This is a genomic window from Marinobacter sp. EN3, from assembly GCF_000475315.1.
In the GTDB taxonomy this organism is placed as follows: domain Bacteria; phylum Pseudomonadota; class Gammaproteobacteria; order Pseudomonadales; family Oleiphilaceae; genus Marinobacter; species Marinobacter nauticus.
The window spans coordinates 1-115,343 of sequence record NZ_AXCC01000023.1 but is presented as its reverse complement, the minus strand read 5'-3'; the positions used below and the strand labels follow the sequence as shown (position 1 = coordinate 115,343).

At 58.0% G+C, this 115,343-nt stretch carries 101 protein-coding genes (1 of these 101 running past the window's edge); 53 read left to right on the top strand and 48 right to left on the bottom strand.

The window, feature by feature from the left end:
* Positions 1-486, bottom strand: the start of a protein-coding gene (locus Q675_RS27875) for a PhoX family protein (RefSeq protein ID WP_011786284.1). Its footprint begins 1,701 nt before the window's first position; only the first 486 of its 2,187 coding nucleotides appear in the window; it begins with the start codon at positions 484-486; its stop codon lies beyond the left edge, outside the window.
* A gap of 343 nt (positions 487-829) precedes the next feature.
* Between Q675_RS27875 and Q675_RS27870 the strand changes: the two genes are divergently transcribed.
* Positions 830-2,470, top strand: a complete 1,641-nt coding sequence (locus tag Q675_RS27870) for a methyl-accepting chemotaxis protein (protein ID WP_011786283.1) — start codon at positions 830-832, stop codon at positions 2,468-2,470.
* A 61-nt stretch (positions 2,471-2,531) separates the two neighbouring features.
* A complete protein-coding gene (locus Q675_RS27865) occupies positions 2,532-2,900 on the top strand; it encodes a DUF4870 family protein (protein WP_011786282.1) in 369 nt (122 codons plus the stop codon).
* A 15-nt stretch (positions 2,901-2,915) separates the two neighbouring features.
* Here Q675_RS27865 and Q675_RS27860 read toward each other — a convergent pair whose 3' ends face one another.
* From Q675_RS27860 to Q675_RS27840, 5 genes are all read right to left on the bottom strand, one after another.
* The gene (locus Q675_RS27860; protein ID WP_011786281.1) at positions 2,916-4,229 is read right to left on the bottom strand and encodes an MFS transporter; all 1,314 of its coding nucleotides are present in this window, start codon (positions 4,227-4,229) and stop codon (positions 2,916-2,918) included.
* An 80-nt stretch (positions 4,230-4,309) separates the two neighbouring features.
* Positions 4,310-5,404: a DUF1513 domain-containing protein gene (locus Q675_RS27855; RefSeq protein ID WP_023011154.1), complete on the bottom strand. Its 1,095-nt coding sequence runs from the start codon at positions 5,402-5,404 to the stop codon at positions 4,310-4,312.
* A 12-nt stretch (positions 5,405-5,416) separates the two neighbouring features.
* Positions 5,417-6,451 (bottom strand): imelysin family protein, encoded by a 1,035-nt coding sequence (locus Q675_RS27850; RefSeq protein WP_023011153.1) that lies wholly within the window; start codon positions 6,449-6,451, stop codon positions 5,417-5,419.
* Between the two features lie 9 nt (positions 6,452-6,460).
* Positions 6,461-7,870, bottom strand: a complete 1,410-nt coding sequence (locus tag Q675_RS27845) for a di-heme oxidoredictase family protein (protein ID WP_023011152.1) — start codon at positions 7,868-7,870, stop codon at positions 6,461-6,463.
* 139 nt (positions 7,871-8,009) lie between these two features.
* Positions 8,010-9,305 carry an imelysin family protein gene (locus tag Q675_RS27840; RefSeq protein WP_011786277.1) on the bottom strand — a complete coding sequence of 432 codons (1,296 nt, stop codon included), beginning with the start codon at positions 9,303-9,305 and terminating at the stop codon, positions 8,010-8,012.
* Between the two features lie 169 nt (positions 9,306-9,474).
* On the opposite strand from Q675_RS27840, the gene Q675_RS27835 reads away from it, so the two are divergent.
* Genes Q675_RS27835 through Q675_RS27825 form a run of 3 tightly spaced genes read left to right on the top strand, consistent with a single transcriptional unit; the run spans position 9,475 to position 12,366 of the window.
* Positions 9,475-10,317 (top strand): 23S rRNA (adenine(2030)-N(6))-methyltransferase RlmJ, encoded by an 843-nt coding sequence (locus Q675_RS27835; RefSeq protein WP_011786276.1) that lies wholly within the window; start codon positions 9,475-9,477, stop codon positions 10,315-10,317.
* Positions 10,318-10,333: 16 nt separating this feature from the next.
* Positions 10,334-11,545, top strand: coding sequence for a hypothetical protein (locus Q675_RS27830; protein ID WP_023011151.1), 1,212 nt, complete (start codon positions 10,334-10,336; stop codon positions 11,543-11,545).
* Between the two features lie 11 nt (positions 11,546-11,556).
* Complete coding sequence (locus tag Q675_RS27825) at positions 11,557-12,366, top strand: mechanosensitive ion channel family protein (RefSeq protein WP_023011150.1); 810 nt, start codon at positions 11,557-11,559, stop codon at positions 12,364-12,366.
* A 14-nt stretch (positions 12,367-12,380) separates the two neighbouring features.
* On the opposite strand, the gene dctP is transcribed toward Q675_RS27825, so the two are convergent.
* Both dctP and Q675_RS27815 read right to left on the bottom strand, forming a co-directional pair.
* The gene (dctP, locus tag Q675_RS27820) at positions 12,381-13,442 is read right to left on the bottom strand and encodes a TRAP transporter substrate-binding protein DctP (RefSeq protein WP_023011149.1); all 1,062 of its coding nucleotides are present in this window, start codon (positions 13,440-13,442) and stop codon (positions 12,381-12,383) included.
* Positions 13,443-13,597: 155 nt separating this feature from the next.
* Complete coding sequence (locus tag Q675_RS27815) at positions 13,598-13,987, bottom strand: DUF4168 domain-containing protein (protein ID WP_022991446.1); 390 nt, start codon at positions 13,985-13,987, stop codon at positions 13,598-13,600.
* Positions 13,988-14,208: 221 nt separating this feature from the next.
* Between Q675_RS27815 and Q675_RS27810 the strand changes: the two genes are divergently transcribed.
* The 4 genes from Q675_RS27810 to Q675_RS27795 are packed head-to-tail and all read left to right on the top strand — an operon-like array spanning position 14,209 to position 18,232.
* Positions 14,209-15,681 carry an ATP-binding protein gene (locus tag Q675_RS27810; protein WP_022991445.1) on the top strand — a complete coding sequence of 491 codons (1,473 nt, stop codon included), beginning with the start codon at positions 14,209-14,211 and terminating at the stop codon, positions 15,679-15,681.
* On the top strand, positions 15,678-17,063 hold the full coding sequence (locus Q675_RS27805; RefSeq protein WP_022991444.1) for a sigma-54-dependent transcriptional regulator: 1,386 nt from the start codon (positions 15,678-15,680) through the stop codon (positions 17,061-17,063). The genes Q675_RS27810 and Q675_RS27805 overlap by 4 nt, the downstream gene beginning before the upstream one ends.
* Positions 17,056-17,961, top strand: coding sequence for a DMT family transporter (locus Q675_RS27800; RefSeq protein ID WP_011786269.1), 906 nt, complete (start codon positions 17,056-17,058; stop codon positions 17,959-17,961). The genes Q675_RS27805 and Q675_RS27800 overlap by 8 nt, the downstream gene beginning before the upstream one ends.
* On the top strand, positions 17,954-18,232 hold the full coding sequence (locus Q675_RS27795; RefSeq protein ID WP_011786268.1) for a GIY-YIG nuclease family protein: 279 nt from the start codon (positions 17,954-17,956) through the stop codon (positions 18,230-18,232). The genes Q675_RS27800 and Q675_RS27795 overlap by 8 nt, the downstream gene beginning before the upstream one ends.
* Here Q675_RS27795 and Q675_RS27790 read toward each other — a convergent pair.
* Positions 18,210-19,103, bottom strand: coding sequence for an alpha/beta hydrolase (locus Q675_RS27790; protein ID WP_011786267.1), 894 nt, complete (start codon positions 19,101-19,103; stop codon positions 18,210-18,212). The genes Q675_RS27795 and Q675_RS27790 overlap by 23 nt on opposite strands.
* Positions 19,104-19,173: 70 nt before the next feature.
* On the opposite strand from Q675_RS27790, the gene Q675_RS27785 reads away from it, so the two are divergent.
* A complete protein-coding gene (locus Q675_RS27785) occupies positions 19,174-20,163 on the top strand; it encodes an alpha/beta hydrolase (protein ID WP_011786266.1) in 990 nt (329 codons plus the stop codon).
* A gap of 57 nt (positions 20,164-20,220) precedes the next feature.
* On the top strand, positions 20,221-20,877 hold the full coding sequence (locus tag Q675_RS27780; RefSeq protein WP_014422186.1) for an OmpA family protein: 657 nt from the start codon (positions 20,221-20,223) through the stop codon (positions 20,875-20,877).
* A 69-nt stretch (positions 20,878-20,946) separates the two neighbouring features.
* Here Q675_RS27780 and Q675_RS27775 read toward each other — a convergent pair whose 3' ends face one another.
* On the bottom strand, positions 20,947-21,231 hold the full coding sequence (locus Q675_RS27775; RefSeq protein WP_011786264.1) for a hypothetical protein: 285 nt from the start codon (positions 21,229-21,231) through the stop codon (positions 20,947-20,949).
* 187 nt (positions 21,232-21,418) lie between these two features.
* Positions 21,419-22,648, bottom strand: coding sequence for a phosphoglycerate dehydrogenase (serA, locus tag Q675_RS27770; protein ID WP_011786263.1), 1,230 nt, complete (start codon positions 22,646-22,648; stop codon positions 21,419-21,421).
* A gap of 189 nt (positions 22,649-22,837) precedes the next feature.
* Between serA and Q675_RS27765 the strand changes: the two genes are divergently transcribed.
* Positions 22,838-24,241, top strand: a complete 1,404-nt coding sequence (locus Q675_RS27765; RefSeq protein WP_014422184.1) for an FAD-binding oxidoreductase — start codon at positions 22,838-22,840, stop codon at positions 24,239-24,241.
* Entirely contained in the window at positions 24,241-24,918 is a 678-nt protein-coding gene (locus Q675_RS27760) for an SIR2 family NAD-dependent protein deacylase (RefSeq protein WP_022991439.1), read from the top strand. The genes Q675_RS27765 and Q675_RS27760 overlap by 1 nt, the downstream gene beginning before the upstream one ends.
* An 8-nt stretch (positions 24,919-24,926) precedes the next feature.
* Here the strand turns inward: Q675_RS27760 and Q675_RS27755 are convergent, their stop codons facing one another.
* The 5 genes from Q675_RS27755 to Q675_RS27735 form a co-directional block, all read right to left on the bottom strand.
* A complete protein-coding gene (locus Q675_RS27755) occupies positions 24,927-26,231 on the bottom strand; it encodes an ABC1 kinase family protein (protein WP_011786260.1) in 1,305 nt (434 codons plus the stop codon).
* Between the two features lie 60 nt (positions 26,232-26,291).
* A complete protein-coding gene (locus Q675_RS27750; RefSeq protein ID WP_023011148.1) occupies positions 26,292-26,954 on the bottom strand; it encodes a fumarylacetoacetate hydrolase family protein in 663 nt (220 codons plus the stop codon).
* A 14-nt stretch (positions 26,955-26,968) separates the two neighbouring features.
* A complete protein-coding gene (locus Q675_RS27745) occupies positions 26,969-27,511 on the bottom strand; it encodes an adenine phosphoribosyltransferase (RefSeq protein WP_011786258.1) in 543 nt (180 codons plus the stop codon).
* A gap of 31 nt (positions 27,512-27,542) precedes the next feature.
* Positions 27,543-28,841 (bottom strand): NCS2 family permease, encoded by a 1,299-nt coding sequence (locus Q675_RS27740; RefSeq protein WP_011786257.1) that lies wholly within the window; start codon positions 28,839-28,841, stop codon positions 27,543-27,545.
* A 132-nt stretch (positions 28,842-28,973) separates the two neighbouring features.
* Positions 28,974-29,591, bottom strand: coding sequence for a trimeric intracellular cation channel family protein (locus Q675_RS27735; RefSeq protein ID WP_011786256.1), 618 nt, complete (start codon positions 29,589-29,591; stop codon positions 28,974-28,976).
* Positions 29,592-29,774: 183 nt separating this feature from the next.
* Between Q675_RS27735 and Q675_RS27730 the strand changes: the two genes are divergently transcribed.
* Both Q675_RS27730 and Q675_RS27725 read left to right on the top strand, forming a co-directional pair.
* A complete protein-coding gene (locus Q675_RS27730; protein ID WP_011786255.1) occupies positions 29,775-30,344 on the top strand; it encodes a BLUF domain-containing protein in 570 nt (189 codons plus the stop codon).
* A 155-nt stretch (positions 30,345-30,499) separates the two neighbouring features.
* Complete coding sequence (locus Q675_RS27725; RefSeq protein WP_022991436.1) at positions 30,500-31,480, top strand: NADPH:quinone oxidoreductase family protein; 981 nt, start codon at positions 30,500-30,502, stop codon at positions 31,478-31,480.
* A gap of 396 nt (positions 31,481-31,876) precedes the next feature.
* Here the strand turns inward: Q675_RS27725 and Q675_RS27720 are convergent, their stop codons facing one another.
* From Q675_RS27720 to Q675_RS27685, 8 genes are all read right to left on the bottom strand, one after another.
* Positions 31,877-33,706 carry a long-chain-acyl-CoA synthetase gene (locus Q675_RS27720; RefSeq protein ID WP_022991435.1) on the bottom strand — a complete coding sequence of 610 codons (1,830 nt, stop codon included), beginning with the start codon at positions 33,704-33,706 and terminating at the stop codon, positions 31,877-31,879.
* A 68-nt stretch (positions 33,707-33,774) separates the two neighbouring features.
* Positions 33,775-34,599: an SDR family oxidoreductase gene (locus Q675_RS27715; RefSeq protein ID WP_023011147.1), complete on the bottom strand. Its 825-nt coding sequence runs from the start codon at positions 34,597-34,599 to the stop codon at positions 33,775-33,777.
* Positions 34,596-36,554, bottom strand: coding sequence for an acetyl/propionyl/methylcrotonyl-CoA carboxylase subunit alpha (locus Q675_RS27710; RefSeq protein WP_023011146.1), 1,959 nt, complete (start codon positions 36,552-36,554; stop codon positions 34,596-34,598). Before Q675_RS27710 ends, Q675_RS27715 begins: the two co-directional genes overlap by 4 nt.
* A 217-nt stretch (positions 36,555-36,771) precedes the next feature.
* Positions 36,772-37,599 carry an enoyl-CoA hydratase/isomerase family protein gene (locus Q675_RS27705; protein ID WP_023011145.1) on the bottom strand — a complete coding sequence of 276 codons (828 nt, stop codon included), beginning with the start codon at positions 37,597-37,599 and terminating at the stop codon, positions 36,772-36,774.
* A gap of 181 nt (positions 37,600-37,780) precedes the next feature.
* Positions 37,781-38,941: a citronellyl-CoA dehydrogenase gene (gene atuD / locus Q675_RS27700; RefSeq protein ID WP_014422173.1), complete on the bottom strand. Its 1,161-nt coding sequence runs from the start codon at positions 38,939-38,941 to the stop codon at positions 37,781-37,783.
* Between the two features lie 30 nt (positions 38,942-38,971).
* Positions 38,972-40,588, bottom strand: a complete 1,617-nt coding sequence (locus tag Q675_RS27695) for an acyl-CoA carboxylase subunit beta (protein ID WP_011786248.1) — start codon at positions 40,586-40,588, stop codon at positions 38,972-38,974.
* A 9-nt stretch (positions 40,589-40,597) separates the two neighbouring features.
* The gene (locus Q675_RS27690) at positions 40,598-41,464 is read right to left on the bottom strand and encodes an SDR family oxidoreductase (RefSeq protein WP_011786247.1); all 867 of its coding nucleotides are present in this window, start codon (positions 41,462-41,464) and stop codon (positions 40,598-40,600) included.
* A gap of 224 nt (positions 41,465-41,688) precedes the next feature.
* Positions 41,689-43,485, bottom strand: a complete 1,797-nt coding sequence (locus Q675_RS27685; protein WP_022991430.1) for an acyclic terpene utilization AtuA family protein — start codon at positions 43,483-43,485, stop codon at positions 41,689-41,691.
* A gap of 132 nt (positions 43,486-43,617) precedes the next feature.
* Between Q675_RS27685 and Q675_RS27680 the strand changes: the two genes are divergently transcribed.
* The 8 genes from Q675_RS27680 (at position 43,618) to Q675_RS27645 (ending at position 55,824) form a co-directional block, all read left to right on the top strand.
* Positions 43,618-44,247: a TetR/AcrR family transcriptional regulator gene (locus Q675_RS27680; RefSeq protein WP_011786245.1), complete on the top strand. Its 630-nt coding sequence runs from the start codon at positions 43,618-43,620 to the stop codon at positions 44,245-44,247.
* A gap of 294 nt (positions 44,248-44,541) precedes the next feature.
* Positions 44,542-45,606, top strand: a complete 1,065-nt coding sequence (locus Q675_RS27675; protein WP_031211320.1) for a hypothetical protein — start codon at positions 44,542-44,544, stop codon at positions 45,604-45,606.
* 63 nt (positions 45,607-45,669) lie between these two features.
* Positions 45,670-46,680: a putative solute-binding protein gene (locus Q675_RS27670; protein ID WP_022991428.1), complete on the top strand. Its 1,011-nt coding sequence runs from the start codon at positions 45,670-45,672 to the stop codon at positions 46,678-46,680.
* A 15-nt stretch (positions 46,681-46,695) separates the two neighbouring features.
* Positions 46,696-48,747: a TRAP transporter large permease subunit gene (locus Q675_RS27665; protein ID WP_031211319.1), complete on the top strand. Its 2,052-nt coding sequence runs from the start codon at positions 46,696-46,698 to the stop codon at positions 48,745-48,747.
* 150 nt (positions 48,748-48,897) lie between these two features.
* Entirely contained in the window at positions 48,898-51,477 is a 2,580-nt protein-coding gene (locus Q675_RS27660; protein ID WP_031211317.1) for a S8 family serine peptidase, read from the top strand.
* Positions 51,474-51,971, top strand: a complete 498-nt coding sequence (locus Q675_RS27655) for a protease complex subunit PrcB family protein (RefSeq protein WP_023011142.1) — start codon at positions 51,474-51,476, stop codon at positions 51,969-51,971. Before Q675_RS27660 ends, Q675_RS27655 begins: the two co-directional genes overlap by 4 nt.
* A 94-nt stretch (positions 51,972-52,065) precedes the next feature.
* Complete coding sequence (gene parE / locus Q675_RS27650) at positions 52,066-53,961, top strand: DNA topoisomerase IV subunit B (protein ID WP_022991424.1); 1,896 nt, start codon at positions 52,066-52,068, stop codon at positions 53,959-53,961.
* A 96-nt stretch (positions 53,962-54,057) separates the two neighbouring features.
* Positions 54,058-55,824 (top strand): SLC13 family permease, encoded by a 1,767-nt coding sequence (locus tag Q675_RS27645; RefSeq protein WP_022991423.1) that lies wholly within the window; start codon positions 54,058-54,060, stop codon positions 55,822-55,824.
* Here Q675_RS27645 and Q675_RS27640 read toward each other — a convergent pair.
* On the bottom strand, positions 55,812-57,095 hold the full coding sequence (locus Q675_RS27640) for an EAL domain-containing protein (RefSeq protein WP_031210197.1): 1,284 nt from the start codon (positions 57,093-57,095) through the stop codon (positions 55,812-55,814). The genes Q675_RS27645 and Q675_RS27640 overlap by 13 nt on opposite strands.
* Positions 57,096-57,675: 580 nt before the next feature.
* Here Q675_RS27640 and Q675_RS27635 point away from each other — a divergent pair.
* Both Q675_RS27635 and Q675_RS27630 read left to right on the top strand, forming a co-directional pair.
* The gene (locus tag Q675_RS27635) at positions 57,676-58,224 is read left to right on the top strand and encodes a cytochrome b (protein ID WP_023011141.1); all 549 of its coding nucleotides are present in this window, start codon (positions 57,676-57,678) and stop codon (positions 58,222-58,224) included.
* A gap of 60 nt (positions 58,225-58,284) precedes the next feature.
* Positions 58,285-58,866: a YceI family protein gene (locus Q675_RS27630; protein ID WP_023011140.1), complete on the top strand. Its 582-nt coding sequence runs from the start codon at positions 58,285-58,287 to the stop codon at positions 58,864-58,866.
* A gap of 33 nt (positions 58,867-58,899) precedes the next feature.
* Here Q675_RS27630 and Q675_RS27625 read toward each other — a convergent pair whose 3' ends face one another.
* Entirely contained in the window at positions 58,900-60,327 is a 1,428-nt protein-coding gene (locus Q675_RS27625; RefSeq protein WP_023011139.1) for a methyl-accepting chemotaxis protein, read from the bottom strand.
* A 93-nt stretch (positions 60,328-60,420) separates the two neighbouring features.
* The gene (locus Q675_RS27620) at positions 60,421-60,675 is read right to left on the bottom strand and encodes a hypothetical protein (protein ID WP_011786233.1); all 255 of its coding nucleotides are present in this window, start codon (positions 60,673-60,675) and stop codon (positions 60,421-60,423) included.
* Positions 60,676-60,848: 173 nt separating this feature from the next.
* Here Q675_RS27620 and parC point away from each other — a divergent pair, with 173 nt between their 5' ends.
* Both parC and serB read left to right on the top strand, forming a co-directional pair.
* A complete protein-coding gene (gene parC, locus Q675_RS27615; protein WP_023011138.1) occupies positions 60,849-63,155 on the top strand; it encodes a DNA topoisomerase IV subunit A in 2,307 nt (768 codons plus the stop codon).
* The gene (gene serB, locus Q675_RS27610) at positions 63,148-64,380 is read left to right on the top strand and encodes a phosphoserine phosphatase SerB (protein WP_023011137.1); all 1,233 of its coding nucleotides are present in this window, start codon (positions 63,148-63,150) and stop codon (positions 64,378-64,380) included. Before parC ends, serB begins: the two co-directional genes overlap by 8 nt.
* Positions 64,381-64,433: 53 nt before the next feature.
* Here serB and Q675_RS27605 read toward each other — a convergent pair whose 3' ends face one another.
* From Q675_RS27605 to epmB, 3 genes are all read right to left on the bottom strand, one after another.
* Positions 64,434-66,518, bottom strand: a complete 2,085-nt coding sequence (locus Q675_RS27605; RefSeq protein ID WP_022991419.1) for an EAL domain-containing protein — start codon at positions 66,516-66,518, stop codon at positions 64,434-64,436.
* A 102-nt stretch (positions 66,519-66,620) separates the two neighbouring features.
* Entirely contained in the window at positions 66,621-68,435 is a 1,815-nt protein-coding gene (locus Q675_RS27600) for a hypothetical protein (protein ID WP_023011136.1), read from the bottom strand.
* 177 nt (positions 68,436-68,612) lie between these two features.
* Positions 68,613-69,680, bottom strand: coding sequence for an EF-P beta-lysylation protein EpmB (gene epmB, locus Q675_RS27595; RefSeq protein ID WP_023011135.1), 1,068 nt, complete (start codon positions 69,678-69,680; stop codon positions 68,613-68,615).
* A 45-nt stretch (positions 69,681-69,725) separates the two neighbouring features.
* Here epmB and efp point away from each other — a divergent pair, with 45 nt between their 5' ends.
* Together efp and epmA are read left to right on the top strand one after the other, a co-directional pair.
* Positions 69,726-70,301, top strand: a complete 576-nt coding sequence (efp, locus tag Q675_RS27590; RefSeq protein ID WP_011786227.1) for an elongation factor P — start codon at positions 69,726-69,728, stop codon at positions 70,299-70,301.
* 9 nt (positions 70,302-70,310) lie between these two features.
* On the top strand, positions 70,311-71,279 hold the full coding sequence (gene epmA / locus Q675_RS27585) for an EF-P lysine aminoacylase EpmA (protein WP_011786226.1): 969 nt from the start codon (positions 70,311-70,313) through the stop codon (positions 71,277-71,279).
* A 6-nt stretch (positions 71,280-71,285) separates the two neighbouring features.
* On the opposite strand, the gene asd is transcribed toward epmA, so the two are convergent.
* Complete coding sequence (gene asd, locus Q675_RS27580; RefSeq protein WP_011786225.1) at positions 71,286-72,146, bottom strand: archaetidylserine decarboxylase; 861 nt, start codon at positions 72,144-72,146, stop codon at positions 71,286-71,288.
* 195 nt (positions 72,147-72,341) lie between these two features.
* Here asd and motA point away from each other — a divergent pair, with 195 nt between their 5' ends.
* Positions 72,342-73,193, top strand: a complete 852-nt coding sequence (motA, locus tag Q675_RS27575) for a flagellar motor stator protein MotA (protein ID WP_011786224.1) — start codon at positions 72,342-72,344, stop codon at positions 73,191-73,193.
* 30 nt (positions 73,194-73,223) lie between these two features.
* Entirely contained in the window at positions 73,224-74,183 is a 960-nt protein-coding gene (gene motB, locus Q675_RS27570; protein ID WP_011786223.1) for a flagellar motor protein MotB, read from the top strand.
* A 14-nt stretch (positions 74,184-74,197) separates the two neighbouring features.
* Here motB and rsgA read toward each other — a convergent pair whose 3' ends face one another.
* The gene (gene rsgA / locus Q675_RS27565; protein ID WP_011786222.1) at positions 74,198-75,253 is read right to left on the bottom strand and encodes a small ribosomal subunit biogenesis GTPase RsgA; all 1,056 of its coding nucleotides are present in this window, start codon (positions 75,251-75,253) and stop codon (positions 74,198-74,200) included.
* Positions 75,254-75,358: 105 nt separating this feature from the next.
* On the opposite strand from rsgA, the gene orn reads away from it, so the two are divergent.
* Positions 75,359-75,901: an oligoribonuclease gene (orn, locus tag Q675_RS27560; protein WP_011786221.1), complete on the top strand. Its 543-nt coding sequence runs from the start codon at positions 75,359-75,361 to the stop codon at positions 75,899-75,901.
* Here the strand turns inward: orn and queG are convergent.
* On the bottom strand, positions 75,896-76,984 hold the full coding sequence (gene queG / locus Q675_RS27555; RefSeq protein ID WP_023011134.1) for a tRNA epoxyqueuosine(34) reductase QueG: 1,089 nt from the start codon (positions 76,982-76,984) through the stop codon (positions 75,896-75,898). The genes orn and queG overlap by 6 nt on opposite strands.
* Positions 76,985-77,120: 136 nt before the next feature.
* Here queG and Q675_RS27550 point away from each other — a divergent pair, with 136 nt between their 5' ends.
* The 11 genes from Q675_RS27550 to Q675_RS27500 all read left to right on the top strand — a co-directional run bounded on the left by Q675_RS27550 (position 77,121) and on the right by Q675_RS27500 (position 90,028).
* Positions 77,121-78,683 carry a bifunctional ADP-dependent NAD(P)H-hydrate dehydratase/NAD(P)H-hydrate epimerase gene (locus Q675_RS27550; protein WP_031211315.1) on the top strand — a complete coding sequence of 521 codons (1,563 nt, stop codon included), beginning with the start codon at positions 77,121-77,123 and terminating at the stop codon, positions 78,681-78,683.
* The gene (tsaE, locus tag Q675_RS27545; protein WP_011786218.1) at positions 78,680-79,177 is read left to right on the top strand and encodes a tRNA (adenosine(37)-N6)-threonylcarbamoyltransferase complex ATPase subunit type 1 TsaE; all 498 of its coding nucleotides are present in this window, start codon (positions 78,680-78,682) and stop codon (positions 79,175-79,177) included. The genes Q675_RS27550 and tsaE overlap by 4 nt, the downstream gene beginning before the upstream one ends.
* Positions 79,174-80,505: an N-acetylmuramoyl-L-alanine amidase gene (locus Q675_RS27540; RefSeq protein ID WP_014422153.1), complete on the top strand. Its 1,332-nt coding sequence runs from the start codon at positions 79,174-79,176 to the stop codon at positions 80,503-80,505. Before tsaE ends, Q675_RS27540 begins: the two co-directional genes overlap by 4 nt.
* Positions 80,506-80,525: 20 nt before the next feature.
* Positions 80,526-82,415 carry a DNA mismatch repair endonuclease MutL gene (mutL, locus tag Q675_RS27535; protein ID WP_014422152.1) on the top strand — a complete coding sequence of 630 codons (1,890 nt, stop codon included), beginning with the start codon at positions 80,526-80,528 and terminating at the stop codon, positions 82,413-82,415.
* A gap of 57 nt (positions 82,416-82,472) precedes the next feature.
* A complete protein-coding gene (gene miaA / locus Q675_RS27530) occupies positions 82,473-83,462 on the top strand; it encodes a tRNA (adenosine(37)-N6)-dimethylallyltransferase MiaA (protein ID WP_220150698.1) in 990 nt (329 codons plus the stop codon).
* A 37-nt stretch (positions 83,463-83,499) separates the two neighbouring features.
* The gene (gene hfq, locus Q675_RS27525) at positions 83,500-83,751 is read left to right on the top strand and encodes an RNA chaperone Hfq (protein ID WP_011786214.1); all 252 of its coding nucleotides are present in this window, start codon (positions 83,500-83,502) and stop codon (positions 83,749-83,751) included.
* Between the two features lie 94 nt (positions 83,752-83,845).
* A complete protein-coding gene (gene hflX, locus Q675_RS27520) occupies positions 83,846-85,144 on the top strand; it encodes a ribosome rescue GTPase HflX (protein ID WP_022991412.1) in 1,299 nt (432 codons plus the stop codon).
* A gap of 78 nt (positions 85,145-85,222) precedes the next feature.
* Complete coding sequence (hflK, locus tag Q675_RS27515) at positions 85,223-86,407, top strand: FtsH protease activity modulator HflK (RefSeq protein WP_023011132.1); 1,185 nt, start codon at positions 85,223-85,225, stop codon at positions 86,405-86,407.
* A 3-nt stretch (positions 86,408-86,410) separates the two neighbouring features.
* Positions 86,411-87,286, top strand: a complete 876-nt coding sequence (gene hflC, locus Q675_RS27510) for a protease modulator HflC (protein ID WP_023011131.1) — start codon at positions 86,411-86,413, stop codon at positions 87,284-87,286.
* A 191-nt stretch (positions 87,287-87,477) separates the two neighbouring features.
* Positions 87,478-88,659 carry an ATP phosphoribosyltransferase regulatory subunit gene (locus Q675_RS27505; RefSeq protein WP_023011130.1) on the top strand — a complete coding sequence of 394 codons (1,182 nt, stop codon included), beginning with the start codon at positions 87,478-87,480 and terminating at the stop codon, positions 88,657-88,659.
* Positions 88,660-88,732: 73 nt separating this feature from the next.
* A complete protein-coding gene (locus Q675_RS27500) occupies positions 88,733-90,028 on the top strand; it encodes an adenylosuccinate synthase (protein ID WP_011786209.1) in 1,296 nt (431 codons plus the stop codon).
* 75 nt (positions 90,029-90,103) lie between these two features.
* On the opposite strand, the gene cmoB is transcribed toward Q675_RS27500, so the two are convergent.
* The 5 genes from cmoB to Q675_RS27475 are packed head-to-tail and all read right to left on the bottom strand — an operon-like array spanning position 90,104 to position 93,712.
* Positions 90,104-91,096, bottom strand: a complete 993-nt coding sequence (gene cmoB, locus Q675_RS27495) for a tRNA 5-methoxyuridine(34)/uridine 5-oxyacetic acid(34) synthase CmoB (RefSeq protein WP_023011129.1) — start codon at positions 91,094-91,096, stop codon at positions 90,104-90,106.
* 22 nt (positions 91,097-91,118) lie between these two features.
* Entirely contained in the window at positions 91,119-91,871 is a 753-nt protein-coding gene (gene cmoA, locus Q675_RS27490; protein WP_023011128.1) for a carboxy-S-adenosyl-L-methionine synthase CmoA, read from the bottom strand.
* Positions 91,864-92,244: a hypothetical protein gene (locus tag Q675_RS27485; RefSeq protein WP_023011127.1), complete on the bottom strand. Its 381-nt coding sequence runs from the start codon at positions 92,242-92,244 to the stop codon at positions 91,864-91,866. Before Q675_RS27485 ends, cmoA begins: the two co-directional genes overlap by 8 nt.
* A 20-nt stretch (positions 92,245-92,264) precedes the next feature.
* Positions 92,265-93,284, bottom strand: a complete 1,020-nt coding sequence (locus tag Q675_RS27480) for a serine/threonine protein kinase (RefSeq protein WP_023011126.1) — start codon at positions 93,282-93,284, stop codon at positions 92,265-92,267.
* A 5-nt stretch (positions 93,285-93,289) separates the two neighbouring features.
* The gene (locus tag Q675_RS27475; RefSeq protein WP_022991410.1) at positions 93,290-93,712 is read right to left on the bottom strand and encodes a hypothetical protein; all 423 of its coding nucleotides are present in this window, start codon (positions 93,710-93,712) and stop codon (positions 93,290-93,292) included.
* A 123-nt stretch (positions 93,713-93,835) separates the two neighbouring features.
* Here Q675_RS27475 and Q675_RS27470 point away from each other — a divergent pair, with 123 nt between their 5' ends.
* On the top strand, positions 93,836-94,948 hold the full coding sequence (locus Q675_RS27470) for an NAD(P)/FAD-dependent oxidoreductase (protein WP_023011125.1): 1,113 nt from the start codon (positions 93,836-93,838) through the stop codon (positions 94,946-94,948).
* On the opposite strand, the gene Q675_RS0119145 is transcribed toward Q675_RS27470, so the two are convergent.
* Positions 94,949-95,677: a ComF family protein gene (locus tag Q675_RS0119145; protein WP_031210194.1), complete on the bottom strand. Its 729-nt coding sequence runs from the start codon at positions 95,675-95,677 to the stop codon at positions 94,949-94,951. It abuts the gene before it with no gap.
* A gap of 51 nt (positions 95,678-95,728) precedes the next feature.
* Between Q675_RS0119145 and bioB the strand changes: the two genes are divergently transcribed.
* The 8 genes from bioB to Q675_RS27430 all read left to right on the top strand — a co-directional run bounded on the left by bioB (position 95,729) and on the right by Q675_RS27430 (position 104,765).
* Complete coding sequence (bioB, locus tag Q675_RS27465) at positions 95,729-96,787, top strand: biotin synthase BioB (protein WP_014422142.1); 1,059 nt, start codon at positions 95,729-95,731, stop codon at positions 96,785-96,787.
* 6 nt (positions 96,788-96,793) lie between these two features.
* A complete protein-coding gene (gene bioF / locus Q675_RS27460; protein WP_023011124.1) occupies positions 96,794-97,978 on the top strand; it encodes an 8-amino-7-oxononanoate synthase in 1,185 nt (394 codons plus the stop codon).
* On the top strand, positions 97,975-98,793 hold the full coding sequence (bioC, locus tag Q675_RS27455) for a malonyl-ACP O-methyltransferase BioC (RefSeq protein ID WP_023011123.1): 819 nt from the start codon (positions 97,975-97,977) through the stop codon (positions 98,791-98,793). Before bioF ends, bioC begins: the two co-directional genes overlap by 4 nt.
* A 182-nt stretch (positions 98,794-98,975) precedes the next feature.
* Positions 98,976-99,680: a dethiobiotin synthase gene (bioD, locus tag Q675_RS27450; RefSeq protein WP_023011122.1), complete on the top strand. Its 705-nt coding sequence runs from the start codon at positions 98,976-98,978 to the stop codon at positions 99,678-99,680.
* Between the two features lie 51 nt (positions 99,681-99,731).
* Positions 99,732-99,977: a flagellar basal body rod C-terminal domain-containing protein gene (locus Q675_RS27445; RefSeq protein ID WP_011786197.1), complete on the top strand. Its 246-nt coding sequence runs from the start codon at positions 99,732-99,734 to the stop codon at positions 99,975-99,977.
* Between the two features lie 11 nt (positions 99,978-99,988).
* On the top strand, positions 99,989-100,705 hold the full coding sequence (locus Q675_RS27440) for a putative metalloprotease CJM1_0395 family protein (RefSeq protein ID WP_023011121.1): 717 nt from the start codon (positions 99,989-99,991) through the stop codon (positions 100,703-100,705).
* A gap of 249 nt (positions 100,706-100,954) precedes the next feature.
* A complete protein-coding gene (locus Q675_RS27435; RefSeq protein ID WP_014422136.1) occupies positions 100,955-102,754 on the top strand; it encodes an acyl-CoA dehydrogenase C-terminal domain-containing protein in 1,800 nt (599 codons plus the stop codon).
* Positions 102,755-102,974: 220 nt separating this feature from the next.
* Positions 102,975-104,765 carry an acyl-CoA dehydrogenase C-terminal domain-containing protein gene (locus Q675_RS27430; protein WP_023011120.1) on the top strand — a complete coding sequence of 597 codons (1,791 nt, stop codon included), beginning with the start codon at positions 102,975-102,977 and terminating at the stop codon, positions 104,763-104,765.
* Positions 104,766-104,966: 201 nt separating this feature from the next.
* Here Q675_RS27430 and Q675_RS27425 read toward each other — a convergent pair whose 3' ends face one another.
* The 5 genes from Q675_RS27425 to leuS all read right to left on the bottom strand — a co-directional run bounded on the left by Q675_RS27425 (position 104,967) and on the right by leuS (position 110,331).
* Complete coding sequence (locus tag Q675_RS27425) at positions 104,967-105,602, bottom strand: endonuclease (RefSeq protein ID WP_022991403.1); 636 nt, start codon at positions 105,600-105,602, stop codon at positions 104,967-104,969.
* A 189-nt stretch (positions 105,603-105,791) separates the two neighbouring features.
* Entirely contained in the window at positions 105,792-106,055 is a 264-nt protein-coding gene (locus tag Q675_RS27420) for a hypothetical protein (protein ID WP_014422133.1), read from the bottom strand.
* 103 nt (positions 106,056-106,158) lie between these two features.
* Complete coding sequence (gene holA / locus Q675_RS27415; protein WP_022991402.1) at positions 106,159-107,172, bottom strand: DNA polymerase III subunit delta; 1,014 nt, start codon at positions 107,170-107,172, stop codon at positions 106,159-106,161.
* Positions 107,169-107,744, bottom strand: a complete 576-nt coding sequence (lptE, locus tag Q675_RS27410; protein ID WP_022991401.1) for an LPS assembly lipoprotein LptE — start codon at positions 107,742-107,744, stop codon at positions 107,169-107,171. Before lptE ends, holA begins: the two co-directional genes overlap by 4 nt.
* 1 nt (position 107,745) lies before the next feature.
* Positions 107,746-110,331, bottom strand: coding sequence for a leucine--tRNA ligase (gene leuS / locus Q675_RS27405; protein ID WP_031211310.1), 2,586 nt, complete (start codon positions 110,329-110,331; stop codon positions 107,746-107,748).
* Between the two features lie 152 nt (positions 110,332-110,483).
* On the opposite strand from leuS, the gene Q675_RS27400 reads away from it, so the two are divergent.
* A complete protein-coding gene (locus tag Q675_RS27400) occupies positions 110,484-111,032 on the top strand; it encodes a zinc ribbon-containing protein (RefSeq protein WP_023011118.1) in 549 nt (182 codons plus the stop codon).
* A 49-nt stretch (positions 111,033-111,081) separates the two neighbouring features.
* Here Q675_RS27400 and lnt read toward each other — a convergent pair whose 3' ends face one another.
* From lnt to Q675_RS27380, 4 genes are read right to left on the bottom strand one after another with little or no spacing between them, the layout of a single operon-like run.
* A complete protein-coding gene (gene lnt / locus Q675_RS27395; RefSeq protein ID WP_023011117.1) occupies positions 111,082-112,626 on the bottom strand; it encodes an apolipoprotein N-acyltransferase in 1,545 nt (514 codons plus the stop codon).
* A complete protein-coding gene (locus Q675_RS27390) occupies positions 112,616-113,461 on the bottom strand; it encodes an HlyC/CorC family transporter (RefSeq protein ID WP_011786186.1) in 846 nt (281 codons plus the stop codon). Before Q675_RS27390 ends, lnt begins: the two co-directional genes overlap by 11 nt.
* Complete coding sequence (gene ybeY, locus Q675_RS27385) at positions 113,458-113,931, bottom strand: rRNA maturation RNase YbeY (RefSeq protein ID WP_023009083.1); 474 nt, start codon at positions 113,929-113,931, stop codon at positions 113,458-113,460. Before ybeY ends, Q675_RS27390 begins: the two co-directional genes overlap by 4 nt.
* Positions 113,928-114,914 (bottom strand): PhoH family protein, encoded by a 987-nt coding sequence (locus Q675_RS27380; protein WP_023011116.1) that lies wholly within the window; start codon positions 114,912-114,914, stop codon positions 113,928-113,930. Before Q675_RS27380 ends, ybeY begins: the two co-directional genes overlap by 4 nt.
* Positions 114,915-115,343: the final 429 nt, after the last annotated feature.

The following is a 115,343-nucleotide window of genomic DNA, read 5'->3' as shown; positions in this document are numbered from 1 at the left end:
GTCTTCAAGGTTTTCGTGGTTAAGAACCAGAATTCCTCGGTCGGACGCCTCGGGATCGTACTGTCCTGATGCATTCATGCCGAAGAAATGCATGCCGTCATGCTCATCGCCTGATCGACTGTCATAATCAACATCGGTTCCGTCGTTTTTGAAGGGCGCCAGGCCGGAGAACAGGGGGTCGCCTTTGGCGTAGAGAACGTCAGCTTTATAACCAGGGGGTAGAATAACCCGGTCTTCAATTCCACCCGGGATCGAAGAAAAACCCAGTTGTGTCGGGTTCATCGTAACAGAGTCCGGACTCGTGGCAGGGCTGTTTGAACTGCTGCTGCCTCCGCAGCCGCTCAGGCCCAATGAGCCAAGAACACCCACAGTGGCTGCAGACGCTGTACCAGTGAGCAGTTTACGTCGCGAAAGACGCGCTTTGATCACTTCATCAAATGGCCGATTGTTGCTTCGATTGCTGTCTTCGACTGGATGATGTCCCATTTTACTCTCCTTATGTCACGACACTGAATGGAGGACGTTTCGATTTGCTGACCAAGACGGTCGGCAGTTCGACGAAGAAAATAAGGATCGCCAAGGTAAGTGACAGTTTTGATTCAGATCGGTGACATATTGAAGAAGAAACTTTTGCAGTGGACCTATAGCCCTAAAGCACCTTGTGAGTGACGCTGAAAGGTAGCTACCGCAAATAAAGAAAATCGAGGGGCGGCCGATAGCTGATAAACACACTAAAGTAGCAGTTATTAACCCATATCATTTCTTTACTCTCAGGGATGGCCTGCAATAACAACATGCTTGCGTTAGCAATGATAAAGATGAGGGCACCATGGGTTTACTCGATCGCACTGCAATTTTATGGGGGGTGGGCATTGCTGTTGCGCTCGGTATTGCCTGCATTCTGGTGGCTCCGATGATGGGGCTCGATGCCGCGTCTCTGTTGATCGGACTCCTGGTTGGTCTCGCCGCCGCGGCCGGCTATCTGATATTGAGGGTGCTGGAACCAATAGAGCGTGGGATTAACGGCCTGAATGATGGCTCCCTGGCTGATAACCACCCGTTGCGGGCTCAATGTGCGCAGCTTCTGGCCGATGCCCGGGCTGGCAAGGCCCTGGTTGAAACGCTCTCGGCCAGTGCCGACAAGAGTGCCATCTCGGCCGCCGAAGTCTCGTTTGCGGCGGATCAGGTGAAGCAGCGCCTGGACAGACAGGTGGAAGAAACCGCCCAGATGGCCGATTACGCCGGCCAGATCACAGAATCGGTTCGGGAATCGTCGGAACAGGCCACCAACGCTGCCACCATGGCTCTGCAGAATCGCGAAGTCAGTGTGGAAGGGCGTCAGTCATTGGTGTCGGCCATTGAAAGTGTGCGCCTGGTGCATCAGCAATCGGAAGAAAACCTCCGGCTGATTCAGGCCTTGCACGAAAAATCTGGCAAGATCCAGGGCGTGACCTCAACCATTCAGGGCATTGCCGAGCAGACCAATCTATTGGCACTGAATGCCGCTATTGAGGCGGCCCGCGCCGGTGAGCAGGGGCGAGGGTTTGCGGTGGTGGCTGATGAAGTCCGGCAGTTGGCCGGGCGCACTGCCCAGGCCACCAGTGAAGTGGCGGACACCCTCGACGAAATTCAGAATGACACAACCAAGATTGTGTCCCGCATTGAATCTCTGGCGAAAACCGTGGAAGACGGGCTGACATCTGTAGAGAGCGTTGGCGGCCAGCTGGATCAGATTCGGGATCAATCCGACCGGGTTCAGCAGCAGGTTGCCCGTATTGCCGAGATCGACCAGAACAACGAGCAGAGTCTGGCCCAGGTGTTTTCGGCTATTGAGTCTGTCCGTGACCATATATCCGAAAGTGATACCAGTGTGGCATCGCTGGCGGACCAGGCTTCCACGTTGATGGAGCTGGCGGAGAAGGCGAATGCTGCCTTTGCGCTGAACAGCAGCGAAAGCTACCACCGGCCGTTTTATGAGAAAGCACTGGAAGGGGCGCAGCAGATTGGCCAGTTGTTTGAGGCGGCAATTCGAGAGGGCCGTTTGAGTGAAGCGGCGCTGTTTGACAAAAAGCGAACACCGATTGCCAACACCCAGCCCCAACAGTATTCCAGCAGCTTCGATCGGTTTACTGACCAGATGTTTCCGGCAATACAGGAGCCCATCAAGAAATCCCATGAGGCCATTGTGTTCTCCATCGCCTGCGCGCCGGACGGTTATGTGCCTACCCATAACAAGGATTTTGCCCACCCGCCGAGTGGTAATCCGGAAGTGGACCTGGTGAAAAGCCGGAGCAAGCGACTGTTCAATGATCGCACTGGCATTCGCTGCGGGAGTCATACCGAAAGTATGCTGCTCCAGACCTATCGCCGGGACACCGGTGAAATCATGCACGATCTGTCGGTGCCCATCTATGTGAACGGCAAGCACTGGGGCGGGTTCCGGGTTGGGTATCGGCCGGCGGGGAATTGATCGCACTGGGCACCCGCCAAGGCTGTGATAGACTGCCGGGGACGTAACAAGGAGAACGCCTGTGCCCGAAACCGAGTATATCCCCGCAAAACCTGACGGCCAGCAATCACAGGAGCCCAGCTCCACGAGGAATCTGGCGGTGGTGGTTTACATCCTGCAGGCGTTGTCTTTTTTCCTGGGGGGGGTGACGGCACTGGTGGGCGTGATCATCAACTACGTCAAACTGGATGATGTCCGTGGTACCTGGATAGAGCCCCATTTCCGCTGGCAGATCCGCACCTTCTGGATTGGTTTGCTGTGGACAGTCATCGGGGTGATTACCACCATGCTGATTGTGGGCTGGTTTATTCTGCTGGGTATTGCGATCTGGGTGATCTACCGAATTGTCAAAGGTGCCCTGGCCCTGAACGATGGCAAGACCCCGATGTAACGGGGTCTTGATGGCTCAGTCTTCCGTCACTTCTTCAAGGCGTAATGCGCTCAGCATGCCCGCCAGCCCCATCAGTCCCAATACCAGAATCACCGCCACGTCCGAAATCATGGAAATGGCGGCTGTGAACCCCCCGGTTACCAGCAGCAACACACCGATAACGGTATTGCTGACCGCTGTGTAGTCTGTCCGTTTGTTGCCTCCGGCCATATCCACCAGATAGGTTTTGCGCCCCAGGCGCACGCCGGCATGGGCAATACTCAGCACAAAAAACGCGACCGGATAGAACCAGGCACCGCCAAACCCGGGGCCCAGCACCAGTGCAAGAACACCAACCACCAGGCAGACCGAGCTGGCCATGGCGGCACCCCGAATCATCACTCGGCGGCTGGAGGTGTCGGCGGCCCAACCCCAGAAGCTGGCGCTCAGGGAGCTGGCCAGACTGCTGGCGAGCAGAAAGACGCCCAGCATCCAGCCAATATCGGATTCCTGTTGGGCGAGCACCACGAAATAGGGAGACGCCAGAGCCGAACACAAAAGCAGTGCACGAGTGATGACAAAATGCCTGAAGGGCGCATCGTCCCGTAGCAGCGACAGACTTTTAAAAGCCTCGTTGATCGCGTTGCCACCGCCCCCTGTTTCCCCGGCATACTCTTCCACATTGGCAAACAGAACCCCGGCAATCACCCACAGCGTAGCTGCCAGGAGCAGCAATGTGGTGTAGAACGCAATGCTGGGGTCGCCCCGATCCCAGAACAGCAGTCCTGTGAGCACCACCGTGGCGGTGCCCCCAATGGTGGTTGCCAGCCCAGACAGCCGGCCCCGGCGGGTTTTGGGGATACACTTGCCCTGAACGTCTTTCATGGAGACCGAGCAGAATCCCCGGGCCAGTGAAAACACAATAAGCGCCGCGACAATGCCGCCACCTGCCGCATAGCCTTCAAGAAACCACACGCTTGCCGCCATCGCAGCCACGCTGACGGCCTGCCCGAAACTGCCCAGGGTCCAAAACCATTTGCGCACCGCCTTGCGACGCACCCAGGCGGCGATCACCATCTGCGGCACCATGGAGCCGGATTCCCGGATAGGCACCAACCAGGCTACCAGAGCCGGTGCGCCAACGGCACTCATCAGCCAGGCCAGCACGGTCTTGGGGCTGATCAGCAAGTCGCCGAGTTTGGTGAGCACATTGCTGAACAGAATCAGGAAGAAGTTTCGGGGTACTTCCCGACAGGCTTCCTCCGGGATGTCTTTACAGACCCGTGCGTCCTCTTCGTTGGCAATCAGTCCGTAGAGCTGGTCGATGGTGTCGGGTTTGGTTGCTGGCAAAGGGCCGTCCTCCGGAAAAATGTTTGCCAAGCATACCAGTTAGCTCGGGTGTGCTTAAGCGGGAGGACCAGCGGTGCCGGTCAGACCAGGTGGTGGTCCCACTGTACCGGTAGCCGCGCGATGTCTTTCGCAGGTTGTCCGGCGCTCAGTTGCACCAGTCGGCCCTGTCCCGAGGACACCAGGAAATCGCCTCCTGCCAGAGTCTGAATGCCGGCGCAGTCAGTGATGCGGGCTTTGGCAACCAGCTCCCCGGTCTTGCCGCGGAAGACAATAGCGGTGCCGCCCACGGGGGAAGCGGCGGCGATCAGGTCGTTTTCAGGATGGGCCACCACGCTGGCGATGTAGTTGCCGAGAGCGGCCTGGGTTTCCGGGTCAAAGCGATATTCCCGGAGTTGCCCATCTTCTATGCGCGCCAACAGCGGAGGTCGCTTGTAGAGCGGTCCCTGGTACTGGTAGGCAACATAGACTTTGCCTTCGGTACTGACGCTGACGTGGCGGGAGCTCTGCTGGTGGTGGGCAGGGGGAAAGCGGCCAACGATCTGGCCGGACCGGCGGTCCATCAGAATCAGGGCCGGTTGCATGGTATCCAGATTGAGTTTGATGCGGTCGTAATCAGGGTGAGTCAGAATGCCGCCCAGGCCGATGACCAGAGTGTTGCCGTCCGGATGCAGGGTAAGCTCATGGGGCCCGATGCCGGCCAGTTCAAAGGTGTCCACCCGTTTATAGTCCTGCTCGGCATCGTAGACGGCGACAATGCCTTCGCCGGGCTGGTAGCGGCTGGCCGTGGCGTAGAGCCACCGGCCATCAGGTGAGAACACGCCGTGGCCGACAAAGTGTTCGCCTTCCGGGGCCATAATGCGGTGTCTGCGTTGCCCGGTTTCTGCATCGAAAACATAGAACGACCAGCCCGGTCGGCGCTCAAAAAACAGAGTATCTTTTCGGCCGGGCCGGTTACAGCCGCTGTGGCATCGGGTGTCTACCGGCGCCTGCCACTGAACGTTGCCGGATCGATCAAAGGCACTCACGCCAAAGCGTCCATCCGGCAGGCCAACCGCGCCGGCATAGCGTTCGGGCTGTGGGCCGGTTTTGCGGGGGAGCAACGAGCAGCCGGTGAGGGTGGCGGCCATACCTCCGGCGATGGTGGCTTTGATCAGGGTTCTGCGATGGATGTGCATGGGTATACCTGTTCAGTCGCCGTCACTTGAGTTGAAGCCACGCACTACGCCAAGCGCCACGGCGGCTTCGTCATTGACCAGCGTTGAAAGCTGGGAAACATCCACAAAGAGCCCTTGCAGAATGCGGAACCGCTCATCACTCTCCATGAGCGTTGCCATGGCAGCATGGGCTTCCGGAAAGTTGTCAGCCACTTCCTCAAACTGCCTCTGAATGCGCTCTGCCAGTCTGGCCTCGCCGTCGGTTTTCAGCAAAGTGATCAGTCCGGGAAGGTAGAATTTCTCGAGCCCTGCCACTGTTGCTTCCACCGCCATCAGACTCTGGCCACTGCGCCAGGCATCGGTGATGTAAGGGTTGCGTTTGCCATTGCCCCTTAGCCCCATGGGCTGCGCCAGTCGTCGCTCTTCCAGTATTTCAAGCGCCGTCATACCGGCTTTGATGGTGGTGTCGCGGTATGGCCCGGTGTCCAGATAGTGTTGTTTGAAGCTGGCCCAGCTGTCTGCGAGACCCCGGGCATTAAGTGCCATATGTCGGGTGACCGCCGAGAGCACCTCACAGTTTTTGGCTGCGGGCAGGGCGTTTTCTCCACTGTTGAGTTGCTCATCGAATAGCAGGTATTCGGCCATGGGAAAGCCCTGAACCGCTACCCCGGATTGGTTGATCACCTCGGCGTTAACGGGAGCTTCGGTGCCAAGCAGATACCGGGCCTTGCGAGCGACCAGGTTTTTCGGGTCCGGCCAGAACTGGAATTGCCAGGACAGGTTGTTGTTCTCCACCGGGCCGAAGTCAACAAATCGGACCCGCTGCCAGGCCAGGAAGGCATCGAGCCAGGCATCGTTCAGGGCCGGTCGGCTGTCGGACGTCGGTGCGTTGCAGTAGCCGACTGCCGCCGATGCCAGTTGTTCGGTTTTGGTTGCCAGCGATTCGTAGCCGTTTTGAATAGCGCCATGCCACTGTTCGCGGGCCCGGGTATCGGCGTTGGCCGCGAGTGCCGCCGTAGTGCAGACAAGCAGGGCGGAGGCGAAGAAGAGTCTGGTGATCGGTTGCATAGTGGATCCTCAGAGTGAATTCAGAAAATCGATCAGGGCGCTGCGCTCCGGCTCGGCCATCTGACGATAGCGGTCAGCTGCCGGCTGGGCTTCGCCACCGTGCCAGAGAATGGCTTCTTCCAGCGTGCGGGCGCGGCCGTCATGCAGAAAACCGGACTGGGGGTTAACCACCTGGGCCAGGCCGATGCCCCAAAGCGGTGGCGTGCGCCACTCGTTGCCGTCAGCGAGGAACTCGTCCCGGCCGTCTGCCAGGGCCGGGCCCATGTCGTGCAGTAACAGGTCGGTGTAGGGCCAGATGGTCTGGTTGCTCAGATCCGGGCGGTCGGCCACTTCTCCGGTCTGGTGTTTCGGGGTGTGGCAACCGGCACAGCCGGTTTCATTGAATAGCCTGGCGCCTTTCTGCACGGATTCAGCGCCCAGATCCCGACGGGCAGGGACCGCCAGACTCTTGGCGTAGAAGGTGACAAAGTTGGCGACCTTGTCGCTCACTTCGGGCTCACCACCGTGAGTAAACCGTTCGCACTGTTGTTCCGGGGTGCAGTCGGTGGTGGGTTTGATGGACGATGTCAGGCCCATATCGCCGGCGAAGGCGCCCATGCTTTGCTGGTGCACATCCGGTTCCGCGGCTTTCCAGCCAAACCGGCCCGGCAGCGTTTGCTGGCTGGCGACATCCCACACCTGATTAAGCTTGCCGGAAATCCCGTTGTTGTCAGCATCTTCAGGATCGGCCAATGCCTCAAGATCGGCAATGGGGATGGCTTCCAGCAGTCCCATGCCGATCATTTGTGGTGCCACCCGGGGCGAGACCAGCAAATTCGACGGCATAGGACCATAGTTGGGGTTCTCGATGCGATATTCCGGTTTGCGCAGTTCAACCACCGTTCCATCCCCAAGTGTTTCCTGAACGGGCTCCCAGTCAATTAGCAGATCCGCTTCCGGTTTTGCGGCCGGCAGGGCCGCAGTCTGCAATTGACTGCCGTAGACCGGTGCGGGTTTGAAACCGTGCTTGCGCAGGAGTTCTGCATCCTTGACCGGATCGGCGGGTACTGCCAGCCGCAGGAACAGGGAGACAGGCGGTTCATCAACGCCGGGCGGGTGTCCACGGCCATCCTTGATGTGACAACCCTGGCAGGAGTTGGTATTGAACAGGGGGCCCAGGCCGTCCCGGGCATCGGTGCTGGCCGGTGCTTCCACCCAGGGATTGCGGAAGAAACTGTTGCCAACGCTGAAATCCAGGCGTTTGGTCATGGACAGGTTGCCCTGGGGCAGCGAGTAGGCGTTGGTGTCGGCCTGATTGACCGTGCCTTCACCGCCTGTGGCCGGTGTAGTTTGTATCGGGTAACCAGCGTGAGTCTCTGCAATCAGGGGTTGAGTGCTGAAGGCCAGCGGCAACAGACAGAAGATGAGTGCTCGTTTCATAACTACTCGCGTTTCAGAATGGAAGAAGCCATGGAAAATCGACCTTCGGGCATAAAGGAGGGTTTTCCATGGCTTGTTCTTGTTAGCAGGATACCGGGAGTTTCTATCTCCCGGTATCCGCTTACTGCAACCGGATCAATCAGAATGAATGGCCGGCGTCGTCCGGGGACAGGGCTTGAATGCCCAGTTGCCGTGCAGCCTGCTCGATAGAGCCGGTCTGCTCAACCAGGGCCATGATAGCACCGTTGATAATGCGGGTGCCTTCCGCGTTGCCCGGGGCGATCATGGTGTCAAAGGCCATCGGGTTCTGGCTGCTTTCGGCGCGGGCTTTCATGAGCGCCAAGGCTTCCATTGATGCGTCCAACTGACGGTTCAGGCGAGCATCCAGCTCCGGGTTGGTCTGCTCAACCAGATCAGACAGGGACGGGCCTGAAACCACAGAGCCATCTACGCGACGATAGGTGCCGGTATACACGTTCTGGATGCCCTGGCCGTTGTAGTAGTGCGAGTTGTGGGTGTTATCGCTGAAGCAGTCGTGTTCGTCCTCATAGGAGTTGGCTTCCAGGGCAACTTTCATGCGCTCACCGGCCAGCTCGCCGAGGGACAGGGAACCCATACCGAACAGCATTTTCTGGATGCCCTCGTCGGCGTTTGCGGACGTCAGCTGGGAACGGTAGTTGTCTGAGGTGCCCGGGGCCCACTGGGCAACCATCCACTCCAGATCATCGACCAGCAGATCAGTCACGGCATCCAGGTACTGGGCACGGCGCTCACAGTTGCCGTTGGTGCAGTCGTTGCCTTTGGCGTAGTCAGTAACCGGGCGCTCGCCTGCGCCACCTTCAAAACCGTGCAGATCCTGGCCCCACAGCAGGAATTCGACCGCATGGTATCCGGTGGCTACGTTGGCTTCGGAACCGCCCACTTCGTTCAGGTCAGCCAGCAGTTCGGGGGTGAGTGTTGCCACATCCAGAGTTTCCCCGCCGACGTTAATGCTGTTGCTGGCAACGATGTTGGCGGTTGCACCGGCATTACCGAGTTCGTGCTGGTAGTCGTCGGCTTTGACGTAGTCGATCAGGCCTTCGTCCAGTGGCCAGGCGTTCAATTGGCCTTCCCAGTCATCCACGATGGCATTGCCGAAGCGGAAAACCTCTGACTGCTGGTAAGGAACCCGTGAGGCCAGCCAGGCTTCTTTTGCCGCTTTGAGGTTGGCTTCGGTGGGGTTGGCAATCAGACGGTCAGTAGCCTCGTCCAGCGCACGCGCAGTAATCAGGGCATCCTCGTAGGTGGCATGGGCCAGATCGGCGTAATGGGTTACCACCGATGCTTTGGTGGCCTGCGCACTTTGCTCGGCGGACCAGGGCGCGTTTGCGCAGCCCGCGGTAAGGGCTGTGGCAATGGTCAGTGCCAATGGGGCTGGGCGAAACAGGTTTTTCATTTCAAACTCCATGTTGATGAGGTCTTTTTGTAAATAAGAAATATTAGCGTTCAGATTATGGGTTTGGAAACCCTACATAGCAAGGGGTTTTTGATATAGGTGATTGTTGGGCCGCTTGCGTGGTCAAGGTGACTGCGGCTTAATGGGCTCCTGATTCCGGGAGCCTTTTATGCTGAGTTATCTTCACGCCTTCCACGCCGGCAACTTTGCCGATGTTCAGAAGCATGCTGCACTGTCACTGGTGCTGGCCATGATGCAATCCAAGAAATCTGCCATAGCCTGTTTTGACACCCACGCGGGCAGCGCCCGTTACGATTTGGGCAGCGAGCGGGCAAGAAAAACCGGCGAAGCTGATGCTGGTGTTCAGGCCTTGTGGCGGATCCGGGAGCAACTGGCCACCGGCGACTGGCAGCCGGTTCTGGAGGTATTGGCGCGGTACAACCCAGGCAATGGGCCGCTACGGACGTATCCGGGCTCACCGGCATGGTTTGCGGAATTTTGCCGTCCGGGTGATTCCGTCACCGCTTTCGAGCTGCACCCTTCTGAAGAGCGTCAGCTGGCTCAGTGGGCGGATGAAGTGGGGGTGAAGGTGCGCCATGAGGATGGCCTGAAAGGGCTCCTGAAATGCTTGCCGCCGGCACAGCCGCGACTGTTGGCGCTGATTGATCCTTCTTACGAAATCAAAACCGATTATGAGGCCGTAGCCCGGACATTGATGGACGCGTGGAAAAAATGCCGCCATGGCGTCTATCTTATCTGGTATCCCCTGTTAACCAGTGGCCTGGAGCAACAGCTGATGGATTCGCTGAGGGCGTCCGGTTCGGTGCGCAAGATTCTTCAGTGCGAGGTTATGCTGGATCAGCCGCCCGAACGGGGCATGGTGGGTTCCGGGATGCTGATTGTGAACCCGCCCTGGGGGTTCGATGAACGTTTTGCGGCCATGATGTCGGATCTGACCGGCCCCGATCGGCTCGGTCTGTCGCCTTCCATGGATTGGCTGGTGCCTGAATAGGCCCGGAGTATCTCCTTTGACAGACAACAACCAAGCTGATCACCCATGCCTGCCTGGCGGGCTGATTCCTCTGGAGCAATGGCGGGTTCCGGAGACCTCCGTCCGCAGAACCATTCGCAGTGGTCTCCGGGATATTCTGGATCAGTTAAAAGCAGGCATTCATCCCGACGAACAGGCGTTCAGAAGTCTGGATGATTTGCCTACCCTGTCGGAACGCCAGATTCAGGACTATGCCCCGGTACCGGATCGTGAAGAACTTGCCCGGGCTTTATTGAACGCGCTGGAACAGTTGCGCCGGTCAGGCGGGCAGTCACGCAAGGCCAGTTTTCTGGTGGCACCACCATTCTCAGGTATTGCCGAAGCTTTGGGGGCCTCGGGTCGGCGGGTGATCGCCCCGCCGGACAATCTGTTAATGCCTGAAAGAGACATTACCGGCTGGTGGGATCACCAGCTTCAGGACGATGACTGGGTAATACCGGAACTGGCAGATTTCTGGCTGCGACACCGGTCCGGTCTTGGCTTGCTGCGTGAATTATTCGCGCGCCTGGCGCGGGATAAAGTGGGTGAGGGCATCATTGGCTGTTCCAGCTGGTGTTGGCAGTTCTGGACTCAGTACCTGCCAGAGCTCCACCTGGCGCCATTGACTCCCAGCCCTTTGTCGGGGGATCGTCTTACCAACTGGCTTGGACATCTGGCGGGGGAGCGCCCGCAAGGACCACTGACGGCGAGAATGACCCAGGATGGCCTGTATGTACTGCCGGCGCCAACCGGGGACGACGAGCGAAAATACAGCCTGTTTACCCGGGATCTGGCCACTTTGGCTCGGGGAAATCCGGGCGTTGCCCTGGCTATCTGGCGCCGAACTCTTCGGGCACGGCCCGAGGACGAGACGCAGCAGCAAGGGGAAGAGGATGCACATCAAGAGGGCCGCCAGTGTTGGGTGGCGCCGCTGGATCAGCTGAGTTTGCCTGCCGTGCCCCAGAGTTCAGCCCGGCAGTCCGGCTACCTGCTGCATGCGTTGTTGATGCATGGCGGCCTGAGCCTGGGGCAGCTGGAGCTGACGTCGGGGTTGCCTGGCGAGGAACTGCGGATAGCGCTGTCCCGGCTGGAACGAGCCGACGTAGTGACCGGCGATGAGCAGGAAGGCATCTTTCGGGTGCAGGCATTGGCGTATCCGGCCGTCCGGCGGTATCTGCAATCCAAAGGGTATCCGGTGGACAGCTTCTAGGAGAAACGGTTATGGGCGATTTCGGTATCAAGGACGCGCTGTCTTCAATTACCTCCGAGGCTTTGCTGGAAGCCCTGGCGGTCATTGTTGCGGCTTCGTTGCTGATTCTGATGGTTCAGAAAGCAGTTCCGGTACTGGCTGCGAAACTATCGGGAAAACCGAGGCTGTACCTTCTCGCATCCGTTCCTCTTTTCCGGCTTCTGGTCATTGTTCTGACGATCATTGTGGTGGTGCCCATTCTGGTGGAACCCTCATTCGAGAACATGATTGCCATCTTCGGTGCCCTGGGTCTTGCCTTGGGTTTTGCGTTCAAGGACTACGCCAACAGCCTCATTGCAGGTATCGTTACGCTCTATGAAATGCCTTACCGACCGGGTGACTGGATCGAAGTGAACGGTCGCTACGGTGAGGTGCGGAGTATCGGTACCCGGGCCGCAGAAATCGTGACGCTGGATGATACCGTGATTGTGATTCCCCACAGCCTGCTGTGGAATACACTGCTGGCCAATGGCAATGACGGCACGGATAACCTGATGTGCGTGGCCGAGGTTTTTCTGGACCCGAACCACGATGTCGGCCGGATGCTGGGCCTGTTCCGGGATGCGATCTTTGCCTGCCCGCTCACCAAAACCTACCAGCCGGTGCTGGTCACGGTTGCCGCACGGGAAGCCGGTATGTGCTATCGGTTGAAAGCCTACCCGCTGGAACCCAGAGAGCAGGCGCGCTTTATTTCAGACCTTACCGTAAGAGCTGCGGAGATCTGTGGTGATGAGGGGGTCCGAATGGTCTCCTACCCTTATCTGGAGGCGCAGAAATCCTGAGATGCCGAGGCTGATCAGTCGCGCGAAATTGACATCGCCTGCTGAATCAGCGCCTGGCCTTTGTCTCCGGTCAGTTCGATAAAGCGTTCCCTGGCAGGCAGGCTTGCCTCCCGGAAGGCCGCCCTTTCAGCTTCCGTCAGCCGTACGACCCGGATACCGCCCTGTTCCAGTATGGTCTCCAGCCGCTCCTTGTTCAGGTCCTCCTGGATGGTCCAGGCTTCCTCGGATAACTGTGCAATGGTCTCCTGCAGCCATTCCCGTTCCTGCGAGGGGAGACCGGCGAACCAGTCCTCATTGGCTACAACAGATGCGATAAACCGTGAGGCCCTGGCCATGGTCATAACGTTCTGGACCTCGTGGAACCCCATTTCCTCAATAGCAAACACCGGGTTGCTCTGGCCGTCGATGTTGCCGAGCTGGAGATCGCTGTATACCTGGGAGAAAGGCGTCTGTACCGGATCTGCACCATAGCTTCGGAAGGCTTCCGCCGCGGTTTCCGAGGTCATGGTGCGAAATCTTAAACCCTGGAAATCACTGGGGGTTCTCAGGGGGCTGTTGGCCGTCCAGGTCATCCAGCCTTCCGGCACAAACCCCAGCAGTTGCAGGCCAGCGTTGTGGTAGGCCGGTTCAAATGCGGAAATAAACGCGGGCGCCTCCAGAAGGCGACGGGCCGGTTCCTGTTCTTCCGGAAGCAGGAAGTGAAGATTAAAAAGGCCGGTTTCCGGAACGGTATCGGCCAGGTGGCCGGGCGAGGCAAAGGCCAGGTTGACTGAGCCGTTGCGAGTCAGTTCTGTCAGTTGGGCCGAGGTGCCCAAAGAGCCATAAGGAAAGACATCGACCTCAATCTTGCCACCGGACAGCGCTTCAATCTGTTCCCGGAACTGCTGCGCATAAAGATGCTGAACGCTGCCTTCAATCTCTTCCAGGGCAAAGCGCCAGGTGACCGGATACTCTGGTTTGCCATTCGCCGAACTCTGCGCGGCTGCCGGGTCGTCGTTGTCGGAGCAGCCGGTCAGCAGCATCACTGCCGCAGTGGCAACGAGGCTGAAGCGGAGAAGCGGGTGGCGTTTGGTCATTGTATTCAGGGCTCCAGAATCCGGCGCATTTGAGTCTAGAGGGAAAAGGTAACACAACATACTGGGGAGAAAAGGCCGATGTGTAAATGCCTGATGAACAGCCACAAAAAAGCCCCGCCGAAGCGGGGCCAGACGACGAACCGGATGCAGGAAAATTACATCAGAGCGTCAACGCGGTTGCGTACCTTTGGCTCACTGCTGTAAGCGGTGGCAATGGCGTTGTAGGTGGGGATGTCGATACCCACGTCTTCGATCACGGAGACCATCTCGTCGTTGGCTTCCATCTGCAGCTCCTGGGCCTCCTGCTGAGAGTCGGCCGATTCGATCTTCTCGATGTATTCCTCGCGGACTTCCATTACACCGGATTGCGCCTCGATGAACTGTTTCAGTTCAGCATCGCTGTAGTTGGTGCTTTGGGTACCTGCAGCGGCGGGATTGCTGTAGCCAGAGCCTTGTTCAGCCGACGCGGGGTCCTGCTGTGCCATAACCGGTGCGGTTGCCAGCAGGGCCAGAGATGCGGTGAGGGATACAAGCAGTTTGTTCATAGCTTAACTCCTGGTTTTGATGTGGGCGGACCTGTTGTCCAGCCACAAAGTTGTGAATGTCACTGTGACATTTGCGATTCCCGTGCCAGCTTTTAGTTTTCGTATAAAGTCATAAAAAACAGTGGGTTGTGTATTTTGTATGGTTAAAGCTCAGTAATCTGCCTTGTGGCAAAATGCCACATGTGGCAGAAAGGCTGTGACATTTTTGCAGAGTGGTGTTTATGGCGTTGTTGGGAAAACGGGTCGGGGCACTGTTCCGGTCGCTGCAATTAACGTTGGTGCTCAGTATTGTGGTGCCGCTGCTGCTGTTCAGTGGCATTGCTATCTACATTGGCATGGGGGCGGTAGAGCGTGCTTTGAACGATCGCCTTCGTGAAGACCTGGAACTGGTTGCCCGAGCGGTCAGCGGGCCGGTAAGCAAGGCGCTGGCCGAAAGCGATGAACTGGTACTGGGCGAATCCCTGAAATCCATCTTCCAGATCGGGCGCATTTCCGGGGCCTCGGTGTTTGACTCAGAGGGTGATCGGGTGGCCAGTCTCGGTGTTGCTGACTCCGATGTCACCAACAGTGCCAGCGCCGAAAAAGTAATCGCCAGTGGTGAACTCGGGGGTGCGTTTCGTAGGGTGGATGGCGAGTCGGTGTTTTCCCAGTTTACGCCTCTGGTGGCGGAAGACGGGCGGATTCAGGGTTTGTTGCAGGTAACGCGGCAACGCAGTGATTTCCATGACCTGGTGGCCACCAGCCGTTGGTGGGCAGTGGTGATCTGGTCGATGATTGCGGCCACCATCATCCTCGTTGTCGTTCTGGGGCATTACCGCACCGTGGGGCGACATGTGAACCGTTTGCTGGAGAGCATGGCTTCTCTGCAACCGGGCGCCTGGCGGTTGGAGACTCCGGAGGCAGGGCCACAGGAGCTGCGCCAGATCCAGCAGGGCATTCGTGCTCTGGGCGAACGAATGGCCGAGGCCGAGGCCGAAATCGAAGACAGGATTGCCCGGGAACGGGCCCTGGCAGAACAGCTGGAATACCAGGAGAAAGTGGCGATGATTGGCCGGGTCGCAGGCGGGGTAGCTCATGAACTGGGGGCGCCTCTGAACGTTATTCAGGGCCGGGCCCGCATTCTGGCCAGGGCCGGGCTGGAGCAGGAGCAGCAACGGCATCTGGATGATATCGAACATCAGGTGGACCGGATGACCATGATTATCCAGCAACTGCTGGACTGTTTCCGGCATGTGCCCGAGTCCCGGCGACCCGTAAACCTGGCAGACATTCTCGAGGACGTCGTTACCCGCGCCCGTGAAGACAGGCGCTGCCAGGCGGTTTCGCTGCAAGCCGACGCTTTTGACAGGCCGATGCCGACACGGGCGGAGCCGCTCCGGGTTGGCCTGGCGTGTCTGAATGTGGTGAGAAATGCGTGTCAGGCTGGCCGGGAACAGGTCGCGCTCTCAGTCGGCGAGACCGGGGAGTTTTGGGTGTTCCGGGTCGAGGACGATGGCCCTGGTATACCGGCGGAGCATCACGCCAGGGTTTTCGAGCCGTTCTTCAGCACCCGCCCGGCCGGCGAAGGCACGGGGTTAGGGCTGGCAGTGGTTCAGAGTGTCATGAAAGAACACGGGGGGGCCGTTGAGGTGATTGATAGCGAGTTGGGTGGTTGTGGTATGGCGCTGTATTTTCCGAAAGAGGTGGGGCAATGAGCAGCCGGCCTGTCACGATCCTGCTGGTCGAAGATGATGCCAGCCTTGGCCAGCTGCTGATGGAGGAGTTGGAAGTGGATGGATACCGCGTACGCAGGGTCAGTATGGTGGCCGAGGCGCGGACTGCTCTGGCAGACGAACGCCCGGGCCTGATCGTATCGGATCTGCGCTTGCCCGATGGTGACGGTCTGGAGATTCTGTCGCTTCAGCAGGCCGAGCATCCCGGTATTCCCTTTATCGTGATTACCGCGTTTGGGACGGTGGACCAGGCGGTCGATGCTTTGAAGGCCGGCGCTGATGATTTTCTGACCAAGCCGCTCTCAACGGATCATCTCCGGTTAAAGATCAAACGGTTGCTGGCCCAGGCGGATCTGAACCGGCAGTTGGCGGAGTATCAGTCCGGGCGCGGCGGCGATGAAAGCATGGGCTTGATCGGCGGCAGTGCGATGATGGATCGCCTCAGGTCAGACATTCGCCAGGTTGCCCGCAGTCAGGCCGCGGTTCTGATTAATGGCGAAAGTGGAACCGGGAAAGAGCTGGTTGCGAGGGCAATCCACCAGCAAAGTGAGCGCTCAGCACGGCCGTTCCTTGCGGTGAATTGTGCCGGTATACCGCGAGACTTGATGGAAAGTGAATTCTTCGGTCACGAGGCTGGTGCTTTTACCGGTGCACGGCAGGCCCGTCGGGGGCTGTTTGCAGAGGCGAACGGTGGCACCTTGCTGCTGGACGAGATTGGTGAAATGCCATTGGCTCTGCAAGCCAAACTGCTTCGGGTGTTGCAGGAGGGCTGCATCAAACCAGTGGGAGCTGACCATGAGGAAATGGTGGATGTTCGCATTCTGGCGGCAACTCATGTGGATTTGCTTCGGGCTGTTGAGCAGGGCCATTTCCGCGAAGACCTGTATTATCGTCTCGAAACCCTGTCGTTAACGGTGCCTCCCCTGAGGGAGCGGGATGAGGATGTTGAATTGCTGGCCATGCATTTTCTGGGTGAGGCAGCACGTCGTCACAGCCGGGGGTTCCTGAAGTTCAGTGACGTTACGTTAAGGATACTCCGCGATTATCCGTTTCCGGGCAATGTGCGTGAGCTGTCCAGTGCGATTGAGCGGGCGGTCACTTTTTGTGAAAGCGATACCCTACAGCCCGAGCATTTGCCCGAACGCATCCGGAAGCGCCAGGGCGGGATTGTTCAGGCTGCCGTTGCCGCTTCGCCCGGGAAACTTTCCGAATGGCCCACCTTGGAGATGCTCCAGCAGGATTACGTGCGCCGGGTCATGGCTGCCGTTGATGGTAATAAACGCCGGGCGGCCCAGATACTCGGCATTAATCGCAGAACACTGTATCGCTGGCTGGAGTCGGATTTGGAGCATGGGCATGACTGATCAGAAACAGGCCATGATGTACGGCCTTGCCACGGTGCTGCTGTGGTCGACCGTTGCTACCGCCTTCAAATTGTCACTGGCGGATCTTGCGCCGGTTCAGATGCTGCTGGTGGCCTGTACCGCATCCATCGTCGTGATGGCGGCTATCCTTATGCTACAGGGGCGCTGGGGACTGGTGTTCCGTTTGCGGCGGGGCCAATACCTGCAGTCCATGCTGATGGGGCTGATCAATCCCTGTCTGTATTACTTTCTGCTGTTTGGCGCGTTCGACCGTCTGCCCGCCCAGGAGGCCCAGCCTCTGAACTACACCTGGGCACTGGTGCTGGCCTATCTGTCGGTGCCGTTTCTGGGGCAGAAACTGCGCAGGATCGATATTCTGGCGGGGTTGGTGTGTTACGCCGGAGTGGTAGTGATCGCCACCCGCGGTGCCGTAACCTCGCTCTCATTCTCGGACCCCCTCGGTGTCTCGCTGGCGTTGGGCAGCACGCTGGTTTGGGCGTCTTACTGGATTATTGCCACCCGGGATACCCGGGACCCGGTGGTAGGCCTGTTTCTGAATTTTCTATTTGGACTGCCGGTCATTGTGCTGGTGTGCTGGCAGACGGCGGGGTTGGTCATGCCGGTCGGGAGTTCGATGGCCGCTGCGGTTTACGTCGGCGTTTTTGAAATGGGCATAGCCTTTGTGCTGTGGTCCCAGGCCATGAAAAAAGCAGAAAACACCTCGAAAGTGAGCAATCTGATTTTTATCTCGCCTTTTCTGTCCCTGGTGTTTATCTACTTCATTCTGGGCGAAGTTATTCTCACCTCGACCTACGTCGGGCTGGTGCTGATCATTGCGGGATTATGGCTGCAGCAGAAGAAGGTCCGTGACCGGGAGCAGGCGTTGAGCCATGGCTGAAAACTGGTATCTGTACCTTGTTCGCACCGCATCGGGTAGCCTCTACACCGGAATTGCCACAGATGTGGAGCGGCGGTTTGCCGAGCATCAGGCGGGGGCACCCAAAGGTGCCCGGAGCCTGAGAGGTAAAGGGCCGTTAACCCTGGAGTTCCATGTGCCTGCCGGCGACAGGAGCCGCGCCTCCCGCCTGGAATGGCAGGTCAAGCGCTGGCCCAAGGTTCGAAAGGAAGCTTTGATCCGGGGTGTCGTCAGGCTTGAAGATGATGTCTGATGTGACGCCCGGCAACGGCCAGAGCGTCTCTGGCCCGGTCAAGCTGCGCGGCGTGCACCTGGAATACGTGCCAGAGATTGTTGTAGATCTCCAGCGTGGTTTCCACGTGTTCCTGTTTGGCCGCCTCCGCCAATCGACGGGCGTCGTTGAGCAGAACTTCCTGGCTTCCGACCTGAATCAGCAGGGGAGGCAGGCCACTCAGGTCACCGTAGACAGGCGACACCAGCGGGTGTGTCAAAGGCACGCCGTTGGCATACATTTTCGCGGCTTTGAAGGTCCAGGCAGCGTGCAGGACCGGTTCACATTCCGGAGTGTAAAGATCCTTTTCTGACAGATCTGTCCAGGGCGAGAAGCAGGTGACGGATGAGGGCAGTGGATGACCGTGGTCGCGCAATCGCATGGCCAGTACCACCGACAGACCGCCGCCGGCGGAATCTCCGGCCACGGCAATGGAGCCGGGGCTTACCCCCTGGTTGATCAAGGCCAGATATACGGCTTCGGCATCGTCTGGCGCGGCGGGAAACGGATGCTCCGGCGCCAGCCGGTAATCCGGGATCAGTACGTCGCAGCCAGAGAATTTGGCCAGATGGCCGGCAATGCCCCGGTGGGTATCGGCAGAGCCCATAACATAGCCTCCGCCGTGAAAATACAGTACGGTGCCGCCAGAACGGTCTTCCGGGGAGGCGCGCAGCACCGGTACATCGCCCAGGTCTTCCCACGCGAAACTGACGTCTTTAGGCGGGTAGGATGTTCGATAAGCTTCCCGGGTGTATCGGCGCTGCACCGATAACGGAAACGCCCGGGACAGGACGGGCTTCACAAAACGGTGCATGGTCCCTCTCAACCCGGCCTCAAGAAGCGGCTGGAACATCTGTGTTCTCCCTTGTGAATGCGTTAGGATGACTGGCATTTATGGATTCATGACAGGCGTTTAACTCTACGTGTACTGGAAAACAGATACCATAGAAATACCGAATTGGGACAGACATTCCCTGCTGGACCGTCTGGAACCGTTTGATCCGTCCGCCAGCCGGGAACTGAGTTCCGAGATGGAGGCGTATTGCCGGTTCTATGGCCTTGATCTTTGGGTTGAGCATCCGGATGTGGTCTACCATCAGGGGTACATCTGTGCCGAGCGGCATGAAGTGATGGTGCATTACTTCCGGCTGCCGGAGAGCGCCAGCCCGAAAGGCACGGTGTTCATTCTGCATGGTTATTTTGATCATGTGGGTTTGTATACCCAATTGATTGACCGCTGTCTTGGTGCAGGCTTCGATGTTCTGGCCTACGATCAGCCCGGGCACGGATTGTCGAGTGGTACGCCGGCCGCCATTGGCAGTTTCCTGGAGTACCAGGCCGTACTGTCGGAAGTAATGGCGAAGGTCAGGGACAAGATTCGGGGGCCCTGGTACGCAGTGGGGCAGAGTACGGGTGGCGCAATATTGATTGACTACCTGCTGTCGAACCACCACAACCGGGAGTCCTCGGCGTTCCGCAAAGTGGTGTTGCTGGCGCCACTGGTAAGGCCTATGGGCTGGCTGGGGGCAAAGATTCTCCACAGTCTGGTCAAACCGTTCCTGACTCGCTGGAAACGGGTATTCGGCCCGAACAGTGGCGATACCCGCTTTCTTCGGTTCCTGCGGGAACACGACCCGTTGCAGGCAAGAGCGGTTCATGTCGATTGGGTGACTGCATTGCGACAATGGGTGCCGCACATTGAGTCGGCGAGGCCGGTGGATTTTCCGGTCACCGTGGTGCAGGGTGAGAAGGATCTGACGGTAGACTGGCAGCACAATCTGAGGATTATCCGGAATAAATTTTCCTCAGTGAAGGAACGAAGAATACCGGACGGTCGTCATCATCTTGTGAACGAAGCGCAGGATTTGCAGGCGACGGTATTCAATACCATTATCGATACATTCTCGGAGTAAGCAGTGGCTGTAGTGCCAAAAGCTCCGGACCAACGATTACAGAAGCGGGAGAAGACAGTGAAAAAGACAATTCTTGCCTTTGCGGTAGCAACTGTTGGCCTGAGTGGCTGTATGACCTATGACCCGTATACCGGGGAAGAGAAAACTTCGAATGCCACCAAGGGCAGTATTATTGGCGCGATCGGTGGTGCTGCTATTGGCGCAGCAACCTCCAGCAGCAGTGATCGTGGCAAAGGCGCACTGATTGGTGCCGCTGGCGGTGCGGCCGTGGGTGGCGGTATCGGCTACTACATGGATCGCCAGGAGGCCCAGCTGCGCCAGAAGCTGGAAGGTACCGGTGTTCGCGTCGTCCGTAATGGTGACCAGATCGACCTGATCATGCCGGGTAACATCACTTTTGATACCGACCAGTCCACCATCCGTTCCGGTTTTACCGGCACTCTTGAGTCTGTGGCTCTGGTTCTGAAAGAGTTCGACAAAACCATCATCCAGATTGAAGGCCATACTGACAGCACCGGTTCAGACAGCTACAACCAGCTGTTGAGCGAGCGTCGCGCGTCTTCTGTCCGTGACTTCCTGTTGAATCAGGGCATTGAGCCCCGTCGTACCCGGGCCACCGGTTATGGCGAGCGCTACCCGATTGCTTCCAACGATACGGCTGCGGGTCGTGAGCAGAACCGTCGCGTTGAGCTGACACTGGTGCCGATGCAGTAATAACCTGCTCAGCATTCAACAAAAAAGCCCCGGTTTATGCCGGGGCTTTTTGCTTTATGGCAGGAGCAATCAGTTGGTATTGCTCGGCAGCCATTCGTCGATTCGCTTCTTCAGATCCTCCAGCTGATCTTCGCCGGAGTCCTTGAGTTCGCCCAGTTTGCTTCGGGCAGTCTCGATGTGGTCTTCAACGGCCTGAATGCGCTCTGAAAACTCTCTCTGAATTTCGGCTTCCGCTTGGTCATCCTTTGCCTTGGCCATCTTTTCGTCGGCTTCGGCACGCAGGCTGTCGATCTGTTTGCTCCAGTACTCGGTCTGGGTTTCCAGTTTCTTCTGCAGAGATTCCTTCAAGGACATAATTACCTCCATGCTGGGCCTGTTCCGGCCCGGTTTGAATGACTGGTACTTTTAGCATGGCTACGTATGGCCGAATCTCAAGGGCGGCAGCATGAAGTTTTGTTGAAATGCGGCGTTGTGGCCCGAAATGGCATAAAAAAACCGGAGCTCCCAGGGGGATGCTCCGGTTCTTGAAGGCAGCTGTCTGTCAGAACAGTACGCGGCAGCGAATAGTGCCTTTTACCTGGCGGAGCTTTTCCAGCGCCAGCTCACCGTAGGCCTTGTCCACATCGACCACCACATAACCAATATCTTCCTTGGTTTGCAGGTACTGGCCACAGACGTTGATGCCGTTTTCGGAGAACACCTGGTTGATTTCCGACATTACGCCCGGCACGTTCTCGTGAATGTGCAGCAGGCGGTGCTGGTTCGGGTGCGACGGCAGCGCCACTTCCGGGAAGTTCACCGAAGAAACGGAGGTGCCGTTGTCGCTGTACATGGCCAGCTTCTCGGCCACTTCGCGCCCGATGTTTTCCTGGGCTTCAATGGTTGAGCCACCCACGTGCGGAGTCAGGATGCAGTTGTCGAACTCGCGCAGTGGAGAGACAAACTCTTCGTCGTTGGACTTGGGCTCCACCGGGAATACGTCGATGGCTGCGCCCAGCAGTTTACCGGAACTCAGCGCATCGGCCAGGGCGTCGATATCCACCACGGTACCGCGGGAAGCGTTCATCAGAATGCTGCCCGGCTTCATCTGGGCAAACTGCTCGGCCTTGAACATGTATTTGGTCGCCGGAGTCTCCGGTACGTGCAGGGAAACCACATCGGAAATGTTCAGCAGTTCCTGCAGCGTGCCCACTTGCGTGGCGTTACCAATCGGCAGTTTGGAAACCACGTCGTAGAAATAGACGTCCATTCCCAGGCTTTCGGCCAGCACGCTGAACTGGGTGCCGATGTTGCCGTAACCGATGATGCCAAGCTTCTTGCCACGAATCTCGTAGCTGTTCTTGGCGGATTTCAGCCACTCGCCACGGTGGGCTTTGGCGTTCTTTTCCGGCACGCCGCGCAGCAGCAGGATGGCCTGGGCCAGAACCAGTTCTGCCACGGAACGGGTGTTGGAGAAAGGCGCGTTGAACACGGCCACGCCACGGCGGGTCGCGGCCTGCAGGTCTACCTGGTTGGTGCCGATACAGAAGCAGCCCACAGCCACCAGCTTCCTGGCGGCTTCAAATACTTTCTCGGTCAACTGGGTGCGAGAGCGGATACCAACGAAGTGCGCATCGGCAATCTTCTCGATCAGCTCTTCCTCACCCAATGAATGGGTCAGATACTCGATATTGGTGTAACCCGCGGCATTCAGGGTATCAATGGCAGATTGATGCACGCCTTCCAGCAGCAGGATCCGGATTTTGCTCTTTTCGAGAGACGTATTTGACATGGGCTTGCTTCCGAACCTTTCGTCACGTGAAATGACCTGCAGCCAGGGATCGTCGGCCTGGCTCACAGAACAGGGGCGGTATGATACCATAAACGCAGATTTTCACAGCGCGCCGGTTTGCCTGAATCAATTCTTTGTGAGTGATCTCTGAACAGGCCCTGGCCCAACTTCGAAGAGACTGACACATCCATGAGTTCCGAACAGATCATCGCTTCCCTTAAAGAGCTGGTTGCCACCTCCGAAAACCCGGGCAAGGTTCTCACCGATCCTGCGGATCTGGACAATTACGGCAAGGACTGGACCAAAATCTACCCGCCCAAGCCGCTGGCCATTGTCCTGCCGAAAACCACGGAGCAGGTGCAGGCGCTGGTGAAGTTTGCCAATGACAATCAGGTGGCTCTGGTACCTTCGGGCGGACGTACCGGCCTGAGTGCAGGCGCCGTGGCCGCCAATGGCGAAGTGGTGGTAGCGTTCGACAACATGAACCAGATTCTGGATTTCAACGCCAGTGATCGCACCGTACGTTGCCAGGCCGGGGTGGTGACCGAGCAACTGCAGACCTTTGCCGAAGAAAACGGCCTGTACTATCCGGTGGATTTTGCCTCCGCCGGGTCGAGCCAGCTCGGTGGCAACCTGTCCACCAATGCCGGCGGCATCAAGGTCATTCGCTGGGGCATGAGCCGGGACTGGGTTGCCGGACTGAAAGTGGTGACCGGTAAAGGTGATGTGCTGGATCTGAACAAGGATCTGGCCAAGAACAACACCGGCTACGATCTGCGACATCTGTTCATCGGTGCCGAGGGCACCCTGGGTTTCATTACCGAAGCCACCATGAAGCTTACCCGCAAGCCGGACGACCTGACCGTGCTGGTGCTGGGCCTGAATGACCTCACCAACACCATGGATGTCTTGCAGGCTTTCCAGAAAAAACTGGATCTGACCGCCTACGAGTTTTTCTCTCACCAGGCCATGGGGCATGTACTGGCCCACGGCCAGGTTCAGGCACCGTTCGAGACCGAGGCGCCATATTATGCGTTGCTGGAGTTCGAGGCTGTTTCTGATCAGGTGATGGACGATGCCATGGCACTGTTTGAGCAGTGTGTGGAAGAAGGTTGGGTGCTGGATGGTGTCATCAGCCAGAGTGAAACCCAGGCACAGAACCTTTGGCAGCTGCGTGAGCGGATTTCCGAATCCATCGCGCCGCGAATTCCCTACAAGAACGATATTTCGGTGGTGGTTTCCAAGGTGCCGGGCTTCCTCCAGGAAATCGACAACGTGGTTACCGAACACTACCCGGACTTCGAGATCATCTGGTTCGGCCACATTGGTGACGGCAACCTGCACCTGAACATCCTCAAACCGGAGGACATGGCGAAGGAAGATTTCTTCGAAAAATGCCAGCAGGTGAACAAGTGGGTATTTGAAATTGTCGAGCGTTATCAGGGCAGTGTCTCTGCTGAGCACGGTGTGGGCATGACCAAGAAACCCTACCTGCAGTACACCCGCAGCGAGGCGGAAATTGCCTACCTGCGCGGTATCAAGCAGGTATTCGACCCCAATAACATCATGAATCCGGGTAAGATCTTCGACTGATGCAAGAGCACATTGTCGTACTCACTGGCGCTGGAATCAGCGCCGAAAGCGGCCTCTCCACCTTCCGGGACAACGGTGGGCTGTGGGAGCAGCACAGTGTGTACGACGTGGCCACGCCGGAGGCGTTCGAGCGCAACCGGGATCTGGTGCTGAGGTTCTATAACGAGCGCAGGCGGCAACTTCAAACCGTTGAGCCCAATCCTGCGCACCGCTTGCTGGCGGAGCTGGAAAGCCGTTTTCAGGTGACCGTGGTCACCCAGAATGTGGACGACCTGCATGAGCGCGGCGGTTCCAGCAATGTGCTGCACCTGCACGGTGAACTCACCAAGGCCCGCAGTTCCGCCTATCCGGACCTCATTTACGACATCGGCTACAACGACATCAATCCCGGGGATACCTGTGATCGCGGTGCCCAGCTTCGGCCCCATATCGTCTGGTTCGGCGAAGAAGTCCCGATGCTGGATGCGGCGGCAGAGGTGGTGCGCACCGCAGACCAGCTGCTGATTGTGGGTACGTCGCTGCAGGTATATCCTGCGGCGGGGCTGATCTACGAGGTGGACATTGATGTGCCCATCACGGTGATTGATCCTGGCGAACCTGCGTCCGTCTCCCGGGCACGGGTGATTCGCAAAGGGGCCTCGGAAGGGGTGCGGGAGTGGGTTTCGCGTTATTTGTGAACTTGGCGTTAGCCTCGGAGGTATTTCTCCAGTTCACTTCTGAATGCTGCCTGGACACCTAAGCGTTTTAGCATCCAGTAATGCCCCGCAATCATCCGGTCTATGAAAATACTCTCGACCGGTGGTTTGAAGTAATCTAGGTATTTGAACACCGTGCTGGTTTTGGCGGCCACGTGTTTATGGATATCGGCCTCGGCGAAGTCGTAGGGCTCATCGTTCAGGAACGGGATGATCAGGATATCCCTCCACATGGCGTAATAGGCTTCATCGACCGCCGGTTGGCTGTCCACGCGAGCGCCCAGGTCGATCAGGTACTGGTCCAGGGCCTGGTAGTCCTCATCCAGCGCTGCGATCAAGGCTTTGCGGTAGGCTTCGACAATCTCCGGTTTGAGTTTCTTCACGCAGCCGAAGTCATACATGATAATGGTGCCATCCGGCCGGTAGGCGAAATTGCCCGCGTGAGGGTCGCCGTGAATGCACTGGAACCGGAACAGCTGATCGGCCATGATCGTGAAAATCCGGTGGCCAATCAGGTTGAGGGTTTCCTGGGAGTAGTGTTCCGGCGTGACCTTGCTGACGTGGTCGCCCTCCACCAGCCCCAGGGTCAGGACCCGACGGGTTGAATGGCTGTCGACCACCTCCGGGATGATCACCCACGGCTGATCTTTGTGGAATTCGTGGAACAGCTTGAGGTTTCGCGCCTCGTTCTCGTAATCCAGCTCTTCCTTCAGTCGCACCCGGATTTCGCCGAACAGCTGGTCAACCGTCTCCTTGGGCATTTTCAGCAGGCCGCCGAGCTTCAGGGCCAGTCGTAGCTGTTTGAGGTCGGAGTCGCAGGATTCATCCACGCCGGGGTATTGCACTTTCACGATCACATCCGTGCCATCGTGCAGGCGGGCGCGGTGTACCTGGCCGATGGAGGCAGAGGCGTAGGGTGTTTCCTGCAGGTATTCAAACAGCTCGCCAACCGGCTTGCCCAGCTCACTTTCCACCTGTTCCAGAATCACCTCGAATGGCATCGGTGGTGCTTCTTTCTGGAGTTTTTCCAGCGCGTCCGAGAATTCTTTGGGCAGGAAGTCCTGGGTCTGGGAGGCTATCTGCCCCACCTTCATCACCGCCCCCTTGAGCTCGCCCAGGGTATCGGCAATTTGCCCGGCCATCCGGGTGTAGCTTTCGCTCTGGGCGCCTTCGTCATTTTCGGTGCGGAACATGCGCCGCGCTCTCTGGCCGGCGTACTGGCCCGCCACCGTGGCGGTCATGCCTGCGAGTTTGAAGAAGCGTCCTGTGCGTGAAGTAACGGGTTTCCTGGCCATGGTAGTGCCTGTTCTACGGGAAGTTTGCAGCTCGTCTGAATATCCGTATCCGTGTTGCGTTCAGACCACTGTGGTCTCCACAAATAACACATCTTCCAGCTCCAGGGACAGAGTCTGGCCGCTGACAAGCGGGCCAACGCCTTTGGGCGTGCCAGTCAGCACCACATCGCCGGGTAACAGGGTGAACTGGGTGCTCATATGAGCAATCAGGGGCACGATCGGGTTCAGCATGTCGCCGGTATCCCCGGTCTGCTGGCGCTGGCCGTCGATATCCAGTGTGAAGTTCAGGTCGCCCTTGGCAAGTTGGTCGGCGGCAACGAATGGTGAAAGCGGGCAGGCGCCGTCGAAGGCCTTTGCGCGCTCCCAGGGGTGTCCCTTTTCTTTCAGGCTGCTTTGCACGTCCCGCAAGGTAAGATCCAGGGCCAGGCCATAACCGAGAATGGCTCTTTCCACTTCGCTGGCGGAGGCATTGGTCAGGGGGCGGCCGATAAGTACGGCCAGTTCGGTTTCAAAGTGCACCGCACCCTGGCCTCTGGGGTAGACCAGCGGGCGGGTGATATGAACCGCTGCGGTGGAGGGTTTGATAAACAGCAGCGGCTCTTCCGGTACCGGGTTGTTCAGCTCCCGGGCGTGTTCGGCGTAGTTGCGCCCCACACAAACGATTTTGCCAAGGGGAAGATGAACCGGTGTTCCATCTTTCCAGTGATGCTGATAATCGCCCATGGTGGCGCCTCCGCTCAGTCTCCTTCGAATGAGCAGACAGTATAAACCTGCAGACCTTCTTCCTGCAGCTTGCGTGAGCCACCCAGATCTGGCAGATCAATCATGGCGGCTACTTCAACGATTTCAGCACCAATACGGCGGATCAGCCGGGTTGCGGCCAGCATGGTACCGCCAGTGGCAATCAGATCGTCCACCAGGATGACCTTGTCGCCGGGTTTGAAAGCGTCTTCGTGCAGCTCGACGGAAGCCGTGCCGTATTCCAGTTCGTAGTCTTCCACCAGGGTGTCGAAGGGCAGTTTGCCCTTCTTGCGCACGAGTACCAGAGACGCATTCAGCTCGTAGGCCAGCGCCGAGCCGATAATGAAGCCCCGGGCATCGACGGCGGCAACCGCATCAATGTGCTGGCCATGGTAGCGATGAACAAAGGCATCAATCAGTTTACGAAATGCCGTTTTGTCCTGAAGGACCGTGGTGATGTCCCGGAAGGAAACGCCGGGTTTGGGCCAGTCCGGCACAGTGCGGATGGCTTTTTTGATGCTCTCGGAAAAATAGTCCATGGGCGGGTCCGGTGATTACTCTGGGCGCCGCTCAGGCGGCGTCCAGGAACATGAATTTCAGAACAAATACAACGGCAATGGTAACGACACTGGCGTTAAGATCGGACCAGCGGCCAGACAACGCCTTGATCACGGCGTAGGTGATGAAACCCAGGGCAATGCCGTTTGCAATAGAGAAGGTCAGCGGCATGGTCAGTGCCGTGACGATCGCTGGTGCGGCGTCGGTGATGTCATCCCAATCGATCAGTTTGAGGCCGCTTGCCATCAGCACGGCGACGTAGAACAGGGCCGGTGCGGTCGCATAGGCAGGGATGATGCTCGCGATCGGTGACAGCAGCAAACAGGCGAGGAAAAGCAGGGCGACGACAACCGCCGTCAGTCCTGTGCGACCACCGGCGGAAATGCCAGCGGTTGATTCGATATAGCTGGTGGTGGTTGAGGTACCCAGGGCTGCGCCTGACATGGTTGCGACGGAATCCGACATCAGAGCTCGTCCGAGACGGGGCAGCTTGCCATCTTTATCCAGCAATCCACCACGCTGGGCTGCTCCGATCAGGGTGCCGGAGGTATCGAAAAGATCCACGAACAGAAAGGCAAAGATAATGCTGATCATGCCAACATTCAGTGCGCCGGCCAGATCAAGTTGCATAAAGGTGGGGGCAAGGCTGGGTGGGGCAGACACAAAACCTTTGTATTCCACCATGCCAAGCATCATGGCGGCCACGGTAACAGCAAGGATGCCGATCATCACGGCGCCAGTGATTCTGCGGAATGAAAGTGCACAGATCAGTACGAATCCTGCGAAGAACAGCAGGCTCTCAGCCACTTTGATGTCGCCCAGACCCACAAGGGTCGCAGGGTTATCTACCACGATGCCGGCGTTTTTCAGTGCGATCAGAGCAAGAAAGAATCCGATGCCGGCAGAAATGCCAAAGCGTAAGGACATCGGAATGCTGTTGATGATCCATTCCCGGATCTTGACCACACTCAGAATGAAGAAAATAAACCCGGAGAGAAAGACAGCGCCCAGCGCCACTTCCCAGCTGTATCCCATACTGCCGACGACCGTGAACGAGAAAAAAGCGTTCAGGCCCATGCCGGGGGCCAGGGCAATTGGATAGTTTGCCCAGAGGCCCATAATCAGCGTACCGATGGTTGCGGCCAGACAGGTAGCCACGAAAACGGCTCCGAAATCCATGCCGGTGGACGACAGGATGCTGGGGTTGACCACGATGATGTAGGCCATGGTCAGGAAGGTGGTAATGCCAGCTACCACTTCTTTACGGACAGTGGTGCCGTGGGCCTGGAGTTGGAACAGTCGTTCAAGCATGACTTGGGTCTGCCTCTAGAATGCCTGGATTAGGGAGTTTGAAAGTCAGTTTGCGTGCGGAAAACGTGAATTGGGTGAAAAAACGGCAATGTTACCGGCTCAGGCGCCTCACGCCAAGGGATGATTCAGAGTTCAGTTCAGCATCTGGTCTCGTTGCAGGCGGATATCAAAGCGCACCGCGAGCATGCGAACAATCACGATAAACAGCAGGCCAATAGTCAGCGCCATGGATTCGCTCTCCAGCAACCACTGGCACACAAAGTACAGCCAGCAACCGGCGAAGGCGATAGAGGCGTAGATCTGGTCCTTGCGGAAAATAAAGGGAACTTCGTTGCACAGGGTGTCACGCAGGGCGCCGCCGAAGCAGCCTGTCATTACACCCAGCATGGAAGCGATAAACCAGGAGTGGCCCAGATCGAGAGCCAGTTGCGCACCGAGAATGGAAAAAATGCCAAGGCCGATGGCGTCCGGGAAGACGATTCTCGATTCTTTCAGGGAATGGGCCCGGCTCCAGTAGCTGAACACGATTGCCATGGCCAGGATCATGATCGGCTGCTCCTGGTGCTTGATCCAGTACAGCGGGTGATTGTCCATGATCAGATCCCGCAATGTGCCGCCACCCAGAGCGGTAATAAAACCGATGGCAAAAACACCCACCGGATCCATGTTTTTGGACCGTGCGACGATCATGCCGGAAATGGCAAACGCCACAACGCCAATCATTTCAAGAGTATAGATGATGTCAAACATGGGGCAGCTCTGATTTGACGAAATTCGGTCCGGGGCGTGGGTGAAAGGCTGGAAGAATAGCGGAATTCGTCCCGGGATTCATCTTCAGGCGTTGATGGCCGATTCGGCCAATGTGATCTGTTGCGCGACAGTTACGCGTATCACTGCCTTGTTTCCCGTTTGATTGATCCGGAGTACTGCAATATGGCCCTGATGCGACTCGCCTACGCCAGCGAAGCAACGTTTGAAGCCCAGCCCCTGGAAAAGGGTGTCGAACCCCACGTGGCCAGAATTCTCATGGTGTCCCGAAGAAATAACGGTCGGGCAGGCCTGGTCGGTGGCTTGTATTATGGCGACAACCGGTTTTTCCAGTACCTTGAGGGCGAGGAAGAATTTGTCCGGGAAACCTTCGAACGAATCCGCCAGGACTCTCGTCACCGCAATATCCGCATGCTGATTGAAGAGCCGCTGGACGTCCCGACCTTCTCCAACTGGTCGATGAAGTATGTACCCCTGTCATCCGACGTGCAGGCCTTTCTGGACAAGCACCAGTTACCGGACTTCAACCCGGCGGCGTTCTCCAGCCACCAGTGTGAGGAAATGATTGACCTGATTCGGCGCTCCAGCGAAGACCAGAAACTGGTCAATCACGACGAAGACAGCCCAGCCCGGGTTCAACACTCACAAACCCTGTCTCCCGGTGTCAGGTATGGGCTTCTGGCCGCCGGTGTGATGGTCATCGTCGCTGTGGTAGCGGGCGCTGTACTGTTCTGAATCCGCCGGTTTATCAGCCGGGCTTATTGCCATGAATAAGCAGCCTTGATTTGCTTCACGGGCCCTGTGCGTTTAGGTTGATCCGGGTCAATTACAACATCAAATCAGACCCGCCCTGACGCCATCGGGGTAAGACAGACAGCCCAGGAGCAACCATGAAAGCCATTCTGTGCAAAGACTATGGCCCGGCAGAGAATCTGGTCATCGAAGACATTGCCAGCCCGGATGTAAAAGGCAGCGGCGTAAAAATCCGGGTCAAGGCTGCAGGCCTGAACTTCCCGGACACCCTGATCATTCAGGGCAAATACCAGTTCCAGCCGCCCATGCCGTTTTCCCCCGGTGGCGAACTGTCCGGTGAAGTGCTTGAAGTGGGCGAAAAAGTCAGCCGTTTCAAACCCGGAGACCGGGTAGCCGCTCTGACCGGCTGGGGTGCGTTTGCCGAAGAAGTGGTTGCTCCGGAATCCAACCTGTTGCCAATTCCGGACTCTATGTCCGATGAGAAAGCAGCGGCTTTCATGATGGTGTATGGCACCTCCTATTATGCGCTGAAACAGCGAGGCAACCTGCAGCCCGGCGAAACCCTGCTGGTACTCGGTGCCAGCGGTGGTGTTGGCCTGGCAGCGGTGGAGCTGGGCAAGGCTATGGGCGCGAAAGTGATCGCGGCGGCCAGCTCTGCTGAAAAACTCGCGGTGGCCAGGGAAGCCGGTGCTGATGAACTGGTGAATTACACCGAGGAATCGCTGAAAGATGCGGTGAAGAAACTGACCAAGGGCAAAGGTGTGGATGTGATCTACGACCCGGTCGGCGGAGATTTCACCGAACAGGCCCTGCGCACCATGGGCTGGAACGGCCGCCATCTGGTGATCGGCTTTGCCGCAGGGGATATCCCCAAGATTCCTGCGAACCTGACGCTGCTCAAGGGCTGTTCTGTGGTAGGTGTATTCTGGGGTAGCTTCACCCAGCGCGAGCCGCAGACCAGCGCCCAGAACATGATGGAGCTGTTGCAGATGTATGCCGACGGCAAGATCGATCCCAAGGTCAGCGAGGTTTTCCCGTTCGAGGAATATGCGGCGGCGCTTGGGGCACTCACGGGGCGTCGGGCCACTGGCAAGATCGTTTTGCGGGTTGAAGAATAGTTCTTGGAGCCTGAGGGATAGCCTCCCTCCTAGCCTTTAGGTTTCGGTGTGGGCCGCGCTGGGGAACGCTTCCAAAAAACCGCTACAAGCACATCCATGTGCGCTTATTTCGGGCCATCCATGGCCCTCAAAATTTTTTGGAAGCGTTCCCCATCACGGCCGGTCAGCTTCACAGTAATAGTCAGGGAGAAAAGCTAGGTTTTTCAGTAAACTGACTATCACTCCTTGGCTCGGAAGTGAGTGCGGGGTGCCCCTCCCAAAAATGTCGGAGGCCATGGATGGCCGGAGAGAAGCGCACATGGATGTGCTTGTAGCGGTTTTTGGGAGGGGCACCCCGTACTCACTGTCACCAAGCGTTGCAGGCTAGGTTATGAGGCCCCTCTCCAAAAGTCAGGATCAAAACCGAACATCCCCCGAATCAATATCCGAGACTAGCTCCGGAGTCAGCAAAGTATAACCGGACGAACCGGGCAGCCAGGCGTACACATCGTCTTCCGACCGCTCCAGAGAATAGCCGAGCTTCTGGATGTCCACCTTCCGGTACTTGAACGTTCCCGTCTTCTCGATGGCATTGGTCACCCGCACAAACACCGGCACCGCATAGGCCGGCAGATTCTCCTGCAGATAGTCAAACAGCTTGTTGATATCGAAGGACGAACCATTGGACTGAGGCACCAGCGTTACCATGCCCGCCTTGCCGTTGGTTTTGGGAATCTCGACACCGTACACAATGGCTTCCTCCACCATGGCGGAGCCATCAATGATATTTTCCACCTCCGTTGTCGACACGTTCTCTCCCTTCCAGCGGAAGGTGTCGCCCATGCGATCGACAAACTGCAGGTGACGGCAGCCGATTTCTTTTAATACATCACCGGTATTGAACCAGGCATCGCCTTTCTTGAAGCCATCGCGCAGGATGGATTTCTCGGTGGCTTCCTTCTGGGTGTATCCCTCGAATGCCCACTTCTTGTTGATCTCCCCGATCAACAGGCCGGGCTGGCCTTTTTCCACTTCCTCCAGACGGCCCTTGTCGTTGCGGATCGGGTCCCGGGTGCCTTCGTGGTACTTGACCAGTTTGTAGGGCGCGGTGGAGAAGCCCACGGTGTTGTCCATGTTGAAAAAGTTGCTGAAGCCGATATTGCCTTCTGATGAGGCATACAGTTCAGCCACCTTGTCGATGCCAAAACGTTCCTTGAATTCTTTCCAGATGGAGGGGCGCAGGCCGTTGCCGATCATTTTGGTCAGGCCGTGGTTGCGGTCCTGGCTGCTGGGAGGTTGATTCAGCAGGTAGCGGCACAGTTCGCCCACGTAGCCGAAGGTGGTGGCGTTGTAGCGTCGGACGTCGTCCCAGAAGGCGCTGGCGGAGAATTTTCGGCGCAGTGCGATGGCAGAGCCACCGGCGAGGACCGAGCCCCAACACACCAGCAGGGCGGTGCCATGATACAGCGGCAGCGTACAATACAGGACGTCTTCCGGTTCCATGGCCAGGGAGAGCATGCCAAAGCCGCCGTAGGCTTTGATAAATTTGCGATGTGAACCGGGCGCCGCCTTGGGCAGGCCGGTGGTGCCTGAGGTGTAAAGATACACGGCGGTATCGCCCATGGTTACCGGGTTGCTCAGGACCGGTCGGGTTGAGGGCCGGCGGCTGACTTCCAGGGCCAGATTGACGTAGCCCTCCGGCGCGTCACTAAAGGTGTTCAGAGTGTTGCCGTCGTGCAGGTAGAGCAGGGGATGCGTGTGCCGGAGCTGAACCTCTCCACGAACCGACTCGGCATTGTCGATCAGTTCGCTACCAACCACCAGCAGTCGTGGCTCGATCAGGTTGATACTGTGGGCCAGCACTTTGCCTTTCTGGGAGGTGTTCAGCATGGCGCAGGCCACGCCGACCTTGGCTGCGCCAACCACGGTCGCCAGTAGTTCCGGTCGGTTTTCCAGCAGTACCGCAATGGCATCGCCCTTTACCAGCCCCTGATCTTTCAGGTAATGGGCAATTCGATTGCTCCAGGCATCCAGTTCTGCCCAGGTAATGCTGCGATCATCGAAGAGAATGGCAGGGCGCGTGGGGTGTTTGTCAGCGTTGCGCTCTACCAGCTTGCCAAGGGTCAGCTCTTTTTTGTCGTCCTTTACCCGGTAGTAGTAAAGCCCTTTTGCCACGAAGGGAAATTTTTTCAGAACCGTGGGCAGGCTGCGCATGATGTCGCGTGCGGTTACGATGTCTTGGCTCATGGTGCGTCCGTTTCAGTCGTCATTGTCTTTGTAGGTTTTGAACCGCGGACCAACCCATTGCTCCGCGGCTAATCCAGGAACAGATCCGGCAGCAGTGGCTTGTCGCCTGCGGCATACCGGTAGTGTTCGAAGTCCTTCACGCCATCCTGACGAAGTACATCCTCGTCAATCAGCGCTTGCCCGGTCAGTTCGTCCGCACTGCGGGACAGTATGCTGACCGCAGCATCGGCCATGATTTCCGGCTTTCGTCCCTGCGCCATCAATTGAGGTCCGCCCACTTCGTGTTCTATGGCGGCAGTGGCAATCAGAGTCTTTGGCCACAGGCAGTTCACGGCAATGCCATAGCGTCGGAACTCCTCGGCCATGCCCATGCTGAGCATGGTCATTCCGTATTTTGTGGTGGTGTATGGCCCGTACTGGGAAAACCACCGGGTATTCAGGTTCAGCGGCGGCGACAGGCTGAGAATGTGGCCACCGGATTCCTTCAGCCAGGGCAGGGCCGCCTGACTGCAGGTGAATACGGCCCGGGCGTTGACCTGATGCATCAGGTCGTATCGGCTCACTTTCAGGTTTTCGACACCGGTCAGGCGTATCGCCCCGGCGTTGTTCACCAGGGCATCGATACCGCCAAAATAACCGGCGGCTTCGTCTATTCGCTGGCGGACCTGTCGTTCATCCCGCACGTCTAGTACCAGCGGTAGCGCCTGGCCTCCGGCGTTGCGAATTTCCTCAGCGACCGTGTGGATGGTGCCGGGTAATTTTGGATGCGGGGTTTCCGTTTTCGCCGCAATGACCACATTGGCGCCTTCCCGGGCACAGGCCAGGGCGATAGCGCGGCCGATTCCCCGGCTACCACCGGTTATAAACACTGTGCGCTGCTGTAGCCGGCTCATGATTCTTCCTCCTCGGTGGACTGCACGTCTGCCAGAAGTTGGCCACGCTTGACCTGGTCCCCTTTGCGGGCGAGCAATTGGCTAACGGTGCCATTGCGATCCGCCTTCACCGGATGCTCCATTTTCATGGCTTCCAGAATCACCAGGGTCTGGCCCTGTTCCACCTGATCTCCCTCTGCCGCCAGTACATCAATAATGGCACCGTCCATCGTGGCCTGGACCTTGCCGCTGCCGGCGCCCATGGCACCTTGCGCGGGCTGGTGCGTGATGTCCCAAACGCACCAGGAACGGCCGAACGCATGCAAATATAGGGAATCTCCGCTCCGGTAGTATTGGCACCGCTGACGAACCCCCTTGTCGATAATGCATAGCAGGCCGGGTTCCTGGCTTTGCAGTTGCAGTTCATAGTGTTCTTCGCCGTGAGCCACCAGCAGTTTGTGGCCACTGCGCCGGATCTGCAGTTCCAGGGTTTCGTCCTGGGCCTCAAGTTTCATCGGCATGACGGTGGCGGGGGCGTTACTCCAGCCTTCCTGGGCGGATTGGCCGAGGCTCAATGCGCAGGCGCTCAGTGCCAGCTCGCGGATGGTGAGCGGCTGGGGCGCCAGTGACGGATCATCCTTGAAGGCCTGTTGCAGGAAGGCCGTGGTGGCTTCACCGGCACCGAAAGTGTCGTTGGCAATGATACGGCTGAGGAAGTGGCGGTTGGTGGTTACGCCGAACACCGTGGTGTCTTCCAGCGCCCGGATTAGCCGGCGGCGGGCTTCGTCCCGGTTTTGGCCCCAGGCGATGACTTTCGCCAGCATGGGATCGTAGTGGGGGCTGACCACGTCACCGGAGCGCACGCCGGTATCAAACCGCAGGCCTTCGCCTTCGGCCGGGGTGAACTGGTGCAGGGTACCGGTTTGCGGGGTGAAACCGCTGGCCGGGTCTTCGGCGTAAAGTCGCACTTCGATGGCGTGGCCATTGAGTTGGATGTCATCCTGGGCCAGAGGCAGCGGGCGGCCTTCAGCGACCATCAACTGCCAGGCCACCAGATCCTGGCCGGTAATCAGTTCGGTGACCGGATGTTCTACCTGCAGGCGAGTGTTCATTTCCAGGAAGTAGAAATTGCGGTCTTTGTCGACCAGGAATTCCACGGTACCGGCGCCCTCGTAACCGCAGGCCAGGGCCGCTTTGACAGCAGCTTCGCCCATGGCCTTACGCAGTTCCGGGGTGACAAAAGGTGAGGGCGCTTCTTCAACCACTTTCTGGTGCCGGCGCTGTACGGAGCAGTCCCGCTCGCCCAGGTAAACGGCGTTGCCGTGGTGGTCTGCGAAAACCTGGATTTCCACGTGCCGGGGTTCGATGACCGCTTTTTCGATGATCAGTTCGTCGTCACCGAAGGCCTGTTTGGCTTCTGAGCGGGCCCTTTTAATGTTGTTGGCCAACTCGCTCTCGCTCTCGACCAGGCGCATGCCCCGGCCACCGCCACCTGCGGAGGCTTTGAGCATGAGGGGGTAGTCGATGTCCTGGGCTGCGGCGATGAGTTCATCATCACTGGCGTTGTTGCCTTCGTAGCCAGGGACTACGGGCACGCCGGCTTCCTGCATGGCGATTTTCGAGCGGCGTTTGCTGCCCATGAGTTCAATGGCGTTTTCGGGAGGGCCTACAAAGGTGAGGCCGGCCTGTTTGACGGCTTTGGCGAAGCCGGAGTTTTCAGAGAGGAAGCCGTAGCCCGGGTGGATGCAGTCGGCGCCTGTTTTCCTTGCGGCATCGAGGATGGCGTCGGCGTTGAGGTAGGAGGCGGCAACCTGTGCCGGGCCGATGCAGACGGCTTCGTCGGCTTGTTCAACGTGCAGGGCGTTGGCGTCGGCTTCGGAGTAGACGGCAACGGTTCGGTAGCCCAGCGCCTTGGCTGTACGGATGACCCTGACGGCGATTTCGCCTCGGTTAGCGATTAAAAGTTTTTTTAGCATACGCGTTACCTATCTGGTTACTTTGCCGCCTGGGTTGGGTGCTCGTCCGCACCACCACCAGGGTGGGCTTCCGGAAAACCGCTACAAGCACGTCCATGTGCGCTTCTCTCCGGCCATCCATGGCCTCCGACATTTTCCGGAAGCCCACCCTGCCAGTGGCGCTCCCCGAACCTTGTCGGAGTCTGCCCAACTACGGTCAATAGACATTATTTAGTTGTTATTGATTGGGGAGCTCTGCCCACTTGGGCTCACGCTTCTGCATAAATGCCATCGTGCCTTCCGCCCCCTCCGGCCCGCGGATGGCGGCCGCGAATTTTTCAGCGGCGTCATCGAGTAAACCGGCCATGGCTTCATGTCCCACCCGATGCAGCAGGGCCTTGGTTTCTGCCGTGGCATCGGGGGCGCACAGGCGTACCCGTTCCAGAGCCTGGTTCAGCATGTCGCTTAGCTGTTCTTCGGATTCCGCAACCTGGTGAACGATGCCGAGTTTGCAGGCTTCCGTTGCGTCGATTCTCAAACCTAGCAGCGCCAATCGACGGGCCTGGGTCAGGCCGATGCGTTCGACAACGAACGGGGCGATCTGGGCCGGGATGACGCCGAGGGTGGTTTCCGGCATACCGAATTTGGCAGTCGGGCCGGCGATGGCGAGGTCGGAGACACAGGCCAGGCCGAAGCCGCCGCCCATGACGGCGCCTTCGGTGATGGCAATGACGACTTTGGAGGATTCGTTGACTTGTTGAATCATCTGGCCGAAGGCGCGGTTGAGTTTGTAGAACGGGTCGTCGCGGCCTTCGCCGGCTTTCTGGCCCCGGGCGCCGGCCATGTCTTTGATATCGCCGCCGGCGCAGAAGTGTCCACCTGCGCCGCGGATGACGGCTGCGCGAATGCTGGTGTCGTTCTCGATCTCGCTGAAGATTGTGGACAGTTCAGCCACCATTTGCAGGCTCATGGCGTTACGGACGTCGGGGCGGTTGATGGTGATGAACAGGGTGCGGCCCTGTTTTTCGAGAATCAGGGTTTCGCAATGTGGTAGCTGCTGTTCCATAAAAGGACTCCACGTAAAATGTTCGGGGCCATGAGGCGGGGATCCCTTTTCGGGACCGTTGAGGGCCATGGACGGCCCGAAACGAGCCCACATGGATGTGCTTGTAGGCGTGTCCCGAAAAGGGATCCCCGCCTCATGGCCCTCCATCAAGCCCTGCCTGCCCACAAGGCCTTGCACAACGTCAGTCGCGTTTCTTGCCAGGCAAGGTGCCCATCAGCTTGCAGATGATGCCCAGCATGATTTCGTCGGCACCGCCGCCGATGGAGACCAACCGCACATCGCGGTAAGCCCGTGACAGGGGGTTGTCCCACATGTAACCGTTGCCGCCCCAGAACTGCAGGCAAGCGTCGGTTACTTCGCGACCCAGACGCCCGGCCTTCAGTTTCGCCATCGACGCCAGCTTGGTGACATCTTTGCCCTCAACGTGCAGCTCACAGGCCTGATAGGTCAGCGCGCGCAGCGCTTCGATTTCGGTCTGTAACTCCGCCAGGCGGAAATGAATGTACTGGTTGTCGATCAGCGGCTGGCCAAAGGTCTTGCGCTCGCGGCAGTATTCAATGGTCTGCGTGACACAGTTTTCCAGGGCCTTGATTACGTTGGCGGCCCCCCACATGCGCTCCTCCTGGAACTGCAGCATCTGCATCATAAAGCCGGTGCCTTCTGCGCCGATGCGGTTGCGTTGGGGAATTCGCACGTCGTCCAGAAACACCTGGGCGGTTTCTGACGAACGCATACCCAGCTTGTTCAGGTGCGGGCTGAAAGTGATGCCCGGTGTGTTCATGGGCACGATCATCAGGGTTTTATTCTTGTGGGGTTTGTCGTCGCTGGTGTTGGCCAGCAGACACATGAAATCCGCTTTCGGGGAGTTGGTGATCCACATCTTGGAGCCGTTGATGACGTAGTCATCGCCGTCTTTCTTAGCCGTGGTTTTCAGGCCGGCCACATCGGAGCCTGCGCCCACTTCACTCACACCGATACAGCCCACCATATCGCCGGCAATAGCCGGGGCCAGGAAGTCCCGTTTCAGTTCATCGGAACCGAAGCGCGCAATCGCGGGAGTGCACATGTCAGTCTGTACGCCCACGGCCAGCGGAACACCGCCGCACTTGGCCATGCCCAGTTCTTCAGCAGCCACGAGGTTGTAGCTGTAATCCAGACCCATGCCGCCGTATTCCTCCGGCTTCTGAATGCCCAGCAGGCCCAGGTTGCCGAGTTTCTTGAACAGGTCGTGAATGGGAAACTCGCCGGCTTCCTCCCATTCATCGCAGTGCGGATTGATTTCCTTTTCGACGAAATCACGGACGGTCTTTCTGAGGGCTTCGTGTTCGGCTGTGAATTTCATTGTTGTTCTCCCGGTAAATCAGTGTGGAAATCAGAAACGGGCGACGCCGTAAACGTTGGGTCGCAGTGGTCGTTGTTCGGCTTCACGGCAAACGGAAAGCACCATGGCCAGGACACGGCGGGTATCCCTCGGATCGATCAGGCCGTCGTCCCAGAGTCTGGCAGTGCCGTAGAGGGCGGTGGAGCCGTCTTCCAGCTTTTTGGCGGTCGCCTGTTCCAGGAACGACAGGGTCTTTTCGTCCGGCTCGATACCGCTTTTGCGTTGTTTTTCTTCAGCCACGATGCGCATCACCTTGCCGGCCTGGGCGGGGCCCATGACGGCGGTGCGGCTGTTGGGCCAGGCGAAGATGAATCTCGGGTCCAGGCCCCGGCCGCACATGGCGTAGTTGCCGGCGCCGTAGGAACCGCCCACCACCACGGCGAGTTTTGGTACCCGGCAGTTCGCCACGGCCTGAATCATCTTCGACCCGTGTTTGATGATGCCGTTCTGTTCGGAGTGGGTACCGACCATGAATCCGGTGGTGTTATGCAGAAACAGGATAGGCGTGCCTGCCTGATCGCAAAGCTGGATAAACTGGGCAGCCTTGGTGGAGCCGGCAGGGGTGATCGGGCCATTGTTGCCGATAATACCTACACTGTGGCCGTGAATCCGGATGGTGCCGCACACCGTCTGGCTGTCGTAATCGTTCTTGAAATCCAGGAACCGGGAGCCGTCGGCGATGCGGGCGAGGATCTCGCGCACGTCGTAGGGTTTCTTGGCGTCGGAAGGAATCACACCCAGTAGCTCTTCAGCCGGATACAGCGGCTCATCCCACTGTGGTTCCTGGCGTAGTGGCAGATTTTCGTTCCAGGGCAGGGCGCCCAGAATCTCCCGGGCCTGGCGGATGCCATCCGCATCGTCTTCCGCCAGGTATTCGGCGGTGCCGGCAACGGTGGCGTGCATTTCTGCTCCACCCAGTTCCTCATCGGTGGCGACCTCACCGGTCGCGGCTTTTAAAAGCGGCGGGCCGGCCAGGAACATCTTCGCCTGCTCGCGTACGGTAATTACGTAATCCGACAGGCCCGGCTGATAGGCCCCGCCGGCAGTGGCGTTGCCATGGACGACGGTTACCTGTGGAATACCGGCTGCAGACATCCGGGCCTGGTTCGCAAAGCCCCGGGCGCCCAGCACGAAGATATCGGTGGCATAGTTCAGGTTTGCGCCGCCGGATTCTGACAGCGATACCACCGGCAATTTGTTCTCCATGGCGATCTGCTGCAGTCGCAGGGTTTTGTCCAGACCGGCGGGAGTAATGGTTCCGCCCTTGATGGCACTGTTGCTTGCGACCACCAGACAGCGTACTCCGGCTACTCTGCCGATGCCGGCAATAATCCCGCCTCCGGCCATGGAACCGTCTTTGTCATCATGCATTTTGTAACCGGCCAGGGAGCACAGCTCCAGAAACTCACTGCCACGATCCAGCAACCGATTGATGCGATCCCGCGGTAGCAGCTTGCCTCGCTTGGTAAACTTCTCCCGGGCCGATTCCGCCAGGTCCAGAACCTTTTGCTCCACATCCCGGAAAGTCGAGATATGCGCTTCCATGGCCTCGATATTGGCCCGGAACTCGTCGGACTGGGGGCTTATTGTTGTTTCCAGTACCTGCATGGGAAATCCTCAGTCGTCACTCAACACTTTCGGCGTTACCGCCCGATGGAAACCGTTGTAGGGCTCGTTATTCTTCGCCTTCGGCATCGGCCACACACGCCCACCCTGGGACGCCGCGCCGTCAATCCGCAGACAATCACCACTGATAAACGCCGCGCCCGGGCTAAGCAGGAAACAGATCGCCGAACTCACCTCTGATTCTGTACCCATCCGCTTGATCGGCACCGCATCCGCCAGGCTGCGAATCCACGACTTCATGTGGGCCGGGTAGTTGTCCATCCCGCTGGACGCAATCCACCCCGGCGCCACCGCATTCACCCGAACCCCGGACGGCGCCCATTCGACCGCGGCTGTCTGGGTGAAATTCACCATACCGGCCCGTGCGGCCCCTGAGTGGCCCATGCCAGGCATACCACCCCACATATCCGCCACAATGTTCACAATCGAACCGCCGGTTTTACTCAAGGCCTGGGTATAGGCCTCCCGGGAAATCAGAAAACCGCCGGTCAGATTCGTGCGCACCACGGTTTCCCAACCCTTCTGGTTAATGCCTGTTAACGGAGACGCAAACTGCCCGCCGGCATTGTTCACCACCCCGTTCAGACCGCCGTGGGTCTCAATAATGGCCTTCACCGTGGCCTTGACCGACTCCTCCTCGCGAATATCGCAGGCATGGGCGCTGGCAATACCACCGTCTTCCTCAATTTCGGCCTTAACCGCGTCTACCTTCTCCTGCTTACGACCGACCAGCGCAACCCGGGCACCGAGCGCCGCCAGTTCGTGAGCCGTGCAGCGGCCAATCCCCGAACCGCCACCGGTGACAATAAAAACCTGGCCTTCAAACAAGCCCGGGCGAAGAACAGACTGATAACTCATACAAAATTCCCTATTCCAATCCAAAGAATCCACGAAAAACGTTCGGGCGCTCCGCCGGGGTACAGCCTTCCGGGACTGTGCGCAGCAGGGAAGCTGCGCTCAAGCCTACACGGACGTATTTACGGCGTGTCCCGGAAGGCTGTACCCCGGTGGGGCGCTTGCACCCAAGCTCAGGGAAGTAATGCCCTGTCGGGGCTCTTGCCCCAGAACCGGGGTTAATAAATTCATTGAGGAACCAGATTCGAAGGCACAGGCACTGGAAGCTCCAGCAACTGCTGAGCAAACGCCTTACCCTGCGGATCAATTCGAAGCGACGCCACACCGCCGCCACCTAGACTGTGCTCCAGCAAGAAATTGAACGCATGCAACCCAGGCATAGACCAGCGAGTCACCTTGCCGGACTCAGGATTCAGCGTATGAGCCATCCACTCGGCCACCGCCTGTTCCGTTAACGCAGCCTCAATATAAGGAACATACTCTCGATCCCGCGCGATCACCCCGATATTGCTGTGATCGCCCTTATCCCCGGACCGCGCCCAAGCCAGCTTGAGCAGCGGCACTGTGGTATCCGTTGCCACCTCCATCCGGGACTCCGGCTCAGCCGCGAGATCGCCCGGATTGAAACCACCTTCGGTCGCTACCTCCACCTCAGACTTCTCACCAGCCAGATCCACCGAAACCGCTACCTCCGATTTCGGTACCAGACAGGAATACAAACGAATCTTCGGCCACACGGTTGGCCGACCGCCGACAATACCGGTGATGCCAGGCGCCATACCGGTAGCGGCCTGGGCAATTTCCCTGGAAAACAGCACCAGGGCTTCTTTCTTCGGATGGGCGGTGGCAATCTTCACCACCACTTCCCGGCATTGGTCGCCCTTGCCATGGGGGCCATAGGTAGTCTCGGTGCCCAGCAATTCGATACTGGTTTCGGAATAATCCGGCAGGCCGCGCTCGGCAAACATCGCTGACGTCCTGGCCAGAATAGCCTGCGCCACTCGTTGTGCTTTGGCGCGGGCATCAAGGCCGGCCAGCAGGAACGTCACTGTGCACTTGAATCCATCTGGCCAGGTGCCTGACACCTTGTAGCTGTCTGTCGGCGGGCGTCCCCTGGCACCGGACACCCGGACCTGGTCCTTGTCGATTTCCTCCAGTGTCACCTGAGTGAAATCGCAGGTTACATCTGGCAGCAGGTAAGCCCGTGGGTCGCCAATCTCATACACCAGCTGCTCGCCCACAGTGCCCCTGCTGACCATGCCGCCGGTGCCCTCGGGCTTGGTCATCACAAAATCGCCAGAGGCGCTGACCTCGGCGATGGGAAAGCCCATATTGGCGTAGCCATCAGCCACCTGTTCCCAGTCGGTGAAATTACCGCCGGTAGACTGTGCGCCGCATTCCAGCAAATGCCCGGCCAGGCTGCCCTGGGCCAGTTTGTCGTAGTCGTTCCAGCGCCAGCCGAATTCATGCACCAGCGGCGCCAGCACCAGCGCACTGTCTGCGACACGGCCGGTGATAATGATGTCGGCACCCTGTTCCAGGGCCGCCACCAGGCCGGGCGCACCCAGATAGGCGTTCAGGCTCACCATCATGGCGGGGAAGGGCTGACCGGTGGTCATTTCAGTAATGCCGGCATCGCCCAGCTTTTTCTTTTTCATCAACAGATCATCGCCGAGCACCAGCGCAATCTTCAGATCGACGCCGGCCTTTTCACACAGGGCCTGCAGAGCATCGCGGCAAGCCACCGGGTTTACTCCACCGGCATTGGCCAGAACCCGGATGCCTTTATCCTTTATCTCGCCGAGCAGAGGCGCCATCACCGTCTGCACAAAATCCCGGGCGTAGCCCTGAGTCGGGTCTTTCATCTTCTGGCCGGCCATGATCGACATGGTGATCTCGGCCAGGTAATCGGCGACCAGGTAATCAATATTGCCCTGGCGTACCAGTTGGGCAGCGGCGGTTTCGGTATCGCCCCAGAAAGCGGCGGAGCAACCGATACGGATGGTTTTGTTGGCGTCTGACATGTTCTTGGCCTTGTTCTGATACCCGCACTGGCGAGAGGTTATCCAACGATCGAAACGACAATACCAAGCAAGCGCTTGGTTTGTAAACAGGCAAATCTCGGGTAGAATAAAAAGTCCCAGCAAGACAACCGGATGGCCTTTGTGAACCAGAACCCAATCCTGCAATCCCTCATTGCCGAGCAACTTGTGTCTGATCCCTCCAGCGCCCGCGGGCGCCTGTTAAACGAAGCAGCAAGACTGTTCAGGGATAAAGGCTACGAGCGCACGACGGTGCGGGATCTGGCGGCGGCTGTGGGTATTCAGTCAGGGAGCTTGTTCCACCATTTCCGCACCAAGGAGGAAATTCTCAAGGCGGTGATGGTCGAGACCATTCGGCTGAATACCGCCTTGATGCAGGCCGCTGCCGACCAGGCGGATTCAGCGAGAGAAAAACTGCGGGCGCTGATCAGGGCAGAACTGGAGTCGATTAACGGCCAGACCGGAGAGGCCATGGCGGTGTTGGTGTATGAGTGGCGCAGTCTTTCGGAAAGCTCCCAGGCTGAAGTGCTGGAGTTGCGGGATATCTATGAAAACCTGTGGTTGTCTACGCTTCAACAGCTGTCGAAGGAACACCAGCTTGGAGCGGACCCTTTCATTACCCGAAGAATGCTGACCGGCGCCCTGAGCTGGACGGTCACCTGGTATCGCCCGGAACGGGGCGGTCTGACCCTCGATGGACTGACCGATCAGGTGATGGCAATGCTGGGTCTTGCTCAATGTTAATGTGCACAAGTCACAAAGTGGCACGCTTGTTCCGAAACGCACTACATATTTAACTCCTTGTTATAAATCAATAAATCAAAAAATTATTCGATTCATCCCGGGCCATTGGCCTGATCGGCATGCCGGTTTCGGCAATAAAGCCATTTCTGTCTGACAATATTCCTCGCATTCTTGCTCTCGTTCGAGCTCTGGCCAGAGGTAGCTGGAGCTGGTTCACGGATTGACGAGAATCAAATGTGATAAAAATTTCTCGCACTCCCTTACATACAAAAACAATGTCAGACAGGTCGAATTATGATCTCCTCAATGGTCTCTCAAGCGCGCCGGTTTTCGGCTCGTGTACGCCAGGCAATGCTGGGAAGTTCGGTACTGCTGCTGGCCGGATGTTCTGCCAACCCTATTTACACCACCACCGGCATCGTGTTGTCGAACTACTCGGAGTCCGAGGCAACTCCCTACGTTATGCAGATGTCCGATCCGGGCATGGCCTGTGCACTGGGTGAGGGCACGGATCCGCTGGTTTACTCGTTTTCGAGAGTCACTGATGCACCGGATTCAACCGGTTCCCTGCTCATGCTGCTGGCGGCGAATTGCATGGAATACCGGGCCTGGGAGGCTGAACTGGCTTATCTGCGGGCGGAATACCGTGGCGATGTTCCCGCCGCCAAGGATGCCCGGGAAGTCTCCAAAAGACTCTACGCGCGCACAGCTGAGCGCCGCTACGAAGCCTTCAAGCGTGCCATGGCCGCCTACGATTTTGACCCGGCAGCCGAACCTCTGGAATGCCCGTTCCTTTTCAGTGATCAGGACGAACTCACGTTCCTGCTCGGGCTGCTAACGGGGATGCAGGCCATTGTGAACGACTCCAACTCCGGCGCCCTGGCGGGTGTGCCCCGCAACATTGCGCCCCAGGCCGAGCGTGCCGCCCAGTGCGTGGATAATGAAAAATGGGGCGGTTTGCCCAACGCCGTTCGCGCCCTCGTCTGGTTACTGTTGCCTGACACCCGACCGGACCTGTCTCCAGACCCCTGGCAGGTGATGGAAAACAGCGCAGAGCTGAGTGTTGAGTCCGGTATCCGTGCCTCTTACGCCGTTCAGGTAGTCGCTGCGGAAACCTTTGGACGACCGCAGGTGCTGGCACAGGCCGTTTCGGAATTCGCAGAGGCTGAAGAGCGCATCGAGGTTTGGGAAGAATATCGGCTGGTGGACGAAGTGGCCCGCAGGATTGTCCAGTTCGCATCGGACAAACACTGGAGCGCCAACTACGGCCACCGCACACCACGGACCTTCTTCGGCAAGATGAGCCCGGAGCGCAATACCGAGAACGTTGAAACCATGGATCTGGAAGGCCTGCTCTGAGGCTGGCCTTTCAGTTATCTATGACTTAAAGATCAAAAACACAAGAATGACCCGGAGGTCGTCATGATTCGCAAATCCCTTGCAGCCTTGTCTCTTGCCATTGTCGCACCACTGGCATCTGCCCAGTCGGTTTCCATGTGTGTGTTTGATGTCATCGGCGCTAACGGCGACGTCTACAACATGGTCAAGGACTACGCTCTGGAAATGAAAGCCCATGGGGTCGATTTCCAACTCAAGCCCTACACTGATGAAGGCGTGGCCATTGGCGACTTCAACGCCGGCCAGTGCGATGCCGTCGCCGCGACCGACATCCGTATTCGCCCATTCAATCGTTTTACCGGAAGCATCAGTGCCGTCGGTGCCCTGCCAAGTTACGACGACCTGAAAACCCTGCTGGCCACCCTGGCACAGCCCAAGGCAGCGTCCCTCATGAAGGACGGGGGCTATGAGGTACTGGGCATTGTACCGGCGGGTGCCGGTTATCTGTTTGTGAATGATCGCAGCATTGATACAGCGGGCGAACTGGCCGGAAAGCGTATTGCCACCCTGGACTACCAGAAAGACGCCATTCACATGGTGAACTATGTAAAAGCGACGGTGGTTCCCTCTGATATCACCAACTTTGCTGGCAAGTTCAACAATGGGTCGGTCGATACTGCCTATGCGCCTGCGTTCGCCTACCAGGCTCTGGAGCTGTACAAAGGGATTGGCGATAAGGGTGGCATTGTCGACTACCCGCTTGCCCAGCTGACCATTCAGATCATTGCCCGTGATGGCGTGATCGAAGACGACACGGCCCAGAAGGCCCGGGAAGTTGCCTGGGGCATGTACCCACAGGCAATGAATCTGATTAAAAGCCAGGAAAACGGGATTCCTGACGAGCAGTGGATACGGATCCCGGAAAAGGACATCGTTGGTTACCAGGAGATGTTCCGCCAGAACCGTCTGGAAATGCGCGATGGGGTTGACGGAGCTCCCAACGTTTATCACCCGAAAATGCTGAGCCTGCTCAGCAAGATCCGATGTGCCAGCAATCCCGGCGCCTCCGAGTGTACAGCGGAAAACCGGGAATAAGCGGAGAGCCTGACCATGAACTGGCGCGCAATGACTGCAACCGGCGTAAGAACGTTGTATCCCATGCACAGACTGCATGGGATGATTCTGCTGCTGTTGCTTCTGGCCACCCTGCTGCTGGGGATGGGCAACTCGCTCCACTCCCGGTTGCTATGGGTCGGCGAGCAGGTATGGCCTAACTATTACCTGCTCAATCCGGATGCAACAGAGCCTACCTGCAACCTTTTCATGGACATTGATAAAGAGGTAGAGCGACGGGTCCAGGCCTATAAGCCAGACCCGGACGACCTGTTCAGTTCGCCGCCGGATCCCCAGGCTATCCGGCAGTCCCTGAAGAGTAACCTGGCGCTGTGCGAGCAACGCCACTTGCAGTTTGCTGAAAACCAGAAACACGCCACCTGGGCGCTCGGTGTCTACAAGGCTGTAGAGCAGGGTTTGGCCGACTTTCTGCTCGATAACATCGACCTGACCAAGTTCCTGTTTATCGGCATGTTTGCTCTGGCTGCAGCCATTGCCGCAATGGATGCCGACCACATTGCTTTGCGTCTGCCCCGCAATCGGGCGGAGTGGCGTTTAAGCCAGGGCGTGCAGTTCGTCATCAATGGCCTGATGGTGCTGTCATTGAACGCGTACATGGGCCGGCTGGCTCAGTCTCCGGGGTCTGAGGCGAACATTGTCCTGCAGTACGCCTGGGCAGGCGTGTTCGGGCTGTTCATGATCATCAATGCTTTTCGCTTCGTCTATGTGCCGGAGCGAATGAGGGCGGGCAGTCTGGCGCTGGCTTCCGGCCTTGTGGTGCCGCTGTATTGCACCATGGGCTTCATTGCCATGAGCTATTTTTTCTTTGTGGATGGCTACTCCTCCGGGCTGGCAATCTACTTCGGCATGATGTCGAACCTGTCGTCCATGTTCATCAACATCGGACTGTACGTGCTGGTGGGTATGATGCTCAAACAGACCCGGGTTCCGGAGCTGTTGCTGAATCTGGTGAAGCCCTTCAATCTGCCCGCACCCTTGCTGGCTTCGGTGATCATCTTTGCCACTGCCTTCCCGACAGCATTTACCGGAGCCTCCGGCATTTTCATTCTGGCCGTGGGCGGGGTTGTCTACGACGAGCTTCGGCGGGCCGGGGCAGGGCGTCAATTGTCACTGGCTACGACCGCCATGTCTGGCAGCCTTGGGGTGGTGCTCAATCCCTGCTTGCTGATCGTGGTGGTTGCCGCACTGAACAAGGAAGTGACCACCACCGAAATGTATGGATGGGGGTTCTGGGTGTTCATCATGTCGGCCACCCTGTTCTCCTTTGTGGTGTGCAAGACCGAAGGCAACTGGAGACCAAGGCCGGCCCCGGGTGCTTTCCGCGCGGCCGTCATGGAGCTGCGACCGTTGTTGCCCTACGCACTGACGGCAACGGCAGTGATCCTGGCCATCTGGGCGATCCTGGGGCTTCAATTCAACGAGTACAGCGCGCCTTTGATTCTGCCGCTGGTTATGCTGGCGCTGGTTGCCCTGGACGCCGGCCGGAATAGCCGTGACGAAGGCCAGAGCCGTACCAGTGCGTTTTTCTCCCGAAGCACAGCGGCTGCCAGCGATTCGGCTGTGCACATTGGCGCACTACTGGCGCTGATTGGTTTCTCTATCTGCCTGGGCGGTATTCTTGAGCGTTCTGATATTGTTCATGCCCTGTTCCCGGAGGATCTGACCAGCCCCTGGATTGCCATGCTGGTAATCGTGGTCATGCTGACGGTGATCGGGATGGTGATGGATCCGTTCGGTGCCGTCATACTGGTTTCCGCCACTATTGCCCAACCGGCCCTGCAGATTGGCATTGATCCACTGCATTTCTGGATCGTCTGCCTGGTGGCATTTGAACTTGGCTATCTCAGCCCGCCGGTTGCCCTGAATCACCTGCTGACCCGGCAGGTGGTGGGTGAAACCGAAGTGCTGGCAGCGGAACGTACCGGCACCTTCTGGCACCGCTATGAGAGATTGTTGCTGCCGCTGGTTGTGATGATTCCCACGCTTCTGCTGGTGGCCTTTGTGCCCATGCTTTTCTACGCTTTGTAAGGCCAGGAGAAGCGAAGTACTATGAAAGAACCCGCGATGCCAAGGCCCGCGGGTTTTTTCATGGGGCCCTTAAAGGTCTGACACAGGTCGATCAGGGATGTCTGGCCGTATACTCTGTGAACAGTTTCAACAAAGAATAAGAGAGACGCCGTGAGATTGTCGATTCGTGCTTTTGTTCTGGTGCCAGGGATGGCATTGCTCACCGGTTGTGGCGGTGGTTCGGGCGGCTCCGATGCCGTTTCACCGATAGCGCCGCCCAGTCCGCTTTCCGGGATTATCAGTATTGAAGCCAACAGCCGGGTTGATCAGGACACGATGGGCCAGTTGGGGCTGGATGGGGCAATCCCTGCACCCGGGACTCAGAGACTCCCCGAAAACTTCGTGCTGGCTGGCTATGTCAGTGGGAGTGGTGGAACCTATCCCGCCAATCAATCCGCTTGCCAGCCGTTGTTCTACTCGGCCGATTCCAACGATACCTACACCGTCCCGCTGGCCCCGGGCGAAACGCTTGTATTGCAGAGTTTTGGTAGCTGCCTGGGCGATCCAGAACTAGAGCTGCAGCTTGACTCACTGCCCGTGAAAACGGCGACAATTGGCAGTTCCGTCGTTCTTTCGAACTTTACGGAGGCTCGCGATTACAGGGTCAGCATTACGAACCGAAGCGCTGTACCGGCGAGGTACATCCTCGCCAAGACTGTCAGCATGACGTCGAATGGCCTCTCCTTTGAATGGCCTGATTACGAATTTGCCGAGGACCGGGCGTTGATCACAGTGGAGGGTGATCAGGACGCGCAGATGGCGCTGGCATCCATGCAGGGCATTGCCCCCAGGCATCTCGGCGGCGAGAGCTGGCTGTTAACCCGAGCGGCCCCGGCATCCCGTATTACCAATGCCAACCAACGTAAGCATGAAACCCTGAACTGGATCCGGAACCTCCGGCAAAAGCCGGGTTTTGCGCAGGTGCAGCCGGATTACCTGTTCAGCAGTCAGCAGGCAGGCACCCCCATCAACGAACCTTTCTATCCTCGTCAGTGGCACTATGGCTTGATCAACGGGCCGGCGGCATGGCAACTGGTTCATGGAGGTGGCGCAGGGGTCAATGTGGCAGTATTGGATACGGGTATCCTTCGGCTGAATTCTGGCCAATGGCACCCGGATCTGGATGCCAACATCGTTGCCGGTTGGGACTTCGTGGATAATGACAATAATCCCGCAGATCCCGGTAACAGCATTGGCGGTGACGTGTTTCATGGCACCCATGTGGCTGGCACCATCGGCGCTGTTATAAATGGAGACGGTATCGGCGGCGTCGCCTTTGGCTCAGGTATTGTCCCGGTGCGTGTGCTGGGTGAGGGCGGCACTGGCTCAGCCTCCGATCTAATTGAGGCAATCAACTGGGTGGTTAATGAGGGGCTGGTCGATGTCATCAATATGAGCCTGGGGGGATTGCCAGAGATTCCCCAGTTGGAGTCTGCGCTACAAAAAGGCGTTGAGAGGGATGTACTTTTCGTTGCCGCCGCAGGTAATTCATCAACCTCAGTAAAATCTTATCCAGCGGCTTCGCCCTACGTATTGGCTGTCAGTGCTGTGGATGGCGCCGGCAATCTGGCGGGCTACTCGAACTTTGGCAGTTGGATTGATCTCGCTGCGCCGGGCGGCGATGCCAGTCGTGATGGGAACCTGGATGGCAGCTCGGATGTGGTCTGGAGCTCCAGCGGTGAACTAACGGCGACTGGCCCGCGAGCGGGTTATCTTGGTCTTCAGGGGACCTCCATGGCGTCGCCCCATGTGGCAGGCGTTTTGGCCCTGATGAAGGAGGAGAGTCCCGATCTTAACCATGCCCAGGTAATCCGGGCGCTTAGAAATGGCCAGCTTACTGATTATAACGGTAGCCGAAGTGATGCTCTGGGTTACGGAGTGATTGACGCTGCCAAAGCAGTCTCTGCCGCCTCCAGCACTTTTGAGCAGACCGTACTCTCAGCTTCCCCGGCCGTGGTGTCGTTGAGCAGTGAGGGCCAGGACCAGCAGAGGGTTGATCTCAATGTTTTCGGCAATGATGCGATTTCCGGTGTTTCGGTCAGTTCTCTCCCGGACTGGCTTTCGGTGACTACGGATAACCTGGATTCGAGACCCTATTCACTGACTCTGGCATTACTCAGAGACCGGCTTGTGGCTGGAGAGGCGGCAAAGGGCACTATTGAAATCTCCTATTCGGTGAACAGTTCATCGGAGACTCTGTCCATTCCTGCGATTGGCCAACTAGTCAGCGATCAGGAGGCGAGAAATGCCGGTCGGCACTTTGTGTTGCTGGTGAATACCGAGCCTGATGCACGCGGGTTTTATCTGGCGGAATCCCAGGTGGTAGTGGATGCTGAGTCCGGCCAATATCCCTTCCGTTTCGAGTTTGATGATGGCGAGGAGCCGCGGCGTTTGAGTGAGGTTCGTCCGGGTGACTACTATCTGGTGGCCGGAACAGACCATGACGGAGATGGCCTCATCTGCCAACCTGGAGAAGCCTGTGCAGAATACCCGGTTGCGGGTTTGCGTGAGATCGTTTCCATTACGGATGAGTCAAGCCTGTCTGATATCCGCATGACCACCAGTTTCTCGCGTCCAACCATTTCTACCTCCAACCCTGATATCCTTCCCAGGCCCGGGTTTAAAGGTTACAGAATACTGCAGCCTGACCAGGCGCCCTCGACCAACGACGGAGTAAAAGCAGTTCAATGAAAAGGACTCTGGTTCGATCATTTATCACCTCCGCTGCGATGCTGTTTCTGACTGCGTGCAGCGCCACGGGCGGTCCCGGCGAGGGTAAGGGTGTCATGGTGCGGCAGATTACCCAGTCCGCTTATTGCGGCCTGACCGGGCCGGGGGTGGCGTTTGTGCGTTCGGAGGCCGATCGCGAAGCACTCCTGGATGTCAGTGGCCAGAACATGGCCACGGATGTGGTGCGCAAGGTTGATCTGGCCCGGGAAGCACTGGTGATGGTCACGCTTGGCCAGAAGCCAACCGCCGGTTACAGCGTCGGGCTCCAGTCTGCGCTGGCGCAAGGCGAGAGTCTGGTGCTCGACATGCGGGTGAATGAACCGGCGCCGGACATGATGGTGGCCCAGGTAATCACCTCGCCCTGTGCGGTACTTGCGATTGAGCCTCGGGGCTGGCAGCAGATTCGTGTGCAGGGCCTGACAGAGCAGCCACTGGTTCGGACGCTTGAAAACTGAAACCACTTGGCGCCGCCACAAAACAACCGTTGATCTTTCAGCCTGAATCCCTAAGCTATGGCGCAACGATCATTTGCGGAGCCATGCCATTCCTATGAGCGAGCAACAGTACAACGCCGATGCCATTGAAGTCCTGAGCGGTCTTGATCCGGTGCGCAAGCGCCCGGGCATGTATACCGACACGTCGCGGCCCAACCACCTGGCCCAGGAAGTCATTGATAACAGCGTTGACGAGGCCCTCGCCGGCCACGCCCGGCGGATTGATGTGGTGCTGCACAGCGACAATTCCCTGAGTGTGGAGGACGACGGCCGGGGCATGCCGGTCGATCTGCACAAGGAAGAAGGACTGCCCGGGGTGGAGCTTATCCTTTCCCGGTTGCACGCCGGTGGTAAATTCTCCCAGGGCAACTACAACTTCTCCGGTGGTCTGCACGGTGTGGGTGTTTCCGTGGTCAATGCCCTGTCCACGCATCTGGAAGTGACCATCAAGCGGGATGGTCAGGTGCATCGGATGACGTTCGCCAACGGTGACAAAGCCTCCGAGCTGGAAGTGGTTGATACCGTAGGCAAGCGCAACACCGGTACCCGCCTGAAGTTCACGCCCGACCCCAAATATTTTGACAGTCCCAATTTTTCGGTCAGCCGCTTGCGCCACAACCTTCGTGCCAAGGCGGTTCTTTGCCCGGGACTGACGGTGACCTTTCTGCAGGAGAAGACCGGCGAGAAAGACGAGTGGTTCTACGAGGACGGTCTTCGGGATTACCTGAGAACGGCTCTGGCCGATATTGAAGCGGTGCCGCTTGAACCCTTCACCGGCAGTTTCTCCGGCAACAAGGAAGCCGTGGACTGGGCTATCCAGTGGCTGCCAGAGGGTGGTGATGCGGTACTGGAGAGTTATGTCAACCTTATTCCCACTGCCCAGGGTGGTACCCACGTCAATGGTTTGCGCACCGGCCTGCTGGAAGCCATGCGGGAGTTTTGTGAATTCAGAAACCTGCTGCCCCGGGGGGTAAAGTTGTCGCCCGAGGACATCTGGGAACGGGTAGCCTATGTACTGTCGTTCAAGATGCAGGAGCCCCAGTTTTCCGGCCAGACCAAGGAGAGGCTGTCTTCAAGGGAAGCCGCTGCCTTCGTCTCCGGGGTGGTGAAAGATGCTTTCAGTCTGTGGCTGAACCAGCACACCGACATTGCCGAAGCCCTGGCGGAACTGTTTATCAGTAATGCCCAGCGCCGGTTGAGGGCGAGCAAAAAAGTGGCCAGAAAGAAGGTGACCTCTGGCCCGGCGTTGCCCGGCAAGCTGGCGGACTGTTCCGGCGGTGATACCGCGAGATCGGAGTTGTTCCTGGTGGAAGGTGATTCCGCCGGAGGTTCCGCCAAGCAGGCCAGGGATCGGGAATTCCAGGCAGTCATGCCGTTGCGGGGTAAAATTCTGAACACCTGGGAAGTGGACTCGGGTGAAATTCTGGCGTCCCAGGAAGTACACGATATTGCCGTTGCTATTGGTGTGGATCCTGGCTCTGACGACCTTGCCGGCCTGCGCTATAACAAGATATGCATCCTGGCCGATGCGGATTCGGACGGCCTGCACATCGCCACGCTGCTGTGCGCTTTGTTTGTGAAACACTTCCGGCCGCTGGTGGCGGCCGGGCACGTGTTCGTGGCAATGCCCCCCCTGTACCGGGTGGACCTGGGCAAGGAAACCTTCTACGCCCTGGACGAGCACGAGAAGCAGGGCATCATCGACCGCCTGGCGGCGGAAAAGCGCAAAGGCAAGATTCAGGTGACGCGCTTCAAAGGCCTGGGTGAGATGAATCCGTTGCAGCTGAGAGAAACCACCATGGCACCGGACACCCGCCGCCTGGTCATGCTCACCCTGGAAGACGGGGATGACACCGACGAGCGGATGGATATGCTGCTGGGCAAGAAGCGCGCGTCGGATCGTCGGGCCTGGCTGGAAGCCTACGGGAACATGGCCGACGTGGCAGTTTGATATTCCATAAGCTGCTATAAAAATCGATAGTTATTCTTTCTCAGAATTGCTCTGTCTCGCTATCCTGCCAGTTTTCAAATCGGAAAAGACCGAGTTATGGACTGGCAAGGATGGTTTTCCCTGGGGTTGGCGCTCACCGCCCTGTTATTGATGAGTTCAGGCCGTTTTGCGCCGCATCTGGTGATGATGGCGGTGCTGGTGGTGCTCAGTGCCGGTGGCATTATCTCTGCCGAACAGGCTCTGGCCGGGTTCAGTAACAGCGGTCTGATCACCGTGGTGGCCATGTTTGTGGTGGCCGCCGGTATTCATCATTCCGGCGGTGTGGATCTGCTGGTCAACCACCTGCTTCGCAATCCGAAATCCGTCCGCTCCGCGCAGGCGCGCATTGCCCTGCCGGTTTCCCTGCTGAGTGGCTTCCTCAACAATACACCGGTGGTTGCCACCATGATTCCCGCCGTCCATGCCTGGTCCCGGAAGATCGGTATTTCACCCTCCAAGTTGATGATTCCGCTGAGTTACTCAGCGATTCTGGGCGGCACACTGACACTGATTGGCACCAGCACCAATCTGGTTGTTAATGGTCAGTATCAGCAACTGACCGGTGAGGCCGGGTTCTCGATCTTTTCCATTACGGCGGTTGGTTTACCGGTGGCCATTATCGGTCTGGCGGTCATGCTTCTGGTCATGCCGCGGGTGCTGCCAGACCGTAAGGATCAGCAGAAGTTTGGCTCCATGAGGGAGTTCACGCTGGAAGTGGCGGTGTCCTTTGAAGGTCCGCTGGTGGGCCGGACCGTGGGTGAAGCCGGCTTACGGGAACTGGAGCGATTGTATCTGGTGGAAATCGAGCGGGATGGCAGTGTGGTCACTGCCGTCCCCTCGGAAGAACGGCTGCGTGGCGGTGATCGGCTGGTGTTTGCGGGCGATACCCAGGCGATCTCAGACCTGTTGCGCATCAATGGCATCGTGCCGTCGGTGCACGACGATGAACCCAGTCTCAGTCAGGATCGTGCCGAGCGGCGGTTAGTGGAAGCCGCTTTGTCTCCGCAATCGGATGTGCTGGGCCTGACCATCCGGGACGCAAGGTTCCGGGACCGTTACGGCGCCGTGGTGCTGGCGGTGGCCCGGGGCGGCGAGCGTGTGTCAGGCAACCTCGGCAACATTCGCCTGAAACCCGGCGATGTCCTGCTGCTGGAGGCGCGTCCGGCCTTCGTCAGCCGTCAGCGCTACAACAAGGATTTTCTGCTCATCAACGACCTGGAAACGGAAACGCCCCGACATGACCGGGCCTGGCTTTCCTGGGGTATCCTGCTTGTGTTGGTGAGCCTGGCGGCCTGCGGGGTGATGAGTATGCTCAACGCCGCCTTACTGGGAGCCGCTCTGATGATCCTGTCCGGCTGCTGCTCGGTGGGGCAGGCTCAGAAATCGGTGGATGTGCCGGTCATCCTCACCATCGCAGCGTCCTTTGCGCTGGGAGCGGCATTGGAGGAAACCGGAGCAGCGGCGTTCATGGCCGAGGGTATTCTGGCTTTCAGTGCAGGCCAGGTGTTGCTAACACTGTTTCTCGTATATTGCGCTGTGTCGTTTCTGACCGAGGTCATCACGAACAATGCCGCAGCTGTACTGGTGATTCCGGTTGTGCTGTCGATGACCGGGAGCATGGGGGTGCCTGCAGAACCCTTTGTTATTGCAGTGATGATGGCAGCCTCCGCCAGCTTCGCCACGCCATTGGGGTATCAGACCAATATGATGGTGTTTGGTCCTGGTGGCTACCGGTTTTCCGATTTCGTGAAAGTGGGGTTGCCCATGAATGTGCTGGTGGGGTTGGTAACGGTCGCGGTGATTGCGGTGGTTTACGGGTTGTGATCCGCGTTGGCAAGAATATCGCAGCAGAGTACCCGGAGTTTGCCGTCCTGACGGAAGGCCAGTGACAGGGTCACGCACATGTAGGCGCCAGTGACGCACAGATAGGGAGTGGTCACATGAATGTTCTCTGGCTGGGCCAGCGCCTGGCGGAGATACTGCTGGCGAAACCAGTCTGCACTGCTGGTGTTTTCCAGTGGTCGGAATCTTGGGTCCTGCTTTTTAACGGCGGACTCGGAAACCAGAGTGTCTTCCAGCTGAACGCCCTGATCGTCCACCAGATAGCAGCGGGAAACCGTGTGGTGGCTGAGCAGCTCAAAGCAGGCCTGATCCATGGACAGACCCTTCTGCAGGCGTTCGATCACCCGCCGGAAAGGCCCGCTGAAATGGTTGACGACCAGTTGGGTTGGATCGTGGCTAATCTGCTTGCTGCTTTTGTACTCTTCGAGCAAATCCTCGAAATTCATTGTGCTTTGGGGCAGTTCGTCCAGTTCCAGGCAGGGTCGGCGAAAGTAGAAGCCCTGTACAAAGTCGACACCGGCATCAATGGCAATCATGGCCTGATCCCGGGTTTCCACTCCTTCCAGCAACACCAGGCAGCCAGATTGATGCAGCAGGGATACCATGCCGTTCAGTATCTGCCTGGCGCGGCGATCTTCGGTTGCCCGGGTCAGCAGGGTACGGTCCAGCTTGACGATGTCCGGTGACAGATTCCAGATGCGCTCGAAATTGGAGTGCCCGGCACCAAAATCGTCAATGGCGGTCAGACACCCCAGTTTGCGGTAGTAGGCAACGGTATCCCGTAGCCGTTCAGCATCGTCGGTTGGCTGTTCAACGATTTCCATTACGATTCGATGTGGCGGCAGCCCGGTTTTCTTAAGCAATTGTCCAAAAAAGGAATCGGATTGAGAGCCGGAGGTGACCACCCTCGGGGAGACGTTCAGGAACAGCCAGTTGACCTGATCCTTGATCTCGCTGTAGTTGCGAATGTGCAGGTACCGGCAGAGTCTGTCCAGCAACAGATTTTCGGCTTCGGATGCGGGCAGCTCGAACAGGTGCAAAGGCAGAACAGCTGAATTGTCGTTATCGAAGGCCCGGATCAGGGCTTCATAACCGACGGTACGTTTGTGGGAAATGCTGTAAATCGGCTGAAGGGCGGTGCGCAGTTTGAGCCCGCGAAAATCCGCTGTCCACACCTGACCCTGCTGATTAAGCATGGGGGAAAGCAGGTCTACTTCCGGCGCGGGTAGCGAATCGGGAAGATTGTGGGACATAGGCAGGTCTGTACCCTTCAACGAATACATTGGCGCAGTACTGAAGTACACGCCAATCTGTTAGCCACTGTGCCTGTGTCCCTGGCACGGACGCCTGAAATTCAGGCGTTACCTCATCAATTCGTCGAAGGTTGCCAAAAAACAAGAACCATTACCACTACTTAATGCATAAAAGACGAAACAGTTTGTATCTTTCAGGCATTAAAACGGTGGTAAAGAAAACCCGGCAGTAGCCGGGTCTGTATCAAATCAGTTGTTGCTGGGTACTACCACAGACTCGTCAAATTCAAGTTCCATGTCGTTTCCTCTCGGTCACTGAGGCCCCGGACGGGGCGGATTAAAAGTATGGTTAAAGTTTATCGCTGTCATAATTTTCAACAATCCGTAAAACCGCATACGACCAAAGTGGTTGCTGTCAAGTGTTTGCGGATCGTGGATGCTATGGTCAGAAAATCTGATGCAGGCCAGCAAAACATTTTGATTTTGGTCAGCTCTCTGTCCTTCTAGACTATGCTGATCTTATCTGGAGGACGTGGAAAAGCCGTTTGGGTCCACATCAGCAACGGAGGCGATTGTTTTTATGCAGGCAAAGAATTCAGAAGACGCATACGGGTGGGTGGCAATCCTGCTGCATTGGCTGGTGGCCGTCACCATTATCGGCCTGTTTGCCCTGGGCTTCTGGATGGTCGATCTCTCTTATTATGATCCCTGGTACCGACAGGGGCCGGACATCCACCGCAGCGTGGGTATTCTCCTGTTCATGGCGATGGTGCTCAGACTGGTCTGGCGGCTGTTAAGCCCGCCGCCCAGGCCTATGCCCAATCACCAGCGCTGGGAGGTGGTTTCTGCTCACCTGGCGCATGTGGCGCTGTATCTGTTGATCTTTGTCGCCATGATCAGTGGCTATCTGATTTCAACGGCTGACGGCTCTGCGATCCATGTGTTCGGCTGGTTTCAGGTGCCATCGGTGACAGGCCAGGTGAAAGGCCTCGAAGATACGGCGGGAGCCATCCATTACTGGAGCACCTGGGCGATTGTCGTCCTGGCCGGCGTTCATGCGCTGGGGGCGTTGAAGCATCACTTGATCGACCGGGACAGTACGCTTCGCAGAATGCTTGGGTTGGCCTGATAGTTCCGGGACAGCTAACTCTCTTAACTCAACGCAAAACAGACTCAAAAGGAGTGAATAATGAAGAAGATTCTTCTGGCTTCAGCCATTTCAGCCGCGATGGTTGCCTCTGTGCAGGCAAACGAGCACAGCGGTACTTACGTCTTCGATACCCAGGGCACGCACCAGTTCGTAACCTTCAAGATTTCCCATCTGGGCTACAGCTGGCTGTACGGTCGATTCAACGATTTTGATGGTGAGTTCACCTACGATGCGGACAATCCCGAAAACAGCTCTGTATCAGTAACGATCGATACCTCCAGCGTTGACAGCAACCATGCCGAGCGCGACAAGCATTTGCGCAGCGAAGACTTCCTGTACGTGAGTGAGTTCCCGGAAGCGACGTTCAAGAGCAAGCGTGTGGTGGTTGACGAGGCCGGTGAGGCGGACATCATTGGTGATCTGACTCTGCGTGGCGTTACCCGGGAAATCACCCTGGATGCTGAGCTGGTTGGCCACGGTGAAGACCCCTGGGGAGGCTATCGCATGGGTTTTGAGGCTGAAACCGAGTTGCGCCTGAAGGATTTCGGCATTCCCATGGATCTTGGCAAAGCCTCCGAAACCGTGGAAATCGAAATCTCGGTAGAAGGCATTCGCCAGTAATCGGATCCTTCCGGCGATGACGCGGCGGTCCGGTTAAACCCGGAACCGCCCTGTCTGTTGTTCCAGCTCCCTGACATAGCTCTCCAGCGATTTGGCAATGCCATCGATGGCTTTGGACCGATCGGCACTGGCCGCAGCCAGATCATTGATATCAGTAATGCTCCGGTTAATTTCATCTACCACCTGAGTCTGCTCTTCGGTGGCGGACGCCACACTGGTGTTGACGTCGGTGATACTGGAGATCGCTTCCAGAATGGCCTGGAGTTCCTGTTCCGCTTCCGTTGCCAGCCGTTCGGTTTCGGTGGCCTCCTTGCTGCCGGTCTCCATCACGCTCACGACGTCCGAAACACCGGTCTGCAGTGCGGTTATCATGGTCTGAATATCTTCTGTCGACTGGCCGGTGCGTTGCGCCAGAGTACGGACTTCATCCGCCACCACGGCGAACCCACGGCCTTGCTCACCGGCCCGGGCAGCCTCAATGGCGGCGTTCAGAGCCAGCAGGTTGGTCTGCTCGGCAATGCCGCGAATGACATCCAGCACCGAAGTAATGTTGTCGGAATCCGCAGAAAGTTTGCGGATAACCTCAACCGCTTTGGAAATCTGGGCGGCCAGGCGGTGCACCTGTTTCGACGAGTTGCGGATGATCTGGGCGCTGTTGTTCCCCTTGGTTTCCGCTTCGCGAGTGATCTCTGCGGCGCGGGAGGCGTTCCCGGCTACTTCTTCAATCGCACTCTGCATTTCGTTGATAGCGGTGGCCACCATGGAAATGGAGTCGGTCTGGCGGGTCACACCATCGTTGTTGTCCCGGGCGGCAGTGGCCAGCTCGGTGGCACCCGCACCGAGATCGCGACTCAGATTCTGAATGGACCCGATCATGCCCTGCAGGTTTTCCAGTACCTGGTTGAAACTTCTGGCCAATTTGCCGAGATCATCCTCGACCGTTACCGGAACCCGCTGAGTCAGGTCGCCTTCGCCCTGGGCAATGTTGTCGAGCTGATCCCGGAGGGCGCTGATCGAAGAGATGATCAGTTTCATGAATACAAAGAACAACGCAATGGCGATAATGATGGCAATCACGGTGATCGCAAGAACGGTGGCCGAACTGGAAGTGCCTTCGGCGGAGGCTTCAGCGGAACGTTGTTGAGCCTGCTCGTCAGCGTGAGCACCGGCGTTGTCGTAATAATCCCGGAGTTGGTCAAACAATGGGGCTGTTTCTGTGGCAGCGAGACTCCGGGCTTGTTCCGGATTGCCGTTTGAGGCCAGCTCCATCACCCTCCGAGCGGATTGTTCCCAGCGATCAAATGCCCCTTCGAATCCGTCGCTGACATCCGAAATGCCCGTTCCTGCAAGGCGTTGAGAGCTTTCCAGGAAGCGCTGCCTGGCTTGCTCGGTGTTTTCATTGAAATCCTCCAGAGCTCCGGAGGTGTCTTCATTGTTGAAGGCCTGGTCCAGCAGAGTCATCTAACCCCCCAGACTTCGACGTTAATGTCTTATCCAAAGCGTAGCAGGGGGGGCAGATTTGTCACATTTGAGATGCCAGGCCCTTGATATGGGTCAGGATTTGCCGACGGTTTCGGCGGATGAAGGTTCGTCAGTCTGTTCACAGGCACGGCAAAGATGCCGTTGACGGAGGAACTGGGCGGCGAAAATAACGGCCCATATCAGTACCCCCGCCCAGATATAGGGCTCGGGAACCTGGAAGGTACCACTGATGGCAAACTCCACCAGGAGCATCAGGGCAACGGCCAGAACCGCATTGACCATGGCCGTAACCATGGCTTGCCCGCAGGCTTTGAGATTGGGTTTCATAGGTTTCCGCTTGTTCAGAGAGTAAACGGCGTTCTAATCACTGTGGCGAGAATACGGCTCACCTTACAGAGTCTCCATGCGGGAATTCCGCTATTGGAAATTGGTGTATCGGGGCTGGCGTCCATATAATGTGCGCCACAACATTGATAGGCATCCAAGGCAAAGAGGCGTCCATGCCAGAGTTTCAGACAACGGATGAAGGTTTCGAGCGGGTATCACTCCGGGACTACACCGAGAAGGCGTACCTGGACTATTCCATGTATGTCATTCTGGACCGGGCTCTGCCCAACGTAGGGGACGGGCTCAAGCCCGTACAGCGGCGGATTGTATACGCCATGTCGGAGCTGGGGCTGAAGTCCACCTCCAAGTACAAGAAATCGGCTCGTACCGTGGGTGATGTGCTTGGTAAGTTCCACCCGCACGGCGACAGTGCCTGTTACGAGGCCATGGTGCTCATGGCCCAGCCGTTTTCTTATCGCTACCCGCTGGTAGACGGGCAGGGTAACTGGGGGTCTCCAGATGATCCCAAATCCTTTGCCGCCATGCGATATACCGAATCGCGGCTGGCCCCCTTCGCGGAAGTACTGCTCAGTGAGCTGGGGCAGGGAACCGTAGACTGGGTGCCCAATTTTGACGGTACCATGGAAGAACCCTCGGTACTTCCGGCCCGGTTGCCGCACGTGCTGCTGAACGGCACCACGGGTATTGCTGTTGGTATGGCGACCGATATTCCGCCCCACAACGTGCGGGAGGTCACGGCAGCCTGTATTCGTCTGCTGGATCAGCCTGATGCGTCCGTGGATGAGCTGTGCGAACACATCAAGGGGCCGGATTTCCCGACCAGGGCTGAAATCATCACTCCCCGCAAAGACTTGCGCCAGATGTACGAGACCGGGCGAGGTTCGCTGCGGATGCGCGCACGCTGGATGCGCGAGAATGGCGAAGTGGTGATCACTGATTTGCCGCACCAGGTCTCCGGAAACCGGGTGCTGGAGCAGATTGCCCAGCAGATGCAGACCAAGAAGCTGCCCATGGTGGCAGACCTGCGCGATGAATCGGATCATGAAAATCCGACCCGACTTGTGATCGTGCCCCGATCCAATCGGGTCGATCTGGACGGGCTGATGGCGCACCTGTTTGCCAGTACCGATCTTGAGAAGACCTATCGGGTCAATATCAACGTGATCGGTAACGATGGCCGGCCGGGCGTAAAAGGCCTGTACACCATCCTGACCGAGTGGCTGGCATTCCGGAAAACAACGGTAACACGCCGTTTGCAGCATCGCCTGGACAAGGTGCTGGCCCGGCTGCATCTTCTGGAAGGCTTGTTGATTGCCTACCTCAATATTGATGAGGTAATCGAGATTATCCGCACCGAAGACAAGCCCAAGGCCGAACTGATGGCGCGCTTTGGTTTGTCGGCGGAGCAGGCCGAGGCCATTCTGGAGCTGAAACTCCGGCATTTGGCCAAGCTCGAAGAAATGAAAATTCGCGGCGAACAGGATGAGCTCTCCGCCGAGCGCGATGAGCTGCAGGCCATTCTGGGCTCAGAAGATCGGCTTCGCGAACTGATCAAGACCGAACTCGAGCAGGATGCCGAGACCTTTGGTGATGACCGCCGTTCGCCGATTGTCGAGCGGGAGGAAGCCCGCGCCTTCAGCGAAACCGATCTGGTATCCAACGATCCGGTGACGGTGGTGCTGTCCGATAAGGGTTGGGTTCGCGCGGCCAAGGGTCACGACATTGACCCCGCTGGTCTCAGCTACAAGTCTGGCGACCGTTTTGCCCTGGCGGCGAAGGGGCGCAACAACCAGCAGGCGATTTTCCTGGATTCCACCGGCCGGGCCTATTCATTAATGGCCCACAGTCTGCCGTCTGCCAGGGGGCAGGGCGAGCCCCTGACCGGGCGGATCAATCCCCCCTCCGGAGCTACTTTCTCCGGTTTGTTGATGGGTAATCCCGAGCGTAAGACACTGCTGGTCACCGACGGTGGCTATGGTTTCGTCACGTCGCTGAACGACATGATCAGCAAGAATCGCGCGGGCAAGGCCGTGGTCAGCGTACCCAAAGGCGCCAGAATCATGCCACCGGTAATGATTCCGGAAACGGCATCGACCCTGTACCTGGCGGCCATATCCAATGAGGGCCGCATGCTGGTGTTCCCGCTCAGCGAGCTGCCGGAGCTGGCCAAGGGTAAAGGTAACAAGATCATCAGTATTCCCTCCGCCCGGGTGCAGAATCGCGAAGAATACGTGGTTGCTGTCGCCGTGTTTGGTGAAGAGGATCAGCTGGAAGTGAAAGCGGGCAAGCGCAAGCTCGGCCTGCGGTTTGGCGATCTTGAGCACTACCTGGGTGAGCGGGGCCGTCGTGGTCACAAGCTGCCACGGGGCCTGCAGCGTGTGGATGGTATTGATGTGATTCCTTCGGCTGCGCGGGCCGAGGAAGAAGCCCAGAGCGGGGAGAATACAGACAGTGAGTGAGCTGGTGCTGGTAAACGTATCGGGCCGGGACAAACCCGGCCTGACCTCGGAAATCACTGGAATCATGGGGCGTTACGATGTCCGCATTCTGGATATAGGCCAGGCGGTCATTCATGACCATCTGACCTGGGGCATTCTGATCGAAATCCCGGATGAATCGAAATCCTCTCCGGTGATCCGGGACTTGCTGTTCCGTCTGCACGCACTGGATTTGCAGGTGCATTTTGCGCCGATCACCGAGCAGGAATATCAGGTCTGGGCTGAGGGCCGCAACCGGGCCTGTTACATCGTGACCCTGCTTTCCCGCGACATCAAGGCTGAGCAGATCGCCAGGGTATCGGCGATTACGGCGCGTCATGGCCTGAACATTGACAATATTACCCGGCTGTCAGCAAGACCGTCGCTGAACACCTCGGAAAACCGTATTGCCTGTGTCGAGTTCTCGGTAAGGGGGACGCCCTCGGATCTTGAACAGCTTCGGGCCGATTTCCTGCACATTGCCGGCGAGATGAATGTGGATATCGCCTTCCAGGAAGATTCGATCTTCCGACGCAACCGCAGGCTGGTGGTGTTCGATATGGACTCCACGCTGATTGAAGCTGAGGTGATCGATGAGCTGGCCCATGAAGCGGGAGTCGGTGAGCAGGTCGCTGAGATCACCGAGCGTGCCATGCAGGGTGAGCTGGATTTCAGTCAGAGCTTTGCCGAGCGCCTGGCCCTGTTGAAGGGGCTGGACGAGTCGGTGCTTGAAGGGATCGCCAACCGGCTGCGAATGACCGAAGGGGCCGAGCACCTGATTCGCAGTCTGAAGGCGCTGGGCTATCGGACCGCCATCCTGTCTGGCGGCTTCACCTATTTTGCTCGTCATCTTCAGGGTAAGCTGGGCATTGACTATATCTACGCCAACGAGCTGGAGATTATCGACGGCAAAGTAACCGGTGAGGTGAAAGGTCAGATTGTAGATGGTAAGCGAAAGGCGGAGTTGTTGCTGGAAATAGCTGAGAAAGAGCACATTTCCCGGGAACAGGTGATTGCCGTTGGGGACGGCGCCAATGATCTGCCAATGCTCAGTCAGGCGGGCCTGGGAGTTGCTTTCCGGGCCAAGCCACTGGTCAAGGAGTCGGCACGCCACTCCATCTCCACCTTAGGGCTGGATGCCATCCTGTACCTGATCGGGTTCCGGGAAAGCGAGACCAATCAAACGCTTCAGAATACCCACCTCTGAAACCAAAAAAGGGCGAGAATGATCTCGCCCTTTTTTGGTTAAGCGGCCGTTGATCAGTTGTCGCCGAAGTCGTAGTTCATCTCCGGTACCGGCGCCTGCAGGTAGTAGCCCTGAATGTAGTTCACGCCTGCCTGCCAGAGCGTCGCAAGAACGCCGGCGTTTTCCACCAGCGGGATGATGGTCAGCTTGCCGGCATTCTGCAGGCTCTTGACCATTTCCTTGACCTGCTCTTTGGCCTCGTCACTCTTCTGGATTTCTTCCGTGAACGAACCATCAATCTTCACGTAATCCGCCTCAATGTGCTTGAGGGTGTTGAACGGATTGAGTGCGCAGCCGAACTGGGAAATGGATACCTTGCTGTGCAGTTCGTGCACCGCCTTGGTGAAGTCCTTGGCCTGCTTCATGTAGTTGTTGGCATCGCCTTCGCGGATCTGGAAGATCAGCGAATCTCCCGGCAAGCGGGCAGCTTTGAGGGCAACGCTGAGCCAGGGCGTGAAGGTCTTGTCCTGCAGCGTCTCGGCTGTGATGTTCAGGAACAGGCGAGTGTCGTGGCCCCTTGAGCGGTGGCTCGATAGCTGCTTGATGGTTTGCAGGATAACCCAGCGATCGATCTTGATGGCGGTATCGCTGGGTCCCATCGGCGGCAGGAAGTCATACGGCGAGACTTCTTCGTTGTCTTTGTTGAGCATCCGGACAAAGGCCTCGTAATGCTCCTCACCCTCACCGCGCAGGTTGATGATGGGCTGGAACAGCAGCCGGAAACGGTTATCGTCCAGAGCCTTGAGAATGGCCTCCACCGAGTTGGTTTCATCAAGGCTCTCGTATTCAGCCGGGTTATAGACCAGGATGCCGTTGCCACGCTCGTGGCCTTCCTGTTTTTTCACATCGGCCGAGGCAGTATGGGCCCGGCCCATGAGTTCTTCGGCCTTTGGTGAGTTTTCCGTGATCGCGGCGATACCGATGGACACGGTCAGCGGAACCGTCCGGCCGTTGATGTCGAACAAGTGGTCCTCGACCGCTTTACGGATGCGCTCGCACAGACTTTCCATGCTGGCTTCATCACAGGGCAGACACATGACGCAGAAGGCATCGTCGCTCAGGCGGGCCAGGGTGACCTCGTCGCCGGCCTGTTCCCGAAGCAGGGTGGCGAGATCGCCCAACAACAGATCCGCGCCGGAGATGCCGACCTGGCTCTTCATGCTCAGGAAATTATCCAGGGCAATGTAGGCAAGGGCGCCGGTCTTGTTGTCCTTGCCAGCCGTGGCGATAGCCTGGGCCAGGGCATCCATCAGGTACTGACGGTTGTACAGGCCGGTCAGCAAATCCTGGCTGCTGATCTGTTTCAGCTTTTCCTCCAGCTCGGCATCGCTGTGTTCCGGTTGCAGAACGATCTGGGTGCAGGCCTCTCCGTCGTATGTGGCTGCGGACACCGACATGGTGACATTCAATTCGTGGTCGTCACTGCGGCGCGCGGTGCAGTTCAGAGTCATGCCATCTTTGCGCTCTTCGGCGAACGCTTTCATGAACTCCTTGTATTTCTCCTGGCTTTCCGGCGTAAGGGTATCGAGCACCGGAATACAAATCAGCTCGTCGATGTCGTCGTAGCCCAGGAATTCCATGTAGGACTGGTTGGCATAGATGTGCATGCCATCGTTGATGTAGGCAATGGCATCCTTGGAACTTTCCAGCAGCAACTGGCATCGCTGCTCGGCCTCACGCAGATGAGATTCCAGTACCCGGCGTTTGCGACGTTCCTCAAGAGCTGCCAGCTCCCGCTTGACGACCAGAACGAGCTGGTCGGTGTACTGAAAGGGCACGGCATCCTGGGCACCGGCACGGATGATGTTGACGGTACGCTCGCGGCTGTATTCCTCGGTCAGCAGAACGAAGGGGATGTCCTTGTCCATGCGCTTGACCATGGCCAGAGCATCGTCTGCCCCGAATTCCTGTTCCAGGTCGCGTGCCAGCAGCAAGTCCCAGTTGGAGGTCTTGAGCGCTTCTTCCAGATCTTCTTCCGAGGTAATCCGGTGAGCGCGGGTAGCCTTGCCGGAGTTGCGGAGCAAGCTGACCATGGATTCCGCATCGTTTTGTGATGGGTCAAGAATCAGCAGGTGTACGGTCGTGTTTTTCTTCTGCATTCGTCAGACGTCTCGTGGTGCCGGATATTCACGGATGAATGATGCAGGGGTTGGCCAGCAATAACAACCCTGGCCATGCCGGCAGTTGACGGGCCGCACTATTTAAAGCGACGGCCACAGTGAGTCAAATTCGTCTTCCGTGGTGCCTGGCGTTGATGGGGGAGCACCACGACCGGCAGTTGGGGTGATGGGGTTCTGGAGTTTCAGCTCGAACTGGCTGATGCTGCCAGTGGCCGAGACTTTTTTCAGTAGCTGTCCCCGGTCTTCACGGCCATCTTGCAGCAGCGAGATCCGGCTGCCGGTCTGGAACGGCAGCCGCGGGGTAATCAGTGTCGCGGCCTGATTGACCACGCTGATTTCGGGCAGCAGCAGGCCCCTGAGGTACTCGCTGCTGTTGCCGACTTTCTGGATAAGTCGCACGGCACAGGGTGCGGCGCTCGGTGCCAGTAGCTCTATGCCCACCTGAGTGCCCTGATTGCGGATCTGGCGCAGCCAGCGCACAACGGCAATGCTCCAGGGGTGGGAGCTTTGTTCTCGCACGCCCAGAATTTCACCGGCCTGCAACGACGCCGGTACATTGCTCTCCCAGGCCACACAGTAGCCACCGGGGCTGGTGTTGATCAGCAGGGCGTGGTGGGATCTTGGTCGGTTTTTATCCTGAACAGCTGATGGTTGTTGACTGCCGCCACTGGTGCGGAAGTTGATCGGGGCATCGGCAGAATGCAGGCGGTCTTCATTGGGGCCGGCATCGTGTGCGCCGGACCAGGCGTCTGCCTTGCGATTGGCATTGCGGATAAACAGGTTGTCGGATTCGTGATGACTGCTTTCGTTGCCATCAAGAAATTCTGAGAAGACTTTCTGGCCGGCCACGAAGTAATGCGCAGCGGTGAGGCCCACGCACACTTCCAGCGTGCCCTGGCTGGCAATGCGGTTGAAATTGCGCTTGGCCAGAATGCCGAGTGCCTGGCTCAGGTGCGTAAGTAAGGTATCGCTCACCGTGGAGGGAATTTTGAGAGCTTCGCCTCCATGGCCGTCTTGGCGCCTGGCGTGCAGGGTCTCTGCCAGCAGGGTGGACAGATCGCGGGTGTCGAAGCTGAAGCTTTCATTGCCCGGTGTATTTTCGAGCAGGCTGCGGTAGACCGGCGGATTGTCTTTTTCCATATTGATGACGAACAGGCTGTCGGGGCCCAGATCCGGGGCACACTGGCAGTGCTCGGTCCAGGATTCGAACAGGTCATATACCTGTGTCAATTCGGCCTGACGCAGTTGGTTAGGCCGCGCACAGCCAAGCAGAAGAATACGTTTGTAGCTGTCGACAACCGTACTGGCTCGTCGGTGCGTGAGGGTGTCGTCATCCACCTCCATGTTGGCCAGTTTGTTCCGGTGCGCAAAACGGAACATGCGATGGCATTCCAGCCAGCTGCTGGCCGGGCTCGGACAATACAGTTGATGGGACCGAAGTATGGTGGCGGCCAGCTCCGACATTGCCCTATGGATTGCCGTGGCAATTTGGCGCCGGTGTTTGTCTACTCCGCCATTGTCGACGTATTCCAGCAGACAAAGCTTGTACCCGGCGGCCAGATGCAGCTGAAGTGCCTGGGTCAGATTGGCAATCTTTCGTTGCTTTTCAGGCAGCGCGATGGCGAGCCCGAGGAAGTGTCGCGATAGCTCATTACAGACAAAATGAATCTTGTCCCGCACGATTTCCAGAAATTGCAGGCGCTGGAGCGGCGACAGGAACAGATGGTTCAGCTCAATGATCGCGTGATATAGCTGACGAGATGCCTCACCGGTATTGGCCATCGGCAACTGATCCGCCCAGGCGCGAAAGGCCTTGGGGCTGGTGTCGCAAAACGACAGGCTGGCTGTTTTCTGTTCAGGAACCTTGAGCTCTGGTTTCAGGATCTTACCATCCATGTTCTCACGCCAATGTCGGGACCGCGGTAGTTGTAACTCAGCGAAAACGCCGAAAATACAGGTCGTTATTGTTTATGGATCTTGCACTTTAAGATAGCAAAGCAACGACAAAAAGCGAGAAAATCATGAGTTGACAATCTTTGACAAGTGAAAGTGGGCCAGCTTTTGCGACAGGTCTCACGAACCCAGGTCCAGCGGGGTCTTGCTGGCGCGGCCGGGAAGCTCCCGAACCAGCTTTGGAACCAGGAAGCCTGGTAGATTTTCCAGCATTTCGTTAACAATCCGGATGGCCTCGGTGTCACTCACGGAAAAGTGCCGGGCACCGGAGACCGGATCAAAGGCGTGCAGGTAATAGGGCATAACGCCCGCGTCGAACAACGTCTCGCTCAAGGCCGAGAGTGTGGCGCTGCTGTCGTTAACGCCTTTGAGGATCACGCTCTGGTTCAGTAGCGTAACTCCGGCCTCGCTCAGGCGCCGGAACGCTTGGCGGGTGGCCTGATCGATTTCCGCCGGGTGATTCACGTGCACCACCAGGACCTTTTGGAGCCGGGTGCGAGACAGCCAGTCAATCAGGCTGTCGCAGACCCGCTGTGGTATCACCACTGGCAGGCGAGAATGAATGCGCAGACGGCGAAGGTGGGGAATGCCATTCAGTAGTTCGGCCCATTGTGAGAGCAGGCGGTCGTTCACCGCCAGTGGGTCGCCACCGCTCAAGATCACTTCGTTGATTTCCGGGCTGGCCGACAGGCTGTCGATGACCTGGCGCCGGTCTTCGGGGCCAAGGCGGTGATCACCATAGGGAAAATGCCGGCGAAAGCAATAGCGGCAATTGATGGCACACTGTCCCGTGATCATCAGTAAGGCACGGCTGGTGTATTTGCGAATCAGGCCGGTGGTCTGGATGGCCGACGCCTCTTCCAGCGGGTCCGATACGAAATCCGGATGCACCTCCGCTTCCTGGGCGACAGGAAGTACCTGCCGCAGCAAGGGGTCATCCGGGTTGCCTGGCTCAATTCGTGCCAGGTAGGGCTCGGGCACCCGGATCGGAAACAGTCTGTGGCCACAGGCGGCGCCTCTGTACCACTCCTCCGGGGCGAGCCCCAGCCGTTCCAATAGCTGTTCGGGAGTTGTGATGGATTGGCTCAGTATCTGTTGCCAGTCCAAGGTGGTGCCTGGTTCAACCCGGGCCTCGGGCGGATGGCTGGCATCGCGGGCTTCTATACGGGCGGGGGTTCGCTGTATCATAGCGACCTTTGAAATTTTAACGACAGTCTGTCAGGTGGACATTTCATGGCTTCATATTCTACCAACGAATTTCGCAGCGGTCTCAAGGTTTTGCTGGATGGCGACCCTTGTATCATGCTCGAGAACGAATTCGTCAAGCCGGGCAAGGGCCAGGCATTCAACCGGGTTAAGCTGCGTAACCTAATGACTAATCGGGTCTGGGAGCGTACCTTCAAATCCGGCGAATCCCTGGAAGCAGCCGACGTTGTCGAACAGGACATGGAATACCTGTATACCGATGGCGAGTTCTGGCACTTCATGTTGACCGATGGCTCATTCGAACAGTATGCGGCTGATGCCAAGGCGGTTGGCGATACCGTCAAGTGGCTGAAAGAACAGGACGTCTATACCGTGACTTTGTACAACGGCGCGCCGCTGACCGTGACCCCGCCGAACTTTGTCGAGCTGGAAGTGGTTGATACCGATCCCGGCATGAAAGGCGACACTGCCCAGGGTGGCTCCAAGCCCGCGACCCTGTCCACAGGTGCCGTTGTGAACGTGCCACTGTTCATCACCATTGGTGAGGTGCTGAAGGTTGATACCCGCTCCGGTGAATACGTCAACCGTGTCAAAAGCAGCTGATCATCGATCATGACTGATCGCCCTGTCTGGCAGCCCTCTGCCTCCCGGGCCGCTCTGGAAAGCCGCGCACAGCTTCTGGCCCACGTGCGTGGCTTTTTTTCTGAGCGGCGGGTGCTGGAGGTAGAAACCCCGGTACTGGGACGCCACGGCGTAACCGACGTCAATCTCGATGGCATTCCGTCTGAGGTCGACGCTGGCGGCGTTCAGGGGGGCTGGTTGCAGACCTCCCCTGAGTATCACATGAAGCGGCTGCTGGCCGCAGGTTCAGGATCAATATTCCAGATTGCCCGGGTGTTTCGTAACGGTGAGCGCGGCAAACGTCACAATCCGGAATTCTCCATGCTGGAGTGGTACCGCGTTGGCTTTGACGATCAACAACTGATGCGGGAAGTCTCGGATCTGGTCTGTGGCTGGCTGGAGTGCTCGCCTCCGGTAACTGTGAGCTACCGTGAGGCGATGCAGTCCATTGCGGGTATCGACCCGATGACCATCACCGACCGGGACCTTGAACGCTACTGTGAACAGTGGCTGGAGCCGGAACAGCTGGCCGGCCTCGGCCGGGATGGCTGCCTGGATCTGGTCATGAGTTTCGTGGTGGAGCCGAAGCTGGGCTGTGAGCAACCGGTTTTCATTACCCGCTATCCCGCCTCCCAGGCCGCTCTGGCACGCATCTCTGAGCATCAGGGCTTCAGAGTGGCGCACCGGTTTGAGCTCTACATTCATGGCCTGGAGCTATGTAATGGTTACTGGGAGTTGACCGATCCGGCCGAGCAGCGGGCCCGTTTTGCCGCCGATAACCATCTCCGGCGTGCCAGTGGCAAGCCGGAGATGGCGCTGGACGAGTCTTTTCTGGCAGCGCTGGAGACAGGCCTGCCGGAATGCGCCGGTGTGGCCATGGGCCTTGACCGGCTGTTGATGCTCAAGCTGGGCAGTCGCAACATTCAGGACGTTATTGCGTTTCCGATTGAGCGGGCCTGAGCCCTGCTATTTGACGTTCAGTTTGCCGAAGGCTTCACCCAGCTGTACCGTTTTCTCGGCCACCTGGTTCGGTTGCCATTTAACTGCACCCTTGGGCATCACCAGCACGACGGTTGAGCCCAGGCGGAAACGGCCCATTTCCTGACCCTTTTCAAACTGAACGGCATCGTCTCCGCGGTACTGCCATTGCGTAACTTTGCCGGAATTGGGGGCTACCACGCCGGCCCAGGTGGTTTCCACGCTGCCTACAATCATCGCGCCGACCAATACCATAGCCATGGGGCCCGCCTCGGTGTCGAACAGGCAAGCCACCCGTTCGTTTCGGGCGAACAGGTTCGGCACATTTTCGGCGGTTACCGGATTGACTGAGAACAGCTTCCCGGGTACGTAGACCATTTCTTTCAGGGTGCCAGCCATGGGCATGTGAATACGGTGGTAATCCTTGGGCGACAGGTAAATAGTGGCGAACTCGCCTTCCCGGAAGGGCTCGGCCCGTTCGTCATCGCCGCCGAGCAATTCAGTGAGACTGAATGACTGTCCCTTGGCCTGGAATACACGGTCTGTGCTGATCTGGCCAATCTGGCTGATGGCGCCGTCCACGGGGCTGGTGAGGGTTTCCGGTGCGGGGTCTATGGTGCGAGCGCCCGGCTTGAGTGCACGGGTAAAAAACGCGTTGAACGTGGGGTAGGCGGTAAAGTCTGGCTCAGCGGCCTCGCTCATGTTCACGCCATAGCGGCCGATAAACCATTTGATCACACGGTTTTTCAGGGCTGGAGTGCTCTCGCTGTCGGCCAGACGGCCTGCCAGGCGGGAAACCGCCAGCTGGGGTGTGACGTATTGGCTAAGAACAAACAGTTTATCAAGCATTCCGGGAGACTCTTGCGATCATAAAGCGCGGTAGTCTAGCAAACCCGGCGCAGTGTATAGAAATTGTTTCACAGCTTCGCTGTTACGGTTGATGCTTGCTATTATCAGATCACATTTTGGGTGTTCCCGGCTGAGCCAGCTTCGGGTAGTAACCGGCCCCGGCCGTTAACCAGACAAAAGGCGTGCATAGTCACCATGTTATTGATCATTGGAGCTGTGGTCGTTGTTGCGTGCGTTCTTGGTGGGTACGTTCTGCACGGCGGCAATCTGGCGGTTTTGTGGCAGCCGACAGAAATCCTGATTATCGGCGGAGCGGCCGTTGGTTCATTTATCATCGCCAACCCGTTACACACGGTAAAAGAGGTGTTTCAGGCGTGTATCCGGTTGCTGACCGGGTCTCCTTTCAATAAATCCTATTACATGGATTTGTTAAGTCTGCTCTATGAGGTGTTCGACAAGTCCCGCAAGCAGGGCGTCATGGCCATTGAGGAGGACATCGATAATCCGGAGTCGAGCCAGATCTTCAGTCGTTATCCGGCGATTATGAAATCCAAACACCTGTTGGATTTCATCACCGATTACCTGCGTATCATCAGCTCCGGCAATATGGCGCCGCATGAGCTGGAAGGCATGATGGAAAACGAAATCGAAAATCGACAGCACGAGCTTGAAGAGCCTGCTCATGCGGTCAACAAGATTGCTGATGCTCTGCCAGGGCTGGGTATTGTCGCCGCCGTGCTGGGGATCGTTATCACCATGGGGTTCCTCACGGAAGGGCCGGAGAAAATCGGCTTGAGCGTTGCGGCAGCACTTGTTGGTACCTTTCTCGGCATCTGGATGGGGTATGGTTTTGTCGGGCCAACCTCGATTGCGCTTGAGCATGCCGCCAAATATGAGCTGAAAGCCTACGAGTGTGTTAAATCGGCCATTGTCGCGACGGTGTCAGGACAGGCTCCCCAAATGGCAATCGAATTTGGGCGCAAGGCACTCCCTACTGAAAAGCGACCGGGATTTCAGGAGCTCAATGACCACGTTCGCTCAAAGTAACAAAAAGCCTGGTTAGCCTCGGAGAGTATCTTGGAAGAACAGCCGATCATCATCAAACGCAAGAAAAAGGTTGTCGGCGGGCATCACGGCGGCTCCTGGAAAGTTGCGTTTGCCGATTTTGCGACCGCGATGATGGCGTTTTTTCTGGTGCTCTGGCTGACCGCGACGGCAACCCCAGAGCAGAAGCTGGCGGTAGAAGGTTACTTTAAGGACCCTGTGGGCTTTACTGACGGCGGCTCACCGAATCCGGTAGACCTTGAGGGCAGTGCTTCTGTCATTGAAGAGGCTACCCAGGATCAGGAAGCCAGTACCATCCAGATAGAAGATGAGGTCGTAGATGAGCTTGCAGATACGCTGGAGCAACGCAGAATGAGGCAGTTGTTCCAGGAGTTTCAGGAACGCATAGAGAACAGCGATACGCTTCAAGAATTCAAAGACCAGCTTTTACTAGACATTACGGATGAGGGACTGAGAATCCAGATTGTGGACAGGTCAGGACGTCCGATGTTCGACAGTGGCCGGGATGAATTGAAGTACTACTCCCAGGACATTCTCTTTGAGCTGGCGAAGAAGCTCGGCTCGGTCGATAACAAAATCAGTATTACCGGCCATACCGACGCCACACCGTTCAGTGGCCGGCCGGGTTACACCAACTGGGAGTTGTCGGCAGATCGCGCCAACACCGCGCGGCGAGCACTGGTTGCCGGTGGCGTCCGGCTGGAGCAGATTGCCCGGGTGGTGGGGCTAAGTGATTCGGTGCTGTTCGACAAGGACAATCCCACGGCTCCGGTGAACCGACGCATTTCCATTATTGTCCTGAATAAAAAGACCGCCGACAGTATTGAGACCGGGGCCGGACGTTCCGATAAGCCGCTGATTGATCTCACGCGTCCAACGGAGGAACAGGAGCAGCAGGCCCGGGAGCAGTTAGAAGACGGAGAGTGGTTCCAGCCAAAAGAAGAACCCGCTCCCGGCGAGCTCAATTGGTAGCTTTGATCCGGGGCTCAGGTCAGTTTGAGCCCTCGTGCCTGCTGATCGGTCATATCCTGAAGGATTCGATGAAAGCTCTTCAGGCGTTCCGGGGAGATATCTCCGGCCTCGGCGGCGGCATCCAGGGCGCAGCCTGGGTCGCCCATATGCCGGCAGTTGCGGAATTTGCAGAGCCCGATCAGCGGCCGGATTTCCCGAAAGCCGTATTCCACTTCCTGCGGCGTCATGTGCCAGAGACCGAACTCCCGGATACCCGGAGAATCGATCAGATCGCCCCCCCCGGGCAGGTGGAACAGTTTTGCCGTGGTGGTGGTATGCACGCCTTTGCCGGTGCTCTCGGAGACCGCGCCCACTCGCAGCAGCTCATCCGGTAACAGTGTCTGAATGATGGAAGACTTGCCCACGCCGGACTGACCCACAAAGACACTGGTCTGATTCCGCACCAGAGCTTCTACTTCCGGGGCTGGCGTGCCTGCGGTTTCTGCGGCTGAAGTGCGCGCCACCTCATAGCCCAGCGCCTGATATCTGGCCAGCAGGGCTTCGATCTGATCCCGGTTGTCGTCGTTAATCAGATCTGTCTTGTTCAGCAGGATTACCGCCGGAATGTCAGAGCTTTCAGACGCCACCAGATAACGATCGATCAGGTTGTCGTGGGGCTCGGGCTCGGGGGCAATTACCAGAATGATATGGTCGATATTGGCGGCCACCGGTTTTAGCGCGCCAAAGTTGTCCGGGCGCTGCAGCAGGTTTTCCCGTTCACAGCGGGCAACAATCACGCCGGTTTTGCTTTTGCCCGGGCGCCAGACCACCCGGTCTCCGGTCACCAGGCTGTCAATGTTGGCTCTGACGAAACAGCGGAACACCTGCCCGGATTCCGGGCCTTCAAGCGCCTCGATATCCAGTTGCTGGCCGTAGTGTGCAATCACCAGTCCATTCTGCTCAGGGCCAAGCTCACCGGCGGCGGCTTGTTCTTCCACCGCTTTTTCCTTGCGTGCAGCTCTCACCGTCCGTTCTTTCTGGATCTTTTCGATGCGCCATTGCTGGCGTTTGTTCAATCGTCGTTTTGCCATCTGCGTTCAATCGGTTAACCGGCGTTTGGGTATCACATCATACGTGAATCGTGGACAATACACAGAACTTCATCCACCCGACAAAACGGCATAGGTAACAGCGAGATGAGTAACGGCGACCGCCTGATCTGGATTGACCTGGAAATGACCGGTCTGGATCCCGAGCAAGAACGCATTATCGAGATGGCCAGCATCATCACCGACTCCCAGCTGAATATCGTGGCAGAGGGGCCGGTGATTGCCATTCACCAACCAGACAGCCTGCTGGAGCAGATGGATGAATGGTGTACCCGCACCCATGGTGCCAGTGGTCTGACCCAACGGGTCAAAGAGAGTACCATCAGCGAGGCAGAGGCCGAGCAGCAAACCCTCGAGTTTCTGGGCAAACATCTTGAGCCAGGACAATCCCCGCTCTGTGGCAACAGTATTGGTCAGGATCGGCGGTTTCTGGTGAAATACATGCCCAAACTGGAAGCCTTCTTCCACTACCGCAATCTCGATGTCTCAACGGTAAAGGAGCTGGCCCGCCGCTGGCGCCCGGACGTGCTGGAAGGAGTCAAGAAACAGGGCAGTCATCTGGCTCTGGACGATATCCGTGACTCCATCAATGAACTGCGTCACTACCGGGATCATTTCTTCAAGCTATAGTCCGTGCTGTTTCAAGGCCCAGGCCACGTGCTCGCGGACCAGTTCCGACGGGTGGTCGGCCCGGGCTTTGAGTGCCTCCACCACCGGAATGGTGCTGGGGGCGTTGCCCAGTCCCACCGCCAGATTCCTGAGCCAGTTTTCATAGCCGGTGCGCCGTATTGCTGACCCTTCCGTGCGCTTCAGAAACTCCTGCTCGGTCCACAGGAACAGCTCCGCCAGGGATGAATTGTCCAGACCATGCCTCGGTTTGAAGTCTTCCTCGTCGGTGGGCTTGTTGAACTTGTTCCAGGGGCAGACCAACTGACAATCGTCGCAGCCGAATACCCGGTTGCCCATTTGTGAACGCAGCTCCTCCGGGATCGGTCCTTTCAGTTCAATAGTGAGATAGCTGATGCAGCGCCGGGCATCCAGTAGGTGAGGGCCTACAAAGGCGTCGGTCGGGCATACGTCCAGGCAAGCAGCGCAAGAGCCGCAGTGTTGGCTGTCGAACGGTGCATCCAGGGGCAGAGGGGCATTGGTGAAGATTTCACCCAGAAAAAAGAACGAACCGGCTTTGGGGTGAATCAGCATGTTGTTTTTGCCAATCCAACCCAGTCCGGCCCGTTGCGCCAGTCCGCGCTCAAGTACCGGCGCGCTGTCGACAAATGCCCGGTAGTCATAGCCGTTGACAGCCTCGTCAATCCATTTTGCCAGCGTGGCCAGGCGTTTGCGCATCAGTTTGTGGTAGTCGCGCCCCAGGGCGTAGCGAGTAACGTAGGCCCGTTCCCGGTCAGTAAGCACTTGTTTCGGGTTGTCAGGTGCTGGCAGGTAATCCAGTCGGACGGAAATGACCCGGGTGGTCCCGGGTACCAGGGAGTCGGGTGTGTAACGTTTGTCGCCATGGTCGGCCATGTAGGCCATCTGGCCGTGGTAACCTGCTGCCAGCCAGCGCTGCAGGCGTTCAGCGTGAGGCCCCGTCTCCGCCTGGGTAATCCCGGCATCGGAAAAGCCCAGCTCCCGTGCCCAACGGCGGATCTGTGCAGGCAGGTCCGCGAGCTTTGTATGGAGCGTTTCTGAAGCTGGGTGTTCTGGAGTAACGGCCATAGTGGACTGCTGGCAGGTGCGGCCCTGCGAAGATTTAATTTGATTAAGTTATGACCTTTTTTCCTGTTTTGCTATGCTTTACAGGTATCTGGCCAATTTTCTTAAACCGGTTTCTGTATCTGGGAGTTCCCGGCAAATGCCCTCTGTTTCCGAGCACAGTCTACCAGAAGCGCTCTATTCCGCCGACTCGGTGCGGGCGATGGATCGCTATCTGATTGAACAGCAGGGGGTGGATGGCTTCGAATTGATGCAAACGGCAGCTAGATCGGCGTTCCGCCATCTGGTGGCATTCTGGCCCGGAGCGCAGCCTGTGCTTGTGTTGTGCGGGGCTGGCAATAACGGCGGCGATGGCTACCTGGTGGCCGCCAATGCTCAGCGTCATGGCATTGATGCGGCGTGTGTCGCCGTTGCACCTGTTGAAAAGCTCACGGGCGACGCCCGGTCTGCGTGCCAGAAAGCCCGGGCCGATGGTGTCGAGATTCTTGAAGGCAGTGCCCTGTCCGATGCCGATTTGCAAGCGCGGATGGATAGCGCTGCGGTGGTGGTAGATGCCATGCTCGGTACCGGAGTAACCGGCGCGCCCAGGGAGCCCTTTGCCAATGTTATTGGTCAGTTGAACCAATCCGGAAAGCCTGTATTGGCGGTGGATTTGCCGTCCGGCCTGGATGCCACAACCGGTGCCGCGACAGGGGATGTGGTGCATGCCGATGTGACGGTCACTTTTATCGGCGCCAAGACTGGCCTCTTCACCGGCGCAGGCGCGGGTGTCTGTGGTCAGGTAATGTTTGAAGCGCTGGGGGCGATTAACGCCGGTCAGCAGAGCGGGGAAATGCCCTTGGCCGAGCTTTATCCCTGGGCGCGATGCCAGTCCTGGTTGCCGGAACGCCCCGCTAACGCCCACAAGGGCATGTTCGGTCATGTCCTGGTGGTGGCGGGAGATCACGGTTTCGGCGGGGCGGGTATCATGGCTGCAGAGGCGGCCTCCAGGGCCGGCGCCGGGTTGGTGTCATTGGCCACCCGGCCGGAATACGTTACCGCTGCGCTGGCTCGTTGTCCGTCGTTGATGGTCAGGGGTGTAACCCACGGGTCTGAGTTGCCGGCTTTACTGGAGAAACCCGATGTCGTGGTCTGCGGACCCGGGATCGGCCAGTCCGCCTGGGGACAGCAAATGCTGCAGCAGGTTATTGCCAGTGGCAAGCCCAGAGTGTTGGACGCAGATGCACTCAACATCATGGCCGACCGCGCCCCGGCACCGGCGGACAACCATGTGCTGACGCTCCACCCGGGAGAAGCGGCCAGGCTGCTGGGCTGCAGTGTTCAGGAAGTCGAGGGGGACAGGATGGGAGCGGCAGCACGCATACAGAAGCTGTGGCATGGCATTGTCCTGCTCAAAGGTGCGGGTACGGTTGTTGCCACCGGCAGCGGAGTGCCCGGCATAATACCGGGCGGTAATCCGGGGATGGCGACAGGGGGCATGGGCGATGTGCTGTCGGGCATCCTGGGGGCATTTCTCGGGCAAATTCCGTCCGCCCGTCAGGCGGTAATGGCTTCAGCGGCTTTACATCTGGCGGCCGCGGATGAGGCGGGGCAGAATAAAGGCTATATGGGGCTGCTCCCGGCTGATGTGATCGAAGCCGTGCCACAGGTGCTGGTAAGGTCGGAGCGGCCTGAATGTTTTAGTGACCGGGGGAATCGATGAGTATTTTTGGTAATGAACGCCGGTTGTTTCTGGAAGATGAGGCCGAGACGGAAAAACTTGGTGGTGAGTTGGCCCGGTTGGCCAGTCATGCCCGGGAAGGCCTCACCGTTTTTCTCGACGGCGAATTGGGGATGGGCAAGACGACCCTGAGCCGTGGTGTTATGAGAGGGCTTGGCCACGAGGGTGCCGTCAAGAGCCCGACCTATACACTGGTTGAACCCTACGAACACTTGGAACCACCGGTGTACCATTTTGATCTGTACCGGCTGGGTGACCCCGAGGAACTGGAATACATGGGAATCCGGGATTATTTTGCCAGCCAGAGCATCCGGATTATTGAGTGGCCGGAGCGTGGTCAGGGAGTCTTGCCTGATCCGGATCTGGAAATCCATCTTGAACGGGAAGGTCAGGGGCGCTCTGTGGTATTGCGCGCCCGTTCGGAGCTTGGGGCTTCCTTGCTTAATGAAATAGAACTGATAGGGCCGGATTCATGAAAATCTTGGTGATTATGGCGCTGTTGCTTTCAGCCAGTACAGTTTTGGCCGGTACCCGTGTCGAGGGGGTGCGTTTGTGGCCGGCTCCGGATCATACCCGCCTGGTGCTGGACACTGCCGGTCTGGTTGAGCACAACGTATTCTCTCTGAGTGGACCGTCCCGGCTGGTTATTGATCTGAAGGATGCTGCTCTCGGCACGGATTTCAGCAAGGTCGACCTTTCCGGCAGCCCCATTCAGCGTATTCGCAGCGCGCCAAGGAATGGTAACGATTTGCGGGTGGTGCTGGATCTGAAAAGTGATATCAAGCCTCGCAGCTTTGTGCTGGAGCCGAATCAGCAGTATGGCCATCGTCTGGTGGTCGATTTGATTGACGAACAGGGCAGCCGTCTCGATCGGGCGACGAGCCCGACGGTGACCCAGGATTCTGCCGGTAAGCGTGACATTATCGTGGTTATCGACGCCGGTCATGGCGGCGAAGATCCGGGCGCAATCGGGCCCCGGGGGACCCGGGAAAAGGATGTCGTGCTGAGAATGGCAAAGCGTCTGGCCGATCTGATCAACCAGCAGAAAGGGTTCACTGCCAAGCTTACTCGGACAGGCGATTATTACGTGGGCTTGCGGAACCGCACCTTGCTGGCCCGCAAGTACAACGCGGATCTGTTCGTGTCGGTGCACGCCGATGCCTTCAGAACGCCGCAGCCACGGGGAGCATCCGTCTTCGCGCTGTCTCAGCGCGGTGCCACCAGTGAAACGGCTCGATGGCTCGCCCAGAGCGAGAACCGTTCAGATTTGATCGGTGGTGCCGGCGGTGTCTCTCTGGATGGCCGTGATGACATGCTGGCCGGGGTATTGCTGGATCTCTCCATGACCGCAAGTATCAACGCCAGTCTGGGGGTTGGAGATTCCGTGCTGGGCCGGTTGGGCCGTGTGGCCAAGCTTCACAAACAGGGGGTGGAGCAGGCGGCATTTGTGGTTTTGAAGTCGCCGGACATCCCCTCGATTCTGGTGGAGGCCGGTTTCATCTCGAATCCGACCGAAGAGAAGAATCTTGCGTCCGAGTGGTACCGCAACAAGCTGGCCAACGCCATTTTCGATGGCATCGAGCAGTATTTTCGTCGCACACCACCTCCCGGCACGTTGCTGGCCTGGGAAAAACAGCAAAACCGGGGTGGCACCGACGTCAGCCAGTACCGGATACAGCGAGGTGATACTCTCTCGGGCGTTGCCCGGGAGAATCAGACCACCGTCAGCGAGCTGATGCGCTTTAACGGGATGAACGATGATCGTGTTATGGTAGGGCAAACCATTCGCATCCCCTCATCCTGATCAAGAGGTAGTCCCCGGATATGCCCCACATCCAGTTACTGTCCCCCCGGCTTGCCAACCAGATTGCTGCCGGGGAGGTGGTAGAACGTCCTGCTTCTGTTGTTAAAGAGCTGGTTGAAAATGCCCTGGATGCCGGGGCCTCGCGCGTCGATGTGGAGATCGAGCAGGGTGGGGCAAAACTGATCCGGGTGCGTGACGACGGCTCCGGTATTGAAGAGGCGGACCTGCCTCTGGCCCTGAGCCGGCATGCCACCAGCAAAATCCTGACCCTGGATGATCTTGAGGCTGTGGCCTCTCTGGGATTCCGGGGTGAGGCATTGGCCAGTATCAGCTCCGTGTCACGCCTGACCCTCACCTCCCGTACCGAGTTGCAGGAAGCGGCGGCCCGTGTTGAGGTGGAAGGCCGCGACATGGATGCTCGCATCTCACCGGCGGCCCATCCCGTGGGTACCACGGTTGAAGTGAGGGATCTGTTCTTCAATACTCCTGCCCGCCGCAAATTCCTGCGCACGGAAAAAACCGAATTCAACCACGTTGAAGAGTGTGTTCGCCGTCAGGCTCTGAGTCGGTTCGATACCGGTTTTACCCTGCGTCATAACCAGAGAGTGGTGCAAAGCCTGCGCCCTGCTGAGACGGATCTGGACAAGGAACGTCGGATTGGTTCGCTGTGTGGCCAGCAGTTTATCGACAATGCGGTAGTTATTGATGCCGAGGCCACCGGGTTGCGCCTTTGGGGTTGGGTGGCGCTGCCGACCTTTTCCCGCAGTCAGGCAGATCTGCAGTACTTTTTTGTGAATGGCCGGGTGATCCGGGACAAACTGGTCGCCCATGCAGTTCGCCAGGCCTACCGGGACGTTCTGTACAACAACCGTCACCCTGCATTTGTGCTGTACCTGGAGGTAGATCCGGCTACGGTGGATGTCAACGTTCACCCAACCAAGCATGAGGTTCGGTTCCGCGACGGCCGGCTGGTTCACGATTTTATTTTCCGGACTCTGCATCGAGCCCTGGCGGATGTACGCCCGGACGATCATCTCCGTGGGGCGGCGGCCCAATCCTTTGGTCGTGAGTCTGCGGTTGTTGAACCCGAGCATTCGGCTGGCGGTTTTAGTGCCCCGGGTACATCGGGACCCTGGCCCACACAGTCACGCACTGAGGCTTATCCGTCGTCGCCCGGGCAGTCACCCCAGCAGGAGTGGCGGGCCAGTGATCAGATGGCGTTTTACCAGTCGTTGAATGAGGGTGGCGGTGTTTCAACCCCTGTTGCCCGGGCAGAAATGCCAGCGGCGTCAGCTTCGGTTACGCCGCCCAGGGATGATGCGGAAGAGCCGCCACTGGGTTATGCGATTGCCCAGCTGCACGGAATCTACATTCTGGCCCAGAGCCGTGCCGGCCTGATCGTGGTGGATATGCATGCCGCCCATGAGCGTATTACTTATGAGCGCATGAAGCGGGCCCTGGTCGAACAGGATCTTAAGAGCCAGCCTTTGCTGGTGCCCCTGTCACTGGCAGTGAGCCAGAAAGAGGCGGCGCTTGCGGAGAGCCATGGAGAAGAGCTGCAGCACCTTGGTCTGCAGATTGAGCGTATCGGGCCAGAGACGTTGGCAGTGCGGCAGATCCCGGCATTGCTCCGAGGGGCAGACACTGAGCAGCTGGTGCGCGATGTGCTGGCAGATCTGATTGAGCACGGCCAGAGTGATCGCGTTGAAGCGGTCACCCATGAATTGCTCGGCACCATGGCCTGCCATGGGTCGGTGCGGGCAAACCGGCAGCTCACGATTCCAGAAATGAATTCGTTGCTTCGCGATATGGAAGCAACGGAGCGCAGCGGACAGTGCAACCATGGCCGTCCCACCTGGACCCTGGTCACCCTGTCTGAACTGGACAAGCTGTTTCTGCGGGGGCGCTAAGCGGTGATTCCCGATAACCGCTCCCAGCAGGGTTCATTGCCGCCAACGATCTTTCTGATGGGGCCGACTGCGTCTGGCAAGACCGATCTTGCCATTGAGCTCTGCCGTACGTTGCCCTGTGAAATCATCAGTGTGGATTCCGCGATGGTTTATCGTGGCATGGACATTGGCACTGCCAAACCTTCGCCTGAAGAACTCGCGCTGGCACCACATCGATTGATCGATATCTGTGATCCGGCGGAGACCTATTCCGCGGCGGATTTTCGCCGCGATGCGTTGGCGGCCATGAGCGATATATCTGGCCGTGGCCGGATCCCGTTGCTGGTGGGTGGCACCATGATGTACTTCAAGGCGTTGCTGCATGGCATGTCGAATCTGCCTTCGGCAAATCAGGCGCTGCGGGCAGAAATTGAGCGGGAAGCCGAACGCGATGGCTGGGGCGCCCTTCATGAGGAGTTGGCAGAAAAAGATCCCGAGGCTGCGCGCCTGATTCATCCCAACAATCGCCAGCGACTGATGCGGGCCATTGAGGTGATCCGGCTTACAGATAAGCCGATCTCCTCGTTCTGGCAGTCAGAATCGGGAACTTCCGGGCAACATCCGCAGTCTGGTATTGAGGATTACACGTATTTTACCAGCTGGCAGGCAGACGAAAGCGCTGGCCTGCCGTATACTGTTTTTCAGTTTGCCCTGGCGCCTGCCGAGCGCTCTGTGCTGCATTCGCGGATACAGAAACGGTTTCTGGCAATGCTGGAAGCAGGCTTCCTTGATGAAGTCCGTGCCTTGATGGCGCGGGGTGATCTCAGCCCCGATCTTCCCTCGATGCGTTGCGTGGGTTATCGACAGGCCTGGGATTACCTGTCAGGCAACGAGGATTACGACAGCTTTGTTGCCAAGGGCGTTGCCGCCACCCGTCAGTTGGCGAAACGGCAGCTTACCTGGTTGCGAAAATGGCGAGATGTGCACTGGCTGGACTCCGCCGACCCGCAAGTGGTGCTGGATACCTTGAAAAAATCCGGGCTTCACACCACATTTAACGTTGAATAATGACGATCTGCATTTACTTATAAACAGGAGAAAACACATGTCAAAAGGGCACTCTTTACAAGACCCTTACCTCAATGCATTGCGCAAGGAACGCATTCCGGTTTCCATCTTTCTGGTCAATGGTATCAAGCTTCAGGGCCAGATTGAGTCTTTTGACCAGTTCGTGATTCTTCTCAAGAACACGGTGAGCCAGATGGTTTACAAGCACGCTATTTCCACTGTGGTTCCTGCTCGTAACGTCCGGCTACCGCAGCAGAACCCGGCAGGTGAAGGTGAGTCTGAAGACTGATAACGCCTGCTTTTCCCGCTTTCACACCCGCGCTCCAGGACAGCCTATGTGCTTGAATGGTCGCGGGTGTTTGTGTTTATGGAGTTGATGAAACTTGTTTGAGCGTCCAGATGTCGGAGAACGGGCGGTTCTCGTTCACATTGATTTTACCGCCCACGACGATACCGAAGATCCGGGAGAGTTCCGGGAACTGGTGACATCCGCCGGCGTAGAGCCGGTTGCTACGGTAACCGGCACCCGGAAGCAGCCCAGCCCGCGTTTTTTTGTGGGAGAGGGCAAGCTTGAGGAAATCCGGGATGCCGTGGCCGCTTCCGAGGCCGATGTGGTGCTGTTCAATCATGCCCTGAGCCCGAGCCAGGAACGTAACATTGAGCGCGAGCTCAAGTGCCGGGTGCTTGATCGCACGGGCGTGATCCTGGATATCTTTGCGCAGCGGGCCCGGACCCACGAGGGCAAGCTGCAGGTGGAACTGGCGCAGCTGGAGCATATGTCTACCCGGCTGGTGCGGGGCTGGACTCACCTGGAGCGCCAGAAAGGGGGTATCGGCTTGCGGGGGCCGGGTGAAACCCAGCTCGAAACCGACCGCCGGCTGCTGCGCGAACGCATCAAATCCATTCACCGGCGCCTGGAAAAAGTCCGCAAGCAACGGGATCAGGGCCGTCGCGCACGCAAGCGTGCCGACATACCCACGTTGTCGCTGGTGGGTTACACCAACGCGGGCAAGTCCACGCTGTTCAACCGAATTACCACTTCCAGCGTATATGCAGCAGACCAGTTGTTCGCGACCCTGGATCCGACCCTGCGCCGTCTGGAACTTCCCGACATCGGGCCGGTCGTAATGGCCGACACCGTGGGCTTCATCCGGCATTTGCCGCACAAGCTGGTGGAGGCCTTCCGGGCGACGCTGGAAGAAACCACGCAGGCCACGTTGCTGTTGCATGTGATCGACTGTCACGACAGCCGCCGGGATGAAAACATCGAGCAGGTGGAAAATGTGCTGGCCGAAATCGGAGCCGATGAGATTCCGATGCTACAGGTGTTCAACAAGATTGACCTGCTTGATGGTTTTGAGCCCCGCATTGATCGCAACGAAGAAGGATTGCCGGTGCGAGCCTGGGTGTCGGCCGTAAGCGGTGAAGGCCTGCAGCTGCTGTTTGACGCCATCGTCGAGCGTCTGGCAGAGGATGTGGTGCACCACTTTGTGCGTCTTGGCCCTGCCGATGGCAAGCTTAGAGCGCTTCTGCACGAGGCGGGTTCGGTACTGAGTGAAGAGCATTGCGACAACGGCGATCAGGTGCTGGAAGTCCGGCTGCAGAACCGGGACTGGCTGCAGCTTCTGAGCCGTGCCGGTGTACGTGAGGACGTGATCCGGTTGGAAAGCCGGCCGGTCTGAATGGCCCCTGCTATTGCCGGGGCCTTGATAAATCCCTAGTATTTGCAGCCATTCGATTAAACACGAACGGAGAGAACTATGGCCTGGAATGAACCGGGTGGAAACCGTAACGACAATGATCCCTGGGGAACCGGTGGTGGTCGTCGCGGCAATGATCAGGGGCCACCAGACCTCGATGAAGCGCTGAAGAAGGGGCTCGACAAGCTCAATCGCATGCTTGGCGGCAAAGGCGGCAACTCTGGCGGTGGCAGCAGCTCCGGCGGCAGCGCAGGTGGATTTGGTGCCATTCTGGCCATTGTGGCCATTCTGGTGGTGGGTTATGTCATCTATCAGTCGTTCTATACCGTGGACGAACAGGAGCGGGCGGTGGTGCTGCGCTTCGGTGAGTATAACCGTACCGAAAACCCGGGCCTACGGTTCAAGGTGCCCTTGATTGATACTGTCAACAAGGTTCGGGTTACCAGCATCCGTACCGCCGAGTCTTCCGGCCAGATGCTGACCCAGGATGAAAACCTGGTGACCGTGGATCTTCAGGTCCAGTATCGCGTGGGTGATGCCCAGGCGTATGTGCTCAATGTCCGTGACTCCAACCAGGCCCTGGCATTTGCCACCGACAGCGCCCTGCGCCATGAAGTCGGTAGCTCGTCCCTGGATGACGTGCTGACCGAAGGTCGGGCGGAACTTGCGGTGCGGGTTGAGCAGCGCCTGCAGAGCTTCCTGAGAGAGTATGGCACCGGCCTTGAAATTGTCCGGGTCAACGTTGAAAGCACTCAGCCGCCGGCTCCGGTGCAGGATGCGTTCCGCGAGGTTCAGCGTGCTCGCGAGGATGAGCAGCGTCTGAAGGAAGAGGCCGAAACCTACCGTAACAAGATTGTTCCCGAGGCCCGAGGTCAGGCACAGCGCATGATCGAGGAAGCCAACGCGTACAAGCAGGAAGTGATCGAGCGGGCGCGCGGTGAAACTGCACGCTTCAATCAGTTGCTGGCCGTGTATGAGCAGGCCCCGGTAGTTACCCGTGAGCGCATGTACATTCAGGCTCTGGAACAGGTGCTGGGTAACAGCAGCAAAATCTTTGTCGATACCGAGAGCAGCGGCAACATGATGTATCTGCCCCTGGATCGTCTGACACAGGGTTCCCTGTCGTCATCTGGCAGCCGGATGTCCGGTAGCAGTGGCCAGCAGGTGGATATCCAGACTCTGACCGACCAGGTGCTGCAGGAGCTGCGCACCCGCCAGGACACCAATACCCGGAGGAGCAGATAAGTTATGGGACCTAAAGGTGTAGTGGGCCTTGCAGGCGCCCTCATTGTTGTCCTGCTCGTGCTGTCCAGTGTGTACATCATCCCGGAGACCCATCGGGGCGTGAAGCTTCGCTTCGGGGAGCTGGTAGAGACCAATATCCAGGCTGGCCTGCATTTCAAGGTGCCGGTCATCGATCAGATCCGGGAATTCGATATCCGGGTGCTGACCATGGATCTGCCATCCCGTCAGTACCTGACGGTTGAGAAGAAACCGCTGGATGTGGATTCCTATGTGGCCTGGAAAATCCGTGATGTGGACCAGTTCTATCGTTCCACCGGCGGTGACGAATTCCGTGCCCAGACGCTGATTCTGTCCCGCGTGGACAACGGTCTTCGTGATGAGTTCGGTGTACGCACCATGCACGAAGTGGTGTCCGGTCAGCGTGATGAGCTGATGCACACTCTGCGTGATCGTGTGAACGAGACGTCCGTCAAGGAGTTCGGTATCGAGGTGCTTGATATTCGTGTCAAGGCGATCGAGTTGCCGGGTCAGGTGAGCGAGAACGTCTACCGTCGGATGGCGACTGAACGCCAGAAGCTGGCCCAGGAATTCCGTTCCCGCGGTCAGGAGTTGGCCGAGGGTATCCGTGCTGATGCCGATCGTCAGCAAACGGTGATTCTGGCGAACGCCTTTGCCGAAGCCGAGACCACCCGTGGTGAAGGTGATGGTGAAGCCGCCACCATTTACGCCGAGGCTTATGGTGCCAACGAAGAGTTCTACAGCTTCTACCGCAGCCTGCAGGCGTACCAGAACACCTTCTCCAGCAAGGATGACATCATGGTGATTGATTCCGACAGTGACTTCATGAAGTTCCTGAAGAATCCGGCCGGCGCTAACTGAGCCGGCTGACACCAGCTAAACCGGAATCTGCGGGGAAATTTTGCTGAACCCCTGGATTCCGGTTTTTTTGTGTCTGCCAACCGTGTAAAATTCTGGCGGTTTTGTGTCGGGTTTTCCGAGCCCGAGCGCCTAAATCCTGAGTTACCCCCTGGCTCCATGGCCAGCGAGGGAAAAACGGACAACAGAATCTCATGACTGTATCTGATCGCTGGTTACTGCCTGACGGGGTAGAGGACATTCTGCCGCCGCTGGCCGGGCGGATCGAGTCCCTGCGCCGGGATGTTATGGATACCTGCCAGCGCTGGGGCTACCAGCTGGTTATTCCTCCGCTGATTGAATATCTCGAATCCCTCTTTACCGGTACAGGCCACGACCTGGAACTGCAGACGTTCAAACTGACCGATCAGCTGACTGGTCGGATGATGGGCGTTCGCGCCGACATGACGCCCCAGGCTGCCCGCATAGACGCGCATACCCTGGGCCAGGATGGCATTACCCGGTTGTGTTATGCCGGCCATGTGCTGCATACCCGGCCGCGCCATATGCTGACCGGACGGACACCGATTCAGGCCGGTTGCGAGCTGTTTGGTAGTGGCTCCGAAGCGGCCGATATGGAAGTGATCAGCCTGATGCTGGAAACCTTGCGGGTGGCCGGTTTGCCCAGGCTGCATCTGGACCTGGCTCACGTTTCAATCTATGAAAGCCTGGTCTCCGACGCCGGATTTGATCGTGATACCGAAGCGGCGGTATTTGATGCCATGGCACGCAAGTCCGTACCCGAGCTGGATCGCCTGCTGGGGGATTGTGTGCCGGGCTCTGCTGGTTGCCGGTTGCGCCAGCTGGCCAGGGTCAGCGGTGGGGTGGAATCTCTGGCCGATGCCCGGGAAATTCTCAGTGGCGCCTCCGGTGCTATTGATGCGGCGCTGGATCAACTTGCCCGAGTGGCGGACATGTTGAACCGCGATTTTCCGGAAGTCAGCCTGGGCTTCGACTTTTGTGAATTGCGCGGATACAACTATCACACCGGTTTGGTCTTTGCGGCCTATGTGCCGGGCCATGGCGATGCTGTGGCGAAAGGTGGCCGATATGACGCTATTGGCAGTGACTTTGGTCGCGCGCGGCCTGCCACCGGGTTCAGTCTGGATATCCGCGCACTGGTGTCGCTGGGCGAACGCCCGTTCCGTAAAGCCGGAGCCATATGGGCGCCAGCGGACAACGACGCCGCGCTGGAAGGCGTGATTTCCGGCCTGAGAATGACTGAAACGGTGATCCGGGCATTGCCGGATGATCGTGAGACGGATCCTTCGGAGCGGGGGTGTGACCGTCAACTGGTGAATCGTGATGGCCAATGGGTGGTAGAAACCATCGCCTGAGCCGTTTTTGTTTAATTTCCGGGGTAAATCTTCAGGGCGTGTGCTTCTGGCCCGTCTGAATTGAGAGAGAATCATGGGTAAAAACGTAGTTGTGCTGGGCACCCAGTGGGGTGATGAAGGCAAGGGCAAGATTGTTGACCTTCTGACAGACAAGGTGGCTGCCGTTGTCCGCTTTCAGGGCGGGCATAATGCCGGTCACACACTGGTGATCGAAGGTAAGAAGACGGCTCTGCACCTGATTCCGTCCGGCATACTGCGGCAGGATGTCCAGTGCCTCATCGGTAACGGTGTGGTGCTGTCGCCGGAAGCCCTGCTGAAAGAAGTGCGGGAGCTGGAGGCTAACGGTGTTGCCGTTCGTGACCGCCTGAAAATCAGCCTGGCTTGCCCGATCATCCTGCGCACCCACGTGCGTATTGATCAGGCCCGCGAACGTGCCCGTGGCAATGACAAGATTGGTACCACCGGCCGGGGAATTGGCCCTGCGTATGAGGACAAGGTTTCCCGCCGGGGTGTTCGGTTGGGTGACCTGTGCAACCCCGCCGATTTCGAGATCAAGCTGCGGGAAATCATGTCGTACCACAACTTCGTTCTCACCGAGTACTTCAAGGAAGAGGCCGAGGATATCGATGCGGCCCTGGAAGAACTCAGACAGATGGGCGAGGAAATCCTGCCCATGGCCGCAGACGTAACCGACATTCTGCACGACTACCGCAAGCGCGGAGAGCACATCCTGTTCGAAGGCGCTCAGGGCTCGTTGCTGGATATCGACCTGGGTACCTATCCGTACGTGACGTCCTCCAATACCACCGCTGGCGGCACCGCTACCGGCTCCGGTTTTGGTCCGCTGTATCTGGACTATGTGCTGGGTATCACCAAGGCCTACACTACCCGGGTAGGTTCCGGCCCGTTCCCGACCGAACTGTTTGACGACATGGGCAAGCACCTCGCCGTCAAGGGCAACGAAGTGGGCACCACCACCGGTCGTTCCCGCCGTTGTGGCTGGTTTGATGCGGTCGCTCTGCGCCATGCTATCCAGATCAACAGTGTGTCCGGTATCTGCCTGACCAAGCTGGACGTTCTGGACGGTCTGGAAACGGTGAAGGTGTGTATTGGCTACAAGACTCCGAACGGCGAAATTACCCGTCCCCCCATCGGCTGCGACAGCTACAGTGATATCGAGCCGGTGTATGAGGAGCTGCCGGGCTGGAGCGAGAGCACGGTTGGCCTGACCAGCGTGGATCAACTGCCGGAGAATGCCAAGGCCTATATCCGCTTCCTGGAAGAGCAGATCGAGGCGCCGATTGATATTATTTCCACCGGTCCGGATCGTGTGGAAACCATTACTCTGCGGCATCCGTTCGGAGAGTAAGTTCAGAAGCTAATAAAAACCGCCTGTGGTGGATGCCCCAGGCGGTTTTTTGTGCCGGTTTTCTGGTGCAGGGTGTCAGGGCTTTTCCGCGATCAGTGTCGCCCGCTTGGGGCCCGGGTAGCCCTCAATGGTTTTCGAGGGATTGTCTGGGTCCAGAAAGTCCGCCAGTGAATTGAAACGCATCCAGTCGGTCTGGCGCTGCTCATCGGTGGTGGTCTCACTGACGTCTACCACCCGGGCGTTGCGAAAGCCGGTTCTGTCCAGCCACCGGAGCAGGGTCGGGCAGCTCGGCAAGAACCAGACGTTGCGCATCTGGCCGTAACGGTCTTCGGGCATCAGGCTGTAGCCCTCCGGGCCGTCTACAACCAGGGTTTCCAGCACCAGTTCGCCGCCGCGACGCAGCGTGCCCTTGAGTTCCAGCAGATGATCCAGCGGTGAACGACGATGATACAGCACGCCCATGGAGAAGGTGGTGTCAAAGCATTCCATGTCGGCCGGGAGGTCTTCCATGCGCACCGGGAGCAGATCGACCGGAGCCTGGCCCAGATACCCTTTGACCGCCAGGAACTGGAACATGAACAACAGCCCCGGGTCGATGCCGATCACCTGCCTGGCCCCCGCTCCAGCCATGCGCCAGCAATGGTAGCCGGAGCCGCAGCCCACATCCAGAATGGTACGCCCCGCCAGATCCGCCAGATGCGGTGCTACCCGGTCCCATTTCCAGTCTGAGCGCCATTCGGTGTCAATGTAGGTGCCGAAGAAATCGAACGGGCCCTTACGCCAGGGCATCAGGCCCCGCAGCCCGTCTTCAAGGCGGGTCATGGCGTCTGGATCCAGGCCGCCGGGGCTGGTCAATGTGATTGCAGACCGATTCAGGTCGACCCTGGCATCGGCAACCTCTGGCAAGGACTGCAGTGCGTTGTGCCAGCGTTCCATATCGCCGTGGGGGTTGTCCTCAAACCGTCGAGTGAGTTGTTCTTTCAGGGCTGTGGTCCACCGGGTGTTACCGGTTTCGTTCAGGTAGGAAAGAACGGGATCAAAGTGCTTGTGCCAGTCAAACAGTGCCATGGAGTGTCTTTCGGTGGATAAGTCAGGAATTCTTGATGGCCAGCATCGAGACAAAGTTGAAGCACTGGTACCACACCAGTACCTGGTCAAAGCCGGCGCGCTGCAATCGGTCCCGGTGGTCTGCCAGGGTTTCCGGGATCAGTACGTTCTCGATGGCGGCACGCTTCTGGCTGATTTCCAGGTCCGAATAGCCGTTGGCCCGCTTGAACTCGTGATGAAGACGGGTCTGGATAGCCTGTTCCGCGTCGGATTCAAATCGGATCTTCTCGGACAGAACCAGCACGCCGCCGGGCAGAGTAGCGTCGCCGATACGGGTCAGCAGGGCCAACCGCTGCTCGGGCGGCACGAACTGCAGCGTGAAGTTCAGGGTGGTGACTGAGGCATTGCTCAGTTCGGTGCTCAGGATGTCCTCGCAGCGCAGTATTACCGGCAGGTCGTGGTCATCCAGGGCGACATAATGCTCGCAGCGCTCAATCATCGCCTCGGAGTTGTCCACGCCCACCAGAGTGCAGTCCGGGTAGGGGATGCCATGGCGCATGGCCAGGGTGGACGCACCGAGCGAGCAGCCCAGGTCGTAACAATGTGAGCCCGGCTGAACGTACTGTTCCGTGATCACCTCAATCATCGGGATGATGGTGGTGTAGCCGGGTACAGAGCGACGAATCATGTCTGGAAACACCCGGGCGACGGACGCGTCAAAGCGGAAATCGTCCGGATTGCGCTCGGTGGCAAATAACCGGTCGGTCAGTTGCTCCGGGGGCGTGCGATTACTCATCGCCCACTCCGGCCTCGCGCTCATCGGGGCGAGGGGTAGCCAGATCTTTGTCGGTAGGAGACGGCCGTGCGCAGCGAACCCCACGGTTTTTGTAGTCGACCAGAATGCCCCGGAAAGAGGGATCGACATCGGCGGCAATGGCCAGGTAGCCATTCTCACAAACGGCATGCAGCTCCGAGGATTTGCGGGACATACGGAAGGTTTCGCCGGGTTTGACGTGAATGGCGGTAAATTCACCCACCGGAGCGTGGTCCTTGTTGTCGGAGTGATCAATCCGGCCAGACGCTTCCAGCACCAGTACCGTACCGACGATGGCGGCAACTCCGGTAACAATCAGGCTTTTGGCTGTGAAACGCCGTTCGTTATCGCTCATGGGTACCTCGTGTCAGAAAATCAGAATTGGCCCGGCACGCTGATAGCCGGTTCCTGTAGTGCGGCCAGCTGTTCCCGTAAGGACAGGATCTGGTCTGACCAGAACCGCGGCTGTGAAAACCAGGGGAAGAATCTCGGGAAGGCCGGATCTTCCCAGCGCCTTGCCAGCCACGCACAGTGGGCGACTTGCCTGTAGCATCGCAGGGGTTCAATCAGGTGGCGTTCGCGACGATTGAAATCCCGGAACATTTCATAACCTTCCAGCAATTCGCCAAGCTGGGCGCCCCGCTCGCTGGCGTCTCCGTTCAGTAGCAGCCACATGTCCTGTACCGCCGGGCCTGTGCGACAGTCGTCCAGATCCACAAACAGCATGGTTTCGTCCCGGCACAGAATGTTGCCGGCGTGACAATCACCGTGAATGCGCAAGGTGTCTACCGGGCCGGCTTCGGCTATCCGTTCACGGCAGTTGGCGATCAGGTCCGGAATCAGGGAATTCCAGGCCGGTCTGAGATCATCCGGAATCCAGTTACCTTCCACCAGCAGCTGGTTGTTCTGTTCCAGCCCCGCCAACAGATCAAACCCAGGTCTGTGCTCAAACGGTTTCAAGGCACCAATGTTGTGAATCTGCCCCAGCCACTGGCCCAGTCTATACAGGGTGTCGGTCACACTGGTATCCGGGGCCTGGCCGCCGCGTTGCGGAAATACCGCGAATCTGAAATCCCCGTACTGGCCGAGGGAATGCCCGCCCGGCAGCACCAAAGGGGCAACCACGGGCACCCCGGCCTCCTGCAGTGACAGGGTAAATTCGTGTTCTTCCAGAATCGCCGCATCTGGCCAGCGGCCTGGACGGTAGAATTTGGCAATTACCGGTGGCTTGTCTTCAATGCCGACCTGATAGACGCGGTTCTCATAGCTGTTCAGGGCAAACAGCCGGCCGTTGACCTCGAATCCCTGCGTCTCAATGGCATCCAGAATAACTTCCGGGGTGAGGGCATCGTAGGGATGCGAGGATGGGGTGATCGCCGGAGGTTCAGTCTGCATAGGGCTCAGAATGTGGTGTCGTATCGGGTTTTCATGGATTGCAAATGGTACCAGTTTTCGTCCAGCTCCCAGCGAATGCGGTTGACCCGACCCGTGGCCAGGACGAGATCCCCGGCTCTGGCCTGAACCTGGGCAAGCTCCCGTTCTGCTTTCTGCCAGTCGCGATGGGTGTCTGCCAGATGGCGCATGCCGGGGAATACGGCGGTCAGGGCCTTCTGGGTTGATACCGAGTGGGACCGAAGAGAACTGATGACGGCAGTATCTCCCTCAACCCTCAATACGCGGTGCTGGTACGGGTAACCGGCGACGACTCTGTCTTCCTTCAGTTGCGCGTTCAGGTGGGTCACTTCAAAGCCACGCCAGCCAATCCAGCCAACAAAAAGCGCGGCAACCACCATAACGGTAATAAACTGTTTTCTATCAGACATCGCCAGGCTCCATGCGTTCGTTCTGTCTTGGGGCAAGTATAACGGTTCTTGGCGGGCAGGTAATGCAACCAGCGTTGATCTGCGGTAATTTCCCTGCCAGAGAGCAGGGTAGAGGAATGCGGAGTGGCTCAGGAGCAGTTCAGTATACAGACCGTAGTAATCGGCGCCGGCGTAGTAGGACTTGCCATTGCGCGTGCGATGGCCCGTTCGGGGAGAGAGGTGCTGGTGCTGGAAGCCGGTGCCGCCATTGGTGAAGGCATATCCTCCCGCAACAGCGAAGTCATTCATGCCGGTATCTACTACCCGGAGCATTCCCTCAAGGCTCGATTTTGCGTGGAAGGCCGGCAGCAGCTTTATGAATATTGTGTCAGCCATAAGGTTATGCATCGAAAATGCGGGAAGTGGATCATTGCCAGTGACGCCGCGCAGGCCGAACGTCTTGTTGGCATTCAGGCGCAGGCGGGCCGAAACGGTGTGTCCCTGGCGTTATATGAGGGCACTGCGATGGCGTGCCAATTGCCCTCAATCCAGGCCACTGCCGGGCTCTGGTCTTCGCAAACCGGGATCGTAGACAGTCATGGCCTGATGCTGGCGCTGCAGGGTGATCTGGAAGACGCCGGTGGTCAGATTGCGTTGAACAGTCCGGTGGTGTCTGCCGAATCCGGTCCGGAGGGGCATGTTCTGAAGGTGGGTGGGACCGGAGATCTGTTGCTGAAGGCTCGGGAAGTGGTTAATGCTGCTGGACTTGGCGCCCCAGCACTTGCGGGGCTATGGTCGGGGTTGCCCGAGTGTGCGAGGCCGAAACAATGGTTGGCCCGGGGTGTTTATTTCAGCTTCAGTGGCCGCCATCCATTCAATACTCTGATCTATCCCATGCCCGAACCCGGTGGGCTTGGCATTCATCTGACTCTCGATCTGGCTGGTCAGGCCAGGTTTGGGCCGGATGTGGAATGGATTGACGAAGAAAACTATCGGGTCGATCCGCAGCGTGTTCGTGGATTTGCCGACAGTATCCGGCGCTGGTGGCCGTCCCTGGACGAGGCCCGTCTGCAGCCGGCTTATGCGGGCATTCGCCCTAAACTGGCGGGCCCGGATGGCGGCTTTGCCGATTTCCGCATCGATGGCCCTGAGAAACATGGTGTTGACGGCCTGGTCAATCTGTTCGGGATTGAGTCGCCCGGACTCACCTCGTGTCTGGCTATCGCCGGACACGTACTGACAGAACTCGCCAATTGATCAGCCGGGTGTACGCGCCAGTGCCCAGACCTGGATTTCCTTCGCTCCCGCTCTGGTGAGCACCGAGGCCAGCTCGCGAACGGTGGCTCCGGTAGTGACCACGTCATCAACAATGGCGATGTTTGCCGGCACCGGTCCGGTAACCTCAAACAGCCCCTGAAGATTGGCCAGTCGGCTTGTCCGGTTCAGTTTCCGTTGTGCGTGAACCCGTCGCGTTCGTCGCACCAGACGGGCGTTGACAGGCAGGTCCAGCCGCCTTCCCACCGCCTCGGCAATATCCTGGGCCTGATTGAAGCCCCGTTGCCAGCGCCGGGTCCAGTGCATGGGGGCGGGGATCAGAACCTGCGGCCGGCCCTCGGCTGCCAGATGATGCTCAATGTAGTCGGTAAAACCCGCCAGTAATGGTCGCGCGAATTTGTGCTGGCCGTGGTATTTGTAGCGGCCGATCATGCCATCAACCGGGAACTGGTAACGCCAGGGGATCAGCGAGCGGCTATAACGCGGTGGTGAAGCCAGGCATTCGCCGCAATGTCCATCCGGGGTTGGAAAGGGCAAGGGCAGAGCGCAGGTCAGACAGCACCAGCGGTTGGCGGGCAGGTCGTTCCGGCAGTCCTGGCAAAGGCCATCCTGGGCAGCGCCTGCGAGGCAGATGACGCAGCGTCCGGCGCGTCTTGAGCTGTTAACCTTAACCTTTGTCGAGGTTGACAGCGAGATCAGTCCGTTTATCATCGCGGTTTATCCGTAAACCAAAAATCCCGGAAAGGTTAACAGGACTCTCACATGACTGCCACCGCTACCCGTCACGACTGGACGCTTCAGGAAGCTCGCGAGCTTTTCAATCTTCCGTTCAATGATCTTCTGTTTCGCGCCCAGAGCATCCACCGGGAGCACTTTGACCCGAATGAGGTTCAGGTGAGCACGCTGCTCTCGATCAAGACCGGTGCCTGCCCTGAAGACTGCAAGTATTGCCCGCAGAGTGGTCATTACAACACCGGGCTTGAAAAGGAGAAGCTGCTGGAAATCGAGAAGGTGGTGGCTGAGGCCCGCGTTGCCAGAGAAAAAGGGGCATCCCGGTTCTGTATGGGTGCCGCCTGGCGTAGCCCGTCAAAGAAAGACATGCCCTACGTTCTGGATATGGTCCGCCAGGTGAAATCCCTGGGCCTGGAAACCTGTATGACACTGGGCATGCTCAAAGAAGAGGAAGCCAGGGAGTTGGCAGACGCTGGCCTGGATTACTACAACCACAACCTGGATACCTCCGAGAAATACTATAACCACATCATCACGACCCGTACCTACCAGGACCGCCTGGATACGCTCGACAATGTGCGCAAGGCCGGTATGAAGGTTTGTTGTGGCGGCATCATGGGTATGGGTGAGGATGAGGATGACCGCGTCGGTCTGCTGGTTCAGCTTGCCAATTTACCCCAGCACCCGGAGAGCGTGCCGGTGAACATGCTGGTGAAGGTGAAGGGGACGCCGCTGGAAGATGTGGAAGACCTGGACCCATTTGATTTCATTCGCATTATCGCCGTCGCCCGAATCATGATGCCGGCTTCCCATGTACGTTTGTCCGCGGGCCGTGAGCAGATGAATGAGCAGATGCAGGCACTCTGTTTCATGGCGGGAGCCAACTCCATTTTCTACGGTGAGAAACTGCTGACCACCTCGAACCCGGAGGCGGATGCGGACATGCAGTTGTTCCGCAAGCTGGGCATCCGGCCGGAGCAGCGGGAGCAGTGCGCGACCGAGGAGCAGGAGGAAGAGGCCATTGCCGAGGCGGTGGAATATGAGGCCACACGGCACATGTTTTACGACGCGACCCGGGAGTCTGCGTGATTCCGCATGCGTGACTTCGCCAAAGAGATAGAAGAACGAAAGCAGGCCGGGTTGTACAGAACCCGCCGCCTGATCGCCGGCCCCCAGCAGCCGACGCTGACGGCGGATGGCCGGTCGTTGCTGTCGTTCTGCAGTAACGACTATCTGGGCCTGGCCAGTCATGGCGAAAACATGCGGGCGCTGGAGCAGGCGCTGCCGGAGGTCGGCCTGGGCGGAGCTGCTTCGCATCTGGTTTGCGGCCACCACGAGACCCATCATCGCCTTGAGCAGAGGCTGGCAGCGTTCACTCGGCGGAGTTCGGCGCTGTTTTTTTCCACCGGGTACATGGCAAACATGGGTGTCATTTCCGCACTGGCGGGCCGTGGCGATACCATTTTCTCGGATCGACTGAATCACGCTTCGATCATTGACGGCTGCATTCTCAGCCGTGCCCGCGTGCGCCGCTATGCTCACGGTGATGTGGCCGCGTTGGAAGCCATGCTCTCAGCAACCTCCGGCCACAAACTGGTGGTTACCGATGGCGTGTTCAGCATGGACGGAGACATTGCGCCACTCACGGAACTGGCTCGCGTCTGTAAGGCTCACGATGCGCTTCTGGTGGTGGACGATGCCCATGGCATTGGTGTTCTCGGGCCACAGGGCCGGGGGAGCGTGCTGGAAGCCGGGTTGTGCCAGGAGGATGTGCCGGTGTTGATCGGTACTCTGGGCAAGGGCGTGGGAACCTCCGGGGCCTTTGTCGCTGGCTCTGACGTGTTGATTGACTACCTGGTACAGAAGGCCCGGACCTATATCTACACCACCGCCATGCCGCCGGCACTGGCCGCGGCAACCTGCGCCAGCCTGGATGCTGTTGAGAGCGGTGATGAGCGACGCGCTCATCTTGACGCGTTGATTCAGCAATTCAGGGTGGGTGCTCAGGATCTGGGTTATGAGCTGATGTCATCCCGAACGCCCATTCAGCCCATCATGATCGGAAATAATTGGACCGCGTTGGCGCTCAGCCGCGCACTGGAGGATGAGGGGCTGCTGGTAACGGCGATACGGCCGCCCACGGTGCCGGAGGGCGAGGCCCGCTTGCGGGTTACGCTCAGCGCCGCCCACACGGAAGCGGATGTTGACCGGTTGCTGCGGGCCCTGGCGAAGAGCCGTTCCATCCTGAGTGAGGCCGTGGCCCGGGAGCCAGTGCTATGACCATCTATACCCGAATAGAGCCAACGGCTCCTGTTGAGGGCGGAACCGGAACCAAGCAGTCGATTGCTCGCGGCTTCGGTGGCGCCAGTGCCACCTATGATGGTGCCTCCCGCCTACAGAAAATCATGGGCGACTCCATGCTTGCCGAGCTTGCCGACAGCACGGTGCCCGAATCGGTTCTTGATCTAGGCTGCGGAACCGGCTGGTTTAGCCGGAAGTTAGCGGAGCAATACCCGAACTCGGTGGTTACCGGCGCAGACCTTTCACCTGGCATGCTGGCAGAGGCTGCTAATCGTGGCCCGGGATCGATCCACTGGTTGCACGCCGATGCCGAACAACTTCCGCTGGCCGATAACAGCGTTGACCTTGTTTTCAGTAATCTGATGATTCAGTGGAGCGCCCGGCCGGAACTGATCCTTCGGGAGTGCCGCAGAATTCTCAGGCCTGGCGGACGACTGGCCATATCGACACTGCTAGACGGCACCTTGTCTGAATTGAAGCAGGCCTGGGCCGAGGCCGATCCGGGACAGGCGCACGTAAACCGGTTTGTTCCGGAAGCACAGTGGAAAGCGCTCGTGGAGACGGTTCTGTCAAACGCAAAACAGGTTACTGAAACCATCTCACTGCCGTACCAGTCACCAATGCACCTCAATCGTGAGTTGAAAGAACTCGGTGCGGTGTTTAAAGGCGAAGAGCGCCGGCGGACGGTGACAGCGCCGGGGCGTTTTCGGGCGATGTGTCGTGCCTATCCGACGCGAGCTGACAACGTCGTTGAGGCTGGGTACTGTGCGGCTTGGGCGTATTGGGTTGGTTAGTTGAGCTGTTCGTATTTAGTGGTTGGACTTCCTCTGAAACATTTGGGCGAGGGTGCCATTTCTCCTTCCAGGACTGTTGAGGGCCAAGGACGGCCCGAAACAAGCGCACATGGATGTGCTTGTAGCGTGTCCTGGAAGGAGAAGTGGCACCCTCGCTTGCGCCAAAAGTAGGAATATAAAGCATGGCGAAACATACTTTCTTCGTTACAGGCACCGACACCGGCGTCGGCAAAACCATTGTCTCCGCCGCCATTCTCGAGGTAGCCAAAGCCGCCGGCAAACGTACCCTGGCCATGAAGCCTATCGCTTCCGGCTGCGACCAGACACCTGAAGGCCTGAGAAACGAAGACGCCCTGATGTTGCAGGCCGCCATCACCGAAAAACTTCCGTACGACACCATCAACCCCATCGCCCTGGAACCAGCCATTGCCCCCCACGTAGCTGCCCAGCAGGCCGGAAAACAGGTCACCGCCCAGCGAATCGTCGGGTTTTGTCGTGGCATGCAGATCCGCCCCGCCGATCTTCTGCTGATCGAAGGCGCCGGTGGTTGGCGAGTACCACTCAATGATCGAGAAACCTACGCAGCGGTGCCGGGAGAGTTGAAACTGCCGGTGATACTGGTTGTGCCGCTGCAACTGGGGTGTATCAATCATGCCATGCTCAGCGCCGAAGCGATTCGCGCCGACGGACTGGTTGTTGCAGGCTGGGTAGGTAACCATCCCGAAGAACAGGTGATGAGTTGCGAACAGGATACCCTGAACTACCTGTCCACCCACCTCGGCGCCCCTTGCCTCGGTGTGCTTCCCTGGTTGGAAAATACCGATACCGCCGAGATGCCGGCGATCCTGTCTCGGTATCTGAATATCACACCACTGATTGAAAATTGACCAGAAATGTGAGTTAATCAGGTCAAAGGTTCGTCACAGGAATGGCTGCTCATGATCAACAACACACTTGCTATCGGGATTCAGGGTATCCAGGACGGCATGGTGGGCATGGAGAACGCGGCCCGGAAAATTGCCCGAGGTGGCGTTGACGGTCCTCAGGGCTCAGCGGAGGGCGCTGGAAATCTGGTGGAACCCATGATCGACCTGAAACTATACGAGCGCAGCGTCGAGGCCTCTGCTCAGGTCGTTAAAACCGCTGATGAAACGCTGGGTACCCTGCTGGATATTCGCGCCTGAGCCAGGTTTCTGTGAACGTATTCTCCTCAATCGCTCCCATCTTCTCCGGCTCTCCCACCGGTGCGTCCACGCCGTTCGCAGGCAGTGGCCGAACACCGGAGGCTTCCGGTGAAAAGCCTGCCAGTGGCGATACTTCATCAACCTCAAAATCGGTTGAGCAGTCTTCCGAAGGACGAAAATCCGACCAGTCTTCCGAATCACGCTCCGACGCGGGCGAGAATCCGCAAGGCCTGACCGATGAAGAGCTGAAGCAGCTGACTGACCTCAAAGCCCGGGACAGGGAAGTGCGTGCTCACGAGGCGGCGCATCAGGCTGCTGGTGGGCAGTACGCGGGTGCTATGTCGTTTACCTACCAGCGAGGGCCGGATGGCGCCCAGTATGCGGTAGGCGGTGAAGTTCCCATTGATGTTTCGCCGGTGGCGGGGGATCCTCAGGCCACCATTGAAAAAATGCGCGTGGTGCGGGCTGCTGCCATGGCGCCTGCCCAGCCCTCCGGTCAGGATCGCGCTGTTGCCGCCCAGGCCATGCAGACCATGTTGCAGGCACAGTCGGAGCTGGCGGCAGGTGAGGGCGAATCCCGGACGGCGGAAGCCTCTGCCCGTGTTGAGGGAAGCCAGGGTGATGCTCGCAGTGCCCGTTCCCGCGAGGCGGAAGAGAGCTACCGCAATGTCTCTGCCATGACAGGCGACTCCCGCTATTCCGAGTCTGTGACTTCCCTGTTCGCCTGATCGCTTCGTCTGGCCTTTCTCTTTGTCTTCCCGTTTTCTCCGGTCATTTCTGCCCTGAGAATTTGCTGATCGAACACAAAACCAACACAAATTTCAGTCAAAGCTATTGACAATTCTGTGCCTCAAAACGTATGTTTCAAACAAGTGTTTAATTAAGGCCGTGATGCGGTGCATCATGGTGTCTGAGCAAACCCGAGGCCATAAGCTGTAAACCCGTTTCAGCTGAGACCCAGAACCGAGGTGGATTCCATGCCTGAATACAAAGCGCCCCTGCGTGACATTAAATTCGTAATGAACGAGCTGCTGAACAGCGAGCAGCACTACGCCAATCTGGAAGGTGCCGAAGATGCAACTCCGGATATGGTTGATGCCATTATCCAGGAAGGTGCGAAATTCTGTGAGCAGGTACTGTCTCCGCTGAACCAGGTGGGTGACCAGGAGGGCTGTACCTGGAGCGAAGACGGCGTGAAAACCCCGACCGGCTTCAAAGAAGCGTACCAGCAGTACGTTGAAGGTGGCTGGCCGTCCATGACTGCCGATCCCAACTACGGTGGCCAGGGCCTGCCGCATTCCATTGGCCTGGTTATCAGCGAAATGGTTGGCACCTCCAACTGGTCCTGGGGTATGTACCCGGGCCTGAGCCACGGTGCCACCAACACGATCGAAGCCCACGGCACTGAAGAGCAGAAGCAGACCTACCTGACCAAGCTGATCAGCGGTGAGTGGACCGGTACCATGTGTCTGACCGAGCCGCATTGTGGTTCTGACCTGGGCACCCTGCGCACCAAGGCCGAGCCGAACGCTGACGGCAGCTACAGCATCACCGGTACCAAGATCTTCATCTCTGCCGGCGAGCACGACATGGCTGAGAACATCGTTCACATCGTACTGGCTCGTCTGCCGGGTGCTCCGGAAGGCACCAAGGGTATCTCCCTGTTTATCGTGCCCAAGCAGTTGCCGAACGAAGACGGTTCTGCCGGTGAGCGCAACGCGGTTTCCTGTGGCTCCCTGGAGCACAAGATGGGTATTCACGGTAACGCGACCTGTGTGATGAACTTCGACGGTGCCAAGGGCTGGCTGATCGGGCCGGAGAACAAAGGCCTGAACTGCATGTTCACGTTCATGAACACTGCCCGTATCGGTACTGCTATCCAGGGCCTGGGTTCTGCCGAGCTGGGCTTCCAGGGTTCCCTGGCCTACGCCAAGGAGCGTCTGGCTATGCGTTCCCTGAGCGGTCCGAAGAATCCGGACGGCATCGCTGACCCGATCATCGTGCACCCGGACGTACGCCGCATGCTGCTGACTCAGAAAGTTGTGGCCGAAGGCGCCCGTGCTCTGATCTACCTGGCTGGCCAGCAAGTGGACGTGGTTCACTCTGGCAAGACTGAGGAAGAGCGCAAGCACGCTGACGCGCTGCTGGGCTTCTTGACCCCGATCGCCAAGGCATTCCTGACCGAGATCGGTTACGAGTCTGCCAACCTGGGTATGCAGGTATTCGGTGGTCACGGCTTCATCACCGAGTGGGGCATGGAGCAGAACGTTCGTGATTCCCGCATCGGCATGATCTACGAGGGTACCACCGGTATCCAGGCGCTGGATCTGCTGGGCCGTAAGGTTCTGATGACCCAGGGTGAAGCTCTGAAAGTGTTCACCAAGCAGGTTCACGTCTTCTGCAAAGAGAACGCAGACAACGAGCAGCTGAAAGAATTCATCGAGCCGCTGGCTGCGATCAACAAGGAGTGGGGCGATCTGACCATGAAGGTTGGTATGACCGCCATGAAGAACCGCGAGGAAGTCGGTGCTGCTGCTGTGGACTACCTGATGTACTCCGGTTATGCGGTCTTCGCTTACCTGTGGGCCCGCATGGCCAAGGTAGCACTGGACAAGATGGCCGAAGGCACCTCTGAGGAGATGTTCTACAACGCCAAGGTTCAGTCTGCACGCTTCTACTTCAAGCGTCTGCTGCCGCGCACCCGGACTCACGCAGAAACCATGCTGGCCGGTGCAGACAGCCTGCTGGACATGCCGGAAGAAGCCTTCGCTATCTAAGGCGGGGTTGCTATCTGGTTGATGGCACAGAGAAAGCCCGTTCTCCCGCAGGAGGCGGGCTTTTTTCATGAGTTGCCGGCGTGTTTTGAGGTAGAATAGCGCGCCATAGAACAACAACCTTGTTTCGGACACATAGCCGAGCGGGTGGGCTCCGACCTCCAACAGAAGAGGCATCAACACCGCCCCCCAAGTGACTGACTGAATTTCTGGAGAGTTTTACATGGCTGATTATCAGGCACCCCTTCGTGACATGCGTTTCGTTCTGAACGAAGTGTTTGACGCACCCTCCCTGTGGGCGTCACTGCCAAAGATTGCAGAAAACGTAGATCCCGACACCGCTGACGCCATCCTTGAAGAAGCGGGCAAGATCACCAGCGGCGTGCTGGCTCCCCTGAACCGCGAAGCCGACGAACAGGGCTGTAAGTGGAACGAAGGCGAAGTTTCCACGCCGGAAGGGTTCAAAGAAGCCTACCAGACCATCGTGGAAGGTGGATGGAACGGTTTGGGTGGTAACCCGGACTTCGGTGGCATGGGTATGCCCAAGACGCTGGTGGCCCAGTTTGAAGAAATGATGCAGGGCGCCAACATGGCCTTCGGTCTGGCTCCGATGCTGACCGCCGGCGCCTGCCTGGCCCTGGATGCCCACGGCAGCCAGGAGCTGAAAGAAAAGTACCTGCCGAACATGTACTCCGGCGTCTGGTCTGGTGCGATGGACCTGACTGAGCCTCACGCCGGAACCGATCTGGGTATTATCCGGACCAAAGCTGAACCGAACGACGACGGCTCCTTCAACATCACCGGCACCAAGATTTTCATCACTTGGGGCGAGCATGACATGGCGGAGAATATTATCCACCTGGTGCTGGCCAAACTGCCGGACGCGCCGAAAGGCCCGAAGGGTATTTCCCTGTTCCTGGTGCCCAAGTTCATGGTGAACGACGACGGTTCCCTGGGCGAGCGTAACCAGTTCAGCTGTGGTTCCATCGAGAAGAAGATGGGTATCAAAGGCTCCGCCACCTGCGTGATGAACTTTGATGGTGCCAAAGGCTGGCTGGTTGGTGAAGAAAACAAAGGCCTGGCCGCCATGTTCACCATGATGAACTATGAGCGCCTGGGTGTGGGCATCCAGGGCATTGGTGCCGCCGAAGCGTCCCTGCAGAGCGCCCGCGAATACGCCAACGAGCGTATCCAGAGCCGCGCGCCGACCGGTGCCCAGCAGCCTGAAAAGGCCGCTGACCCGATTCTGGTGCACCCGGACGTGCGCCGCATGCTGATGACCATGAAGAGCTACGTAGAGGGTGGTCGTGCCTTCTCTACCTACGTCGCCCAGTGGCTGGATATCTCCAAGTACTCCGACAACGACGAACAGCGCAAGCATGCCGAAGGCATGGTTGCCCTGCTGACGCCGGTCGCCAAGGCCTTCCTGACCGATCGTGGTCTGGACACCACCATCATCGGCCAGCAGGTCTTTGGTGGCCACGGTTTCATCCGCGAGTGGGGCCAAGAGCAGCTGGTACGTGACTGCCGCATCACCCAGATCTATGAGGGTACCAATGGCATCCAGGCCATGGACCTGATGGGTCGTAAAGTGGTGGGCAGCCAGGGCAAACTGTACGAACTGTTCGCCCAGGACGTTGCCGCCTTCATCGAAGCCAACAGCAGCGACGAAGCTTTGCGCCCCTACCTTGAGCCGCTGGCGGCCTCCCTGGAGCGCCTGTCAGACGTCACCGAACACGTGGTGAACCAGGCGGCTAACAATCCGGAAGCCATTGGTGCCGCTGCTGTCGATTATCTCGACATGTTCGGCTACACCGCTCTGGCGTATATGTGGGCCAAAGTGGTCAAAGCTGCTGCTCCGAAAGCCGAGAGCGATACCTCTGGCTTCTATACCGGCAAGGTCAAGACTGCTCGCTTCTACTTCGACCGCCTGTTGCCAAAGACCGTGTCTCTGGCCGAAGGCATTCGCAGTGGCAGCGAGGCCATGATGGCGCCGGCAGCTAACGAAATCTGATCTGATTTCTGAAGCAGAAATGAAAAAAGCAGGCCTTGATGGCCTGCTTTTTTATGGATGCTATTTACTCAGGTTTGGGCCAGGAGGTGGGGTAGAGCTTTCCGAAACCTTGTGGAGCCAGGGATGGCGGAACAGAGCGTACATGGAAGTATTCACAGCGTGTTTCGGAAAGCTCTACCCCACCTCCTGGCTTGCGTCAATCTATAGACGTTCTATCAGCCCCGGATTCACCACAAACGGATTCTCATTGCCCTGAATTTCGGCAATTCGCTTATGCCGGCTCAACTCCCGGTCATCCGGGGGATCCAGTTTGCTCCAGCCTTTGAACACCGGCGTGGCCCCCAGCCAGGGCAGGCCATAAGTATCCACCATATAGGCCATGGTGCGGGCAACGTCGCCTTTAACCCGCTCTGGCGGTTCAAAGAACTGGGCGCTTTCACGAATCCCGCAATCATCGGCGCCCGTGGTCTCGCCAAGATTCTCATACCGGGCGTTACGCCGCCGCATTTCAACGCGGGTTCGTACCGGTACCATGTTATGAAGATCAGACGTAATTTGCCGATAGCGATTGTCCTGGCGGCACTGGGAGGTTGTTCCGCAGTCCAGGGCAGTGCGAATGTCGGCAAGTGGATAAACGTAGCCATCGGTCATGACAAAGCCCTTACCAGTGAAGGGAGTATCACAGAAGAACGACGAGCCGCCGTCGGCATACAGGTTGCTCCAGAATTCATTATCAATGACCGTTTGCGGGTCACTGAAACGGGTATTCTGGCCCACGACCATGCCGGCGGTAAGTGAGAAAGTCAGGGTGACGGAGAGTGCGATTATTTTTTTCATATGACCGTTATACCTCACAGCACGTGTCATACGCCGTGGCCAGCCAGACGACTGGTTGGTGGCAAAATGAACAGTTCGACGAAATTATGACGAACTGTTCAGTCTTTACTGTGAAGTATGGCACAGAGGCAGTGAGACAAAAGCCCCTGTTTACGGAGAGATGTGTTTATTTGTTAACCAGTTAACGCTTTATTTCAGTTTGTTACGGATGTTCTGGTAACCGGTTTTCAGATCCTCTCCCAGCTTGCGAGCAGTTTCCCTCGCCTCATTGCTGGCATTCTCGGCATCATGGAAAATCTGATCCAGCTTTGACCGGAACCGATCCCAATCCTGCTCCAGATCGTCCCATTCGTCTTTTACATCTTCCCTTGCAAGGTGCAACTGAACGCGCGCCTCGTCACGATATTGCTTGATCTTGTCGGACAGCTTGTTGAAATCGTCTTGCAGACTCATGGTATTTCTCCTTCCCTGATGAGTTGGGAGTTCTACAATGCGCCCGAACGTGAAAAAGTGTCAAGTCCCTGAGCGGGCCGGCGTTATCCCGCTTTGATTCAGATCAGCTGGCCCGCTTGCCGGCCAGAATAAGGGAGAGATCCCGCAGGTGATGCCAGGGGGAAAGATCATCGAAACCTTTGGCGGCCCGATCAATCAGACTACAAAGGTTGATTGCCTGGTGTAACTCGGCCAGTGAAAGTCTTCGAGCCGCTTGCTGGACGGCGGACGAACGCTTTGGCTGGAAAACGCCGCGCTTTTTCAGAAAGCCCGCGGGGTTTTCTCCACCGGGCAAGGCGGTTTTAAGCTCAACAATAAGATGAAGGTCACGAGCGAGCACAGTGAGTAGTCCAAGAGGATTTTCGCCCTCCTGCTCCAGCACCCCGATCATGCGGCAGGCATGAACCGCCTTTCCGGATAGCAGTTCCGTGACCAGTTCAAAGCCGTTGAACCTGGCACTATCCTGTACGGCCTGTTCCACCGTCTCTTCATCGATGGTTTTGCCGTTGGTGAGCAGCGTCAGACGGTCCAGCTCCTGGCTGGCGGCCAGCAGATTGCCCTCCAGGCGCTCTGCAAGAATACCGAGTGCTCCACGGGTCAGGCTGAGGCCTTTTGCGGTGGCCCGTTGCTGCAACCATCCTGGAAACTTGTCTCCCTCGACCGGCCAGAGCGGAACGTGCACGCCATGGCCCTGAAGTTCCTTGTACCATTTGCGCTTGGTTTCGGCGGCATCCAGTCTGGCGCTGATCAGCAATAGAATGACGTCTTCCGGCGGGGATTGCAGTACCTGCTCCAGAACCCGGCGGCCATCGCCAAGTTTGCCGGTGGGCAGATGAATCTCAATGCGACGTTTTTCAGCGAACAGGGACAGGGCGTTGCATTCGTCAGCAACCGTATTCCAGTCGAACTGATTGTCTGCGTGAAACGTGAGCCGGTCCAGATAGCCAGCTTCACGGGCGGCGGCGCGGATCTGGTCACAGCATTCCTGAACCAGCAGGGGTTCATCGCCGGAGATCAGGTAAACCGAAGCCAGGCCTTTCTTCAGAAGTTGCGGGAGTTGGCCGGGCTGGGTTTTCATGGTGATTCAGGCTCCTCACCATCGGCGGTGTGTTCCTGAACCAGGGCATCAATTCGTTGTCGGGACATAGGCGCCAGCCGGAAGATCACCTGCTGGGCAAGGCGATCGCCCAATTGTTGCCGCAATTCGTCTTCCTCGCGCTGTTTGGCGAGTACATTGGTCTCGTCGTAGCGGTAGGTTTCACTGGCGTTCAGGTCGGTGGTGGCAATCAGCGGGATCTGGTCTTTGGTCACCAGCTCCATGGCGACCGTGTGGCGCAGAATGTACTCAGCCGCCGCTGCCTGTGCGGTAATGGCTGAAGCCCGGCGGTCCTGGCGGTAGTCCGACAGGCGCAGCAGGTAGTCTGCCTGGCCCGGATTCCGCAGCTCGATGCCACCGAGCTCCAGCTGCTCACGCAGAGACTGGCAGAACTGTCCGGGCAGGGAGGACGGGCAGTCAATAGCCAGGGGTTGCAGGGCAGCCGGAACCGGGGAGCTGCCCCGTAACTGAAAGCCACAGCCGGTCAGGGTGAGCAGCGAGGCAAGCAGTGCCAGAAGGCCCAGCTTTTTCAGTTCAGGGACAGGGCAGGGCATCTTAGTTAGCCACCACGTTCACGAGTTTACCTGGCACAACGATCACTTTTCGTACGGTCTTGCCGTCGGTGAAACGCATGACGTTTTCGTTCTCCAGGGCAAGCTTCTCCAGATCTGTCTTGCCAATATCCGCCGGTACGTTCTCCTTGGCCCGGACCTTGCCGTTCACCTGCAGAACCACCTCGATTTCGCTACGAACCATCGCGCTTTCGTCGGCAACCGGCCAGGAGGCGTCGACCACCGTGTCGGAGTGGCCGAGGGCCTGCCACAGGTTGTGACAGATGTGCGGCACAATGGGGGAAAGCACCAGCACGGCGGTATCCAGGGCTTCCTGACGCACCGCGCGGGTTTGCGGCTCGTCATCGCTGAGCCTGCCCACTTCGTTGAGCAGTTCCATGACAGCCGCGATGGCGGTATTGAAGGTCAGGCGGCGGCTGATGTCATCGCTGACTTTGGCGATGGTTTCGTGGGTCTTGCGGCGCAGGTCTTTCTGAGCACCATTGAGGCTGGCAGGATCAACCGCCGGAGCTTCGCCACTGGCGGTATGCTCATTGACCATCCGCCACAGTCGTTTGAGGAAGCGATGGGCGCCCTCAACGCCGCTGTCGGACCACTCCAGCGACTGCTCAGGTGGTGCCGCAAACATCATGAACAACCGCACAGTGTCGGCACCGTGCTGATCGATGATGGCCTGGGGATCGATGCCGTTGTTCTTGGATTTGGACATTTTGGTAACGCCACCGATTTCCACAGGCTCGCCGTCCGATTTCAGCACCGCTCGCACTACCTGGCCCTTGCCATCGCGCTCAACCGTCACATCGGCCGGGTTGTACCAGGTTTTCCCGCCATTTGCTTCATTGCGGTAGTAGGTCTCGGCCAGAACCATGCCCTGGGTCAGCAGGCGCTTGAATGGCTCGGAACTGTTCACCAGACCAACGTCGCGCAGCAGCTTGTGGAAGAACCGGGCATACAGCAGGTGCAGAATCGCGTGCTCGATGCCGCCGATGTACTGGTCGACTGGCAGCCAGTAATTGGCGGCAGCCGGGTCCAGCATGCCCTTGTCGTAGTTCGGGCTGCAGAAACGGGCGTAATACCAGGAGGACTCCATGAAGGTATCGAAGGTATCGGTTTCCAGGGTGGCTGGCTGGCCGTTGTATTCGGTCTTGCACCACTCCAGGTCGGCCTTGATCGGCGACTGGACGCCGTCCATTTCAACGTCTTCGGGCAGACGAACCGGTAGCTGGTCATCCGGCACCGGCATCTCGGTGCCGTCCTCCAGCGTCATCATCGGGATGGGCGCACCCCAGTAGCGCTGCCGGGACACACCCCAGTCACGCAGACGGTAGTTCACGGTACGTTTGCCAATGCCCTGGGCTTCAAGGTAATCCGCGATTTCCTCAAACGCCTCTTCGCTGGTCAGGCCGCTGTATTTGCCGGAGGACACCAGAACGCCTTTCTCTGTGAAGGCCTGCTCCTGGATATCGATATCGCGGCTGTCGTTCGGTGCAATCACCTGTTTGATGGGCAGCTTGTACTTGACGGCAAACTCGTGATCCCGCTCATCATGGCCAGGAACCGCCATCAGGGCTCCGGTGCCGTAGTCCGTGAGTACAAAGTTGGCGACCCAGACCGGGATTTCTTCCTGGGTCAGCGGGTGAATGGCCTTGAAGCCGGTATCTATACCTTTCTTTTCCATGGTCGCCAGCTCGGCTTCGGCCACCTTGCTGTTACGGCACTGGTCGACAAACTCGGCCACATCGCGGTGGCGCTCGGCCGCCGCCTTGGCCAGAGGGTGCTCAGCGGCGACTGCCATGTAGCTGACGCCCATCAGCGTGTCCGGGCGGGTGGTGTAAACCGTCAGACCACCTTCCTGCTCTTTCAGCGGGAAGGTCAGCTCGGTCCCTACCGATTTGCCGATCCAGTTGCGCTGCATGGTCTTGACCTGCTCGGGCCAGCCCTCCATGTCTTCCAGATCGTTCAGCAGTTCTTCCGCGTAGTCGGTAATGCGGATGAACCACTGCGGAATCTTTTTCTGCTCGACCAGGGCACCGGAGCGCCAGCCCCGACCGTCAACCACCTGCTCGTTGGCCAGTACGGTCTGGTCAACCGGGTCCCAGTTCACGGTGGACATCTTCTTGTACACCAGGCCTTTCTCGTAGAGGCGGGCGAAGAACCACTGTTCCCAGCGGTAGTATTCCGGGTCGCAGGTGGCCAGTTCGCGGCTCCAGTCGTAGCCAAACCCCAGCTGCTTGAGCTGGTTCTTCATGTAATCAATGTTGGAGCGAGTCCACTTGGCCGGTGCAGACTTGTTGGCAATCGCGGCATTTTCGGCAGGCAGGCCGAAAGCGTCCCAGCCCATAGGCTGCATTACATTCTTGCCCTGCATACGCTGGTAGCGGGAAATCACGTCGCCGATGGTGTAGTTGCGGACGTGGCCCATATGCAGCTTGCCGCTGGGGTAGGGGAACATGGACAGGCAGTAGTACTTGGGCTTGCCCGGCTCTTCCTTGACCTTGAAGGTCTCGTTGGTTTCCCAGAAAGTGCGGGCGGTCTGTTCTACTTCACGTGGGTTGTATTGTTCGTCCATTCCTGCCATTGCCAAAAGTACCCTGTGTGAAAAGGATGTTCGAGAAAAGGCCGAACATTCTAACGCACACGCGGCTTAACAGGTAGTCTGCCAATTCTGCGGGTTTGTGCCAGACTGAGAGTATGGTGAAAGGTGCAGAATAAGGAGCCCAAATGAGCGAGCCAGAACGCAGTCACCTCTCCGGAAAAGCCCTTGAGGTCTACGACCGGATGCTTGAGCGGGTGCAGACACGCCTGCATGTGCTACAGGAAACGTCGTTGCAGACGCTGGAGGAAGAAGTTCAGAAAGCGATAGAAGTGGAATACGAGGTCGAGGAAATGACCCGGGAAGAAGCGGATCTGCTCGGGGCGTATCTTCAGCGGGATCTGGAGCACCTGTTGCATTTCGTGGAGGAGACCGGGGAAGGCCTGGGAGAATGGCTGCAACTGGATATCGCGTTACTGGAACACACCCTGGCAGACCGGCTTCTCTCGGTGGCCGATCAGACCCTGGTTGATACTCTGGAACTGAAGCAGAAGCTGGAGAATCAGGACGTCAGTCACTATATCTCCGGTGAAGTGGCCACGGCGGGTATGTTCCGGTGCATGAACTGCAGCCACATGCTTTGTCTGACCAAGACCAGCCACCTGCATCCCTGCGAGGCCTGCGGCTCCCATTACTTTGAGCGGGTAACCAGCCGCTGGCCACCGAAAGAAAGCTGAAGCCATCGCCTTGAGTCTGCAAGCCATTCGCGCCGCAGACTCAGGGCGCTCAGTTTTTCGGGATTACCCGCTCGCGAATGAACACAATCAGGATGATCGCCAACGTCAGCACCGGCCAGGATCCTGTTTGCATATAGGGTGTGCTCCCGGTTGCCGTAAATACCTCACCGGTCAGTACCGCGCGCTCGAACTGTGGGATGCGCTCGGTAATCTCGCCCTTGTGATTGATGATCGCAGTGACACCGTTGTTGGTGCCCCGCAGCATGTAGCGGCCGGTCTCCAGGGCTCTCATGCGGGCAATCTGCAGATGTTGTAGCGGGCCGATGGAATCACCGAACCAGCCGTCGTTACTGATCGTCAGCAGCAGATCGGTGTTGCGGGCATTAAACGCCACGAAATCGGGGTAGGCCACTTCATAGCAGATGTAAGGGGTGATTTTCATGCCATTGGCGACCAGCGGCGCTTGCTGCTCTGGCCCAGGCGTGAAGCTACTCATGGGCAGGTCAAAGAAACCGATCAGCCCCCGCAGCAGACCCTGAAGTGGCACATATTCGCCAAAGGGCACCAGCTTCTGTTTGTGGTACATGCCCTCGCCATTGCCGATGGCCATAATGCTGTTGTGGAAGGTGTAGTCTTCAATTCGGCCGCTGTAGCCATACCAGGGGATGCCGGTGATCAGCGTGCTGTTTTCTCCTAACTGTTCCCGGATATGATCAATGACCTTGCCAGCCTGGTCTTGCGGAATGGGGATGGCTGTTTCTGGCCAGAGGATCAGGTCGGTTTGCCAGTGCGCTTCGGTCATGCCCAGATAAGCCACAATCTGATCGCGCAGGAAATCAGGATCCCACTTGATCTGTTGCGGTATGTTGCCCTGCATCGCCGCAAAGCTGACGGGCTCTTCGCTGAGCTCGGTCCAGTCAGCTTTGTTCATGGCCGGGGCGATCAGCCAGGGCAGCAGAGCTGCTACCAGAACGGCGCCAGCAGTGACCTTCCTGTCAAGTTTGAACAGCCACCAGGCGCCGTAAGCAGCCACTGCGGTAACGGTGATCCAGAAGGTAATGCCATGCACGCCAGTCAGTGGCGCCAGCCCGGCCAGGGGGCCGTCGGTATGGGCGGTGCCCAGATACAGCCATGGAAAACCAGTCAGCAGCCAGCCACGCAACCAGTCGCCCAGTACCCAGATGGCAGGGAACAGCAAGAGTCGGCGTGGTGCGCTGTCTTTGGCGAGTTTGCCCCAGAACCAGAAGGCCAGCCCATGGAACAGGGCCAGCCCGGCAATAAACAGGACCATGAGTACAATGGCCAGAGGTGCCGAAGTATTGCCGTGCTCGCTGATGCTGACGTAAATCCAGCTGGCACCGGAGGCGAACAGACCAAGCCCGGCCAGCCAGCCGGAGCGGAACAGCTTGTCCGGCGCCTGGTGTACGGTGACCAGCAGGATCAGAAACACCGACAAGGGCCCCAGCCACCACAGATAGAATGGCGAGAAGGTCAGTGTTTGCAGAGCGCCGGCAATCACAAGGATTGCGGCGCCCAGCCATTTTCGGGTGCTGAACGGGAGTTTCAGTGGCGGGTGCTGTGGATCATGACTCACTGCGGGTTACCTGCAACAGACGGATGACTCGGTTATCGGCGTTGGCAATAGTAAACTGCAAGCCGCCGAATTCAACCGTTTCGCCCCGTCTGGGCAGGTGTCCAAATTCTTTCAGTACCAGGCCGCCAATGGTATCGAACTCTTCTTCATCCATGTCTGTCTCGAAGAATTCGTTGAAATCATCGATGGGCGTCACGGCCTTCACCGCAAAGGTCCCGTCGCCCCGGGCCTTGATATGGGTCTCCTCATCGAAGTCATGTTCGTCTTCGATTTCACCGACGATCTGTTCCAGCACGTCTTCGATGGTGATAAGGCCAGCGGTTCCGCCGTACTCATCCACCACAATCGCCATGTGATTACGATTTTCCTTGAACTCCTTGAGCAGCTGGTTCAAACGCTTGCTTTCGGGAACAAAGGTGGGCGGCCGCAGGATTTCGCGGATGCGGTTCCAGTTCAGATCGTTGTTGAGGGCAAGAGGAAGCAGGTCTTTCGCCAGCAGTACCCCGATGACGTCATCCTGGCTCTCGCCGATGACCGGAAAGCGGCTATGGGCGGAAGACATAATCTCGGGCAGGAACTCTTTGGGTTCCTGAGATGCCTTTACGGTGATCATCTGGGAGCGGGGGATCATGATCTCGTCCACTCGCATGTCGATCACCTGCATGGCGCCTTCAATGATGCTCATGGAGTCAGCATCAATAATGCTCTGGGATTCAGCATCCCGCAGGATTTCCAGCACGTCCTCTACGGACTCAGGCCCGCTGGAAAAGGCCTGTGATATACGCTCCAGCCAGGACTTGTTGCCCTGACTGCGACTCGACTGATCGTCGCTCATGAGTCTGGTTCCGTTTCCTCTGCTTCGTAAGGGTTAGCAAATCCGAGCTGCGCCAGCAGCCGGATCTCGAGGGCTTCCATGACCTCGGCTTCATTATCTTCAATATGATCGTAGCCCTGGAGATGCAGCATACCGTGCACCACCATATGGGCCCAGTGGGCGACAGCGTCTTTGCTCTGCTCCCGCGCTTCCTGTTCAACAACTGGCGCGCAAATCACGAGATCTCCGGCCAATGGCACCGTTATACCCGCTGGTGCTTCAAATGGGAAGGACAAAACATTGGTAGGCTTGTCCTTGTCCCGGTACTGGTGATTCAGCTCACGGCTTTCGTCGTTATCGACAATACGGATGGTAACTTCGGTTGGATTCTCATCCTGCCACGCCGCCTCTGCCCAGGCTTCAAACAACGCCTCGGTAGGTACGCCCGTGCCGTCAAAGGCCATCTGAAGGTCCACAGTTACCTTGCTCATTGGCCTGTGGCACTCCCGTCGTTGAAAGAATCGTAGGCTTCAACAATGCGTTGAACCAGGGGGTGACGCACCACATCCTTGGCGTCGAAACGGGTAAAGCCAATACCCGGGACCTTGCTCAACACGCTGGCGGCATGAATCAGCCCGGAATTCTGTCCGCGGGGCAGGTCCACCTGGGTGGTATCGCCGGTAATGACCGCGGTAGAGCCAAAGCCTATCCGGGTCAGGAACATCTTCATCTGCTCCCGGGTGGTATTCTGGCTTTCGTCCAGAATAATAAACGAGTTGTTCAGGGTGCGGCCGCGCATGAATGCCAGGGGTGCAATCTCGATCACGCTTTTCTCGATCAGGCGGGTGACCTGATCGAATCCCAGCATTTCGTATAGTGCGTCGTAGAGCGGGCGCAGGTACGGGTCCACCTTCTGGGCCAGATCGCCAGGCAAAAAGCCCAGCTTCTCGCCGGCCTCCACCGCCGGCCGAACCAGCAGAATACGCTTCACCTGCTCGTCTTTCAGAGCCTCGACAGCACAAGCCACTGCCAACCACGTCTTACCGGTACCCGCGGGCCCGATGCCGAAGTTGATGTCGTGGGTGCGAATGTTATGCACATACTTCTGCTGATTCCGGCCACGGGGTTTGGCGGTCAGCTTCGGTGTCTTGATAACAGTGACCTGGCCTTCATCGTAAGGCACATCATCCGGCAGCCGTTCCAGGCCGGTTTCGCGGATGAACAGGTGCACGGTATCGGGCGGTATGTCATCACTGGCCTCGGTTTCCCGGTACAGATGCCGGATAACCTCAGTTGCCGCCGCTACGTTTTCAGTGCTGCCTTCCACCCGAAAGTGATGCCCGCGCCGGCCAACTCTCACTTGCAGGCGCTGCTCGATCATTTTCAGGTGTTCATCAAACTGTCCGCACAAGGTTGCCAGGCGGCGCTGGTCCACCGGGTGCAGGTCAAATTGTCTGGTATCGTGAGTGTTCAATCTTGCTCCGTTTCGTTGGACTCCCCTGGTTGGGAGTCAGCATTTCTATGGGTGGAGTATGGCCGATGCGTGGTTATGCTTCCACAGACACGCTACAAGCACATCCCTGTGCGCTTGTTTCGGGCCGTCCCTGGCCCTCAACAGTCTGTGGAAGCCGTACCGCACACCGGCCTACCGGAATATGTGCAGGTCCGCGACTCGAAAAACAAGTATGTGTTTATCTGGGGCTTGATTTCGCGTTAACAAGCGTCTTCGCAAACCGGGAGACAACAGGTATTTTTCAGCATGCCATCGTGCGGTCAGATGGAGGTGGGCTGGAAGGGCCTCCCAAAAATGTCGGAGGCCATGGATGGCCGGAGAGAAGCGCACAGGGATGTGCTTGTAGCGGTTTTTGGGAGACCACCCCCACCCCTGAGCGTCTAGCGAGCT

Coding starts and splice junctions, on each gene's coding strand:
- Q675_RS27870 (WP_011786283.1), top strand. CDS start 830: ATGGGTTTACTCGATCGCACTGCAATTTTATGGGGGGTGGGCATTGCT.
- Q675_RS27855 (WP_023011154.1), bottom strand. CDS start 5,404: ATGCACATCCATCGCAGAACCCTGATCAAAGCCACCATCGCCGGAGGT.
- Q675_RS27850 (WP_023011153.1), bottom strand. CDS start 6,451: ATGCAACCGATCACCAGACTCTTCTTCGCCTCCGCCCTGCTTGTCTGC.
- Q675_RS27845 (WP_023011152.1), bottom strand. CDS start 7,870: ATGAAACGAGCACTCATCTTCTGTCTGTTGCCGCTGGCCTTCAGCACT.
- Q675_RS27840 (WP_011786277.1), bottom strand. CDS start 9,305: ATGAAAAACCTGTTTCGCCCAGCCCCATTGGCACTGACCATTGCCACA.
- Q675_RS27835 (WP_011786276.1), top strand. CDS start 9,475: ATGCTGAGTTATCTTCACGCCTTCCACGCCGGCAACTTTGCCGATGTT.
- Q675_RS27825 (WP_023011150.1), top strand. CDS start 11,557: ATGGGCGATTTCGGTATCAAGGACGCGCTGTCTTCAATTACCTCCGAG.
- dctP (WP_023011149.1), bottom strand. CDS start 13,442: ATGACCAAACGCCACCCGCTTCTCCGCTTCAGCCTCGTTGCCACTGCG.
- Q675_RS27815 (WP_022991446.1), bottom strand. CDS start 13,987: ATGAACAAACTGCTTGTATCCCTCACCGCATCTCTGGCCCTGCTGGCA.
- Q675_RS27810 (WP_022991445.1), top strand. CDS start 14,209: ATGGCGTTGTTGGGAAAACGGGTCGGGGCACTGTTCCGGTCGCTGCAA.
- Q675_RS27805 (WP_022991444.1), top strand. CDS start 15,678: ATGAGCAGCCGGCCTGTCACGATCCTGCTGGTCGAAGATGATGCCAGC.
- Q675_RS27800 (WP_011786269.1), top strand. CDS start 17,056: ATGACTGATCAGAAACAGGCCATGATGTACGGCCTTGCCACGGTGCTG.
- Q675_RS27795 (WP_011786268.1), top strand. CDS start 17,954: ATGGCTGAAAACTGGTATCTGTACCTTGTTCGCACCGCATCGGGTAGC.
- Q675_RS27790 (WP_011786267.1), bottom strand. CDS start 19,103: ATGTTCCAGCCGCTTCTTGAGGCCGGGTTGAGAGGGACCATGCACCGT.
- Q675_RS27775 (WP_011786264.1), bottom strand. CDS start 21,231: ATGTCCTTGAAGGAATCTCTGCAGAAGAAACTGGAAACCCAGACCGAG.
- serA (WP_011786263.1), bottom strand. CDS start 22,648: ATGTCAAATACGTCTCTCGAAAAGAGCAAAATCCGGATCCTGCTGCTG.
- Q675_RS27765 (WP_014422184.1), top strand. CDS start 22,838: ATGAGTTCCGAACAGATCATCGCTTCCCTTAAAGAGCTGGTTGCCACC.
- Q675_RS27760 (WP_022991439.1), top strand. CDS start 24,241: ATGCAAGAGCACATTGTCGTACTCACTGGCGCTGGAATCAGCGCCGAA.
- Q675_RS27755 (WP_011786260.1), bottom strand. CDS start 26,231: ATGGCCAGGAAACCCGTTACTTCACGCACAGGACGCTTCTTCAAACTC.
- Q675_RS27750 (WP_023011148.1), bottom strand. CDS start 26,954: ATGGGCGATTATCAGCATCACTGGAAAGATGGAACACCGGTTCATCTT.
- Q675_RS27745 (WP_011786258.1), bottom strand. CDS start 27,511: ATGGACTATTTTTCCGAGAGCATCAAAAAAGCCATCCGCACTGTGCCG.
- Q675_RS27740 (WP_011786257.1), bottom strand. CDS start 28,841: ATGCTTGAACGACTGTTCCAACTCCAGGCCCACGGCACCACTGTCCGT.
- Q675_RS27735 (WP_011786256.1), bottom strand. CDS start 29,591: ATGTTTGACATCATCTATACTCTTGAAATGATTGGCGTTGTGGCGTTT.
- Q675_RS27730 (WP_011786255.1), top strand. CDS start 29,775: ATGGCCCTGATGCGACTCGCCTACGCCAGCGAAGCAACGTTTGAAGCC.
- Q675_RS27725 (WP_022991436.1), top strand. CDS start 30,500: ATGAAAGCCATTCTGTGCAAAGACTATGGCCCGGCAGAGAATCTGGTC.
- Q675_RS27720 (WP_022991435.1), bottom strand. CDS start 33,706: ATGAGCCAAGACATCGTAACCGCACGCGACATCATGCGCAGCCTGCCC.
- Q675_RS27715 (WP_023011147.1), bottom strand. CDS start 34,599: ATGAGCCGGCTACAGCAGCGCACAGTGTTTATAACCGGTGGTAGCCGG.
- Q675_RS27710 (WP_023011146.1), bottom strand. CDS start 36,554: ATGCTAAAAAAACTTTTAATCGCTAACCGAGGCGAAATCGCCGTCAGG.
- Q675_RS27705 (WP_023011145.1), bottom strand. CDS start 37,599: ATGGAACAGCAGCTACCACATTGCGAAACCCTGATTCTCGAAAAACAG.
- atuD (WP_014422173.1), bottom strand. CDS start 38,941: ATGAAATTCACAGCCGAACACGAAGCCCTCAGAAAGACCGTCCGTGAT.
- Q675_RS27695 (WP_011786248.1), bottom strand. CDS start 40,588: ATGCAGGTACTGGAAACAACAATAAGCCCCCAGTCCGACGAGTTCCGG.
- Q675_RS27690 (WP_011786247.1), bottom strand. CDS start 41,464: ATGAGTTATCAGTCTGTTCTTCGCCCGGGCTTGTTTGAAGGCCAGGTT.
- Q675_RS27685 (WP_022991430.1), bottom strand. CDS start 43,485: ATGTCAGACGCCAACAAAACCATCCGTATCGGTTGCTCCGCCGCTTTC.
- Q675_RS27680 (WP_011786245.1), top strand. CDS start 43,618: ATGGCCTTTGTGAACCAGAACCCAATCCTGCAATCCCTCATTGCCGAG.
- Q675_RS27675 (WP_031211320.1), top strand. CDS start 44,542: ATGATCTCCTCAATGGTCTCTCAAGCGCGCCGGTTTTCGGCTCGTGTA.
- Q675_RS27670 (WP_022991428.1), top strand. CDS start 45,670: ATGATTCGCAAATCCCTTGCAGCCTTGTCTCTTGCCATTGTCGCACCA.
- Q675_RS27665 (WP_031211319.1), top strand. CDS start 46,696: ATGAACTGGCGCGCAATGACTGCAACCGGCGTAAGAACGTTGTATCCC.
- Q675_RS27655 (WP_023011142.1), top strand. CDS start 51,474: ATGAAAAGGACTCTGGTTCGATCATTTATCACCTCCGCTGCGATGCTG.
- parE (WP_022991424.1), top strand. CDS start 52,066: ATGAGCGAGCAACAGTACAACGCCGATGCCATTGAAGTCCTGAGCGGT.
- Q675_RS27645 (WP_022991423.1), top strand. CDS start 54,058: ATGGACTGGCAAGGATGGTTTTCCCTGGGGTTGGCGCTCACCGCCCTG.
- Q675_RS27640 (WP_031210197.1), bottom strand. CDS start 57,095: ATGTCCCACAATCTTCCCGATTCGCTACCCGCGCCGGAAGTAGACCTG.
- Q675_RS27635 (WP_023011141.1), top strand. CDS start 57,676: ATGCAGGCAAAGAATTCAGAAGACGCATACGGGTGGGTGGCAATCCTG.
- Q675_RS27630 (WP_023011140.1), top strand. CDS start 58,285: ATGAAGAAGATTCTTCTGGCTTCAGCCATTTCAGCCGCGATGGTTGCC.
- Q675_RS27625 (WP_023011139.1), bottom strand. CDS start 60,327: ATGACTCTGCTGGACCAGGCCTTCAACAATGAAGACACCTCCGGAGCT.
- Q675_RS27620 (WP_011786233.1), bottom strand. CDS start 60,675: ATGAAACCCAATCTCAAAGCCTGCGGGCAAGCCATGGTTACGGCCATG.
- parC (WP_023011138.1), top strand. CDS start 60,849: ATGCCAGAGTTTCAGACAACGGATGAAGGTTTCGAGCGGGTATCACTC.
- Q675_RS27605 (WP_022991419.1), bottom strand. CDS start 66,518: ATGCAGAAGAAAAACACGACCGTACACCTGCTGATTCTTGACCCATCA.
- Q675_RS27600 (WP_023011136.1), bottom strand. CDS start 68,435: ATGGATGGTAAGATCCTGAAACCAGAGCTCAAGGTTCCTGAACAGAAA.
- epmB (WP_023011135.1), bottom strand. CDS start 69,680: ATGATACAGCGAACCCCCGCCCGTATAGAAGCCCGCGATGCCAGCCAT.
- efp (WP_011786227.1), top strand. CDS start 69,726: ATGGCTTCATATTCTACCAACGAATTTCGCAGCGGTCTCAAGGTTTTG.
- epmA (WP_011786226.1), top strand. CDS start 70,311: ATGACTGATCGCCCTGTCTGGCAGCCCTCTGCCTCCCGGGCCGCTCTG.
- asd (WP_011786225.1), bottom strand. CDS start 72,146: ATGCTTGATAAACTGTTTGTTCTTAGCCAATACGTCACACCCCAGCTG.
- motA (WP_011786224.1), top strand. CDS start 72,342: ATGTTATTGATCATTGGAGCTGTGGTCGTTGTTGCGTGCGTTCTTGGT.
- rsgA (WP_011786222.1), bottom strand. CDS start 75,253: ATGGCAAAACGACGATTGAACAAACGCCAGCAATGGCGCATCGAAAAG.
- orn (WP_011786221.1), top strand. CDS start 75,359: ATGAGTAACGGCGACCGCCTGATCTGGATTGACCTGGAAATGACCGGT.
- queG (WP_023011134.1), bottom strand. CDS start 76,984: ATGGCCGTTACTCCAGAACACCCAGCTTCAGAAACGCTCCATACAAAG.
- Q675_RS27550 (WP_031211315.1), top strand. CDS start 77,121: ATGCCCTCTGTTTCCGAGCACAGTCTACCAGAAGCGCTCTATTCCGCC.
- tsaE (WP_011786218.1), top strand. CDS start 78,680: ATGAGTATTTTTGGTAATGAACGCCGGTTGTTTCTGGAAGATGAGGCC.
- Q675_RS27540 (WP_014422153.1), top strand. CDS start 79,174: ATGAAAATCTTGGTGATTATGGCGCTGTTGCTTTCAGCCAGTACAGTT.
- mutL (WP_014422152.1), top strand. CDS start 80,526: ATGCCCCACATCCAGTTACTGTCCCCCCGGCTTGCCAACCAGATTGCT.
- miaA (WP_220150698.1), top strand. CDS start 82,473: ATGGGGCCGACTGCGTCTGGCAAGACCGATCTTGCCATTGAGCTCTGC.
- hfq (WP_011786214.1), top strand. CDS start 83,500: ATGTCAAAAGGGCACTCTTTACAAGACCCTTACCTCAATGCATTGCGC.
- hflK (WP_023011132.1), top strand. CDS start 85,223: ATGGCCTGGAATGAACCGGGTGGAAACCGTAACGACAATGATCCCTGG.
- hflC (WP_023011131.1), top strand. CDS start 86,411: ATGGGACCTAAAGGTGTAGTGGGCCTTGCAGGCGCCCTCATTGTTGTC.
- Q675_RS27505 (WP_023011130.1), top strand. CDS start 87,478: ATGACTGTATCTGATCGCTGGTTACTGCCTGACGGGGTAGAGGACATT.
- Q675_RS27500 (WP_011786209.1), top strand. CDS start 88,733: ATGGGTAAAAACGTAGTTGTGCTGGGCACCCAGTGGGGTGATGAAGGC.
- cmoB (WP_023011129.1), bottom strand. CDS start 91,096: ATGGCACTGTTTGACTGGCACAAGCACTTTGATCCCGTTCTTTCCTAC.
- cmoA (WP_023011128.1), bottom strand. CDS start 91,871: ATGAGTAATCGCACGCCCCCGGAGCAACTGACCGACCGGTTATTTGCC.
- Q675_RS27485 (WP_023011127.1), bottom strand. CDS start 92,244: ATGAGCGATAACGAACGGCGTTTCACAGCCAAAAGCCTGATTGTTACC.
- Q675_RS27480 (WP_023011126.1), bottom strand. CDS start 93,284: ATGCAGACTGAACCTCCGGCGATCACCCCATCCTCGCATCCCTACGAT.
- Q675_RS27475 (WP_022991410.1), bottom strand. CDS start 93,712: ATGTCTGATAGAAAACAGTTTATTACCGTTATGGTGGTTGCCGCGCTT.
- Q675_RS0119145 (WP_031210194.1), bottom strand. CDS start 95,677: ATGATAAACGGACTGATCTCGCTGTCAACCTCGACAAAGGTTAAGGTT.
- bioB (WP_014422142.1), top strand. CDS start 95,729: ATGACTGCCACCGCTACCCGTCACGACTGGACGCTTCAGGAAGCTCGC.
- bioF (WP_023011124.1), top strand. CDS start 96,794: ATGCGTGACTTCGCCAAAGAGATAGAAGAACGAAAGCAGGCCGGGTTG.
- bioC (WP_023011123.1), top strand. CDS start 97,975: ATGACCATCTATACCCGAATAGAGCCAACGGCTCCTGTTGAGGGCGGA.
- bioD (WP_023011122.1), top strand. CDS start 98,976: ATGGCGAAACATACTTTCTTCGTTACAGGCACCGACACCGGCGTCGGC.
- Q675_RS27445 (WP_011786197.1), top strand. CDS start 99,732: ATGATCAACAACACACTTGCTATCGGGATTCAGGGTATCCAGGACGGC.
- Q675_RS27435 (WP_014422136.1), top strand. CDS start 100,955: ATGCCTGAATACAAAGCGCCCCTGCGTGACATTAAATTCGTAATGAAC.
- Q675_RS27430 (WP_023011120.1), top strand. CDS start 102,975: ATGGCTGATTATCAGGCACCCCTTCGTGACATGCGTTTCGTTCTGAAC.
- Q675_RS27425 (WP_022991403.1), bottom strand. CDS start 105,602: ATGAAAAAAATAATCGCACTCTCCGTCACCCTGACTTTCTCACTTACC.
- Q675_RS27420 (WP_014422133.1), bottom strand. CDS start 106,055: ATGAGTCTGCAAGACGATTTCAACAAGCTGTCCGACAAGATCAAGCAA.
- holA (WP_022991402.1), bottom strand. CDS start 107,172: ATGAAAACCCAGCCCGGCCAACTCCCGCAACTTCTGAAGAAAGGCCTG.
- lptE (WP_022991401.1), bottom strand. CDS start 107,744: ATGCCCTGCCCTGTCCCTGAACTGAAAAAGCTGGGCCTTCTGGCACTG.
- leuS (WP_031211310.1), bottom strand. CDS start 110,331: ATGGACGAACAATACAACCCACGTGAAGTAGAACAGACCGCCCGCACT.
- Q675_RS27400 (WP_023011118.1), top strand. CDS start 110,484: ATGAGCGAGCCAGAACGCAGTCACCTCTCCGGAAAAGCCCTTGAGGTC.
- Q675_RS27390 (WP_011786186.1), bottom strand. CDS start 113,461: ATGAGCGACGATCAGTCGAGTCGCAGTCAGGGCAACAAGTCCTGGCTG.
- ybeY (WP_023009083.1), bottom strand. CDS start 113,931: ATGAGCAAGGTAACTGTGGACCTTCAGATGGCCTTTGACGGCACGGGC.